Origin of the sequence: Catenulispora sp. EB89 (genome assembly GCF_041261445.1) — a bacterium.
In the GTDB taxonomy this organism is placed as follows: Bacteria; Actinomycetota; Actinomycetes; order Streptomycetales; family Catenulisporaceae; genus Catenulispora.
In genome coordinates this window covers 1-114,745 of record NZ_JBGCCU010000024.1, presented here as the reverse complement: position 1 = coordinate 114,745, position 114,745 = coordinate 1, and the positions used below count along the sequence as shown (strand labels likewise).

Sequence of the window (114,745 nt, the reverse complement as noted above, 5' to 3'; positions counted from 1 at the left end):
CAGCTGGACCGCACCCGGAGTGGTGTTCCCGCCGGGCACCGTGAGGCAGCGCCCCGACTGCGGGTTCACCAACTCGCCGTTGCTCTGCGCGACCCAGTTCTGCGACCCGGTGGTGTTGCAGTCGTAGAGCTGGATGGCCGTCCCGCTCGCGGTACCGGCGTTGGCCGCGTCCACGCACTTCCCCAGCACCTGCAGCGCGCCGCCGGTGGTGCCGTTGGCCGTGTAGGTGAACTGCTGCGCAGTGCCGTGGTTGCACGTGTACAGCTGCATCGCCGTGCCGTTGGTCGTCGTGCCGCCGCGGGTGTCCAGGCACAGGCCCGCGTCGCCGATCACCTCCCCGCTCGTCGGGTTGGCCGTGGCGCTCCCGGTCAGGCTGATCGTGTGCGAGGAGCCGACCGGCAGCGCGCCGGTGGTGACGGTCGTCGTCCGCAGGCTCGGGTTGTACGCCCACGCGGTCTCCGGCACCTGCGTGCCGTCGACGAACACCGCGGTCGGCGCGACCGTGTTCGACAGCCGCAGCGTGTACGAGCGCTGAGTCGCCGCGCCGCTGAAGCCGCCGGTGTCGGCGCCGATGGTCAGCGTCCGGGACGCGTCGCTCCAGGAGATCGGCGTGGTGGTGGACTGGCCGCTCTGGTAGCCGTTGCCCTCGCCGGCGTCCTGGTAGAGCGGGAACGAGCCGTCCGCCCCGGCCGCGACGGACAGCGTGACCTGCGTCAGCGGCGAGGAGTTGGCGTCGGGCACGTAGTTGGTGCGCTGCGGCATGATGCCGCCGCTCTTGATCAGCACCGGCATCTGCGAGAGCGGGTCGGTGATGGTGACGGTGGTCGGGCCGGTGTAGCTGGTCCCGGTGAAGTAGTCGGTCCAGGTGCCCGGCGGGATCCAGGCGCTCACGGAACCGTTTCCGTTCGCGTCGCTGGCGCTGGTGATGGGAGCGACGAGCACGTTGTCGCCGTACAGGTACTCCTGCTTGAAGGTGTACGCCTCGTTGTTCGACGGATAGTCGAGATACAGGGGCCTGATGATCGGCACGCCGGTGGTGTTCGCCTGCGCGGCCAGCGTGTACGTGTACGGCACCAGCGCCTCCCGCAGCCGCAGGAACCGCTCGGCGCTGGCGTCTGCGGCCGCGCCGTAGTTCCAGGGCAGCCGGTCGCCGTGGTCGGAGTGCAGCCGGTCGACCGGCTGGAAGGTGCCGAGCTGCACCCACCGCGCGTACATGTCGTCGGCCAGGTGGTTGCCGTGGAAGCTGCCGATGTCGTTGCTGACGTTGGAGATCCCGGCCGCGGCCTCGTCCCCGGCGAACTGCGCCTCCAGCGCCATCATGGCCCAGGTGGCCTCGGTGTCCCCGGTGAACTGCATGGTGTTGCGCCGCTCGGACCACGGCCCGAGCGCGTAGTTGCCGTTGTCCCCGGCCTGCGAGGAGGAGCCGATGCGGCCGAAGGAGAAGCCGCGCAGCCCGCGCGCTGTGCCGTCCTGGGCATAGGCCTGGTTGATGAAGTTGCCCGGGGCGACGTGCGGGTCGCTCGCGGTGGAGTTGCCGCAGCCGCCGCAGTAGTCCAGCCACCACTCGCGCACGCCCTGCTGCTCGAACGGCTTGTGCAGGTTGAAGTACGCCGCCAGCTGGTTCGGGTTCGACCAGTCGAACTCGTAGTCGCCGGAGCGCGTGACGTCCGGGGACAGGCCGCCGGCCGTGCTGTTCGCGCCGGCGAACTGCGGGTCCGATCCGGAGATGGCGGTGTGGATGTTGAGCGCCGTCTCCAACCCCTGCTGTTGCGTCCAGCTCATGAAGGCGTTGGGATCAGGGAACAGGGAGTTGTTCCAGTTCCAGCCGTCCCACTGGTTCGGCGACTTCCAGTCGGTGTCGATGACCAGCCAGTCCAGCGGCGTGAACGTGCTGCGGAAGGTCGGCAGCAGCGTGTTCTCGTAGTCGGACGTGCTGTAGGCGTAGTAGCGCGAATACCAGACGCCGTAAGCGGATTCCGGGAGCAGGTTCGTGTTGCCAGTCAGGGCATTGAGGTCGGACAGTCCCTGCTTGTAGTTGGTCCCGTACCCGAAGAAGTACCCGTCCTGATACGGCTGACCGCCGTGGCCGGGCCGGTCGGTGACGGTGCCGTTCGCGTTCAACAGCGCCGAGCGCGAGTCGTCCAGCAGGTACCAGCCGTCGCGGTCCAGGATCCCCGGCCGCTCTGTCGCGGTGGCCGGGTTCTGGTTGTCCAGCGAGCTGGACCAGCCGCCGAGGGTGTCGGTGGGGCCGGCGCCGTAGGCGGTGGTCAGCAGCGCGCTGGAGGCCCCGGGTGCGGGGTAGCCGGCGCCGGAGGCGGTGACGGCCAGGCTGTCCAGGTTCACGTTGGCGCTGTCGGAGGCGTTCTGCACGATGCCGATGGTGTTGACGCCGGCGTTCAGCGTGACCGGCACCGAAACCGTGGACCAGGTGTCCCACGAACCGGTGACCGGCATGCTGAGCGTCGGTCCCGGCGCGCCGTTGACGGTGGTCGACAGCGTCCGGGTGATGCTCTGGCCGTCGCCGCCCTGGGCGTTGGCGTAGCGGACGCTGAGTTGGTACGACCCGCTCGACGGCACGGCCGAGACGTCCTGCTGGACCTCGCTGTGCACCTGGTTGAAGCCCGCGACGAAGCCGGACCCGGTGTGGTTGTTGTGGTCGTAGGCGGCCATCGCGCCCCAGCTGAGCAAGCCGTCCTCGGCCTCGCACGCGGTACCGAACACGCAGTAGGACGGGAACGACGGCGCGGCGGTCGCGTTGGTGCCCGAGACCGTGACCGAGGTGTTGGCAGCGGTGAACGGCCCGCTGCCCTCCTTGTACCGAAGCGTCACGGAACCGGTGCTGATCACGCGGAAACCGCCGCTGACCGACGTCGTGAACGGTACGGACGGAAACGAGCGGTTTACAGCGTTGAAAGTCGCAGCATCCTGGAACTTGTTGTCCCCGGCGTACTCCATGCGGATCAACGTGGGAGTGAGTACTTCGAACCGGGCGCTGCCGTCGGTGACCGCGGTCGATGCGGCTGTGGCCTGGGCTTTTCCGCCGGAGCCGGCCGCGGTGGCGGCGGCCGGCGAGTACAGGGCCGCACCCGCGAGGGCGAGGAGGCTGACGGTGACCGCCAGCCGGGCTCTTCGTTGCATGCCTGATCAGCTCCATCCGGGGGCTTTGACAACGTTGCCAACAACGTTGTAATAGGCATTTAACAGACAGTCAGCCGATGAGCAAGGGGTGGAAGTCAGGATGCTGTGACGCGGGGTTACTGCCGGTTCAATTCCGCGAGATATCCGCTGACGCTCATCTGCAGGGAGCCGTTCTGGTTCAGCGTGTAGATCTCGTCCGCCATGATCGGTACGCAGCCGGAGCTGGCGGTGCCCGGCACGTAGCGCAGCACCATACGGCTGGCACTGGCGGACACCAGCGACGTCCTGATCGTGCACATCTGACCGTTGCCGCCGTCATTGGTGACGGTGCCGACCGGGTCGCCCACGCGTCCCTGAGCCACGGTGACGGTCATCGGCAGCGGATAAGGGAGCTGCGATCCGCTCACCGTGCCCTGCCATGTTCCCAGGTAGCCGCTGGGGACCGCGCCGCCCGCGGATCCCGTCGTGACCTGTTTTCCGGTCTGGGCGTTCGAGGTCGGCGCACTCCCGCCGCCGTACTGCGACGTCGTGTCAGAGGACGAAGACTGCGACACGGCGACGACGACGGCCGCCACGACGACCACCGCGCCGGCGCCGAGCGCCGCGATGAGCGGCCCGCGCCGCTTGGGGCTCGGCGGTGGCGGCGGGTTCCGCCACGCGGGAAAGGCCGGGCTGGTCATCGTCGCCATCGCGGTCGGCGGGGCTTCGGTCGGCGGGTGGGTGAAGGACGGCTGCCCTTGGTATCCACGCTGGTAGTCAGGTGCCAGGAAACCCTGTGGCGGCACCTGGTTCGCTTCCGCCATCCGGATCGAATCGTTGACCGCCGGCTGCCGTGGCGGAAGCGTCCGGGTCGGGGCCTGTGCGGAGGGATCGGCTTGCGCCGGGTCGGCCGCGGGGTCGGAGTCGAGGTCCAGCAGCTCCACGGCCAGCCGGCCGACCGACGCCGAGATGGCCGGGGGCAGCCAGCCTTCGGCGCCGAGCCGCACACGGTCCCCGCCGGCCTCCAAGCCCATGCGCAGCTGGTCGAGTGTCGGGCGCGCTGCGGGATCCTTCGCCAGGCACGCCGCGACGAGCGGACGCAGTTCCGGGGCGACCCGGCTCAGATCAGGGTCCTCATGAAGCACCCGGTACAGCAGCGTCGCCACCGGCAGCTTCTCGCCGAACGGCGACGTCCCGGCCGCCGCGAAGGCCAGCACCGCACCGAGCGAGAACACGTCGCTGGCCGGTCCGGCCGCCGTGCCCTGCGCCTGCTCCGGCGACAGGTACCCCGGCGAGCCGACGAGCAGGCCGGTCCGGGTGAGCTGTACCGCGGCGTCCAGCGCGCGGGTGATGCCGAAGTCGATGAGCCGGGGCCCGTCGAGCGCGAGCAGGACGTTCGACGGCTTGACGTCCCGGTGCACGAGCCCGAGCTTGTGCACGGCGTCCAACGCCTCCGCCAAGCCGGCTCCCAGCGCGCGCACCGAGGCCGACGGCAACGGACCGAACTCCTTCACCGCCGCCTGCAACGAGGGTCCGGCGACGTACCCGGTCGCGACCCACGGCTGCGGCCCCTCGGTGTCGGCGTCGAACACCGGCGCCGTCCAGCGTCCGCCGACCCGCCGCGCCGCGGCCACCTCCTGCCGGAAGCGCTCACGGAACTCGTGGTCGTTGGCGTAGTCCGCGTGCACCCGCTTGACGGCCACCGTCCGGCCCCCGGCGGTCCGTCCGAGGTAGACCAGGCCCATCCCGCCGGCGCCCAGCCGCCGCAGCAACCGGTACTGCCCGATCCATCGCGGATCATCAGCCGTCAGCTGTTCCATCCCCGACCGCTCCCCTCAGGCGCGGCGCACCGAGGAGGCCCGTCTCATCGGTCGGCGTCGCGGCAGACACGACGACCATAGTGCACGTGAGGCGGCACGTTGAGGGAGACCGGGCTCGGTCAGCGGATCCCCAGCTTCCGCATGAATCGCAGGCCCTTGATGGTCTTGTCGACCTGCTTGGTCCAGTCGGTGTCCGGCGGGTTCGTCAGCACCTGCCGCTTCAGCACGGCCACGTTCTGCACGTCCGTGTACTTCAGCATCCCGGCGTCCCCGTGCCGGCTGCCGACCCCGGACGCCTTGAAGCCGCCGGACGTGCTCTTCTTCGACGCGTAGGACGCGGCCAGGCCGTCGTTGACGTTGATGTTGCCGGCCTCGATCCGGCGCCCGACGGCCTCGGCGGCCTTCCGGTCGCCGCCCCACACGCTGGCGTTCAGGCCGTACTCGGTGTCGTTGGCCATCGCCACGGCCGCGTCGACCGAGGAGTAGGGGTAGATCGCGGTGACCGGACCGAACGTCTCGGCCGTGGCCAGCGTCATGTCCGGGGTGACGTCGGTGAGCACGGTCGGCTCGAAGAACGCCGGGCCCAGGTCCGGCCGCGCCTTGCCGCCGGTCAGCACGGTCGCACCCTTCGCGACCGCGTCGTCCACGTGCGACTGCACGCGTTCGCGCTGCGGCACCGACACCAGCGAGCCCATGTCCGGTGAGAAGTCGTAGGCGGCCGCGACCCGGATCGCCTGCACGGCCTGGACGAACCGCTTGGTGAACTCCTCCCGGCGGCGCTCGGAGACGTAGATCCGCTCGATGTGCATGCAGGCCTGTCCGGTGTTCAGGAACGTGGCCGTGACCGTGCCCGCGATCACCTCGTCCAGATCCGCGTCGTCGAGCACGATCAGCGGGTTCTTGCCGCCGAGTTCGAGCGTGCAGCCGATCAGGCGCTGCCCGGCCTGGGCCCCGATGATCCGGCCGGTCGCGGTGGAGCCGGTGAACATGACGTAGTCGGCGCCCTCGATCAGCGCCGCGCCGATGTCAGGGCCCTCACCGCAGACGATCTGCACCAGCCCGGCCGGCATCCCGGCCTCGGAGAGCAGGCCGACCCCGTAGGCGACGTTCAGCGTGGACTTGTTGTCCGGCTTCAGCACGACGCCGTTCCCGGCGATCAGCGCGGGCATCGCGTCCGACAGGCTGGTCGCGAACGGGAAGTTCCACGGGGATATCAGCCCTATGACGCCCTTGGGGATCCGGACCTCGGTCGAGGTGGAGACCAGCGGCACCACCCCGCCGTGCTTGCGCTCCTTGAGGATCCGCGGCGCCGCCTTGATGTAGTGGCTGGTGACCATCAGGACGTCGCAGGTCTCTTCGAAGGCCATGCGCCGGGCCTTGCCGGTCTCGACCTGCATCAGGTCCGCGACGATGAGGCCCCGCTCCAACAGCAGCGCGTGGAACCGCTTCATCACGCCGACGCGGCGCTTGAGGGGCCAGGAAGCCCAGACCGCCTGCGCCGTTCGGGCTGCGGCGTAGGCGGTCTGGACGTCTGCGGGGTCGGACTGCGGGAGGTCCACGACCTTGTCGCCGGTGTAGACCTCGGTCACCGCGTATGTGCGACCGCTGGTGGAGACGACCATGCCGGTGAGCTTCGCGAGCAGTTCAGAGGTGACTGACGGCGGCAGACTCATGGCCGAACTGTAACTCGTTCTAGTTGCGATGTCTCCAGTCGTGGGGCTCGGAAACGGCGCGGCTCAGAAGCGCTTCGGCTTACAAGTCGCGCGGTTCAGAACTGGCGCGGGTTGCAGACGTCGTCGGCCATCGCCTTCTGCCACCCGACCATCGCCGACTCGGGCACGAGCCCGTTGGGGGTCCCGGGCGCGGGCGTCAGCGGCAGCGAGATGTCGACCGTCTGCGTCCCCCACGGCCGGTCGACGCGCAGCGTCACCGGGAACGAGTCCGACGGGACCGCGGCGCAGTCAGTGATCTGATAGGCGACCTCGACGATCGCGATCTGGCCCGGACGCAGGTCGAACGGCACCGCTGTATTGCCCTGGAGCTCCAGGTCCTTCGGGAGCCCTTCCGGGCCTCCGGGTTGGACGAGGTGCAGGCCGGGGCCGTCCTTGCCGACGCCGGTCACGTGGACCGTGGTCCAGCCGTTGTTCTGTACCGCGACCTGCCGAGTGAAGAACTTCGTCTTCGGCGAGGCCGCGCCGGAGTTGGCGGAATCGGCGGAGTAGTCGACGTGCGCCCGGACCACGCCGGAGCGGTCGATCGTGAAGCCGGCGATCAACAGGGCGACCGCCGCCGAGGCCGCCGCGAGCGCCCGCCGGCGTTGCGTGCGGCTCATGTTCCCGGCGTTCGGATCCAGTTCCGCCCAGACCTCGTCGCTCACCCACCGCGTCTGTGTCCGTGTCATGCCTACCCCCTGATGGCATCCGGGCCGAGTCGTTCTCGGCGTGGACAATGTAGCAATGTCTCGCTACATTGACCAGCATGCTGCCGTCGTCCTTCATCGCCGTGCTCGTACTGGGCCTGGCCGTATTGCTGCTCATGACTGTGTACGCGGCCGTGGGTCCGGTTCCGCGCCGCCGCGTCGAGGAGTTCGCCCGCCTGCACTCGCTGCGGGTGACCGTCGGGAACGGGAACCAGATCATCGCCTATCGGGCGATCACCCGGAGGTGGCGCGCCGCCGGGTTCACGGTCGGTGTGCTGGCCACGTTCGCCGCCACCGGGACCTACGGCGTGGAGTTCCAGTGGGCGCTGGCCGGCTGGTTCGCCGGCGCCGCCGTCGCCGAACTCCGGGTCGCGCACCTGGATCGCGGGCCGCGTACGTCGGCGTCGCTGGCGTCCCGCCGCGCTGCCGACTATCTGCCGTGGGCCGGACGGTGGGCTGTACCGGCGGCTATGGTCCTGTGCGTGTTGAACGCCGTCTTCTGCTTCGCCCGCCGCGGCTCCCACCCCGAGGGCGATATCAGGGCCATGATGACCTGGACGGTCGTCGGACTCGGCGTCGGCGCCGTCGCGCTCGCGGCGCAACGCCACGTTCTGCGCCGTCCGCAGCCGCTGGCCGAGCCGGACCGGATGGCCGCCGACGACGCGATCCGCTCCCGCTCGCTGCACGTGCTCGCCGCGGCCGGGATGGTGCTGGTCGGCTCGTGCGTCGCGTCCCAACTGGTGGCGGCCGACGTCCTGCTGCACAACCACGTGACAGGGATCTTCGACGCCCTGTTCGTCGTCGGCTTCCCGGTTCTCGGACGGATCCTGGCCTACTGGCCCTCGCCCCCGCGCGGCTCCGGTTCCGGGCAGGCCGCCCCGGGACCCGCATGATCGTCGAGCTCGACGACGCCAGCCCCGTCCCGCCCTACGAACAGATCCGGGCCCAGGTGGCGGCGATGATCGGCTCCGGGGCGCTGCCGCCGGGCACCCGGCTGCCGCCGATCCGGCAGCTGGCCGGGGATCTCGGCCTGGCCGTGAACACCGTGGCGCGGGCCTACCGCGAGCTGGAGGCCGGCAGTCTGGTCACCAGCCGCGTGCGGACCGGCACGGTGGTCGCGCCCCGCACCCCGCGCGACGCCGACGACCGCACCGCCGCCGACACCCGCCGCCTCCTGACCGAGGCGGCGCGGTCCTTCGCGGCCACCACGCGGCGGCTCGGCATCGCCGACGGCGACGCGCTCGCGGCGGTCGCCGCGGAGCTCGGCGGAGAATCAGCGAGTTGAGGTTTCGGGAAGCAGGACGCTGACGGCCGGCGTTGACGGACACGGAGTATTCGACAACGGCCGTGAGGCACGGAAGAGGGTCAAGAATGGCGAACACCATAGTCATCGGCGGCACCGGCGGGCTCGGGCAGGTCATCGCCCAGCGTCTGGCCGATCGCGGGGACGAACTCGTCATCACCAGCCGGGACCTCGCGCGGGCCGAGGAGGCGGCGGGCCGGATCAAGGGCGTGGCCCGGGGCCTGGCCCTCGATCTGTCCGAGCCGGCGGGGATCGCGCAGGCCCTGGCCGGTGTCGAGGAAGTGGACAACCTCGTCATCGCCGGCATCGAGCAGACGCCGAACACGCTGGCCGCGTTCGACGTCGAGGCCGCGGTCCGGGTGGTGACGATCAAGCTGGTCGGTTACGCCGAGGCGGTGCGGGTGCTGCGTCCGCGGTTCCAGCCGGGCGCGTCGGTGGTGCTGTTCGGCGGCGTGGCCAAGGACAAGCCGTATCCGGGTTCGACGATGGTGACGGTCATCAACCAGGGCGTCTCGGGACTGGCCCGGACGCTCGCGATCGAGATCGCGCCGCACCGCGTCAACGCCATCCACCCGGCCGTGGTGGGGGACAGCCCCAAGTGGCGCGACTACGAGAACCACCCGAGCGTGCCCCGGACGCCGATCGGCCGGCTGGTCACCATGGACGAGGTGGCCGGGGCCGTGGAGTTCCTGCTCACCAACACCGGGATCAACGGTCAGGACCTGGTCATCGACGGCGGCGTACAGCTCACCTGATCACGCGCTGATCGGTCGGCGCTCACCGGAGAATCGCGCGGACGCCGTCGGCGAGTCCGGCCGCGTCCGCCACGCCGAAGGCGACGCGTTGGAGCAGCATTTCCGTGCAACAGCGCCATGTTCCGGCGCACTCCCTCGAAGCCATCGACCGCGGCCGCGACGATGATGTCGCCGCGTTTGGAACGATCATTCACGGAAATCGGACCGGAACCAGAAGCGGAAGCTCGGACGCGGAGGGACAAACATGAGCACGGCGCTGAGGATCGCCTCGTACACCTATGAGCACACGCTGGCGCTGTTCGACGGCCGGGTCGGGATCGACGGCGTGGACGCGACGTTCGAGACGGCGCCGCTGGTCTCGGACATCTTCCGGGACATGATCGAAGGACGCTACGACGTCGCAGAGCTCGGACTCACCTACTTCCTGCGCACCTTCGACCCCGACGACCCGCGGTACCTGGCGCTGCCGATCCTGCCGAACCGCAACTTCCGGCACTCGGCGGTGTTCGTGAACTCGGCCGCCGGCATCCGCACGCCGCAGGACCTCGCGGGGCGGACCATCGGCGAGTTCGCCTTGTACGGACACGACCCCGGCGTGTGGATGAAGGGCATCCTGGCCGAGGAGTACGGCGTCACGCCGGAGCAGTGCCGGTGGGTCGTCGGCGGGACCAACCACCCGATCCCGGCGTTCGACTGGCTTCCGCAGCCGGTGCCCGCCGGGGTCGATGTCCGTCGCGCACCCGAGGGTGCGACCTTGGGTGCGATGCTGGAGACCGGGGAGATCGACGCGTTGATCTCGGTCGATGTGCCGCGGTCCGTGTTGGAGGGGTCCTCGGCGACGGCGCGGCTCTTCCCCGACTACGACGTCGTGGAGCGGGACTATTTTCGGCGTACCGGGATCTTCCCGCCGATGCACATCGTCGCGATCCGAGCCGAGGTGGCTCAGAACGCTGACGTGGTGCGCGCCGTCTACCGTGCCTTCTGCGAGGCGAAGGATCTGACCGCGCGCAGGTACCTCGACGAGGCGGCGAAGCAGCACATGGGGGTCATGACGCCCTGGTTCAGCAAGCTCTTCGCCGATAACCGGAGTCTGTTCGGGGACGACTGGTGGCCGTACGGCGTGAAGGCCAATCGGAAGGCCGTCGACACCTTCCTTCGGTACCACTACGAGCAGGGGCTGTCGGAGCGGTTGCTGACCTGCGCGGACATCTTCGTACCCGAGCTGCTCACGGTGTGAGGACGATGCGGCCGAAGACCGAGCCGTCGTCCATCAATCGGTGCGCGTCAGCAGCCTGATGGAGTCCCATCACGTGGTGGACGACGGGATGCAGGTCGCCCTTTGCGGCGGCCTCGAACTGCTCGGCGCGGGCGCTGTTCCACGTGTCGATGGGGACGGTGTCGAGGCTGAACGTCGCGAACGAGCGCGACTGCCGGAACGCCTGCAGCAGCCGCATTCCGAAGTCCGCCGGCGGCATGCCCGCCACGATGCCGACGAGCACCAGACGGCCGTTGGGGTTGAGGCGGTCGATGAAGTCCGGCATGGCCGCGCCGCCGACGATGTCGATGATGACGTCGAAGGTGTCTGATTCGGTCTCGTCGGCTTGGCGGTTGTCGGCACTGTCGCTGCTTTCGCCGCCGGTCCTGTGTCCGGCCCGGTTGAGGACGAGCGTCGCGCCGAGGTCACGCAGCCGTCGCCCGCGTTCGGCGTCGGAGGTGGTGACCGCGACGACGCTCGCGCCGCCGCGGGCGGCCAGTTCCACGGCCGCGATGCCGATGCTGCCGGCCGCACCGCGTATGAGCACTGATTCACCTGCGGTGAAGTGCGCGTGGGCCAGCGCGAAGTGGGCGACCGGGGCCGCGCTGCCGAGCGTCACGGCGTCGACGGCGGACAGTCCGTCGGGCAGCGCGGTGACGCGGTCGAGGTCGGCCGTGGCCAGATCGGCGTAGGCCCCGCTGGTCCCGGTGAACGCCCATACGCGGCGTCCGATCCAGGCCGGGTCGACGCCGTCGCCGACCGCCGTGACCGGCCCCGCCACTTCGCTGCCGGGGATCAGGCCCTCGGCGAACCCGAAGGTGCCGAGGGTTCCGCGCCGGATCACGGCGTCGACCCCGCCGACCCCGACCGCCTCGGGCGCGATCAGGACCTGGCCCGCTTCGAGCACCGGATCCGGGACCTCGCGGACCGCCATCCCCGAGGGGTTTCCGAACTTCTCGATCACGATCGCGCGCATCATCTCTCCTCCTGGTTGATCTGCCTTGAGCCGCTGATCAGCTACGATTCGAACGTAGTGGACGCCTGCGTCCACTTAGCGGAAGTGAGATCGATGAGCGAAGAAGTGACTCAGAAGCTCCGCGCCGACGCGCAGGAGAACCGCGACCGGATCGTGGAGGCCGCTCGCGCGCTGTTCTCCGAGCGCGGTCTCGAAGCCTCGATGCGGGAAGTCGCGCGGGCCGCCGGGGTGGGGCCGGCGACGCTGTACCGGCGGTTTCCGACCAAGCAGGCGCTCATCGACGGCGTGTTCGCGGACGAGCTGCGAGCCTGTCGGCAGATCGTGGTGGACGGATGCGCCGACCCGGATCCGTGGCGCGGCTTCGCGTGGGTCATCGAGCACCTGACCGTGCTCAACGCGCAGAACAAGGGGTTCATCGACGCCTTCATGTGGGCCAGCCCGGAGGCGCCGGTGTTCGCCCGGCATCGTGCTTCGCTGCTGCGCGAGCTCGAAAAGCTCGCCGCGCGGGCCAAGCGTGCGGGGCGGCTGCGGCACGACTTCGTGCTGGACGACTTCGTTCTCGTCCTGCAGGCCGGCCGCGGGCTGTCGGCGTCCCGGCCGGCCGACCGGACGCTGGCGGCCCGGCGGTTCGCCGCGCTCGCGCTGGATTCGTTCCGGGAGAGCGAGACGAACGGGGCGTTGCCACGGAAGCCTTCGCTCGTCGCGGAAGCGATCCGCGTCCCTCGGTGACTGTTAGCGATCATCCGGATGCGCTGAGCTCTTGACGCGGCCGACGCGGGTCGCGAGGATCGCGAATATCAGAGCTCTGTGATGAGCTGCCGATCTCCGGAGGGGGACCTGCCATGGCCAACGATTTCGTGCCGCGTGAACCCGAGATCGCGTTCTACATCGAGACCGAGAAGGACGTCACCGGCAGCGCCGGCGACCTGATCCGGTACGAGCCGATCGAGCCGGGGGAGTACGCGTTCGTCGCCGGCGCGGGCGCGATGTACCGGGTGCTGTACCAGTCGACGAGCGGGACGAAGGCACGCTTCGGGCAGCCGATCGCGGTCTCGGGGCTGATCGCCTTCCCCGACGGCCGCGCGCCGGTCGGCGGATGGCCGGTGGTGAGCTGGGCGCACGGCACGGTCGGGAGCGCCGACAAGTGCGCGCCGTCCATGGACGCCTACGTCGACGCGGAGCCCGGCGACGAGGGTTTGGGCCTGCTCCGCAAGATCAACCGGGCTCCGCACCGGCTGCTCAGCGGGCTGATGGCCGCCGGCTGGGCCGTGGCGATGACCGACTACGAGGGGCTGGGAACGCGCGGCAACCATCCCTACCTGCTCGGCGAGTCGGAGGGACGCGGCGTGCTCGACATCGTCGAGGCGGCCCGGCAACTGGCGGTGCAGACCGACCGGCCGCCGCTGTCGGAGCGCTGCGCGATCGTCGGCCACTCGCAGGGCGGCCAGGCCGCGCTGTTCGCGGCGCACCTGGCGACCCGGAGTACGGATCCTTACTCGGTGCGGGGCACGCTCGTGGGCGTCGCCGCGCTGGCGCCGGCCTCCAACCTGAAGGGGACGCTGAACCCGTTCGACGACCCCGGCCTGCTGCTCGCGTACCGGCACCCGGAATCCGTCGGCGACCTGGGCGGCTTCTACGCGCTGTTCAGCAACGGGGTCTTCGGCGGCGACCCGGACATCGACGCCGCCGAGATCTTCCAGCCCGACGCGCTGGACAAGTACCGCGAGGACTTCGACACCAAGGCGCGCGGGGAGCTGAGCCTGGACCCGTTCTGGATGGAGCGCGCCCCGCTGGACGCCGACGAACCGGAGAACGGGATCTTCTGCTCGCCGACGCTGGACCCGCTCAGCCCGCGCGCGAAGGCTTGGAACGCTTACTGGAGGCAGGTCGACGGGTTCGACCCGGCCAAGCAGATCAGGGTGCCGATCCGCATCTCGCAGGCGCTCGGCGACGAGCGGGTCAAGGCGGACAAGACGCGGCGGCTGATCGCCGAGCTTCGCAGGATCAACGGGGCGGATTCGGTCGCAGAGCTCTACTACGGCGTGCTGGGTGGACGACCGGACCCCGCTTCGTTGGGGGAGCACTTCGCGCTGCTCGTCGACGACAGCGAGATCCAGGCGGTGGTTGATTGGCTTGACGAGCTGTAGTCCGGCTAGCGCCGTGTCGCGGTGCGGACCAGGTCGGCGACGGCCTTGGACCTGCTGTGCGGCGGCCAGGCGATGACGGTCGTGACGGTCGGCGCGTCCGGCACCGGTACCGTCGCGTGATCGTCGCGCAGGTGGGCTCGGAGGGACTCGGGCACGACCGCGCAGGCCCGTCCGAGCGCGATCAGCTGGAACAGCTGGGTGTGGTCGCGGACCTGCGGGCCGGGCCCGTCCGGGTAGCCGCCGCCCGGTCGGGGCCAGCGCGGCAGGGGCAGGCCTGTCAGGGTCCTGACTTCGGCTAGCGACATTCGGGGTCGGTCCGCCAGGGGGTGCCCCGCGGGCAGGACCACGACCTGCTGTTCGCTGTGCAGGTCCTCGGTGTCGAGGCCGGCCGTCGTGTCGTAGGGCCGCTGGAGCAGGGCGACGTCGGCACGTCCGTCGCGCAGCAGCCGTTCCTGCTCGCCCGGCCCGCACAGCACCACCTCGACGCCGACCGCGCCGGGCTCGGCGGCGTAGGCGTCCAGCAGCTTCGCCAGCAGTTCGCTGGACGCTCCGGCTTTCGTGGCCAGCACCACGCCGGGCGGTCCGACGGCGGCGCGACGGGTGCGGCGCTCGGCGGCGTCGACCGCGTCGAGCGCGGCCCGGGCCTCCTGCAGGAGTACGGATCCGGCCTCGGTCAACGTGACCGCGCGGGCAGTGCGGTGCAGCAGAACCACTCCGAGCCGCCGTTCGAGCTGCTGGATCGCCCGCGACAGCGGCGGCTGCGCCATGGCGAGCCGCTGCGCCGCGCGTCCGAAGTGCAGCTCCTCCGCGACGGCGACGAAGTATCGCAGCTCCCGCGTCTCCACCGCGTCATCGTATCCGGCGCTCACCACGTCCGATATCCGTGCGGTATCGCCGGCCACCGAGTCGGTCTTGGACGCTCCACCCGAGTCCGCACCACGATCGAAGCCATGAGGGAACAGACGATCGCACTGGTGACCGGTGCGAACAAGGGAATCGGATACGAGATCGCGGCGGGCCTGGGCGCCCTCGGCTGGCGAGTCGGCGTCGGCGCGCGGGATCAACAGCGCCGCGACACCGCGGTGGAGAAGCTGCGTGCGGCCGGGACCGACGCGTTCGGCGTCCCGCTCGACGTGGCGGACGACGCGAGCGTGGCCGCGGCGGCCGAACTGGTCGCCGACCACGCCGGCGGGCTCGACGTCCTGGTCAACAACGCCGCGATCACCGGCGGCTTTCCGCAGACGCCCACCACGGTCGACCCCGCGACCGTCCGGGGCGTGGTGGAGACCAACGTGATCGGCGTCATCCGCGTCACCAACGCGATGCTGCCCCTGCTGCGCGCCTCGGCGTCGCCGCGGATCGTGAACATGTCCAGCAGCGTCGGCTCGCTCACCCTGCAGACCACGCCCGGCCTCGACATGGGCCCGGTTCCCGCCGCGTACCTGGCGTCCAAGACCTTCCTCAACGCGGTCACGGTCCAGTACGCCAAGGAACTGAGCGGCACCAAGATCCTGATCAACTCCGGCTGTCCCGGCTTCACCGCCACCGACCTCAACGGCTTCCAGGGGGTCCGCACGCCTCGCGAGGGCGCGGCGATCGCGATTCGCCTCGCGACCCTGCCCGACGACGGACCGACCGGCGGATTCTTCGACGACGCCGGAGTCGTGGCCTGGTGACGGTGCTTCACCCCGCGCCGACCTCACACTGCGCCGACCTCACACCGCGCCGACCTCACACCGCCAGGTCTCCGGCTTCCGCCCCGCTCATCACCGCCAGCGTCTGCGGCGCCCGCGCCAGTACCCGGGCCGCCGCGCCGCGGGCTTCGGCGCCGGAGCCGAGGCGGCCGGCTACGACCGTGACCTGGCTCGCCGCTGAGGGCAGGGCGTAGCGGGCGATGCCGCGGCGGATGGGTTCGAACAGCGGCTCGCCGATGGTGGCGAGGTCGCCGCCGACCACGATCAGGCGCGGGTTCATCAGTGTCACCAGGGATGCCAGGGCGCGGCCGACCGCTTCGCCGGTGTCCTCCACGACGCGTGCCGTACCCGGGGTGCGGGTCGCCAGCAGGGCCGGGAGGTCGGCGGGGGCCACCGGTTCGCCCCAGCTGTCCTGGAGCAGGCGGGCCACGGCCACCGGGCTCGCGATCGTTTCCAGACAGCCGCGGTTGCCGCAGCGGCAGACCAGGCCGTCGTGGACGGCCGGCAGGTGCCCGATCTCGCCGGCCAGGCCGCCGGCGCCGAGTTGGAGGCGGCCGTCGGAGATGACGCCGGCGCCGATGCCGGCGGACAGGCGGATGTAGACCATGTCCGCGCTGTCGCGGCCGGCACCGTACATGTGCTCGGCCAGGGCGCCGGCGTTCGCGTCGTTCGTGATCTCGGTGGGCAGGCCGGTGCGGTGCTCGAGTTCGGGGCCGGGGCGGATGCCGGTCCAGCCGGGCATGATGCCCTCCGCCGACAGCGCGCCGACCGCGTCCACCGGGGCCGCGATGCCCGCGCCGAGGCCCAGGACCCGCTCGCGCGGGACGCCGTACTCGGTCATCGCGCGGCGGACCAGGTCGGCGGCCAGGTCGAGGGTCTCGTGCGGCGCGCGGTCGACCTCCTTGGCCTCGACCGTCTCCCACAGCGGCGTGCCGTGCACGTCGCACAGCGCGACCCGCACATGCGCGTGCCCGATGTCCGCGCCGATCGCGTACGCGACGGAACGGCTGAGCGCCAACGGCAGCGCCGGACGGCCCATCGAGCGGTTCTCCGGCTCGACGGCCCCGCTCCCGCCGTTCCCGCCGTTCTCCTCCACCACCAGCCCGGCCGCGATCAGGTCCGCGACCAGCACGGACACCGTCGCGCGGGACAGCCCGGTGAGCCGGACCAGCTCGGGCCGACTGGTCGTGGCGCTGGCGAGCAGGACCTGGAGGACCCGCAAGCGGCCCTCTTCTCGCAGATTCGGCGGCGTGGCGACGATGCTCTCCTCGGCTAGTTCCTGTTGTCTCGTATATTACGGCCGCAAAGTCGAAGGCTCGTGGGGTCTGCGCAGCGCAGACCCCACGAGCCCCGGAATGGTACGGACCCTGGCTCAGTCGGTGATGAGGTCGAACTCCTCCCACGGTCCGATGGCCGTGCGGTTGGCGATCAGCGGCGATGCCCCGGCGTTGTCAGCGGTCACGATGTCGTTGTTGGCATGGGACCGGAAGCTGACGCTGCCATCGGAGTTCTTGATCAGGTCGAACTCCTCCCACGGTCCGATGGCCGTGCGGTTGGCGATCAGCGGCGACGCCCCGGCGTTGTCCGCCGTCACGATGTCGTTGTTGGCGTGCGACCGGAAGCTGACGCTCCCATCCGCGTTGTGGATCAGATCGAAGGACTCCCACGGCCCGACCGCCGTCCGGTTCGCGATCAGCGGCGACGCGCCGGCGTTGTCGGCCGTCACGATGTCGTTGTTCGCATGGGCCCGCAGGCTGATCACCGAACTCGCCGTATTGCCGGACACCCCCACATAGAAGATGTGCATCGACACCGAACTCCGCGCCGCACCCGAGCTGACATTCGGCAGCACCACGGCCTGCACCGTCTTGCCCGCCTGCAACGGAATCGCCGCGTAGTACAGGTTCACCGCCTGCGTGATCTTCCCGCCGGTGCCGTTGATGTACGTCGGGCTGGCGATGGTGTCAGTACCCTGAGCCGCTGTCTTGGACCACCAGTCCGCGAACCCCAGGCTGTAGTCCTGCGTGCTCCCGTCGGTGTAGATGACGGTCCCGCTCCCCGAGGAAGCCCCGTACGTCGACGTGCCGACCACCGACAGCGTCGTGCCCGACCCGGACACCGGGACCGTCTGCCCGGAGGCCACGACGTCGTCGTTCGTCCCCGGCGCGGCGTTCGGCCAGCTGATGGTCGCGCCGTCGTGCGTGAGCGTCGCCCCCGGCGTGATCCCGGCGGCTGCGGACAGCGCCTGCGACGAATAGCTCGTCCCGCCGCCGTCCAGGTTGCCGTTCGCCGTGTTCGCGTCTTCGGTGATGCCGATGTTGTTGAAGGCGGCGTTCAGCGAGGCGTAAGCGATGTTCATCGTGCCGGAGTCGCTGTACGGACCGCTGCCGTTCAACGTGGCCTGTGCCGACACCGCGTACGGTCCGGCCGCCGCGCCGGAAGCCGCGGTCACCTTCCACGTCGTCTGCACCGACTGCCCGCCGCCGACGCTGGCGAACGTCGCCGGCGTCGTGGCCTGCGCGCTCCAGCCCGACGGCACGCTCAGCGCCACGGCCACGTTCGTCTCGGCGGCGGTGCCCCCGTTGACGAACGTCGTGGTCGCCGTGCCGCTCCCACCGGTCGTGACCAGCGCCGGCGCCGCGAGCTTCAGCGTGTGCCGCACCACGAACGGCGCGGTGCCGGTGACGCCGTTGACCGTCACGCTGATCAGCGCCGTGCCGTCGCCGACCGCGTGGACCTGGCCGGTGCTGGTGACGGTGGCGACCGTCGGGTCGCTGCTGCTGTAGCTGACCGAGGCGTTGGCCAGGTTCACGAACGACTGGTCGTTGTTCACCGCCTCGACCACGTTGTCCGCGGTCACGCTCATGTCCCGGCCCTGCGGCTGCGATCCGACGCCGGTGGTGTCGTCCTTGATCCACTGGTTCTTGCCGGTCAGGTCGATGGTCGACCCGGCGTCGTAGACGACGCTCTCCGGCTGCACGGTCACGTACTGCACCTTCGGTGTGATCGCGCCGGACACCGCGACGTTCACCGTCGAGCGGATGTCGGAGGAACTGGCGCCGACCTGGAGGCTGTACGTGCCGTCGTAGACCACTGACTTCATCGTCGTGGCGTTCCACAGTGACAGATCGCTGATCTTCACCGGGATGGTGATCTGCTGGGACGCTCCGGGGTTCAGGACGTTCGTCTTCTGGAAGCCCACGAGCCGCTTGTTCGGCAGCTGCACACCGGAGACCGTGAACTGAGTCCCGGCGTACAACTGCGCGACGGTCGCTCCCGCGCTGCTCCCGGAGTTGGTCACCGTGAACGAGACGTTGACCGTGCCGTCGGCGTTCGGGCTGGCGTTGTCGACGGTCGCGGCGGAGTAGCTGAAGTTCGAGTAGCTCAGGCCGTAGCCGAACGAGTACGTCGGTGTGCCGGTGAAGTACTGGTACGTCCGGCCCAGACCGCTGGTGTCGCCGGGGGTCAGGCCGTAGTTGCTCATCGCAGGGAGCTGCGAGTCGTCGGCGTACCAGGTGAAGTTCAGGTGCCCGCTCGGGTTCTGCTTGCCGAGCAGCACGTCGGCCAGCGCGGTGCCCTGGCTCTCGCCGTTGTAGCCGCTGAACAGGATCGCAGGCACGCTGCCCTGGACGTCGCTGATCTTCACCGGGCCGTCGGACTGGATGACCAGCGCGGTCTTCGGGTTGCCCAGCGCCGTGGTCTGGGTGATCAGCGAGTCGTAGTTGCCCGGCATGTTCAGCGTGGTGCGGTCGTTGCCCTCCTGCGCGTTGTTCTGGTTGGTGCCGACGAACAGCAGGACCAGGTCCGCGTTCTTGATCGCGGTCTGCGTCGCGCTGCTGAGCGTCGCGGCGCCGGTCGCGGTGCTGGAGGTGCCGGCCGCGTCGAACAGGATGTTCGCGTTCGGATTCGCCGCCTTGATCGCCGACGTCAGGCCCTGCACCGCGGTCACCTGGAGGGTCGGCGCCCCGGAGTAGTCGCCGAGGGTCACGGCGTTCGCCATGTCGCCGAGGATGACGACGTTGTTCAGCTTGCTCGCGGTGGCCGGCAGCAGCGGTGCGTTCGTCCCCGAGACGTTGCCGTTCTTCAGCAGCACCAGTGAGTTGTCGGCGACGGTGGTCGCCAGTGCCTGGTGCGCCGGGCTCTGGATCTGCGCCTTGGTGATGCTGGTGTAAGGAACCTGCGACGCCGGGTCGAACTCGCCGGTCTCCATGCGGATCGTGAACAGCTTCGTCAGGTCCGCGTCGATGACGCCCTCGTACAGGATCCCGGCGCTGATCGCAGCTTGGATGTTCTGCAGAGAGAACTCGTCGCCGCCGCAGTTGACCTGCGTGCCGGCGCGCAGCGAGTAGGCCTCGCCGCCGGCCGCGCCGGAGATCTTCGCGCCGGTGGAGGTGTTGGTCCAGATCGCGTTCGTGTCGCCGTCGTCCGTGGTCCAGCCCGGCGGGGCCCACGCGTGGCCGGCCGGGAAGTTGCGGTAGGTGGTGCCGACGGCGCCGCAGTCGGAGGTGACGTAGCCGTTGAAGCCGTACGTGCGCTGCGCGAGCTGGTTCGCCGTGTAGGTGTCGGCGACCGAGGGCGTGCCGTTGATCGCGTTGTAGGAGGTCATCAGACCCGCGACATGCGAGTTCTCGATCAGGGACGCGAACTGCTTGGTGTAGTAGTCGCGCAGGTCGGTGTCGCTGACGTTCGAGGAGATGCCCGTCCGGTCCTGCTCCACGTTGTTCAGGGCGTAGTGCTTGGCGGTCGCGGCGGCCTTGAGGTAGCCGTTCAGCGACTGGCCGGTCATGGAGTTGCCCTGGAAGCCGTTCACGAACGCCCCGGCCATCTGCCCGACCAGGTACGGGTCCTCACCGAACGCCTCGTCCGTGCGGCCCCAGCGCGGATCCCGGTCCAGGTTCACGGTCGGGGCCCAGAACGTCAGCGAGCCGTAGTCGCTCGCCGAGGGGCCGAGGTTGTTCTGGCCGGTGCCGAACAGCGACTTGTCCACCAGGCCGCGCGCCTCGTCCGAGATTGCTGTCGTCTCCTGGTAGACCAGCGCCGGATCCCAGGACATCGAGGACGCGAAGTTAGTCGGGAAGCTGGTCGCGACCGGCGGGTTGCCGGCGACGCTGCCGCTGTTCTGGTCGGCGCCGAGGTAGTTGATGCCGTGCTGGGCCTCGGCTTGATACGTGTACTGCTGGACGCCCAGGCGCGGGATCGCCGGGGCGCTGGTCGTGTTCAGCTGTGCTGCCTTCTCGGCCAGCGTCATCCGCGAGACCAGATCCGCGGCGCGGGCTTCGAAGGGATAGCTGGTGTTCAGGTAGATCGGCGTGCTGCTGGCCGCGGGTGTGGGGACGGCACTCTTCGCGGGGGCGGCCGCGACGCTGGTCGCGGACGCTGCGATAGCGCAGACCAGGACGAGGGCCGATCCCGCGGCCAGCAGCTTGCGGTGGGGGGTGGTACGTCTCATCGACTCGACTCCGGGCTCGGTGGCGGGGTTGGAGCGGGGACAAAGGACGGTGCTGACGGGGCTGGTAGCTGTGGGGGCGTTCGGATCTCAGTCGTGGATGAGGTCGAACTCCTCCCACGGCCCGATGGCGGTGCGGTTGGCGATCAGCGGGCTGGAGCCGGCGTTCTCGGCGGTGACGACGTCGCCGTTGGCGTGAGCGCGGAAGCTGACGCTGCCGTCGGAGTTGTGGATGAGGTCGAACTCCTCCCACGGCCCGATCGCGGTGCGGTTCGCGATCAGCGACGCCGCGCCGGCGTTCTCGGCGGTGACGATGTCGCCGTTGGCGTGCGCGCGGAAGCTGACGCTCCCGTCGGAGTTGGAGATCAGGTCGAACTGCTCCCAGGTGCCGATCGCGGTGCGGTTGGCGATCAGCGGCGCCGCGCCGGCGTTGTCCGCCGTGACGATGTCGTTGTTCGCGTGCGCCCGCAGGCTGATCACCGGAGTGCCGCCGCTGCCGCCGCAGGCCGAGGGAACCGGGGTTCCGGCGGGAGCTGTCCCGGCCACGATGTTCCACTGCACGAGCTGCGCGGCCTGGACGCTCGGGGCCGTGCAGATCCCGCCGCTGACGGCGGCCTGCGGTACCACGTTCCCGCTGACATCGACGACGTGGTAGCTCCCGGGCGTCATACCGAGGCCTGCGATGCTGAAGGTCACTGCGGCGTTGTAGGCGGTGCCGGAGGTGATGTCCGCGAGCGTCACCGTCGCGCTGGTGCCGTTCGTGGCGACGTCCGGTACGACTTGCAGCACGCCGCTGTTGGCGAGGGACGCGTAGGCCGGGGCGTACGAGGCGAGCTGCGATCCGTTGCTCAGCACCGTTCCGCCCGCGGACTGGTAGGCGCTCAGGTTCGCGTCCGTGCCGTTCATCGGCAGAACCGCCTTGTAGGACGACAGCTTCACGGTCCCGTTGTCGACCTCCTGGCTGGTGACGACCGCGAACCCGGCCTGGTAGCCGTTCCAGAGGTTCGTGATCGCGTCCTCCATGCTGCCCACGGCGCCGCCGGAGGTGTTGCCGTAGGCCTGGGAGAAGTCCATGTAGACGGCCACCGGCTGCTGCGGATAGGAGCCGGTGATGGTCGGCAGTGTCGGCAGCCAGGAGGTGTAGATCGGCCAGCCGACGACGTCCTTCTGCGTGCCGTCGTGGATGAAGAAGTCCTCGCCGCCGCCTTCCGGCAGGCCCATCCCGTAGTTGGACAGCCACTGCACCGCCTGCGCGGCGAGCTGTGTGCTGTCGCTCGGCGCCGTCCACTCCTGCGCCAGCGGGACTCCGTAGGCGCGGGCCAGGCTGCCGAAGGTCAGCGTCAGGCCGGGGGACTGCGCGGCGTCCACGATCACCGTGGCCGAGTACTGCTTGGCCAGGGTGAAGAAGATGTCGGGGATGTTCGCGTAGTTGACGGCGTTCCCGAAGTGCCCGCCGAAGTAGTAGTAGAGCGGTGTCGAGGCGGTGACGGCACGGACCGCGGCGGTGAGCCGGCCGTAGGTGTCCTGCACGCTCCAGGCCCGGAAGGCTTGGTAGACGCCCCACAGTGATTGGCCGATCGCTGCGGCCGGGACGGCGCTGAAGGACGCGTAAGAGGTCTGATATTTGGTGTTGAACGCCGCGATGGTGCCGTAGGTGTTCGGCAGGTAGGCGTTGTGGAACTCGTCGATGTCGGCTTGAGCCCAGCCCGAGGCGCCGCCGTTGATGTCCCACTGCGCGTCGAGGAAGCCGTAGTCGAGGATGCTGCCGCCGTAGCCGGCGTTCCCGGCGATGTGCGCGACCGTCTTCGTGACGTAGTCGAAGTAGGCGGGCTGGTTGACCGGGTCCCACCAGACCGGCGCCGGGCTGCTCGCGCCGGTGCTGTCGACCTCTCGGCCGGTGACCCAGGGCGCGGGACTGCCGCCCCAGCCGGAGTACCAGAAGATGGGTATGAGCTTGATTCCGCCGGCCGCCGCGTTCGCGAGTTCCTGATCGAGCTCGGTGAAGCTGAAGCTGCCCTGCGACGGCTCGACCGTGCCCCATGGCATGTCGATCTCCGCCGTGGTCAGGCCTTTCGCCTTCAACGCCGCGAAGCTGGCCTGGGACCAGGCCGTCCCGTTGTTGTCGAACTGGAGCTGGGTGGCCCACATCGGGCTCGGCGCGGCCGCGGCTTGGGCGGGGGTGGTGGCAGGGGCGGCGGAGGCGGTGCCGAGCCAGGCTGTCGCAGCTGTCGTGCAGGCTGCCAGGAAGGACAGAGCCTTGAATCTCATGATGGATACATCCGATGACTGGGCCCGGGCGCCGGCAACCAGACAATCGGCGGCGGAACGCCTGTGCGGGAGGCTTGACTTATGCGTAACACTAAAACAACATCAGGGTTCTCATGGCAATAACCTCAAGAGTAAAGACTAAGTATGGATCTAGTGCGTGCTCACGGCGGCCCTCGCGCGCCGTCGCCGCAGGGCGGCTGGGCAACCCCTGGATCTGTCACCGAAAAAACTGTCGCGACATGCCGTAAGAAGTTGCGCAACACCCCTGATACCTAGACGCCGTCCCGATCGTGCGCTACAACACCTCCGATGTCTTCGACGTGACGGCGTCTTCACGCGCCGCATCCAGGGAGCGCTCGTGTCCAGTCGAAATCCCCGTACTCGCTTGTCCATCGTTGCCGCGGCCGTGATGATCGCCGTGCCATCTGTCATCGCGGGCGGGCTGGCCCCACCGGCCCTCGCGGCCACGACCACCACCGCGTGGCAGAACGGCGCGTTCCAGCTGAACACCGGCGGGGTCGTCTCGCGGTCCGACGTCGCGCTGGGGCAGCCCAACAACGCCGCGACGCAGTCGCTGCCGCTGGGGAACGGCTCGCTCGGGGTCGCCGAGTGGGCCGCGAACGGGTTCACCGCGCAGCTCAACCGCAGCGACACCATGCCGAACCGGCTGTCGCCGGGGCAGGTGAACATCCCCGGGCTCACCGCGATGACCTCCGCCTCGAACTTCACCGGATCGCTCGACCTCTACAACGGGGTGCTGAACGAGTCCGGGGGCGGGATGACGCTCCAGGCGTGGGTGCCCGCGGGCAAGGACGAGCTGGTCGTCAACGTGACCGGCGCCAATCCCGGCGCGCGGCAGACCGCCACGCTGAGCCTTTGGAGCGGACGGACGCCGTCCACGGCCGCCTCCGGTGCGGTCGGCAGCCTCGCGCAGACGTGGGTCGACAACTCGCAGACCGGGAGCTCCGGGCAGACCTTCGGCGCGATGGCCGCGGTCACCGCCGGCGGGCAGAACGTGTCCGCGTCGGTGGTGAACTCCACGCAGGTGCAGGTGAGTTTCAATCCCAACTCCGACGGGTCGTACCGCATCGTCGTCGCCTCACCGCAGTGGACCGGCGGTGATCCGACGAGTACCGCGAACACCGTCATCGGCGGCGACGCCTCGGCCAGTACTTCCTCGCTGCTCGCCACACAGTCGTCGTGGTGGAACAACTACTGGGCCAACAGCGGTCTGATCGAGATGAACTCCTCGGACGGCACGGCGCAGTACATGGAGAACCTGCGCACGCTGTACCTCTACTTCGAGGCCGCGACGATGCATGCCGGCACCTATCCCGGCAGCCAGGCCGGCGTCGCGGACCTGTTCAACTTCTCGCAGGACAAACAGGACTGGTACCCGGCCGGGTACTGGCTGTGGAACCTGCGGGGACAGATCGCGGCGAACCTCAGCTCCGGCAACTTCGCGCTCAACACGCCGATCTTCGACATGTATCTCAATGATCTGCCGAACATCGAGTCCTGGACGAGCGCGCAGATGGGTGGCAAGCCCGGGGCCTGCGTGCCGGAGACCATGCGGTTCAACGGAAACGGCTTCTACAACGGCGGCAACAACACGCAGAACGCCTCCTGCGCGCAGGCGTCCAGCCCGAGCTACAACGCGCTGACGCTGACCAGCGGCGCGGAGATCGCGCTCTGGGTCTGGCAGCAGTATCAGGACACTGGTAACGCGGCGTTCCTGCAGAAGTACTACCCGATCCTGAAGCAGACCGCGACGTTCCTGCTCAACTACCAGAGCGTCGGCTCGGACAACTTCCTGCACGCCACCGCCAACGCGCACGAGACGCAGTGGGCCGTCACGGACCCGACGACCGACATCGCCGCCAGCCAGGCGCTGTTCTCCGCGACGGTGAAGGCCGCCACACAGCTGAACTCCGACCCGTCGCTGGTCTCGCAGCTGAACACCGCGCTCGGGCAGATCGAGCCGTACGCCCGCACCGACTCGGGCAAGACCCAGCTGCTGAACCCGCAGCCGACGTCGGCGTCCGCCGCGGCGAACGTCGACGCGCAGGGTACCGACATCATCGCCGACTCCTACCAGCCGTCGGCCAAGCCGCAGAACGGCGAGAACATCGGGCTGGAGCCGGTCTGGCCGTACGGTCTGATCGGCGACAACACGGTCGTCAACGGCGACAACCTGACGGCGTTGGCGCAGCGCACGTACACCGACCGGGTCAACAAGACGAACCCGGACTGGAACTTCGACGCGGTGCAGGCGGCGCGGCTCGGGCTGGGCAGCGAGGTCGCCTCGGACCTGAACGCGGTGACGCAGGGGTATCAGGCCTACATCAGCGGTATGGCGAACCTGTTCAACGGCAACACCGGCGACGAGCCGTACATCGAGCAGTCCTCGACGGTGGCCACGGCCGTCGACGAGGCGCTGGTGCAGGACTACGACGGGACGCTGCGGTTCGCTCCGGCCTGGCCTGCGGGCTGGGACGCGTCCGGGACGGTCGCGGTGCAGGGCGGGACGAAGGTCGACGTGCAGGTCGAGGGCGGGACGCTGGCCACGGCCGCGATCCAGGCCGGCAGCACGCAGACGATGACCGTGCGCAATCCCTGGCCGGGCCAGCAGGCCGAGGTGGTGAACGGGTCGAGCGGGGCCGTCGTGGTCGCGGCGACCACGAACGGGACGCTGAGCGTGCCGGTGACGGCCGGTTCGACGTACCTGGTCGAGCGGCCTTCGGCGCTGACCACGTCGCTGCCGTTCGCTCAGGTGACCGGGACGAAGGCGACCGCGGCGCGGCACCTGGGCAAGGTGCAGATCGGTCTGGACCCGGCTGTGTCGTTCCCGAACCTGGCCGCTTCGTTCAACAACGTCGGGATCACGGCGGACAACAACACGGCGGCCGGGAACTTCGACGGCAACGGGGCCAGCTTCTCCGAGACCGCGCTGACCAATGCCGGTGCCGGGCCGGGGGATTCGGTGGCGTCGTCAGGGGTGACGTTCACGGTCCCGAACGTGGCGGCCGGGGCCAATGACAACACGGTCGCTGAGGGTCAGACCATTTCCCTGTCGGGGTCGGGCACGCTGGGCTTCCTGGTCTCCGCCGACTACGGTCCGGCGACCGGATCCGGGACGATCACGTACACGGATGGCAGTACCCAGAGTTACAGCCTGACGGTGTCGGACTGGTTCTCCACGACGCCGCCGAGCGGTGGTGCGCTGGCGGTGAGTTCGGCCTACCAGAACCGGCAGGGGAACACGACGTACAGCGGGTCCGGCAACATCTTCTCCGTGCCGGTGACGCTGACCGCCGGGAAGTCGGTGGCTTCGGTGACGCTGCCCGGCGGCGGGGGACTGAGCGCGGGGACTCCGGCGATCCACGTGTTCGCGCTGGCGGCGTCGGGGGCCGGGAGCGGCGGATCGGCGATCAGCCTTCGGGCGCACGCGAACGGGGACATCGTGACGGCGGACAACGCCGGGGCGTCGCCGTTGATCGCCAACCGGACGGCCGTGGGGACGTGGGAGACGTTCGATCTCATCAACAACGCTGACGGGAGTGTCAGCCTTCGTGCTCACGCCAACGGGGACATCGTGACGGCGGACAACGCGGGGGCGTCGCCGCTGATCGCGAACCGGACGGCCATCGGGCCGTGGGAGGAGTTCGATCTGATCAACAACTCCGACGGGAGCGTCAGTTTCCGGTCACACGCCAACAACGACATCGTGACGGCGGACAACGCCGGCGCGTCGCCGTTGATCGCCAACCGCACGGCGATCGGGCCGTGGGAGTCGTTCGACCTCATTCACGACTGAGGTGGGACTGAGGTAGACAGACGCGCTGAAGCCCGCCTGGAGCCTGGTGATCGGCTCCGGGCGGGCTTCACTCAAACGTGTGTACGTAGCAAGGGCTTAAGCCCGCCGCTGCTTACGGCTTCGGGCTCATGCCGCTCTGACCTGCGCTCATGCTGGGCTTCCCAGCCTCCATGCCGGGCTTCGCCATGCTGTCGGTCAGGTCGACCAGCGCGGCGGCCTCGGCGTTGGAGCGGATCGACTCGATGCCGTGCAGCGCGCTGGCCTTCGACTCGTACGCCTCGCCGACGGCGATGATCTCGCCGTTGCCGGCCTTGAGGCGGAAGCGGAACTTCCCGGCCTTGTCCTTGTAGATCTCGAACTTCCCGGGCATGTCGTGGGTCCTCTCTGCGGTGCTTCGTCGCGGTCCCGACCACGGTCGGTCACCGAGCCGCGATCCGCCATCGGGCCTGCGCCGTTCGTGGCGTGACACGCGCCGAGATATAACGTTGCGGTAGCATATCGGAATATAATGAGCTCTCCGCAGGCGAAAGCCGGTCGCCCCCGCAACCCGGCCCTGGACCAGGCGATCCTGACGGCCGCGGCCGACCAGCTCGGCGAACTCGGCTACGCCCGCATGTCGCTGGAGGCGGTGGCGGCCGCCGCGGGCACCACGGTCCCCAGCCTCCGCCGCCGCTTCCGGAACAAGGCGCACCTGGTCGCGGTGGTGATCGGCTCGCTGCGCGTCGAGGAACCGCCGACGGAGGCGCCGACGCCCCGGGATCATGCCCTGGCGATCCTGCAGAACTTCCACAGCAACCTGCGCGCCATGCCGGCGATGGCCATCCTCGGCTCACTGCTGGCGGAGGAGGCACGGCACCCGGAGCTGCTGGAGCTGTTCAAGACGCGCATCGTCGAGCCGCGACGGGAGCTGCTGCGCGGAGCGCTGGCGGCGGGGGAGCTCGGGGAGTCGGCCGATCTTGATGTGCTTACCAGCATGCTGATCGGGGCGTTCTACGCGCGGTACGTCACGGTCGACGGGATTCCGGACGACTGGCCGGAGCGGGTGTTGGGCGCGGTGTGGCCGAGGTCGGGGTGAGTGCCGCTGAGTGCGTCAGGACGCGTCGCTCCCGACCGCCGGCTCGCGACTCTGCCCCCGTGCCAACTCGGCGTTGAACTCCAGCCCGAGCAGGATGGCCAGGTTCGACAGCCACAACCACAGCAGGAACACGATGACGCCGGCGACGGTGCCGTAGGTCTTGTTGTACGAGGCGAAGTTCGCGATGTACGTGGCGAAGCCGCTGGACAGGATCAGCCACAGCACCACCGCCAGCGTGCTGCCTGGCGAGATCCAGCGGAAGCCGCCGCTGTGCGCGTCCGGGGCGGCCCAGAACAGCAGCACGATCATGCCGGCCACCAGGAGCACCAGGACCGGCCACTTCAGGATCGACCACACCGTCACGGCGGTGTGGCTCAGGCCGAAGATGTTGGCGGTCTTCCCGGCCAGCGGGCCGGTGAACACCACGATGACCACGCTGATCATGGAGGCCAGCATCATCAGCATCGTGAGACCTATTCGCAGCGGCAGGACCTTCCAGATCGGCCGCTTCTCGCGGACGCCGCCGTAGATCACGGTCGACGCGCGGATGAAGGCCCCCACGTAGCCCGACGCCGACCACATGGCGCCGGCGATACCGGCCAGGGCCAGCGTCCCGCCCGCGCCGCTGCCGGCCCGCACCTGCTGGATGGCGGTGCGCAGGACGTTGCGCACCGAGCCCGGGGCGAGCTTCTGGACGTTGTTCAGGACCGAGTTGACCTCCGAGGTGCCGAGGAGGCCGAGGATGGAGATGGCGAGCAGCAGCGTCGGGAACACCGCCAGGAAGCCGTAGTACGTCAGCGCGGCGGCCCGGTCCAGCAGCTCGTCGTCGCGGCACTCCAGCGCGGTGCGCTTGGCCACGTCCAACCAGTACCGCACGGACCTCCGCGCGGTCTGGCCGGAGTCCTGCGCGGCGGATTTCGCGGCGATGGCTGCCTTAGGGGCTTTGGCGGCTTTGGTCGACGTGGCAGGCGTCGCGGTCTCCGCAGGCTTCAGCGACTTCGAAGTGGCCTTCGAAGCCGTCGTCGAAGCCGTCGTCGAAGTCGCCTCTGTGGCCTTCGAAGCCGCCTTCGCCGCGGCGATGCGCTTGTCGAGGCGGCTCTCGGTTTTCCGTCGCATCCAGAGCTTGTATCCGTTTCAGCGAATGTGACGCAAGCGGGACCCGGCCGCCGGAACGGCCGCGAGCATCAGCGCGCCGGTCATGACGAACGCTGCGGGGTATCCCGTGTGGCTGACGACGAGTCCGAACACGGCCGGCCCGGCTCCGTATCCGACGTCATAGGCCAGATTCCACAGCGCGCTCGCAGCGCCGGCGTCGCCGGCCGGCGCGCCCTCGATCAGGAGCGCGAACGTCGCGTTCTGGATGATCCCGAAGCCGGCGCCGAACGCGCTCATGCCGGCGATCACCGCTATCGGAGACGCGGGCCAGAGCAGCGCGGCCATCGCCGACGAGGAGATCGCGAGTGCCGGGGCCAGAAGCCGGGCATGTCCTTTCCGGTCACCGGAACGCCCGGCCCACCAGCGGCCGACGGCAGCCGTCAGAGCCTGCGCGAGCAGGCCCGCGGCGGCCAGATTCTTGGAGATCCCGGCCGCGAGCGGAAGGAAGGAGACGACGACGCCGGCACCGATCGTGCTGGCAGCGAAGATGAGTCCCAGCCGCAGCTGCGTCCGCTGGCGAAGGATGTCCGACAGGGTCTGCTGTCCGGAGCCGGTACGTCGTCTCGGGCCTGAAGACGTCGATCGCTGTTGTTGCCGCCGCTGCCGCCGCTGCCGCAACCCGGTCGCGTCGGACAGCCACGGAAACACTGCCAGCGGAACGAATCCGGTGACGGCCGTGGCCACGATCACCACGGAACTGCCGACATGTCCGGCGAACCAGAGCCCCAACGGCAGCGCCACGACAGCCGGCACCGTGGCCACCATTCCGAAGAGCCCGAACCCTTCGCCGCGCCGCTCCGGCGGCACCAGCTCCGCCGCCATCGCGCCCGCGACGACCGTGCTCAGGCCGAACCCGAAGCCGCGAACAGAGCTGACAGCGATGATGACGCCCAGGGCGCTGCCGGAGTGCAGAGCGAGCGTCGGGAGTCCCATGAGCACGGCTCCGACGGCAAGCACAGTCCGGTTCGCACAATGCCTCATCACCGCGGAGGAAACGAGTTCCGCCGCAACGGTCCCTGCCAGCAGCGCGCCGTTGACGAGTCCCGCCCCGGCACTCCCGGCGCCGGCGGCTGTGGCAAACAACGGAGTTACTGAGAGCAGCAAAAAGAAGCTCGACAATGTGCAGAACTGGGACAGGAAAACAAGAACCAGGGGTCGGCTCATGATCCGAGGCTGGAGCGCATTCACATCTGTATTCCGGTCGGGTGCCGTGCTCAGCTGCGTGCTCATATTTCTTACGGTAGAGCGCGAGTTACCGCGGTGGTAAGGTCCAATCTTGTGGCAATCCAGTGGTCCGGTTTGAGCCCGGAAATCTTGGTCCGGTTGGATCGGGACAGCGGACAGCCGCTGCGGTCGCAACTGGAGACCGCCTTGCGCGAGGCGATCCGCAGCAATCGGCTGCCCGGCGGAGAACGCCTGCCGTCGTCGCGGGAACTGGCCCGCGAGCTGGGGGTGTCCCGCGGGCTCGTGCAGAACTGCTACAACCAGCTCCTCTCGGAGGGCTATCTGACCAGCCGGACGGGCTCGGCCACCAGAGTCGCGGAACGTGCTTTCCCGGCTGCGCCGCCGGAGCCCGCGCCGCCTCCGGCGCCCTCGCAGCTCCTCGCGGATCTGCGTGCGGGAGTACCCGATCTGGCGAGTTTTCCGCGCAACGACTGGGTCTGGGCGGTCCGTGAAGTGTGCGGCGGTATCGCGAATGCCGATCTGAATTATGGAGACCCGCGCGGACATATCAAACTCCGCCAAGTACTCGCCGGCTATTCCAGCAGAGTGCGCGCGGCGGCGGCTGTCCCCGAGCAGTTGATCGTCACCACCGGATTCGCGCAGGGCGTCAATCTCGTGGCGCGGGCATTGGTTCAGGCCGGTGTTCGCTGTGTCGCATTCGAAGATCCCGGGTACGGAAATGTCGAGAACAGCGAAACCGTGCGGGCCGTCGCCGAGTCGGGCCTGCGGACCGTGCACGTGCCGGTCGACGACCTCGGCATCGACGTGGCGGCGCTGGCGGCCACCGACGCGCAGGCCGTGCTCGTCACGCCGGCGCACCAGTCGCCGACCGGCGTCGTGCTCGCGCCCCGGCGGCGCCAGGCTCTGGTCGACTGGGCCGTCCGCAACGACGCCTTCATCGTCGAGGACGACTACGACTCGGAGTTCCGCTACGACCGCGAGCCCATCGGCGTCCTGCAAGGGCTCGCCCCCGACCGCGTCTTCACGCTCGGCACGGTGAGCAAGGCCCTGGCGCCGGCGGTGCGGCTCGGCTGGGTGCTGACACCGTCCGCGCAGACCGAGGCGGTCGCGGAGCAGAAGCACATCAGCGACCGGGGCTCGTCCACCTTGAACCAGTTGGCGCTGGCGGCCTTGCTGGAATCCGGGCGCTACGACCGCCACCTGCGGCGGATGCGCACGGTCTACGCCGGCCGCCGCACGGCGCTGATCGCCGCGCTGGAGCGGCACGCGCCGCACGTCAAGCTAACCGGTCTGGCGGCGGGCTTCCACGCCGTCGCCCACCTTCCGGAGCACGCGGACGAGCGGGCCGTGGCCGCGGCTGCCCGCGAGCGGCGGGTCGGCTTGTATCCGCTGGGGGATTACCGCGCTGCGGTCGAGCCCGCACCGCCCCGGCTGGTGTTGGGATTCGGCAATGTCAGCGAGCGGGCGATCGAGAGCGGGATCGCTGCTGTGGCCGATCTGTTGGCGTGATGGGGTTCGGGGTGAAGAGCGCGCCGAGTTCGTCAAGGAAGGCCTCGGGTTGCTCGACCCAGGGGTAGTGCCCTGAGTCCAGCACGATGGCCCTGCCGCGCAGGAAGAGGTCAGCCACGGCCACGACCGGCTTGAGTCCCAACAACGCGTCCGAACCACCTGCCACCACCAGGACCGGGCTCGTCAGGGCGCGCAGCGCGGGCAGCAGATCGGCTTCCAGCGGCACGGCGAAAAACGCTTCCAGCGCCTCAAGATTCCACGCGCCGAGCTGTTCGTGGGCTTGGGCGCGCGCGTCCCAGCGGGCCCACGTCATCGGGGCGAGTCCGGAATGGAGCGCGCGCCGCTGCGCCATCGTTGTGCTGTTCGCCTCCTCGGCCAGCGCGGCCTCGAACTGCGCGAACCATGGTTCGTTGTGGCGTTCGGCGATGAGCTCCGCGCTGTCCGAGGGCGCGTCGACGAGCCAGCCCGGCGGTGGCGTGACCAGGCAAGCGCGCTGTCCGGGCTGGGAACCGTACGCCTGGCGGCCACGGACACGCGGCGGCGATCGACCTGAACGAGCAGGTCATGGCCCTGTGCCGGGAACTCGGCACCCCGCACGGCGAGGCGATTGCCCGCTACGACCTGGGCCGCCTCAGCCTGGCGACCGGCGACGCCCCCGCCGCGGTCCGCCTCCACGAACAGTCGCTGGCGCTCATCCGCGTCGTGGAGACCGGCAAGGAGAGGCCGAGATGCTGAACAGCCTCGTCGGCATCTTCGCGAGCACCGCCCGGCCGCACGAGGCGCTACCGCTGTATCGGCGGGCGCCGGAGCTCGCGCGGGAGGTGCACAGCCCCATCGACGAGGCGCAAGCTCTCGAAGGCGCGCGGCCCGATGCGAGGTGGAGGCGCACGCCGGCGCCGGCGAGACCGTCCTGGCCGACCTCCGGGAGGCCATAGCCATCTTCCGGCGCATCGCTGCTCCGGATGAGGAGGCGGCGACGGCGTACCTGGCCGAGCTGATGGGGTGAGGGGCAGGGCGTCGGGGCGCGGGTCGCAGTGCGCTGACGGCGCGGTGCAGGCGGCCGGAACAAGATCGCCGACTCTGCGGCCTGACATGCGAAAACCCAGCTCAGAAGCCTGAGCTGGGGTCCTGCTACGGGTGCGCCGCCAGGGACTTGAACCCCGAACCCGCGGATTAAGAGTCCGCTGCTCTGCCTATTGAGCTAGCGGCGCTTGATCTTGCCGGTGTCGCGTTGACGGGTGAAACATTAGCAGATCTCCAGGGGCGCCGGTGACCACCCGGCGGGGCGTCGCGTCGTCGGGTTCGGGGGTTCCGGGCGTGGTCGGCGGGGGCGTGGCGGTGGTGGGCCGGGGTTCGTGGGGCGGCTTCAGGCCTCGGCTCGGAAGCAGCCCTTCAGGTGATCGTCGACCATGCCGGTGGCCTGCATCAGGGCGTAGGCGGAGGTCGGGCCGATGAACTTCACGCCGGTCTTCTTCAGGGCTTTGGCCATGGCCTTCGACTCCGGGGTTTCGGTCGGGGTCTCGCCGAAGGTCTTGGGGCGGCGGTGGGTGGCGGGGGCGAAGCTCCACAGGTAGGCGTCCAGGCCGCCGGGGATTTCGCGGACCACGCGGGCGTTGTTGACGGCCGACTCGATCTTGGCGCGGCTGCGGATGATGCCGGGGTCGGTCAGGAGGCGTTCCACGTCGGCTTCGGTCAGGGCCGCGACCGCGTCGATCTGGAAGTTGTGGAAGGCCGTCCGGAACGCCTCGCGCTTGCGCAGCACGGTGATCCAGGCCAGGCCGGCCTGGAAGCCCTCCAGGCTCAGGCGCTCGAACATCGCGTCGTCGCCGTGCAGGGTGCGGCCCCACTCGGTGTCGTGGTACGACGCGTAGTCGCCGCCGGTGCCCGCCCAGCCGCAGCGGGGGAGGCCGTCTTCGCCTGTTACGAGATCTTGCACGGCGTCCATCGTAGGCGGCGGGTCCGACAAGGTCCGGTCAAGCGACGGTCAAGCGACGGTGAGGCGCCTGCGAGGCGGCGCGCGGCGGCGAGGCAGCGCGGCACGGCGCGGCACGGCGCGGCACGGCGCGGCACGGCGCGACACGGCGCAGCGCGGCACCGCGCCGGCCCGCCCGGCGTCACGCCTCCTCCGAGCTCCACTTCACCGCGTGCTCGACCAGCGCCAGCAGCACGGTCACGGTCGAGGTGCGGTCGCGCGCGTCGCAGATCAGCACCGGGGTGGACGCCGGGATGGCCAGCGCCTCGCGCAGCGCGTCCTCGCTGTAGCTGCGGGCGCCGTCGAACTGGTTCACCGCCACGACGTGCGGCATGCCGCGGTGTTCGAAGAAGTCGATCGCGGCGAAGGCGTCGGCCAGGCGGCGGACGTCGGCCAGGACCACCGCGCCGATCGCGCCGCGGGCCAGCTCCTCCCACAGGAACCAGAAACGCTCCTGGCCGGGGGTGCCGAACAGGTACAGGATCAGGTCCTCGGCCAGGGTCAGGCGGCCGAAGTCGAAGGCGACCGTGGTCGCGGTCTTCGCGGGCACGCCGACAGTGTCGTCGATGCCGCGGCCGACCGAGGTCATCTCGGCCTCGGTGGTCAGCGGCTCGATCTCGGACACCGTACCGACCAGCGTGGTCTTGCCCACGCCGAAGCCGCCCGCGACCAGGATCTTGGCCGTTGTCTGCACGATCGTCATCGCCGCCGCCCCAGTCCCCCCGAACATAAAGATCTGGAGAATAGTAGTGGACGATGATGTTCGACAGCATATTGGCAGTCCCGCGCCGGAAGTGTAGAACGTTAGCAGGGCCGCGTCACACCGTCGCCCGGCCCGCGGCTTCGCGCAGCGCAAGGAGGGCCCGCATGCCCACGCCGATCGACTACAGCGAACGCATCCCCAACAACGTCGGGCTGGCCGGCGACCGGCGCCTGCAACGGGCCCTGGAGGGCTGGCAGCCGAAGTTCCTGGACTGGTGGCGCGATCTGGGCCCCGCACTGCCCACCAAGGACGTGTATCTGCGCACTGCGGTGGCCGTGGGCCGCGACGGCTGGGCCCACTTCGCACACGTCCCGATGGAGCAGTACCGCTGGGGCATCTTCCTGGCCGAACGCGATCCGCGGCGGGTCATCGGCTTCGGACGGCACAAGGGCGAGCCGGCCTGGCAGCAGGTCCCCGGCGAACACCGCGCCGTGCTGCAGCGGCTGATCGTCATCCAGGGCGACACCGAACCGGCCTCGGTCGAGCAGCAGCGCGTCCTCGGCCGGACCGCGCCGAGCCTGTACGACCTGCGCAACCTCTTCCAGGTCAACGTCGAGGAGGGGCGGCACCTGTGGGCGATGGTCTACCTGCTCCACGCCTTCTTCGGCAGGGAAGGACGCGAGGAAGCGGACCAGCTGCTGCTCCGGCACTCCGGGGACCACGACAGCCCCCGGATACTCGGGGCCTTCAACGAGGCCACCACCGACTGGCTCCAGTTCTTCATGTTCACCTACTTCACCGACCGGGACGGCAAGTACCAGCTCGGCACGCTCAAGGAATCAGGGTTCGACCCCCTGGCCCGCACGTGCGAGTTCATGCTCAAAGAAGAGGCGCACCACATGTTCGTCGGCACGACCGGCGTGCAGCGCGTGGTGGAGCGGACCGCCGAGCGGATGGCCGAGCACGACACCGACGACGTGCTGGCGCACGGCGCCATTCCCTTGCCGATCATCCAGCGTTATCTGAACTTTCAGTTCTCGGTGTCGCTGGACCTGTTCGGATCGGAGCAATCCACGAACGCCGGCACGTACTACAGCGCCGGCGTGAAGGGCCGCTGGCAGGAGACCCGGCGCGATGACGACCACGTGTTGATCGGGGCCGAACGTCCGATGACAGTGGTCGAAGAAGGGCGATTGACGGCGAGGCCGGTGCCGTTGCTCAACGCCCTGAACCTGGACCTGCGCGACGAGTACACAGCCGACTGCGCGCGCGGCGTGAAGCGCTGGAACCAGGTGCTGGCCGAGGCCGGACTCCCGCAGCGGCTGTACCTGCCCCACGAAGGATTCCACCGCAAGGTCGGCGCCTATGCGGGACACCACCTCAGCCCCGAGGGCGAAGTCCTCGACGCCGCGACCTGGCAGGCCCGCGCCACGGAATGGCTGCCGACCCCGGAGGACCGCGCGGCCGTGGCTGCGCTGATGCAGCCGGAGTACGAGCCCGGACGCTTCGCCGCCTGGATCGCCCCGCCCCGCACCGGCATCAACGAGCAGCCGGTCGAGTTCGACTACGTGCACCTGGCCGAGGAGGGCATCGGATGACCGGCGTGGACTTCGACACCGCGCCGGACCGCTACCGGCACTGGACGCTGCGGATCGACGGCGCCGTCGCGACGCTGAGCCTGGCCGTCGCCGAGGACGCCGGGCTGGTGCCGGGCTACGCGCTGAAGCTGAACTCCTACGACCTCGGGGTCGACATCGAGCTCTATGACGCCGTGCAGCGCCTGCGCTTCGAGCACCCCGAGGTCCGGGCCATAGTGCTGACCGGCGGCCTGGAGCGGATGTTCAGCGCCGGGGCGAACATCAGGATGCTGGCGCAGTCCTCGCACGAGTGGAAGGTGAACTTCTGCAAGTTCACCAACGAGACCCGGTGCGGGATCGAGGACGCGAGCGCGCACTCCGGCCAGACGTGGATCGCCGCGGTGAACGGACCGGCGGCCGGCGGCGGCTACGAGCTGGCGCTGGCGTGCGAGCACATCGTGCTGGTCGACGACGGCTCCACGACGGTGTCGCTGCCGGAGGTGCCGCTGCTCGGCGTACTTCCCGGCACCGGCGGGCTGACGCGCCTGACGGACAAGCGGCACGTGCGTCGCGACCGCGCGGACGTCCTCGCGACGAAGACCGAGGGCTTCCGCGGGGCGACGGCGCAGGAATGGGGGTTGGTCGACACGATCGCGACACCGGCGCGCTTCTCGGCGGAAGTGGCGCGTGTTGCCGAGGAGGCGGTGAGTCGGTCGCGGCGGGCTCGACGTGCCGGCTCTGAGACTGGCGTGGACGCCGAGAAGGGGATCGCGTTGACGCCGTTGGCGCGCGTCGTGGGCTCGGACTCGGACTCGCTGGCCTATCCGTATCTGACCGTGCAGATCGACCGGAACGCCCGGCGCGCGGACTTCACCCTTCTTGGGCCGAGCGAGGCGCCGCCCACCGACGTCCACGCTCAGGGTGCTGATTACTGGCCGCTGGCGCTGACCCGGGCCCTCGACGACGCCATCCTGCGCATGCGCACGAACGAGCCGGAGATCGGGACGTGGGTCCTGCGGACCCGGGGCTCGGTCGACCTGGTGTCGGCCTACGACGCGCAGCTGACCGAGCTGGCCGACGACTGGTTCGTGAACGAGGTCCGGCACTACTACAAGCGGACGCTCAAGCGGCTGGACGTCACCAGCCGGAGCCTGGTGGCGGTGATCGATCCGGGCAGCTGCTTCGCCGGGCTGTTGCTCGAGACGGCGCTCGTCGCGGACCGGCAGTACATGCTCGACGGAGTGTTTGAGGACATTGATCCGGACGCCGAGCCCGCGGTGTTGGTGGTGACGGCGGCGAATCTGGCGGCCTGGCCCACGGCGAACGGCCTGAGCCGGCTGGCGACGCGCTTCTCCGGACACGACGGCGGCCTGGAGGCAGCGGCCCACGTCGGGGAGCGGCTGAACGCCGACGCGGCGATGGAACTCGGCCTGGTCACCTACGCGCTCGACGATCTGGATTTCGAGGACGAACTCCGCGTGGCGCTCCAGGAACGCGCGGCGCTGTCCCCGGACGCGCTCACCGGGCTGGAGGCGAACCTGCGTTTCCCCGGCCCGGAGACCATGGAGACGAAGATCTTCGGCCGGCTGACCGCGTGGCAGAACTGGGTCTTCGTGCGCCCGAACGCCGCGGGCCCCGGCGGGGCCCTGGCGCGCTACGGTTCCGGAGTCGCGGCGGAGTTCGATCGCCGGCGGGTGTGACCGCGCGGCGTAGTGAAACGCGCGGTTTCATCTGCTTAGGGTCTATACATGCCCTTTATCGGCGATCTCGCTCGTCGCGCCAAACTCCAGTTCTTCCTCGGCCGGCTGCCCAAGGACGCGCGCGTCCTCGAAGTCGGCTGCGCCGACGGCCGGATCGAGGCGCAGGCTGATCAGCGCCTTCGACACGGAGGCGGCGACGAACCCGGCCACGCCGAGCGCGAGCAGGGCCACCCGCGCCGCCGACGGACCCGCGAGCCACAACCAGGCAGCGTTGCCGCCGATGAGGGAGCCCGCCACGCCAGTCAGGACGCCGGCCCAAAAGCGCATACGGCTCCGCAGAACCACGGTCTCACCATTGGCGACGTTGATCACGACCGTCCGCGAGCCGAACCCGCTCTGACTCACCCGCACGCGATGAACACCCGGCTCCACCTCGAACTGCCGACTGTCGCCATTGCGCACCTTGCCGACCCGCCGCGCGTCGATGCGGATCGCGAAGCGGGACGACCAGCCGATGACGGCCGAGTCCCTGTTGATGACGATGCGGCCGGCCACCGCTGCCTCCCCGAGTGTTGGTGGGGACAGCTTAGGGAACGGGTGGGCGGGGAGGTAGGTCGGGCGTTGGGGGCCGACGCTGACGCACCACACACGATGGCCAGCAGCAGCAGCCGCTTGCCCGCCGACCGCCGCCTTGCGCTCGCTTGCCGCGCCTGCATGCTCGCCGCTGCTACCTGCTTGCGTTCCGCTCGTTCGCGAGCCGCTGCGCCTGCCTGCTGTTAGCCGCCGACCGCTGCCCGCCGACCGCGGACCGCTGCCCGCCGCTGACTGCCGCCGACCGCCGCCCGCCAGCCGCTGCCCGCCGCCACCTGCCGGCCGCTGAGTGCTCGGCCGCTACTGCTTGCCTGATTGCCGCGCGGCCTGCTCGTCCGCCAGCCGGTGCGCCTGCTGCTGCTAAACGCTCGCCGCCGACTGCTGCCCGCCGACCGTTGCCGACTGTCGGCCGATGAGTGCTCGGCCGTTGCTGCTGTCTGCTTGCCGCGCGGCCTGCTCGTTCCGCAGCTGCTGCGCCTGCCTGCTGCTTTTCGCTCGCCTGCGCCTGCTTGCTGCTGCCTATCCGCAGCCGCTCGCTTGTTTGCCCGCCAGCCGCTGCCCGCCAGTCGCCGCCTGCCTGCGAGTCGTTGCGGGCTCGCCCGCCAGGTGCCCGCGGTTTGCTGCTGCCCGCGCGCTTGCCGCCGGCTGCTTGCGTGTCATTTGGTGCTGCTGGCTAGCTGCCGCTTGCGCGTTTGCTGCATCGCAGGCGTTCGCCGCCGCCTGCCTGCTAGCCGGCCATCTGCTTGCCGCTGGCCGCGTGCTGTCTGGTGTTGCTGGCTCGATGCTTGGTGCTGCCGGCTTGTCTTTTGGTGCTGCTTGCTCGCCGTGGCGCCCCTACCCGCCGTCCAGCGCGTCCCACCCGCGCTGCGCGGCGGCGTGCCACTCGGCGTGGCGGGTGTGGAAGACCTCCACTGCCTTGGTGCCGGTCCAGTCTGTGGGCAGGAGTTCGTGGGGGAGGCGGGGGTCTAGGAAGGGGAAGCGGCGCCATTCGTGGACCAGGCGGGTTTGGGTGCGCATCGCCTCTGCGTCGGTGGGTGGGTTGGCGGTGCTGAAGGTGGTGGCGAAGGCTTCGTAGTCGGCTTCCAGGGTGCTGAGGTTCCAGGCTCGGGTGACCATTGCCTGTTGGCTGCCGATGGTGCTGTGGGCGGCTGTGAATGACATTGCGCCTTGGGATAGGTCCAGGTCTTGCAGGACTTCGCGTGCCTCTTGTTCGCGGGCGGGGTTGGGGTTGATCCAGATGCCGGGGTCGGGGGTGCCGAAGCCGGCCCAGGTGAGGCGGGTGCGGAGGCGGTGGCGGAGGTCGCGGCGGGTTTCGGGGACGGTCACCAGGAGCATCAGCCAGTGGCCGTCCCAGGGTGGCGTCGCGGGGGTGGTGCGGCCGAAGGTGAAGATGCGGTCGGCGCCTTCGGTCAGCAGGTGGCGGCCTTCGGGGGTCAGGGTCCAGCGGACGCGGCGGCCCACGCGGTCGGAGGTGATCCAGCCTTCTGCGGAGGTGCGGGCGAGGGCTTGGCGGGCTGCCTTCTCCTCGACGCCCTCGGCGGCCAGTGCCTCGACCAGGGTGGATGTCCACGGCGGCCGGTCGCGCGGCAGGACGTACTCGCCGAGCAGCGTCATCAGTAGCGAGCGTGCGCTGACCGTGTTCATTTCGCGACGCCGGGTGACGTGCGGCCGTGCCTCGGACCCCTCCATGACGCACCACGGTACCGGTGCGCGGCGTCGATTTTCTGTCGAGGGCACGGGTTTCCGTTGCCTTGTGATCGAAGGCGGGGGAGTGGTTGGGCCTGTGAATGGAATGGCGATTGGAGGTGTCGGGGGAGAAGTGTGTCAGGTCTTGATCGAATACGAGCCGGTGGAGGCCGCGCTATGTCCGCTTTTACTGCGGATTCCGCGGCTGGGGACCCTTGACGCTCGTTACGTCCATCACTTTTCATTGCCCGAACACACGGGTCGCTCATGACCCGGATCCCTGAGGCACGGAGGCGGTAGCGGAGTATGACCGAGATCTTGGCCCGGCCTTCCGCCTCGGAGAGCCCGGCAAGCTCCGAAAGCCCTTCGAGCTCCGAGAGCGCGAAGAGTGAAACCGCCGCCACCGGCGCTCCCGCCAAGCCCAAGCCCGAGCTCGCCCGCTCCCTCGGCCTCGTCGGCGCCGTCCTCCTCACCCTCTCCTGCCTGACCCCGGCCAGCTCCCTGTTCGTGATCGTCCCCGGCCTGTTCGCCACGCAGGGCACCGGCACCGCCCTCACCCTGGCGATAGCTGGCGTGCTGTGCGTCGGTGTCGCCTTCTGCTACTCCGAACTCGGCACGCTGATCCCCTCGGCCGGCGGGGAGTACGCGATGGTCGGCTCGCTGCTGGGCCGGGTCTCCGGCTGGCTGACGTTCTTCCTGGCCGGCGTCGCGGCGTTCATCATCCCGCCGATCATCGCCATCGGGACCGGTGAGTACCTGCACGCCGCCATCCCCGCGCTCCCGGTCAGCGGCGCCTACACCGGTGCGTTCGTGATGGCCGCCTCGACCGTCATGGGTGTCTTCGACCTGCGTGCCAATGCCTGGATCACCGGCGTCTTCCTGGTGCTGGAGGTGATCGCCGCCGGGCTGGTGGCGGTGCTCGGCTTCGCGCACACGCACCAGGGCGCCGGCGTCCTGCTGCACCCGGTGGTGTCCGACGGGCAGCATTCCTCCGCGCTGCCCTTCGGCACGATCATGGTCGGGCTCGCCGTGGCCTTGTTCGCCCTGCAGGGGTTCTCGACCGCTGTCTACCTCTCCGAGGAGATCCAGGAGCCGCGGCGCAACGTCTCGCGCGCCGTGCTGTGGACGCTCGGTCTTGGCGCGGTCGTGGTCGTCGTCCCGACCGTCGCCATCACCCTCGGTGCGGGTGGTGCCAGTGCCCTGACCGGGGCGAATTTCGACCTGATCGGGCTGGTCAAGGGCTGGAGCGATTCCGCTGTCGGCGCCTTCGTCGCGCTGTGCATCGCCGCGGCCATCGTCAACGCCGCGATCGTCATGGTGATCCAGAACTCGCGCATCCTGTTCGCCTCGGCGCGCGACAAGGCGTGGCCGGCGCCGGTGAACCGGGCGCTCGGCACGGTCTCCGTGCGCTTCGGGGCGCCGTGGGTCGCCACGCTCGCGGTCGGTGCGCCGGGCACCGCGCTGTGCTTCGCGCCGGTCGACACGCTCAACGGGATCACCGGTGTCGCGGTGACCGGGCTGTATCTGATCGTCGCGGTCGCGGCGCTGGTCGGGCGGCGTGGCGTGCACAAGGCGAGGGGCGCGTGGCGGATGCCGCTGTGGCCGGTGGTCCCGGTCCTGGTCGTGGGCAGTCTGCTCGGCATCCTGTTCGAGCTCTGGCGTACTCAGCCCTCGGATCTTTACTGGACGCTCGGCGCGACGGCCGCCGCTGCGCTGTACTGGGTGCTGTATCTGCGCCCGCGCGCCGCGACACGCTGGCTGATCGACGCCGATCCCGGTCGGCAGTGACCGAGGCGGCGGCCAAAATGGGAACTCCCGGAACTGGGAAAACCCATTCCGGGGGATAGTCGGATCGCTACGATGCGTAGCTGTGGGGGACGACGATCAGGTCGAGGACGGCGCCCGAGCGCTGGCCGCGCGCATGCTGGAGCGCACCGAGGAGTTCTCGGACGCCGTCACCGCGCGGATCAACGCCCTCATCCCGGTGTACGCCGAACGGGTGCCGATCGCGGACCTGTACCGCTCCGTCTCCGACCACTATCGGGTGATCTTCGACGGGCTGCTGGACCCGGACCTGGACGGCAACGCGCCGGCTGACGTGGCCGGACGTTCGCGCGCCGCCGAAGGCGTGCCGATGTCGGCGGTGTTCGAGGCGTACCAGATCTCGCTGTCCTACATCTGGGAACACCTGGCCGAGGCCGCCGAGCGGGACGAGGTCGCGCCGCGTGTCGCGCTGCGGGCCGCCTCCGCGCTGTGGCGGCGGCTGTCGGGGTTCACCGACGTGATGTCCGACAGCTACCGCACCGAGCTCGCGGCCCGGATCCGCAGCGAGGAGCAGCGCCGCTCGGCCCTGATCCAGGCGCTGCTGGAGGGGCACCTGTCGGAGCTCCAGGTGTGGGAGGCCGCCGACGCGCTGCGGCTGCCGCACCAGGGCCCGTACGTGGTCATCGCCGCGCGGGTGGCCGGCGCCGGCGAGCACGGCGTGAGCCGCGGGATCGAGGAGGGCCTGCAGCAGCAGAGCATCACCTCGGCCTGGCGGCTGCTGCACGACGTCGAGATCGGCCTGGCCAGCCTGCCGCGCCCGGCCGACCAGCTGGACGTGCTCATCGAGGCGCTGGCCACCGGCAGCGTGGGCCGGGTCGGGGTCAGCCCGCTGTACGACGATCTCACCGGCACCTCCCAGGCCCTGCGGCTGGCCCGCATCGCGCTGCGCGGCGCGGCCGGCCCCGGCAAGGTGGTGGTCTTCGGCCGCGACTCGCTGTCGGTGGCGGCGGCCAGCGCCCCGGACGTGATGGCGCGCCTGTCCCGCGCGATCCTGGCCGGGCTGGAGGGCATGTCGGCCGAGGACCGCGCCATCCTGCTGGACACCTTCGGCGCCTGGCTCGACCACGGCGGCTCCGCCGACGAGGCCGCGCGCCGGCTGTACGTGCACCCCAACACCGTGCGGTATCGGCTGCGGCGGCTGGAGGAGCGGACCGGGCGGACGTTGTCGGATCCGCGGCAGGTCGCGGAGCTGAGCCTGGCGTTCGAGGTGGATCGGGGGCGCGTGGCTTTGCTGGCGGAGGATGAGGGCGAGCGCGAGCGTGAGCGTGGGAGCGGGGACGGCGAGCGGTGAGCTGGGACGGCGAGCGGTGAGCGGTGAGCTGAATGCTCACCGCCGCACGTAGACCCCGGCCCGAGCCGCCGCAGCCGCAGCAGCCGCCGCACGCTCGGCGCTCGCCGCATCCAGCGCGTCCCCGCTGACCAGGAACCGGTAGTACAGCGGCGCCGACACCGCGCGGATCACCTCCGCCGCGTCAGTGCCCTGCGGCACCTCCCCGCGCGCTGCGGCCTGCTCGACGCACGGTGCCCACTCCGTGATCCGGGTCGCGTAGAAGCGGTGCAGCGCGGTGGCGGTGTCGGGGTGGCTGGCGGCTGCCGTGATGACCGCCTTGAACAGTGCGCTGGAGCGCGACTCCGTCAGGGTCTTGCGGACCAGGCGTGCGTTGGCGAGCAGGTCGCCGTCCAGGGTGCCCGTCTCGGTGCGCGGCAGGGACTGGTCGGCCATGTCGATCAGCAGGTCCGCGACCAGTGCGGCCGGTGTGCCCCAGCGGCGGTAGACCGTGGTCTTGCCGATGTCGGCGCGGCGGGCGATGTCGGCCAGGTCCAGGGTGTCGAAGCCGGTGTCGATCAGCGCGTCCTCGGCCGCACGTAAGGCCGCCGCGCGGGTGCGGGCCGTGCGGCCGCCGGGGCGGAGTGTGCCGGGGGCCGAGGGTTCGTCGGGCATGACCGGCATCCTAATGAAACTGCGGGGCCGTTAGGGGGGTGGGGCCGCCGGCGGCCGCTCTCCGGACCCGCGCTCGATCAGCCGCACCGGAACCGTCAGCGTCTCCGGCGCCCGCTCCGGTTCCGCCAGCCGCGCCGTCATCAGGTGCAGCGCGGCGTGCGCCATGCCCAGGCTGTCCTGCGCGATCACCGTCACCGGCGGGTCCAGCAGCCCGGCCAGCGGGAAGTCGTCGAATCCGACCAGCGCCGGCCGGAGTTCGGGCGGGACCTCGGACGCCAGGTGCGTCAGGACCGCGAACGTCGTCGTGACGTTCCCCGTCACCAGGGCCGTCACCGGCGCCTCGGCCGACAGCACCGCACGCAGCGCCGCGCTGATCCGCCGCTGCTCGGTCTCGCCGGTGTGCACCAGCCCGGCCACCGCGCGGCCGTCGGCGCTCAGGCACGCCCGGAACGCCGCCGCGCGTTCCCGTCCGGTGAAGATCCGCTCATGGTCGCCGATGTACGCGATGCGCGTGTGGCCGTGCGCGGCGAGCTGCCGGTACGCCATGCGCACGCCCGCGGCGTTGTCCGCCAGCACCGCGTCGGTCTCCGGGCCGGCCACCGGCCGGTCCACCGCCACCACCGCCAGGCCGGCCGCCATCTCCGGCGCCAGGTAGGAGTGGTCCGGGCCGATCGGCTCCACGACCACGCCGTCGAAGCCGCGGCGCGCCATCGACAGCACCACGGTGCGTTCGCGCTCGACGTCGTCGGCGGTGGACGCGGCGAACACGGTCAGGCCCGAGGCGTACGCGCCGCGCTCGAACTCCGCCAGCAGCGGGTTGCGGGCCGACATCTCGCGGGCCGCGACGCCGATCGTGCGGCTCGTGCCGCGCCGGAGTTGCTGCGCCTGTTCGTCGGGGCGGTATCCAAGCGTGTCTATCGCGGTCTGCACCCGGCGGGCGAACTCCGGGCCGACGGTCGGGTCGTGGTTGACAACCCTCGACACGGTGCTCAGCGCGACGCCGGCCTCGCGGGCGACGTCCACCATCGTCGGGCGTCTGGACCGGCGCCCTGAAGCCTTCGTCATGGAATATCCGCTCCACGGCCTGTCGTGACCTGATCGAGACATTCGCAGGGCTTGACGATGCCCCGGACCGCGCGCCTAGATTAACGCGAAAATAACGTTTTCTCAAAGCACGGCGCCACTCGGTCCGCTCCCTCCACCGCGCGCCACGCGGCGGACACGTTGTCGCGAAGGAGTCAGGATGTTGTCTAAGAGTTTACGCATAGCGTGTGCCGGCGGAGCTGCCGCGCTCGCCCTGACCGCAACCGCCTGCTCGTCGTCCTCCTCCGGCGGCGGCAGCGGAGGTAAAACGCTCAAGGTCGCCTACCAGAGGTTCGGCAACGAGATCCACGTCGACGCGCACATGCAGAAGGTGAAGGCGCAGTTCGAGGCCGCGCATCCGGGCATCACGGTCAAACTGGACCCGATCAACGTGTCCGAGAACGACTACTACACGAAGATCGACCTGATGATGGGCTCCAGTTCCACCGCGCCCGACGTGGTCTACGAGGACACCTTTCTCATCAACTCCGACATCCAGGCCGGCTACCTGACACCGCTGGACTCCTACCTGTCGACCTGGGCCGACTGGTCCCAGTTCCCGGACACGGCCAAGGCCGCGGCGCGCGGCCTGGACGGCAAGACCTACGGCGTCCCGATGGGCACCGACACCCGTGCGCTCTACTACAACAAGGACTTGCTGACCAAAGCCGGCATTCAGGTGCCGTGGCAGCCGAAGTCCTGGGCCGACGTCCTGACGGCGGCTAAAGCGATCAAGGCCAACGATCCCGGCGTGATCCCGCTGAACGTCTACTCGGGCAAGCCCGACGGCGAGGGCAGCACCATGCAGGGCTTCGAGATGCTGCTGTACGGCACGCAGGACACCCTGTACGACGGCTCCAGCAAGAAGTGGGTCGCCCCGAGCAAGGGCTTCAGCGACTCGCTGCAGTTCCTCAAGGACGCCTACAGCGGCGGCCTGACCGTCCCGCCCCAGCAGGAGCTCGACCCCAACATCGGCAACGTGGTCGGCGGGCAGCTGCTCCCGCAGAGCAAGCTCGCCATCGACCTGGACGGCTCCTGGGTCACCAGCACCTGGACGGCGACCGGCGCCAAGCCCTGGCCCGACTGGTCCACCGCGCTCGGCGAGGCCGCGATGCCGACCCAGGACGGCGGCGGCAAGGGCACCACCAGCATGTCCGGCGGCTGGACGCTGTCGGTCACCGCGAAGTCGAAGAACAAGGACCTGGCGGCGCAGTTCATCGAGCTGGCGCTGAACAAGGACAACTCCGCGTCCTACGACGACGCCGACGGCCAGATCGCGGTCCGCAACGACGTGGCCTCCGACCCCGCGTACCAGAACTCCAACCCCACCACGTCCTTCTTCACCGGCCTGGTCCCGGTCACCAACTACCGCCCGGCCTACGCCGAGTACCCGAAGGTGTCCGACGCGATCCAGGTGGCGACCGAGGCGGTGATCACCGGTCAGGCGTCGCCGGCGGACGCCATGAAGACGTACACGGAGACCCTGAAGGGCATCGTCGGCTCCGGCAATGTGGCGGCGGGCAGCAGCTGATGGCGATCGGCGAAGACCTCGCGGGCGCGGTGGGGCGGGTCACGGCCCCCCGCCGTGCCCGCGCCGCCCGCGCGACCCGGCACCTGCCGCTGGCGCCGGCCCTGATCATGCTCTTCCTGTTCTTCCTCGGCCCGGTGCTGTGGAGCGTCTACAGCTCGTTCACGAACGCCGCGCTGACCGGCGACGGCGCGCAGAACCCGCAGTGGGTCGGGCTGGAGAACTTCCGCCGGCTGTTCTCCGATCCCAACGTCACCAACGGGATCTGGCTGACCGTGGTGTTCGTCCTGGGCTCGGCGGTGATCGGCCAGAACCTGCTGGGGCTGGGCATCGCGCTGCTGATGCGCGGCCGGAACCGCTGGCTGCGCGGGACGGTCGGGGCGATCGTGGTCTCGGCGTGGGTGCTGCCGGAGGTGGTGAGCGCGTTCATCTGGTACGCGTTCCTCGGCCAGGACGGGACGCTGAACCAGGTGACGAAGGCGCTCGGGATCGGCTCCCAGGACTGGCTCTACAGCAGTCCGATGCTCGCCGTGATCATCGCCAACACCTGGCGCGGCACCGCGTTCTCGATGCTGGTCTACAACGCGGCGCTGGACGACGTGCCGACCGACGTGCAGGAGGCCGCCGAGCTGGACGGCGCGACCGGCTGGCGGCGGCTGTGGTCGGTGGTGCTGCCGCTGATCCGGCCCTCCATCGTGACCAACCTGATGCTGATCACCCTGCAGACGCTGTCGGTGTTCACGCTGATCTACGTCATGACCGCCGGCGGCCCGGGCTTCGCCAGCTCCACGCTGCCGGTGCTGATGTACCAGCAGGCGTTCAAGTTCTCCGAGGTCGGCTACGGCACGGCGATCTCGTTGCTGCTGCTGGCGATCGGCGCGGTGTTCTCGTTCGTGTACGTGCGTGTGTTGAAACCGGAGGCCTGAGATGGCGACGATGGGGATCGACACGCCGCGCCGCCGCGCCGCCGGCATGGTCTGCACGGGAATCCTGGTCCTGATCGCGGTGGCGTTCCTGGCGCCGCTGATCTGGCTGGTGCTGTCGTGCTTCGACAGCGCGGCCCAGACCTCGGTGAAGCTGCCGGATCATCCGAGCATCGACAACTTCCGGGCCGTGATGAACACGGACATGCTGTGGCGGCCGTTGTGGAACGGCCTGCTGCTGTGCGGGGGCTCGGCGCTGATCACGGTGGTGATCGCGACGCTGGCGGCGTATCCGCTGTCGCGGTACCAGACGCGCTTCCGCAAGCCGTTCCTGTACACCGTGCTGTTCGCGACCGGTCTGCCGATCACCGCGATCATGGTCCCGGTCTACGGCCTGTTCCTGCGGTTGCAGCTGATCGACTCGATGCCGGCCACCGCGGTGTTCCTGGCCACCACCTCGCTGCCGTTCGCGATCTGGCTGATCAAGGGCTTCATCGACAACGTGCCGATCAGCCTGGAGGAGGCCTCGTGGGTGGACGGCGCCTCGCCGATGGCCGCGCTGCGGTACATCGTGGTCCCGCTGATCGCCCCGGGCATGTCGGTGGTGCTGATCTTCACCTTCATCCAGGCCTGGGGCAACTTCTTCGTGCCCTTCATCCTGCTGCAGAGCCCTGAGAAGCTGCCCGCCTCGGTGACCGTCTTCACCTTCTTCGGGCAGTACGGCGCGGTGGCCTACGGGCAGCTCGCGGCCTATTCGGTGCTGTATTCGATGCCGGTCGTGGTGCTGTACCTGATCGTGTCGCGGGCGATGGGCGGCGCGTTCCGCTTCGCCGGTGCGGCGAAGGGGTGACGGCCGACCCGCCCTTCACCGCGGCCGGCGGCTAGGATCGGCACCTCAACGAGTTGTCGCCCGGCCGCCGGTCGGGTCCTTCAGTGGAGTGAGCAGTACGGACCACCCGGTCCCCGGACCCGACGAGAGTGGCGGCGAGCCAGACCCCGCCGCCCCACCGTCACGCGCCCGGGCGGCCGAGCACGGCTGGCTGCCGTGGGCGGCCGGCTCGGTAATGGTGGCGGCGGAGCTGCTGGTCCTCGCGTGCGCGCCCGGGCGCTGGCGTGCGGCCGGCGCGGTGGTGGTGGCGGTGGCGACGCTGGCGGTGATCGGGATCGCGGTGTTCGGCGGGGACGAGCCGCGTTAGCCGGTCCGCTCCCTGATCACCTGTTCGACGGCCACTGCGGCGGCCATGGCGGCGGCGCCGGTCAGCACCGCGCTGTCGCCGAGTGCTGACACTTCCAGGCGGGGCGGATACGGCAGCCGTTCCTGCAGGCGCTGCGCGACCCGCTCCAGTAACAGATCGCCGTTCAGCCCGATGCCGCCGCCGAGGATGACCAGCTCGACGTCGGCGACCGCGGCCACCACGCCGATGTAGGCGCTGATACGCCGCGCGACCTCGTCGACGACGGCGATCGCCCGCGCGTGCCCGGCTCGGGCCCGGTCGAAGATCAGCTCTGTCGTCAGCTGCCCGTCGGTCGTGAGATCGGTCGTGAACTCGGTCGTGAGATCGCTCGTGAGCTCAGTCGCGAACGGCTTCGCGTACTCCACGATCGCGGCCGCGCAGGGGTCGTTCGCGGCGAACCCCTCGGCGTCGAACGCGGTGTCCAGCTCCCCGGCCGCGCCGGAGTGCCCGCGGTGCAGGTGTCCGTGCAGCACCAGGCCCGCGCCGACGCCGGTGCCCACCGACAGGAACGCGAAGGTCTCGGCGGCGGCGCCGGTCCCGTGCGTGTTCTCGCCGAGCGCGGCGAGGTCGATGTCGTTCTCGACGGTGGACGGCACGCCGAGCGCCGCCTCGAGCTCCGTGGCGATCGCGAAACCGTTCAGCGCCGGGATGTTCAGCGCCTGCCAGACCCGGCCGGTGTGCCGGTCCACGACGCCCGGCACCCCGGCCACCGCGTGCCGCACCGTCGCCGCGTCCACCCCGGCCGCGGCGATCAGCTCGCGCGCCAGCTCCGCCGCCGCCGTCACCATGCGCGGGGCGTCCAGGCCGTGCACGTCCACGTCCTGCCGCGCCGCGATCGCCGCGCCCGGCCCGGCCAGCACGCCGCGCAGCCGGTGCGCGCCGAGGTCCAGGCCCAGCGCGTGCACGCCGTCCGGCTTGGGGCCGAAGAACACCGCGCCGTGCGAGGGGTCGCGCGCCGAGTCGGGGGACTGCGTCACCAGGCCGGTGGCCAGCAGTTCCTCCAGCAGCACCGACACCGTCGGCTTCGAGATCCCGGTGAGCCGGGCGATCTCGGCGCGGGAGATCGGGTGGCCGCCCTCGATCACCGACCACACCGTCCGGATGTTCATCTCCCGGAGCGTGGCCGCGGTGACCCCGGTGGTCGGGCGTGCTGCGCGGATGCTCATGGACGCAGAGTACGGCTTGGGCGCCGGTTGCGGTTCAACGGTGCCGACGTGCCGGGGCGAGGCGCATCGGCGAGGCGTATTGGCACAGTGTGAGGATGCACGAGCTGTCCGTGAGAGCTGCGTGAGAACCCATGGCCAACGCGCCGATCAGGGGTTTCGCTGGAATCGTGGCAACCTGCGTCCCCATCCTGCCCAGCGCCGATCTCGAACGGACCCGCGCCTTCTACTGCTTCCTGGGCTTCACCGTCGTGGACGCCGCCGACGAGTACCTGCGCCTGCGTTACGACGACGCGGAGGTCCACTTCTACCCGGACCCCGACATCGAGCCCGCTGCCAACCCCTCCGGCTGGTACCTGCGGGTCGAGGAGCCCGAGGAGCTGCGCGAGAAGTGGCGGAACGACGGGCTGGAGTGCCCGGACGTGCCGGTCCCGGCGGTGTACGGCCCGACGCTGTTCGCGGTGACCGATCCCGACGGCGCGTTGCTGCGGGTCGGGCCGGCCGACCGGCTCTGACTCAGCCCTGCGGGTACCCGCCCTCGGCGGCCCAGAGCTCGATGGCGTCGTTCATGAACAGGTGCACATATCCGCACCGGGCGCAGATCAACGCGGTGCTCCACTCGATGCCCGACAACGTGCCGGTGACTTGCAGCTTGACCTGCTTCCGGAAGAAAAGATCCAGCTGGCAGACCTGACACCGGAACGGTATCCGGTTGATCGTCGCCAATGTCGCCGCTTTGCGTCCCAAGGTTCCCCCCAACCCCACGTGCGAAGCGCATGATCGCGCGTGATACTACGCGCGCAATATGCTGCACACCAGATCCCGGGCGTGCGGACCCGGGGCGCAGCCGCGAGCCGAGGAGCCTGGGGAGGACCGATGCCGGACTTCGCACGCGCGCGCGGGTGGCGCGGGCTCGTTGCGGCGCTGGTCGTGCCGCCGCTGCTGACGGCCGTGCTCACGACCCTCACCGAGCGCCTGAACCTGAGCAGCCAGGTCCTCATCTACCTGGTCGCGCTGGTCGCGATCTCGCGGGTTTGCGGGATGGTGCCGGCGCTGGTGGCCGCGGTGTGGACCGCGCTGCTGCTGGACTACTACTTCATCTCGCCGATCCACACGTTCCGCATCGCGGTGGCCAACGACGTGATCACGTTCTCGGCCTTCGTCATCGTCGCGGTGACGGTGGCCTCGGTGGTCGAGTACTCCGGCAAGCAGTTCCGGCGCGCGACCCAGGCCGCCGCCGAGGCCGCGCAGCTGGAGGCCGCCGACCGGATGCGGACCGCGCTGCTCAACGCGGTCTCGCACGACCTGCGCGCCCCGCTGGCGGCGGCGCGGGCTTCGGTGGACACGCTGCACGATCCGCGCTTCGAGCTCTCCGCCGGCGAGCGCGAGGAACTGCTCGGCGCCGCGCAGACCTCGCTGGGCCGGCTCTCGCGGCTGGTGGAGGATCTGCTGGACATGTCGCGGTTGCAGTCCGGCGCGCTCAAGCCGCTGGTGGAGACGGTCGCGGTGGACGAGGTGATCCCGCGCGCGATCGACGACGTGCCGACGGCCGCGGGCCGCGTCACGTTCGCGGCGAACCCGGAGGGCGTGCCGCCGGCGCTGGCCGACAGCGCGCTGCTGGAACGCGTGCTGGCGAACCTGGTCGGCAACGCCGCCAAGCACACCGCTTCCCGGATCGAGCTGGTCGCGGGTGCGGCGACCCGCGTGCACACCCCGAACATCCCGAACACCCCGAACATCCCGGACACCCCGAACGGCGACAAGGTGGAGATACGCGTGATCGACCACGGCCCCGGCATCCCGGCCACCGACCACGAGCGCGTCTTCCGTCCCTTCCAACGGCTCGGCGACCGCGACAACACCGCCGGCGTCGGGCTCGGCCTGGCGCTGGCCCGGGGGCTGGTCGAGGCGATGGGCGGCGAGCTGCGTCCCGAGGACACCCCGGGCGGCGGGCTCACGATGGTGGTGACGGTGCCGGCCCGGCCGGCGTCCGGCTCGCGGGAGGCGTCGTCCCGATGAAGCATCTGCTGGTGGTCGACGACGAGGCGCAGCTGCTGCTGGCCGTGCGCATCAACCTGCAGGCGCGCGGCTACGACGTCACGGTCGCCGCCGATGGCGCGGCCGGGCTGGCCGCCGCCGCGCGCCGGACCCCGGACCTGGTGGTGCTGGACCTGGGCCTGCCGGACATGGACGGCGTCCGGGTCATCGACGGTCTGCGCGGCTGGACCACGGTGCCGATCCTGGTGCTGTCCGGCCGCACCGACTCCTGGGACAAGGTGGAGGCGCTGGACGCCGGCGCCGACGACTTCGTCACCAAGCCGTTCGACATGGACGAGCTGGCGGCGCGCGTCAGGTCCCTGATCCGCCGTTCGGAGCCGGAGAACACCACCGGGCCGGTGATCGCCGTCGGCAACCACCTCGTCGACCTCGCGGCCCGTACCGTGACGCGGACCGCCGAGGCGCCGGCCGACGTGCCGGAGGCGGTGCGCCTGACCCGGACCGAGTGGGCCGTGCTGGAGATCCTGCTGCGCCATCCCGGCCGCCTGGTCTCCAGCAAGCAGCTGCTGGCCCATGTCTGGGGGACCGAGCACGAGCCGGAGGGCAGCTACCTCCGCTTCTACCTGGCGCGGCTGCGGCAGAAACTGGAGCCGGAGCCCTCCAACCCGCGCCAGCTGCTGACCGAGCCGGGCATGGGGTATCGCTTCCAGCCGCTGGAAACCGTGGGGAAAACGTGAGCGGAGCGCGGTCACCGCGTTGTGAGGCGTGAGTAGTCCGTGAGAAATAAACGCCCGGACGCTAGTGCTTTCCGGGTGGCCCGGCAATAGCATCGCGGTCGTGCCAAGTGCTCTGGGGATAGCCAAACGGGTCATGGTCGGCCGGCCGATGCACAGCGAGATGCTCGGCGAGACCTTGCTCCCGAAGAAGATCGCGCTCCCGGTGTTCGCCTCGGACGCGTTGTCGTCCGTGGCCTACGCCACCGAGGAGATCCTGCTGGTGCTCTCCGCCGGCGGACTGGCCCTGCTGCACTTCACGTGGTGGATCGCCGCCGCGGTGGGCTTGCTGATGCTGGTGGTCGTCGCCTCGTACCGGCAGAACGTGCACGCCTATCCCTCCGGCGGCGGCGACTACGAGGTCGCCACCACGAACCTGGGCCCGAAGGTGGGCCTGACGGTCGCCAGCGCCCTGATGGTCGACTACATCCTCACCGTCGCGGTGTCGGTGTCCTCCGGTGTGGCGAACCTGGCCTCGGCCTTCCCGGCGCTGAACTCGCACGTCGTGCTGATCTCGGTGGTCGTCATCGCCACGATCACGCTGCTGAACCTGCGCGGGGTCCGGGAGTCGGGCACGGCGTTCGCGGTGCCGACGTACTGCTTCGTCGCGGCGGTCGGCGTGATGATCGTGACCGGGCTGATCCGGGTGGTGTTCGGGCACGGACTGCACGCCGAGAGCGAGCACTACAAGATCATCAACACCACGCACTACAACGGCGTGCTGCTGATCTTCCTGCTGCTGCGGGCTTTCGCCTCCGGCTGCACCGCGCTCACCGGCGTCGAGGCGATCAGCAACGGCGTCCCGGCGTTCAAGCCGCCGAAGAGCAAGAACGCCGCGACGACGCTGGCCCTGCTCGGCGGGATCGCGGTCGCGATGTTCGCCGGCGTCACCGCGCTGGCGCTGGCCGGCCACGTGCACGCGGCGGACGCGGCGAACCTGTCGGGCCTGCCGGCCGGGCAGCAGCCGCGCACGGTGATCGCGCAGGTGGCGCGGTCGGTGTTCGGCGGCAACTCGCCGTTCTTCTTCATCCTGCAGGTCGTCACGGCGCTGATCCTGGTGCTGGCGGCGAACACCGCGTTCAACGGCTTCCCGGTGCTCGGCTCGATCCTGGCCAAGGACGGCTACCTGCCGCGCCAGCTGCACACCCGCGGCGACCGGCTGGCGTTCTCCAACGGCATCCTGCTGCTCGCCGGGTTCGCGACCTTGCTGGTGGTGGCGTTCAACGCCTCGCCGACGCGGTTGATCCAGCTGTACATCGTGGGCGTGTTCGTGTCCTTCGTCTGTTCGCAGACCGGCATGATCCGGCACTGGAACCGGCTGCTGCGGGACACCGCGGACCCGGTCGAGCGCCGCCGGATGATGCAGTCGCGGGTGATCAACGCCATCGGCGCCGGGGTGACGGCCGCGGTGCTGGTGATCGTGCTGGTGACGAAGTTCGCCAAGGGCGCGTGGATCGTGGTGCTGGCGATGCCGCTGATCTGGCTCGTGATGCGGGCCATCAACCGGCACTACGCGGCGGTGGCGCGGGAGCTGACGCCCTCGGACGACGCGGTGTTCAGCCTGCCCGCCAACAACCACGCGCTGGTCCTGGTCTCCAAGCTGCACCTGCCGACGCTGCGCGCGATCGGTTACGCCAGCGCCACGCGGCCCAGCACGCTGGAAGCGGTGACGGTGAACCTCGACGACGCCGAGGTGGAGGCGCTGAAGGCGGAGTGGGAACGGCGCTCGATCCCGGTGCCGCTGACCGTGATCGCCTCGCCCTACCGGGAGATCACGCGGCCGATCATCGAGTACGTCAAGCGGGTCCGGACGGAGAACCCCGACGACGTCGTGACGGTCTACATCCCGCAGTACGTGCTCGGCCACTGGTGGGAGCAGGTGCTGCACAACCAGTCCGCGCTGCGTCTGAAGAGCCGCCTGCTGTTCCAGCGGCGGGTCGTGGTCGCGGCGGTGCCGTACCAACTGGAGTCGGCGACCGCCCGCATCGAGGCCGCGAAGGCGCAGGCGCACGCGCAGGGAACCTTCCAGGGGAGTGCCATGACCAAGCCGAAGCAGCCGAAGCCGCCGCGTCAGAGAACCCGGCTGCAGTCGTTGACGCTGGAGAACCAGGAACTGGAGGCGGCCGAGTTGTCGCAGGAGGTCTCGCCCTGCGGAGCCACGGCCATCGCCGACTGCCCGGACCGCGAGCAGGTGGTGATGGCCGGCACGCTCCGCACGGTGCGCATGCGCCCGCGCGCCGGCGTGCCGGTGCTGGAGGCGGACCTGTGGGACGGCACCGGATCGGTGACGGTGAGCTGGCTCGGGCGGCGGCAGATCCCGGGGATCGCGCCGGGGCGCCGGATCGTGGTGCGGGGACGGATCACGACGGCCGGCGGGCAGCGGGCGGTTTACAACCCGATTTATGAGTTGCGGCCGGGGCCAGCTGACTGAGGCGCGGCGGCCTGCCCGCTCTGCCAGCGGCGCGTTTGGCGTCCCGGTCTGCGGTTATTCCTCAGCACGTGTCGACTGATACAGAACACTGCGAACCTCCCGGGTTCGCCGCACCAGGCCGGCTCGGTGCAGGATCTGCAGGTGATACGAGACTGTTGAGGGGCTCAGCCGGAGTCGGCCCGCCACCTCGCCGGTCGTCGCCGGGGCCGCCACGGCGGCCAGGATCTGGGCGCGTGTCCAGCCGATGAGTTCGCCGGGGCGCGGTGGTTCGGGGGGTGTGCCGGGCGTGCTGCGGGCGACCGGGTAGAAGAGCATTGCGGCGCGGCGGTCGTGGTTCGGCCGGCGGCCGGCGTCGGTGTTGTTGTCGTCGGCGGGCTGCTGGTAGCGCACCACCGGGTCGATCACCGTCGCCGCGCGGGTGATGAACACGCTTGGCAGGAACACCAGGGCCGGCTCCGGGACGTCGACCTTGAAGCGGCCGCGGACGCGCACGCTTCCGTCGTGCCAGTCGATCTTCGGGCTGAGGGTGTCGATGGCGGCTGCGAAGCCGTGCTTGCCGAGGATCCGCAGCCGCTCGTCGACGTCCGCCTCCATCCGGGCCCTCACGCGCGGCCATTCGGGGGCCAGCACGTGCAGCCAGACCTGCTCCAGCTCCTTGGCGAGGCGTTCCGAGGTTTCGCGTTCGTCGGTCTCGGTGAGCTTGCGCGGCAGCGTGCGCCCGACGGTCTTGGCCAGCTCGCCCTCGACGGCCACGGCCAACTCGCCGGCGACGCGCCAGGTCGGGGTCGTGGCGACGGTGTGGAGTTCCTCGGCGGTGTCGCCCTCGTAGCGCGTCGGCTGCGGGGTGAGGAAGTCCGGGATGTAGTGGCCGGCGTCGGCTTCGACGTTCAGCAGTGCCGCCAGCAGATCCAGGCGCCGGGCGGCGATCGTCTCGCGCAGCCTCGGGCGCAACGGCGCGGGAAGGTCACCGTTCGCGGCGGCCAACAGCATGTTGACCGTCTCCGAGACCGGGGACAGTGCGAAGCGCGAGCGGGCCAGGCCGTCGGCGCCGAGCTGGATCCTGATCATCTTCGAATCCGTTCGAATTCGTGGACTCGGCCGGTGCCGTCGCCGTTTCCTGACAGGACGACGCGGTGGCTGCCCGAGGTTGCGGATCCGACGCCGGCGCTGCACCGACACGCGGTCGGCGCCCGTCGTCCGCGCGTTGTCGTAGTCAACGTGTTGAAATAGGCCCCGTGGCGGACATCGCCCGGTGTGCGGGGGCACACGGCGGTGCCGGCGACGAGGCTGGCAGCGTGGTCGGCGCGGTTGCGGAGGGTGGACCCGACGCCGCGCCGACTGCGCTGTCGTGGGGAGGGGCCGTGAGTGTCAGACTGCGGCGCTCTCGGCGTCGGCCGCACTTCCGGCGCTCTCGGCCTCGCGCTCGGCCAGAGCCTTGCGCACCTCGTCCATGTCCAGCGCGCGCGCCTGCGCGATCAGGTCCTCCAGCGCGGACTCCGGCAGCGCGCCGGGGTGCTGGTAGAGGGTGACGCCGTCGCGCACGATCATCAGCGTCGGGATCGAGCGGATGTCGAACGCCATCGCCAACTCCTGCTCGGCCTCGGTGTCGACCTTGCCGAACACGATGTCCTCGTGCTTTTCAGCGGACTTCTTGTACACCGGCGCGAAGGACCGGCACGGTCCGCACCACTCGGCCCAGAAGTCGACAAGCGTGATGCCCTCGCCCGCCACGGTCTCGGCGAAGGTGTCCTTGGTCAGTTCCACGACGGCCACGGCCGTTTCCTCCTCGGTGCTCGACGGGGGCCCTGGTCACATACAGTCGGATACCCCGCAGGGTATAACCGGCCGGGGTGGGTCGGTATTCCGGCGTGCTGCGGGAGCGGACCCGGACGTACCGTCCGACGAGTGGACGGCCGCCGAAAACGGTGAGCCGCAGGCCCCGACGTGCGGGGACCTGCGGCTCGATGCCGGCAGTCCTAGATGCCAGCAGCCCTGGAGGCCGGCAGCCCTGGACGCCGGCCGCCCTACCGCTGGTGCGCCAGCTCCAGCAGCAGCGCCGCCGACCAGCTGAACCCGCGCGAGTTCATCGCGGAGCCGTCGGCCGGGTCGTAGTTCTCCATCAGCGGCCCGTCGCCCATCATGCCCGCGGCGTTGGCGCGGAGCTTGGCCGCCAGGGCCGTCGCGTCCGCGGTGTAGCCGTAGCGCTTGAGGCCTTCGAGCGCGAAGTACGCCTGGTCCATCCACACCGCGCCGCGCCAGTAGCCGGTCGGGTCGTAGTACGGCGAGCTCGCCGAGACCGTCGGGAACGGCAGCCGCGTGTCGAACTCGGTCGGCGACACCAGCTTCGCGCGCACCGAGGCCGCCTGCGCGGGCGTCGCCACGCCGGCCCACAGCGGGATCGCGCCCTCGATACCGCGCCCGCGCGCCGTCAGCGGCTGCCCGGTGCCGAGCGAGGCGTCGTAGAACCAGCCGCTGGCCGGGTCGTACATTTTCTGCTGGATCGCCGTCGCGACCGTCTTCTGCGACGCCTGGAACCGCGCCGCGTCCGACCAGTGCCCGAGCCGCAGCGCCATCTGCGCCAACACGCCGTCCTCCGCCGCGAGGTACGAGTTCAGGTCCACCGACTCCTGCGTCAGCGAGTACCCGACCACATTCCCGGCCGCGTCAGTGTTGTCGACGACCCCGGCGCCGAGGGCGGCGTCGAAGCGCGGCGCGTTGTCCATCCCGCTTTCCCACGCCGCGGCCTGGCGCTTGTCCTCGGCGGTGACGTTCTGCGGATCCACGGTCGAGCCGTACTCCGCGAGCCCGTCGTGGTTGTGGTCCCGGTTCCGGTACCACCAGTCGTGGTACGCCACCAGCTTCGGGTACATCTCCTTCAGGAAGTTGACGTCCCCGTTCCGCTCGAACACCGACCACACCGCCCACGCGGCCAGCGGCGGCTTGGAGTTCCGCTCGTTCCAGTTCCCGCCGCCCTGCGCGGGATCGTTGTAGAAGATGCAGTCCGGGATCATGCCGGCGTCCTGCGGCCGCTGCGCGTCGGAGGCCGTCACCTGGTAGTCGAACATCGACCGGATCTGCGACTCGGCCAGCGTCGGGTCGAACACCGCCGTGCCGACCGCCTGCTTCCACGTGTCCCAGGCCCAGAAGCCGCTGAACCACTTGTTGGAGATCGACGGCGTCACCCCGTCGTGCTTCACCGCCCCGGCGGCACTGCGCCAGTTGGTCGTCAGCGTCTCGACCGACTTCACCGCCAACGCCTGCTGCGAAGCAGGAACCCCGCGCACCGCCGACGCCACGTACCCGCGCCACCGCCGCTCGTCGGCCGCGACGACCGCGCCCGGAGCGCGCAGCGTCTTCGCGACGACCGGCTGCTCGGCGGCGTAGTCGGCACCGGTGAAGGTGTACGACTCGGTCCACGTCAGCGTCTGCCGGCCGTGCGGGCCCAGCTTCAGCGGCTGGTCCAACGACGTCGTGTACGCGTCGCCGGCCACCGACGTGGTCACCGGCTCGGCATGGGTCACCTGGAACTTCTCGGTCCCGTCGGTGAGGTAGTCCCAGGTCTGCCGCACCTTCGCGAACCCGACCGAGATGCCGGTCGACGTCGCGTGCAGGGAGGGCGCACTCTTCATCGGCTCGGCGGCGGGCCGCAGCAGCGATCCGGTCCAGCCGGCGGCGACGCTCCGCGCGTGCCCGCTGGTGTTGTCCACGAAGGCCTGGACCAGTGCGGTCCGGTTGCTCGCGTACCGCAGCTGCATCACCACCCGCAGCCCGTCCACATCAAAGCTCTGCTGCAACATGCCCGGCAGCGATGTGAACACCGGATTCGTCGCCGAAGCCAGGTCGATCGGCCGGCCGTTCTCCGAGAGCGTCAGATGGCTGATTCCCTTGCTGAGCCACCACGGATACTCCTGCGCGATGTACAGCGGCCCGGTGAAGGCGCCGTACGAAGCTGTGTCCCCGGCCTTCGGCAGCGCATACGCGTGCCACGCTCCCTGGTCGGCGAACACGCCGATCGGGTTGACGTCGGTCGCGGGATCGCCGGGCAGCGCCACGGTCGGCACCCCCTGCAGATCGAGCACGTTCGCGAACGATGGGTTCGGTGGTGGAGCAGCCCGCGCCGCCGTCACCGGAAGAACCAGACCCATACTGACCGCCAAAGCAGCCAGGGCCCGTAACCGACGAGACATGATCACCTTCCTACCTTCAGGACCGCGACACCCTTCGCGGCCAGATGGGTGGGACGACTCCCGGTCAGCAGGTTCACCGCGCCGAAAGGCACCGACGAACCCAGATCGACCGCGGTGTCGCCGTGGTTGAGCAGGAAGTAGTAGTGGTGCGACTCGGAACTGCGGCACACCACCTCGATCCCGGTGACGGCCAGCGCCGAGGCCGGCGACGGCCACACCACCGCGGGCCGGACGGCCTCGGCGAGCACCTTCTCGATCGCCCAGCCCAGATCGCAGCTCACGTACCAGGCCCGGCCCTCGCCGAAGTCGTTGCACGTGACCGCGGGGCGGTCCTTCAGCGGCCCCTCGGCGTAGTGCGCGACGGTCCGGGCCGTGGTCGTGGCGAGCCATTCGCTCCAGCCCAGCGCGGCGGGCGTGGGCTGGTAGCCGAGGCCGTAGCCGCCACGGCTGCCGTGCTTCTTCTTCGTCGCCTTCGCGGTCTCCTCGTCGGCGGTGAAGGTGACCGCCGTCGAGTACCCCTCCGCGATCGGCCACCACTCGTCCACCGCGACGCCGAGCACCTCCCGCAGCGGACCCGGGTAGCCGCCGCCGGTCCCGTCAGTGCCCTGATGGATGTGGTCGAGTTCGTCGACGATCCCGCTGAAGAAGCCGACGACGAGGTACCCTCCGCCGTACACGTAGTCGGTCAGCCGGGCCGCGTTCTCGGTGCTCACCGAGTACAGGTTCGGCACGAGCACCACCTTGTACCCGCTCAGGTCGGCGTCCGGCGGGACGAAGTCGACGACGTGGTTCCACCGGTACACCACCGAGTACCAGTTCAGGATCTGGTCCCGGAGCCGCAGCCGCGCCGAGGGGTGGTCCTCGGCCTCCAGCGCCCACCACGAGTTCCAGTCCAGGACGATGGCGACCGAGCTCTCGATCCGGCTCCCGGTGACCTCCTTGAGGCTCGCCAGCTCCTCGCCGAGCCGGACCGTCTCCCGCCATCCCCGAGTCTGGGTCCCGCCGTGCGGAAGCAGGGCACTGTGGAACTTCTCCGCGCCGGCCCGCGAGGCCCGCCACTGGAAGTGCATGACGCCGTCCGCGCCGCGCGCCACCGTCTGCAGCGACCACAGCCGCCGCAGCTCGGGCGTCTTGGGCACGTTCACCGTCCGCCAGCTCACCGCCGACGGCGCCTGCTCCATCAGCAGCCACGGCTTCCCGCCGCCGAGCGAGCGCATGAGATCGTAGTTCATCGCCGCGAGCACGTGCGCCGTGCTGTCCGCGGGGTTCGGGTACGCGTCGTCGGACACCACGTCCTCGTGCGCGGCCCACTTCCAGTAGTCGAGGTCCTTCATCATCGACATGAAGTTCGTCGTGACCGGGACCTCCGGCGTCACCTCCTTCAGCACTTCCCGCTCGCCGAGGAAGCAGGCGAGCAGCGCGTCGGAACTGAACCGGCGCCAGTCCAGCAGCTGTCCCGGGTTGATCGGGCCCGGGGCCTTGCGCGGCGGCTCGATCTGCGAGAAGTCCGAGTAGCGCTGCGACCAGAACTCCGTGCCCCAGGCGAAGTTCAGCTGCGCGATGTCGTCGCCGTAGCGCTCCTTCAGCCAGCGGCGGAAGTCCTCGGCCGACACCTCGCAGAAGCACTCCGTGACGTGGTCGCCGTACTCGTTGTGGATGTGCCACAGCGCCAGTGCGGGGTGCTCGCCGTAGCGCTCGGCGATCGCGCGGGCCAGCCGCGTCGCCGCCGCCCTGTAGATCGGAGACGACGGGCAGTAGTGCTGCCGCGAGCCGAACTCCAGGCGCACGCCGTCAGCCGTGACCGGCAGTGTCTCCGGGTACTGACGTACGAACCAGGCCGGCGGCGAGGCCGTGGCGGTGGCGAGGTCGACGGCGATGCCGCGGCTGTGGAACAGGTCCATCAACCCGTCCAGCCACTCGAAGTCCCACTCGTCCTCGGCGGGCTGCAACCGCGCCCAGGAGAACACCCCGAGCGTCACCATCGTGACGCCGGCGTCCTTCATCAGGTTGGCGTCCTGCTTCCAGACGGACTCCGGCCACTGCTCCGGGTTGTAGTCCGCTCCATACAAGAGACCTTCTACGCGTGTGATCATCCTTTGACTGCTCCTCCCAACAAGCCGGACACGAACTGCTTCTGGAAGATAAAGAAAATGAGCATCAGAGGGAGGGTCGCCAGGAAACTTCCGAGAATCAAGCCCGAATAGTCCACATGTGTCCCGCCGACCAGCGTGTAGAGCGCGACCGGTGCGGTGTATTTGTCCTGGGAGTCGAGCATCAGCAGCGGCCACAGGAAGGCGTTCCACTGGCTCATGAAGGTGAAGATCGCCAGGGCCCCGAGTTGTGGCTTCACTACAGGGAGCACGATCCGGTAGAAGGTCCGGATGTCGCCGGAGCCGTCGATGCGCGCGGACTCGATCAGCTCGTCGGGGAAGTCCAGGAACGCCTGGCGCATCAGGAAGATGCCGAACGAGTTGGCCAGGAACGGCACGATCACCGCCTGGTAGCTGTTCACCCAGCCCAGGTTCGACATCATCTGGAAGAGCGGGACCAGCAGCACCTGGAACGGCACCATCATGGTGGTGAGCACCAGGGCCAGCAGCAGCCCGCGCCCGCGGAACCGGTACTTGGCCAGGCCGTAGCCGGCCATCGCCGAGATCAGGCCGCTGGCCAGCGTGTAGACCACGGCGATGCCCAGGCTGTTCAGCATCACCCGGCTGAACCCGATCGAGGACTCCAGGTCCTTGATGTTGCTCAGGAAGTGCCCGCCGGGCACGAACGGCGGCGGGGAGTGGAAGAGCTCGTCGTTGCTGTGGGTGGCGGCGACCACCATCCAGTAGAACGGCAGGATGCTGACCAGCGCGCCGATCACCAGCAGGAGCATGACGACGGAGCGCTTCAGGACGCTCGGATCGAGTGTCATCCCCGCCTCCTTTCCGACCTCGCGGTACTGGCCGCCCGATCCGACTGGCCGAAGAAGCGGAACTGGATCACCGACAGCACGCCGATGATCAGCACCACGGCCCAGGCGATGGCGGAGGCGTAGCTGAAGTCCATCTGGTCGAAACCGACCTTGTAGAGGTAGAGGACCGGGGTCATGGTGGCGTTGTCCGGTCCGCCCTTGGTGAGGACGAAGTTCTCGTCGAAGAGTTGGAGCGTGCCGATGGTGGAGGTGATGGAGCAGAACAGGATCACGGGCCGCAGTTGCGGGACCACGACCTTGCGGAAGGTGGTGACCGCGCCGGCGCCGTCGATCGCGGCGGCTTCGTACTGCTCCCTGGGGATGCTCTGCAGCCCGGCGAGCAGGATCACCGCGTTGTAGCCGGTCCAGCGCCAGGTGATCGTGCCGATGAGGGACACCCGGGCCCACACCGGATTGTTCAGCCAGTCCACCGGGCTCACCCCGAACCAGCCGAGGGCCTGGTTGACCATGCCGCCGTCGGTCTTGAGCAGGACGCGGAACACCACGGCGTAGGCGACGAGCATCGTCACCGACGGCAGGAAGAAGGCGATGCGCCAGGTTCCCTTGAAGCGGAGCCAGGACTGGTTCAGGACGCAGGCCAGGACCAGCGCGATGCAGATCATGAGCGGGACCTGGAAGACCAGGATGAGCCCGGTGTTCCACAGGGACTTCCAGAACACCGGGTCGTGCAGCATGCGGCGGTACTGGGCCAGGCCGGCCCAGGTCTGGGTGCCGCCGTCGTCGTTGGTGAAGCTCTGGTAGAGGCTGGCGCCGAGGGGATAGGCGAAGAAGACGACGAACAGGGCGGCGGCGGGGCCGGCGAAGGCCCAGTGGACGACGCGCGGTCGCCGCCGGGTGCGCCCCGCCGCGCGCAGGCGAGTCGCCGAGGGCGGCAGTGGCGACGGAGGCAGTGGGGAACGAGGCGGTGGCGCCTGGGCCGCGGTGTGGATCTCGGGCGGCCGCTCGGCGGGAGCGGGGCCGGAGGCTGGATGGGTGGGGATCGCCATGGGCTATTGCGCTATCTGCCGGTTCGTCGCGGAGGCGATCTGCCGCGCGGCCGAGTCCAGCGCCGACTTCGGATCCTTGCCGCCCTGCATCACCGAGTTCGTGGCGTCGGTGACCAGATCGCTGGCCTTCGAGTAGTCGCCGGTGTACTGGATCGGCGGGATGTCCTTCGTCAGGTCGGCGAAGGTCTTGAAGGTGGTCTGGCCGCCGTAGTAGTCCTGCGGGCCGGTGATGTAGGGGTCTGACAGCGCCGGTTCGAAGGCCGGGAAGATGCCTTCGTTCTTCAGCATCGACACCTGGTTGTCGGAATTCGCCAGGGCGAACTGGATGAAGGCCCATGCCGTCGCGGAGTTCTTGCTCTGCGCGGAGACCGTCAGCAGCGAGCCGCCGTTGTTGGAGGTGCGGACGCCGCCGGCGGTGAAGGCCGGCAGCGGCATGACGCTGAACTTGCCCTTCAGCTCGGGCATCTCGTCGGTGAGGGTGCCGGACCACCAGACCGCGGTCGGGGCGGTGGCGACCTTGCCGTCCTTGTTCGACGCGACAAGCGCGTCCCAGCCCTTCTCGTAGTCGACCAGGCCCTTGTCGTTGAGCTGCTTCATCAGGGTCATCGCCGTCACCGCCGCCGGGGTGGCGACGGCGATCTTGTCGTCCACGAAGTAGCCCTGGCCCTCCTGCTGGAGCATCATCGGGAACGTGCTGTCCCCGGTGGGGTCCACGACGAGCAGCTTCTTGCCGGTCTTCGCCTTGATCTGCACGCCGGCCGCGATGTAGTCGTCCCAGGTCCGGATCGAGGCGGGGTCGACGCCGGCCTGCTGGAAGATGTCGGTGCGGTAGAAGACGCCGCAGGGTCCGACGTCCCAGGGCAGTGCGTAGACCTTGCCGGCGCTGTCGGTGCCGGTGGCCCAGGCGGCGGCGTTGAACTGGGCCTTGTACTGCGCCGCCAGGGCGCTCAGGTCGTAGAAGCCGCTGGGGAACGTGCCGATGTAGCTCTGCATCTTGAAGCCCTCGACCTGCAGGACGTCCGGGAGTCCGGCGCCTGACTTCAAGCCGACGGTGATCTTGTCGTAGGCGTTGTCGTAGCCGATGTCGACGACGTTCACCTTCACGCCCGGGTGCTGCTGCTCGAAGGCCGGCGCCAGGCGCTTGAGGGCCTTGGCCGCCACGTCCCAGGACCAGACCGTGATGGACCCGGCCACCTGGGTCTGCGTGCTGACACTCTTTGCGGCCGCCTTCTTGCCGCCGCCGGTGGCGCATCCGCCGGTCACCGCGACCGCGAGCGCCCCGATGCCCAGCCGCAGTGCCGAACGCCGTGTGGTCCTCATTGACACCGTGCCCTCCTCTGCCGCAATACTGAATGCTGTATACAGAAGACTGTATGACGGTCATTCGTCAAGAGGTAAGAGCGAGGCAACCTGTGGGCCATCCGTACATCCCGAACAGTGATCCCCAGATCAGAGGGCGAATGCTGGCCGCGATCGGCGCGGACAGTGTCGAAGAGTTCTACGCCGACATCCCGGACTCGATCCGGCTGCACCGGCCGCTGAACCTGCCGGATCCGCTGCGCTCGGAAGCCGAACTGGTCCGGCACATGGACCGTCTGCTGTCCCGCAACAAGCCGGCCGAGCTGAGCTTCCTGGGCGCCGGCTGCTATCAGCACCATGTCCCGGCGGTGGTGGAGGAGATCGGGAACCGGAGCGAGTTCCTGACCGCGTACGCCGGCGAGCCGTACGAGGACCACGGCCGCTTCCAGGCGCTGTGGGAGTACCAGTCGCTGATGGGGGAACTGCTGGAGCTGGACGTCGTCAACGTCCCGACCTACGACGGGTTCCAGGCGGCCGGGACCGCGCTGCGGATGGCCGGGCGCGCCACCGGGCGGCGGCGGGTGCTGGTGGTCGGGCCGGTCGATCCGGACAAGCTGTCGAAGATCGTGGACTTCGTGCGGCCGGACCACGACGTCGAGGTGCTGGACGGGACCCACGACGGCTGGCAGGCCGCTGATCTGGTGGTCGGGGCCGACGTCGCCGCCGTCTACATCGAGGCGCCGAACTACCACGGGGTGCTGGACGCGGCGCTGCCGTCGCTGGCCGAGCGGGCGCACGCGGTGGGGGCGCTGTTCGTGGTCGGGTGCAATCCGATCTCGCTGGGGGTGGTGGCCTCACCGGCTTCGTACGGCGCGGACATCGTCTGCGGGGACATCCAGCCGTTGGGGATCCGGATGAGCTTCGGGGGCGGGAACGCCGGGTTCATCGCCACCCGGGACGAGGAACGGCTGGTGCGGGAGTTTCCGTCGCGGCTGTTCGGGGTGGTGCCGACGGTGGTCGAGGGCGAGTACGGGTTCGGGGATGTGTTCTACGACCGGACGTCCTTCGCGCTTCGCGAGGAGGGCAAGGAGTGGGTCGGGACGGCGGCCGCGCTCAACGGGATCATGGCCGGTGTCTACCTCGCGTTGATGGGGCCGCGGGGGATGCGGGAGATCGGGGAGACGATTCTCGCGCTGACGGCTTATGCGCAGGAGCGGTTGGCGGCGGTGCCTGGTGTCTCGGCGCCGAACGCCGGGTTGGTTTCGTTCGCCGACTTCGTGGTGCGGTTCACCGGGTCGCGAACCGCTGCGGAGATCAATGCTCTGCTGCTGGAGCGGGGGATCCAGGGCGGCAAGGTGCTGTCGGACAGCGATGCGCTGTTCTGCGTGACGGAGATTCATGCGCGCGAGGACGTCGATCGACTCGCCGCCGTTCTTGAGGAGATCGCCAAGTGAGTTCGTCGGTGTCGCATGGTCCTGTTTCCCCGGCTGATGCCCGTGTCGCGCCGAAGCCGGGGTTGCGGCGGTTTCACCAGGCGCGGTGGGACGAGCCGCTGATCTTCGAGCTGACGAGTCCGGGGGAGCGGGGGGTCGGGGTTCCCGTCACGTCGCTGCCGGTTCCTTCGTTGCCGGCCGGGCTGGCTCGCGTCGCGGCGCCGGGGCTGCCGGAGATGTCGCAGCCGCATGTGCTGCGGCACTACATGCGGCTTTCGCAGGAGACGTTGGGCGTCGATCTGAATGTCGACGTCGGACAGGGCACGTGCACGATGAAGTACAGCCCGAAGGTGAACGACTCGTTCGTGCGGGACGCGCGGATCGCGGAGCTGCATCCGTTGCAGGACGAGGGCTCGGTGCAGGGGGTGCTGGAGATCCTGTACCGGTTGGAGGGGCTGCTGAAGGAGATATCCGGGATGGACCGGGTGTCGTTGCAGCCGGCGTCGGGGTCGTCGGCGATCTACGCGAACGTGTCGATGATCCGGGCGTACCACGCCTCGCGCGGGGATGGGGAGCTGCGGGACGAGATCATCACGACGCAGTTCTCGCACCCGACGAACGCGGCCGCGCCGAAGACGGCCGGGTACCGGGTGATCACGCTGATGCCGGACGCGGACGGGTATCCGGACATCGAGGCGCTGCGGGCCGCGGTCGGGCCCCGGACGGCGGCGTTGCTGATCACGAACCCGGAGGACACGGGAATCTTCAACCCGCGGATCGAGGAGTTCGTGCGGCTGGTGCACGAGGTCGGGGGGCTGTGCTGCTACGACCAGGCCAACGCGAACGGGATCCTGGGGATCACGCGGGCCCGGGACGCGGGGTTCGACCTGTGCCACTTCAACCTGCACAAGACGTTCTCGACGCCGCACATGTGCGGCGGTCCGGCGGCCGGGGCGTCGGCGGTGACGTCCGCGCTGGCGCCGTTCCTGCCCCGGCCGACGGTGGAGTTCGACGGGTCGCGGTACTTCTTCGACGACGACCGGCCGGAGTCGATCGGCAAGATCCGGCCGTTCTACGGCGTGGTGCCGAACCTGGTGCGGGCCTACGCGTGGATCATGGCGCTGGGCGGCCCGGGACTGCGCGAGGTCGCCGAGACGGCGGTGCTGAACAACAACTACCTGATCTCGAAGGTGCTGGAGATCAAGGGAGTGTCGCTGCCGTACGCGCAGGGCCGACGACGCGTGGAGCAGGCGCGCTACAGCTGGGAGAAGCTGAACGCGGACACCGGCGTGCACTCGGAGGAGATCGGCTACCGCGTCGCGGACTTCGGGACGCACTACTGGACGAGCCACCATCCGTACCTGGTGCCGGAGCCGATGACGCTGGAGCCGACGGAGTCGTACTCGCAGGCGGACCTGGATGAGTACGCGGCGATCCTGGCAGAGGTCGCGCGCGAGGCTTATGAGGAGCCTGAGGCGGTGCGCGGGGCGCCGCACAACGGGCCGATCCATCGGATGCGGGACGCGTCGCTGGAGGACCCGGGGACTTGGGCGGTTACCTGGCGGGCCTATCGGCGGAAGGTGGGGTGAGGGTGCGGGGTGGGCTGACGCGCGTGGGTGCGGCGGGTGATGTGGCTGCGCGGCTGGCGGCGGATGCTGCGCGGTGCGGCGGCGTGGCGCGTCGAGAGCGCGAGCCTGGTTTGTGGCGCGGGCGGAGGGGCGCGAGCGTGCGCGGTGCTGCAGTTGGGCTGCGGGGGTCGCACTCGTGAGGGTCGGGCTCGTGGTGAACCCGGTCGCCGGCGTCGGCGGCCGGGTCGGGCTCAAGGGCAGCGATGGCGCGGAGGTGCAAGAGCGGGCCTTTGCGCTGGGCGCCGTGCCTCGTGCTGCCGGGCGCGCGACGCTTGCGTTGGCCGAGCTGCGCGCGCGGCGTCCCGACAGCGTGGTGCTCACCGTCGCGGGTGCCATGGGTGAGGAGGCGGCGCGGGCTGCCGGATTCGCGCCCGAGGTGGTCTTCGCGCCTGGTGAGCCGACGTCGGCGGCGGACACCGTTGCGGCGGCACGTGCGCTGGCACCGCAAGTTGATCTCCTTCTGTTCGCGGGCGGCGATGGGACCGCGCGCGACGTGCTCGAAGCCGTCGGCGACACTTTGCCGGTGCTCGGCATCCCGACCGGCGTGAAGATGCATTCGGCCGTCTTCGCGGTCAACCCGCGCGCGGCCGGTGAAGTCGCCGCCACGTTCTCGCGGGTGCGTGAGGCCGAGGTCGTCGACCGCGTCGAGGGTTCGCCGCAGCTGTTCGGCTACCTTCGCGTGCCCGACGTCCCGGCGCGCGTCCAGCAGCGCAAGACCGGTAGCTCCAGCGTCACGCCTGACGCGGTCTCCGGTATCGCCGCCGAGCTGCGCTCCTACCTGGCGCCGGGCGAGCTGCTGGTGCTCGGGCCCGGCACGACCACCCGCGCCGTCGCCGCCGTCTGGGGTGTCGACGTGCCGGTGCTCGGCGTGAACGTCGTCGACGGCTCGACGCTGGTCGCCGCCGATGCGAGTGCGGACCAGCTCCTCGAACTCGTCGCCGGTGCCCCGGCGCGCATCGCGCTCACTCCCATCGGGGGCCAGGGGTTCCTGCTCGGGCGGGGCAACCAGCAGCTGGCGCCGGAGGTGCTGCGGGCCGTGGGGCTCGATCGGCTGCACGTCGTGGCGACCGAGGCGAAGGTCGTGGCGCTCGGCGGGCGTCCGCTGCTCGTCGACACCGGTGACGATGCGCTGGACCGGGCGTTTCCGCGCTATGTGCGGGTCGTCGTGGGGTGGCGCCGTACGATCCTTTATCCCGTGAACGAAAGGCAGTCCTGATGATCGACCTGAGTGGCAAGAGCGCGATCGTGACCGGTGGTGCGTCGGGGATCGGGCGGGCGACCGCCGCGGTGCTGGCGGAGCTCGGTGCGGGGGTGGTGATCGCGGATCTGGATCCCGAGCGCGGGGAGGAGGCCGCGAAGGAGGTCGGGGGCGTGTTCGTGCGTTGTGATGTCTCGCGGGCCGCGGACTGCGATGCTGTGGTGGCGGCCGCCGTCGCGGCGCACGGGGGTGTCGACGTGCTCTTCAACAACGCCGGGATCATCCGGCGCTCGACGGTGCTGGACATCGCCGAGGACGACTGGGACCTGGTGATGGCCGTCAACGTGAAGTCGATCCTGCTGATGAGCCGGCGGGTGGTGCCGTTGATGGCGGCGGCCGGGGGCGGGAGCATCGTCAACACCGGGTCGGGGTGGGGGATCAAGGGCGGCGCGAGTGCGGTGTCGTACTGCGCGTCGAAGGGGGCGGTGGTGAACATGACGCGGGCCATGGCGATCGACCACGGGCCGCAGAACATCCGGGTCAACTGCGTGTGCCCCGGCGACACGGCCACCGGGATGCTGGCCGACGAGGCGAAGCAGCTCGGGGCGGCCGTCGAGTCCTTCTACGCCGACGCCGCCGACCGGCCGCTGGGGCGGATCGGGCAGCCGCGGGACATCGCGCAGATGGTGGCGTTCCTGGCGTCGGAGGCGGCGGCGTTCGTGAGCGGCGCCGTGATCACGGTGGACGGGGCCGGCACCGCGTGACGGAAAACGGCCCGGGGTGCGGAACAATGGGGATGACGGGCAGTGCGGGAAAGGTGACTACCGGATGGCGATCGAGCGGCGGCCGCTCCGCGAGCAGATCAAGGACGTGCTCCTCGAACGCCTGGGCCGGGGCGAGTTCGACCCGGACCAGCCGATCAACGAGGTCCACCTGGCCGCTGACCTGGGCGTCAGCCGCACCCCGCTGCGCGAGGCGCTGATCGGGCTGGAGCGCGAGGGCATCATCATCAGCGAGCGCGGGAAGGGCTTCCGCTTCGCGCCGATGAGCCCGCAGGAGTTCCGTGACCTGACGACCATCGTCGCGACCCTGGAGTCCCTGGCGCTGGAGCTGTCGCCGGCCGAGCACCTGAAGGAGATCGGGCCGCGGCTGCTGGAGGAGGCGCACGCGTTCTCCGCGCCGCAGGCCGAGCTGGGCGTGATCGAGCGGTACGACGACGAGTGGCACGACCAGCTGCTGTCCGGATGCCGCAACGACCGGCTGATGGACCTGATTACGACGCTGAAGCTGACGATGCACCGGTACGAGCGGGTCGTGGTCGGCGACCGGCAGGTGCTGGAGCGGTCGGCGGTGGAGCACGAGAAGATCGCGGAGTGCCTGGTCGCGGAGGACCTGCCGGGGGCGGTGGCGGCGCTGAAGGCGAACTGGGAGAGCGGGATGCATCGGATTCTGGAGAAGTTGGGGGCTCCGGAGGGGGTGTAGGGGGCGGCGAGCTGCGGTCGGTCGGCGGCAGGCTCGCGCTCGGGCTGGGATGGAGCTGTGGTGAGGCCGGTCGTGAGGTCGCGAGGTCGGGCGTGTCGGACTCGGCGGCGGATCGGCGGGCCGGCGAGTGGCTAGTCGCGCGTGTTGCGCTGGTCGGCGAGGCGAACTGCGTCGGCATGGCGAATTGCGGCGGCGTGGCGGCGTGGCTGCGGCGAGGCGTCGTCCGCATGAATCTGCGGCGCCGCAAGCCGGGTCACCCGTTCCGCGCAGCCGTGTCTGCTGTCAGCAGACAAGCGGGACTCGCCTCGCCGCCGGTCCGTACGCTCACATCATGAGCGAGCTTCTGAGACTGCACGTCGTCCCCGGCGGACACGCCGACCAGCCGCCGAAGCAGCCCGCGGCCCCCGAGCCCGAGCCGCTGTGGCGCGAGGTGCTCGGCGAGCACCTGCGCGGGCTGCGGCGCGAGCATCAGGAAAGCCTCGCGGAGACCGCGCGCCGCGCGGGCATCTCTCCGCAGTACCTGTCGGAGGTGGAGCGCGGGCTCAAGGAGCCGTCGAGCGAGATGATCGCGGCGGTCGCCGGAGCGCTCGGCACGACGCTCGGCGGGCTCGCCGAGTCCGTCGCCGAGGTGCTGCGGCTGAAGCGCCAGGAGGCGGCGCTCAGCAGGGTGCGACGGGAGCTGCCGACGCGGCGCCGCAGCAGCGGCGGTCCGGTGCTGCTGGCGCTGGCGGCCTGAGGGGCGGTCGGCGGGGTTCGTTCGCTCATTTGACGCAACTTCGCGGCGAATTCGGGGGCGGGCGTTGACCGGCTGGCGGCGCAGGGCCGATCCTGGAGCGAGTCGGCTGGCGCGCGCTCCTTTTGAGGCTGGTGGACCCCCTTGGGTGGGTGGGCCCTGCGTGGGCCCTGCGCGCGTTGATGGTCTTGCTGCCGCCGGTCGGCCCGCCCCTACTCTCGCGGCCCCAGAACCTGGTCCGCCAGCCCGTACTCCACCGCCGCGGCGGCCGTGAACACGCGGTCGCGGTCGGTGTCGTGGCGGAGGCGGTCGGCGGTCTGGCCGGTGTGCTGGGTCAGGATCGTCTCCAGTTCGCTGCGCATCCGGACCAGTTCGTCGGCCTGGATGATCAAGTCCGGGATCGCTCCCTGGCCGCGGGCCGCCGGCTGGTGCAGGACCACGCGGGCGTGCGGGAGGACCGAGCGCAGGCCCGGGGTGCCCGCCGCCAGGAGGACCGCGCCGACGGCGATCGCCTGGCCCACGCAGGTCGTGCGGATCGGGGACTTGATGTGCTGCATGGTGTCGTAGACCGCCAGCATGGAGGTGAGATCGCCGCCTTCGCAGTTCACGTAGAGGCTGATCTCGCGGTCGGGGCCGTCGGACTCCAGGTGCAGCAGCTGGGCGATCAGGGCGTTGGCGACGCCGGCGTCGATGGCCGTGCCGAGGTAGATGATGCGCTCGGTCAGCAGGTGCGAGTAGATGTCCGTGACGCGCTCGCCGCGGGGGCTCTGCGTCGTCACGTAGGGGACGGTGTAGGTGCTCATGCCGTGATTCCGATCCGCTTGCGCTCGGGCGCCACCTGCCCGAAGGAGTCCACGATGTGGTCGATGAAGCCGTAGTCCTTCGCCTGCTGCGCCGTGAACCACCGGTCGTGCAGGGAGTCCTCGTAGACGCGGTCGTAAGGCTGGCGGGTGTCGCTGGCGATCAGCCCCAGGACGGTGGTCACCATGTGGCGCAGGTCGTCCGCCTGCACCTCGACGTCCACCGTGCTGCCGCCGATGCCGGCCGAGCCCTGGTGCATCAGGATCCGGGCGTGCGGGAGCGCGAAGCGGCGGCCGGGCGTGCCCGCCGACAGCAGGAACTGGCCGGCGCTGGCCGCCAGGCCCAGCGCGAGGGTCGAGACCTCGCACGGGACCAGGCGCATCACGTCGCGGATCGCCAGCATCGCGGGGACGGAGCCGCCGCGCGAGTGGATCCACAGCGAGATCCCGGCGTCCGGATCCTCGGTGGCCAGGGAGAGGAGCTGTGTCGTCAGCAGCGTGCCGTTGTCGTCGTCGAGGTCGCCGTCGAGCACCACGATTCGCCGGCTGAATAGCTGCTCACGGGTGCGCCAACTGAACTGGGGTGTCTTTTCGTCTTCTGCCATGACTTCACCGTGCCCCGGCGGCCGACGGCTGAGAACGCGATGCTGCTCTGGGCGGATCAGCTCACAGCAGATCAGCCACTGCGAAGCTGGCGACGGAGCACGTCAGGAGCTTCGGCGAGCGAAGGACCGTACCAAGTGAGATGGCGCCCGGAGACCAGAGCGGCGGGCAGCCCGGGGAAAGCCTCGGGACCGTCGGAGGCGCTGAACGCGTAGGGCTCGTCGGGGAGAACCACGAGTTCGGCGCCGCCGGCGAGAAGTTCCGGCAGCGGGATCTTCGGATAGCGCTCGGCATGGTCGGAGTAGATGTTTCGTACGCCGAGCCGCGCCAGCACGTCGCCGGCGAACGTGTCGCGGCCCAGCACCATCCACGGCCGCCGCCAGATCGGGATGACAGCAGGGACCTCAGCCCCGGCCGCCACCTCAGCCCTCGCTGCCACCGCAGCCCAAGCCGCCTCCGCCGCGTCCAACCACCCGGGCCGGTCGAGCCCGCACCCGACCGTCAGCATCCGGTCCAGCTCCCGGAACGCCTCGTCCAGCGTCCGGATCTGCGTGACCAGCACCGAGACCCCGGCCGCGCGCAGCGCGTCGAGGTCGGCGCCCCGGTTCTCCTCCTCGTTCGCCACCACCAGATCCGGCGCCAGCGCGATGATCCGCGGGACGTCAGGGTTCTTCGTCCCCCCGATCCGCTCGACCTCCAGCTCCGCCGGGTGCGTGCACCACGCCGTGGCGCCGACCAGCAGCCGTGGTGCCGTCGCCGCGATCGCCTCGGTCAGCGACGGCACCAACGACACCACGCGCCGCATACCCCTGCCTTTCTAGAAGTCGTCGTCGAACGAGACGCTACCGCCGACCGCCACCTGGTACGCCGAGACCCGCCGCTCGAAGAAGTTCGACAGCTCCTGCACGTCCTGGAGCTCCATGAACCCCAGCGGGTTCGCCGTCCCGTACACCGGCTCCAGCCCCAGCTGCTCCAGCCGCCGGTCGGCGACGTGCTCCAGGTAGGCCCGCATGTCCGCCACCGGCAGCCCCGAGACCCCGGCGCCGAGCAGGTCCTCGGCGAACTGCGTCTCGCACTCGACCGCCTCGGCCAGCATCGCGCGCACCTGCTGTGCCATCTCGTCGTCGAACAGGTCCGGCTCCTCGGCGCGGACCGTCTCCACCACGTCGAAGGCGAAGGCCATGTGCATCGACTCGTCGCGGAACACCCAGTTGGTGCCCGACGCCAGGCCGTGCAGCAGGCCGCGCGAGCGCAGGAAGTACACGTACGCGAAGGCGCCGTAGAAGAACAGCCCCTCGATGCACGCCGCGAAGCAGATCAGGTTCAGCAGGAACGCCCGGCGGTCCTCGCGGGTCTCCAGCCGCTTCAGATCGCCCAGCGAGTCGATCCAGCGGAAGCAGAACTCTGCCTTGCGCCGGATCGACGGGATGTTCTCCACCGCCGCGAAGGCCTCAGTGCGCTCGTCCTCGTCCGGCACGTAGGTGTCGAGCAGGTTCAGGTAGAACTGGACGTGCACGGCCTCCTCGAACAGCTGCCGCGACAGGTACAGCCGGCCCTCGGGGCTGTTGACGTGCTGGTACAGGTTCAGCACGAGGTTGTTCGCGACGATCGTGTCGCCGGTGGCGAAGAACGCGACCAGGCGGGAGACCAGGTGGCGCTCGGCCGCCGAGAGCTTGTCCAGGTCGGTCAGATCGCTGTGCAGGTCCACCTCCTCCACGGTCCAGGTGTTCTTGATCGCGTCGCGGTAGCGGTCGAAGAAGTGCGGGTAGCGCATCGGGCGCAGGGTCAGGTCCAGACCCGGGTCGAGCAGCATGAGACGGATTTCCTTTACTGGCAGGCTTCGCAGGCTTCGGGGTTCTCCAGCGAGCAGGCGATCGCGTCGTCGTCGGCGATCACCGGCAGGTCGGCGGGGGTGGCCGTGGCGGCGGTGGCGGCGACCGTCGCCTGCTGGATCCGCGTCGCGGGCCGCGAGCGCAGGTAGTATGTGGACTTCAGCCCGGCCTTCCAGGCGTACATGTACATCGACGACAGCTTCCCGATCGTCGGCGCGGCCAGGAAGAGGTTCAGCGACTGCGACTGGTCGACGAACGGCCCGCGGGCCGCGGCCAGCTCGATCAGCGCCTTCTGCGGCAGCTCCCACGCCGTCCGGTACAGGGCCCTGATCTCCGCCGGCAGCGCCTCGACGCCCTGCACCGAGCCCTCGGCCCGCTTGATCGCCTCGCGCACCGCCGGGGTCCACAGCCCCAGCGCCTTCAGCTCGCCGACCAGCGCCGAGTTGATCTGCAGGAACTCCCCGGACAGCGTCTCGCGCTTGAACAGGTTCGACACCTGCGGCTCGATGCACTCGTAGCAGCCGGCGATGGAGGCGATGGTCGCGGTCGGGGCGATCGCCACCAGCAGCGAGTTGCGCAGGCCGGTGGCCGCGATCCGGCCGCGGACCCTGCTCCAGCGCGCGGCCAGCTCCGGCGAGGTGGCGACGTTCCACAGGTCCGGCTGCAGGTCGCCCTTCGCGGCGCGGGTGTCCGCGAACGCCGGGTGCGCGCCGAACTCCTCCGCCAGCCCGGCCGAGGTCTCCAGCGCGGTCAGGTAGATCTCCTCGGAGATCCGCGTCGACAGCTCCTGCGCCCGCGCGTCGTCGAAGGGCAGCCGCAGCGCGAAGAACACGTCCTGCAGCCCCATCAGGCCCAGCCCGACCGGACGCCAGCGCGGGTTCGACGCCGCGGTCTGCTCGCTCGGGTAGTAGTTGATGTCGATGACCCGGTCCAGGAAGACCACGGCGGTGCGGACCGTGGCGCGCAGCCGGTCCCAGTCGATCGCGTCGCGGGACGCGGTCAGGTGCGCGCCGAGGTTGATCGAGCCCAGGTTGCAGACGGCGGTCTCGGCGTCGGAGGAGACCTCGATGATTTCAGTGCACAGATTCGACAGGTGCACGGTGTTGCCGGGGACGCCGGTCTGGTTGCAGAGCTTGTTCGATGCGTCCTTGAACGTCATCCAGCCGTTGCCGGTCTGCGCCAGTGTGCGCATCATCTTGCCGTAGAGCTCACGCGCCGAGACCTGCCGGACGTAGCGGCCCTCGGCCTCGGCCGCGCGGTACGCCGCGTCGAACTCCGCGCCCCACAGGTCCGGCAGCTCCGGAACCTGGTCGGGGTCCATCAGGGACCAGAGGCCGTCGGCCTCGACGCGGCGCATGAACTCGTCCGGGATCCAGTTGGCCAGGTTCAGGTTGTGCGTGCGGCGCGCGTCCTCGCCGGTGTTGTCCCGCAGCTGGAGGAACTCCTCGACGTCCGGGTGCCACGGCTCCAGGTACACGCACGCCGCGCCCTTGCGCCGGCCGCCCTGGTTGACCGCGGCGACCGAGGAGTCCAGCGTGCGCAGGAACGGGACGATGCCGTTGGAGCGGCCGTTGGTGCTGCGGATCAGGGCGCCGCGCCCGCGGACCCGGGAGAAGCCGATGCCGATGCCGCCGGCGAACTTCGACAGGCGCGCGACCTGTTGGTAGCGGTCGTAGATGGAGTCCAGCTCGTCGCGCGGGGAGTCCACCAGGTAGCAGGACGACATCTGGGTGTGCCGGGTGCCGGAGTTGAACAGCGTCGGCGAGCTCGGCAGGTAGGCCAGCGAGGACATCAGGCGGTAGAAGCCGACGGCCTCCTGCGGGTCCTGCGACAGCCCGACGGCGACGCGCAGCAGGAAGTGCTGCGGGGTCTCGATCACGCGGCGGGTCACCGGGTGCCGCAGCAGGTAGCGGTCGTAGACGGTGCGCAGGCCGAAGTACTCGAAGCGGAGGTCGCCCTCGGGGTCGATCGCGGCGTCGAACCGCTCGGCCGCCGAGCTCACCAGAGCCTCCGTCACATCGCCGATCAGGCCCTCCCGATGCCCGACGGCGATGGACGCGCTGAAGCCGGTCGCGCCCTGGCCGGCGGCTTCGCGGGCGATGACCCCGGACAGCAGGCGGGCGGCGAGCTTCGAGTACTGCGGCTCCTCGCCGATGAGCTCGGCCGCGCTCTGGACGGCGAGGTCGGCGATCTGGTCGGCGGTGGCGTTCGGCGGCAGGCCGGCGAAGGTCTTGCGGGCCACGCGCGCCGCGTCGACGTCGGGCAGGTCCGCGGACTTGTCCGCGATCTCCGCTTCGAGCTGAGCCGCTGTCGTCGCTGTCGTCGCTGTCGTGGTCACCGGCGGCAGCGCCTGCGCCCCCGCGCGCCTCGCTGCGTCCGTGGTCTCGACATGTGTGAGCGTGACCGTCACAACCTTCTCCTCGCCAGTCGTAGGTCCGAGGTCCGAACCGTTGGCGAGCAGACACCGGAGGCACGCGAAAGCCGCGACGCGCTCCGCCGTCAGCCGTCCCACGCGGCCTCGGACCAGCCGTACCCCACGTCCGGGCACGGCACGGCTGGCAGGTCTTCGGACTCGCGGGCGCTCGCGGGCCCGGGGAGGACCGCGCGAACCTACTGGCCGTCACTTCCCAGGCCGGCGCCTTCCGGCGCCACTCGGCCCAGTGTGTACGACGGCTGTCGTTCCCACTCACCGCTGCGGGGCAGTCCCGGTCTCGCACCGGGTTCCCTCTTGCCTCGACCGCCGCCCTTGTGCGGGGCGGTGGTCGAACCAGCTGCATCGGACACCATATCTTGTGGCGGCGCTCAAATTCCAATCAACATGCTGTATGTCAGGGGACTACTGGAAGGTGGCGTGCGTCGGCCGCAGGTAGATCCGCACGCGGGTCGGCGCGTCGCCCACGGGACCGTCCATCGGCAGCGCGTAGCGGTCGGCCAGGACGGCGAAGAAGTCACCCTCCGGGTCCGGCTCGATGCGGTCCACGGTCCCGCGCAGCTCCAGGTAGCGGTACGGGGCCTCGGGGTCGTTGATGGAGACCGCGGCGTGCGGGCGGTCGTTGAGTTCCTTGTACTTCGCGCGCTTGGTCGAGGTGGTGAAGGACAGGAATTGGCCGTCCCACAGGAACCACATCGGGTTCACGTGCGGGGTGCCGTCGGCGCGGATCGTCGCCAGGTGGCAGAAGACGGGGCGCTCGAGCAGGTCGGTGTGGGATGCGGGGATGACGGACATGGGTCTACTCCAGTCGGGGACGGGGTTTCGGACAAGGGGAGATGTCGACTGGCAGCGATCAGGAAACGTGATCGTCGGTAGTGGCGGCGACGCCGGCCCGCATGACCGACCACCACTCGGCGACTCGCTCGGCGACGTCGGCGTGGCCGGACAGGATGCCCGAGACGTGCTGGACGCCCTGGAAGCCGGCGACCGAGGCCCGGGCCAGTGCGCCGGGATCGGCTCCGGGCCGGAGCTCGCCGCGGTCGGCGGCGGTGCGGAACAGGTCGGTCGAGGTGGCGATCCAGTCCACGAACGGCATGTGGACCGGCTCGGAGATCAGCGCGCGCTCGGCTTGCAGGCGGACCGTCGCGCGGACGATCGGGTCCTCGCGGATCTGCGCCGCGATGCGGGCGAAGACCTCGCCGAGGAGGTCGAGGACCCGATTGTGCGCCGGCGTCACCTCGGTGACCACCGAGGGCCACTGCTCGTAGCACTCCTCGACGATGGCCGCCGCGATGGCGGCCTTCGCCGGGAAGTGGAAGGCGAGGGCGCCCTTGGTGACGCCGGCGCGGGCCGCGATCTCGCTGGTGGTGGCCGTCGCGTAGCCGAGCTCTGCGAAGCACTCGGACGCGGCCAGCAGGATCGCGCGGCGGGTGCGGCGGGCGCGCTCCTGCGTGGGCTCGCTCGGGGTCCGGGGCTCGGCCGAGGCTCGGGAGCTGGCCGAGCCCCGGGAGCCGGCCGAGCCTCGCGAGTCGGCCGGCGGCGGCGTCACGTGCTCAGCTCCGGACCGCGACGACGGTCTTGCCGGGGCTGCGGTTCTCGGCCTGCGCGATGTGCGCCTCGGCGGCCTCGCTCCAGCCGATGACGCGCGGCGCCGGGATCGCCAGCCCCTCGGCGGTGAGCGCGAAGACCCCGGCGATGAGGTCGCCGACCGCGCCGGCGTCGCCCCGGGCCCGGTTGATGATGCTGAAGCCGGCCGTGGTCCAGTTGTTGCGGCGCAGGTCCGCCAGGCTCGGGGCGGCGGGGTCCGGCTGGCCGGCGGCGGCGCCGTAGCTGACCAGGCGGCCGCCGGGGGCGAGCAGCGCGGGCATCGCGGCCGACACGTCGCCGCCGATGGACTCCAGGACCACGTCGAACAGCGCGCCGTCGGCGGCCTCGCGGGCGTTGGCGGCGAACTCGGCGTCGCGGATCGCGGGGCGGTAGGCGGCGGCGAGGGTGGCGGCGGAGCGCGCGCTGGTGCCGCCGACCAGCGCCGTGGGGTGGCGCAGGGCCAGGACCGCCGCGAGCGCCTCGCCGACGCCGCCGCCGGCCCCGGTGACCAGGACGCGGTCGGTCGCGGCGACGTGCCCGGCCCGGGCCAGGCCGACGGCGGTGGCCCAGGTGAGCGGGACGGTGGTGGCGGCTTCGAGGGCGAGGCCGGCGGGGACCCGCGCGGCCAGGCCGGCCTCGGCGACGACGGTCTCGGCCAGGCCGCCGCCGTCGACGGTGAACGCCACGACGGTGTCGCCGACGGCGAAGCCGTTCACGCCCTCCCCGAGCGCGGTCACCTCGCCGCCGACTTCCATGCCCGGCACGAAGGGCCAGCTGCTCGCGTAGCCGGGCGCGCCGCGCCGGGCCAGGACGTCGACGAAGTTCAGGCCGGCGAAGCGGACCGCGATCGCGAGCCGGCCGGCGGCCGGGGTCGGCGCGGGGATGTCGACCTCTGCGACGTTCTCCGGACCGCCTGGCGCGCTGAACTGGATGGCCTTCATGATGGGTTCCCCTCCCAGGATCTTGCTGCGGCGGATGCCGCGGGGAAAAAATACCGGCTGGCCGGTTTCTTGTCGAGCGTCAGCCGAAGGCCGCGGCGTTCCGCACCGCCCACGCGCTGAACGGCGCCGCCGGCCGGCCCAGCACCCGCTCGACGTCCGGGCTCACGGCCCGCTCCTCCTCCGTCGGCTCGCCGAGGATCGCCAACGTGCCCTCCACCACCTCCGGCGGCATGAACTGCGCCATCTGCGCCTGTGCCTCCTCGCGCGTCATCTCGACGAACCGCACCGGCGCCTTGATCGCCTCCGCGATGGCCGCGGCGCGCTCGCGCGGCGAGGTCGGCGCCGGGCCGGTGAGCACGTACGTCGCGCCGTCGTGGCCGTCCTCCGTGAGCGCCGCCGCAGCGACCGCGGCCACGTCGTCCGGGTCCACGAACGGCAGCCCGACCTCGGCGAACGGCGCCGGAGCGACGCGCTGCGCGCGGATCGGCTCGACCCAGGCGAACGCGTTGGAGTCCAGGCCGCCGGATCGCAGGATCGTGTATTCGAGCCCTGAGGCGGCGACCGCCTGCTCGAACCCGGCCGCGTGGGCGTAGGCGCCGCCGGGTCGGGTGCCGACGCCCTGCGAGGAGACCAGCACCACCCGGGTGACGCCGGCCGCCTTGGCCCGGGCCAGCACGCCGGCCGGGTCGTCGCCCGCGACCAGCAGGAACAGCGCCTTCGCGCCCTGCAACGCGGGCTCCAGGCCGGCCGGCTCGGCGAGGTCGGCGGCGGCCGCGCGCACGCCGGCCGGGACGTCGGAGTCCTGGACGCGGCGGGCCACGGCGGTCACCGCGTGTCCGGTGGCGGACAACTGGCGTACCAGCGTCCGGCCGACGTTCCCAGTGGCACCCGTCACGACGATCATGATTCTCCCCAATCTCATTTCCGAACAAGAAACACCAGCTGAAGCTGTGAGTTAGTTGGCTAACTGACTCAGACGCTAGCCGATCACGGTCCCCGTTGTCTATCCTCAGTTAGGTGACTGACTCAGAAGCCGGGAAGACCACATCCCGGGGCGGCAAGCGCGAGCGGCTGGCGTCCGCCGCCGCCGAGGTGTTCCACCACCAGGGCGTGGAGCGCACCACGCTCAACGACATCGCGCAGGCGGCCGACGTCCCGCTGGGCAATGTCTACTACTACTTCAAGACCAAGGACCAGCTGGTCGAGGCCGCCCTCGGCGCGCACCGGGACCGGCTGGCCGACATCACCGGGCGGCTCGACCAGCTGCCCGATCCGGCCGCGCGGCTCAAGGCCCTGATCGCCGGCTGGGTCGAGCGGCGCGACGTCGCGGCCCGCTACGGCTGCCCCTTCGGGACCCTGGCCACCGAGCTCGACAAGCGCGAGGACGGCCTGGACCAGACCGCGGCCGGGGTGCTGCGCGCGCTGATCGACTGGACCGAGGAGCAGTTCCGCCAGCTCGGCCGGGCCGACGCGCACGATCTCGCCCTCGAACTCGTCGCGGCCTACCAGGGGATGTCGGTGCTGGCCAACGCGCTGCGCGATCCGGAGGTGATGACCGCGCGCGGCGGCCGTCTCGCGGATTGGATCGACACCCTCGCCTGATCGGGTCCGGTCGCGGGAAGATCGGACGTTCCCCATTCGCGAGCGCTCCGGAGGGCGAGACCCGTGTTCTTCAAGGACGGCCAGCACATCCTTCTCATCGGCGACAGCATCACTGACTGCGGACGCCGCGAAGAGAACGCCCCCTTCGGCAACGGGTACGTCAGCCTGCTGCGGGCGTTCACCACCGCCCGGCATCCCGAGGCCCGTCTGACCTGGACCAACCGCGGCATCAGCGGCAACACCGTGCGGCACCTGGCCGACCGCTGGGAGGCCGACGCGCTGGCCCCGCGCCCGGACTGGCTGTCGGTGATGATCGGCATCAACGACGTCTGGCGCGCCTTCGACGGCCACCCGGAGAACGCCGTCCCGCTCCCGGAGTACATCGAGACCCTGCGCACGCTGCTGCGCCGGGCGGTCGAGGAGACCGGCTGCCGCCTGATCCTGGCCGACCCGTACATCATCGAGCCGGACCTCACCGAGCCGCAGCGCGCGGCCAGCGACACGTTCGTGACCGCGGTGGCGGGCCTGGCCGAGGAGTTCGACGCGGTGCACGTCCCGACCCAGCGGGTGTTCGACGGCGCGCTGGTCACCACGGCGTCGGCGGACTGGGCCGGGGACCGCATCCACCCGAACCTGGCGGGGCACGCGCTGATCGCCGACGCGTTCATGAAGGCGTTGGAGATCTGACGACGCGCGTGTAAATCATCGCCGATAGGGCGCAACCGGGATGAAATGGTCCGCGTGACGAGTGCGAACCTTGATGACCCCGGTGTATCGCGGCGCCGACTGTTGACGTCTGTCGGTGCCGCCACGGTGGTGAGTATTGCGAGGACCGGGCCGGCGCGCGCGGATTCAGTGCCCGCGCCCCGGCCCGCTCTGGACGTCCCGGTGCTACCGGTCGCGTCCGGCTTGGACTACGCCTGGACTCCGCATCCCTCGAACGGCGCGATGACCGCCGCCGGCTACAAGTTCGCCGTCCGGTACCTCAGCTACAGCCCGGCGAAGAACCTCACGCCGGACGAGGCACAGGCGCTGACCACGGCCGGGATCGCAGTGGTCTGCAACTGGGAGGCCGCGGTCGACGGGCCGCGCCGGGGCTTCGGCCAGGGCGCGATGGACGCGACCGAGGCGGCGCGGCTGGCGGCGGCGTGCGGGATGCCGGGGGACCGGCCGATCTACTTCAGCGTGGACTGGGACGTGCAGTCCGCTGACATGGCGGCGGTCAACGCGTACTTCGACGGCGTCGCCTCGGTCATCGGGGTCGCTCGCACCGGCGCGTACTCCAGCTATGACGCGCTGGGCTGGCTGTCGGCGTCCGGTCGTATCCGGTGGGCCTGGCAGTCGTGTTCGGCGGCGTTTTCGAACGGCCGCAATCGCGCGCCGTATCCGGGCATTCAGCTGTGGCAGAACCGGACGCCTTTCACGTTCGACGGTGCGGAGGTGGACGGCGATGTGGCGCTGACGCCGGACTTCGGGCAGTGGGGCGCCAGCGGGTTCCCGTATCCGCTGGGGAGTGGCGGCCGGATGGCCGGCGGCGTGCACAGCGACGGCCGGATCGAGCTGTTCGCCGTGACGCCGTCGGGCGGGATCGCGAACCGTTTCGAGACGGCGCCGAATGCTCCGTGGTCCGCTCCGTGGTCCGGGTGGGGCGACTTCAGCCCGGCCAGGGGGTTCGGGTTCGCCGCTCGCACGAATTCGGTGGCGGCGGGACGGCATGCCGACGGTCGGTTGGAGGTGTTCGCCGTGATGAGCGACGGTTCGGTGCAGAACCGCTTCGAGACCGCGGTGAACGGCGCGTGGTCGGGGTGGAACGCGTTCGCGCCGTCCGGGACTGTTAAGTCTTTGACTGTCGGGGCGCATGCCGATGGTCGGATGGCGCTCTTCGGGGTGACGCCGCGGGGCGGGATCGCGAACTGCTTCGAGACGGTGCCGAACGGGCCGTGGTCGGGGTGGAACGCGTTCGGGCCGCAGGGCGGCGTCACGGATGCGGTGGCAGTGGCCGGGCACGCTGACGGACGCCTGGAGGTGTTCGCGGTGATGAGCGACGGCTCGATGCGGAACAGGTTCGAGACGGTGGTGAACGGTTCGTGGTCCGACTGGACCGTCTACGGCCCGACCGGCGGTGCGAACGGCTACAGCGCTCCGGGCGCGGCGACGGCTGGTGTGCACCAGGACGGACGCGTCGAGGTCTTCGCGGTCACGCCGGGCGGCGGGATCCGGAACCGGTTCGAGACCGCGCCCGGCGTCGGCTGGTCGGGGTGGGGCGACGGCTTCGGTCCGGACAACCTCGGACCTGGCGGCGCGGTCACCGCCGCCTCGGTGAGCCGGCATGCTGATGGCCGGTTGGAGGTCTTCGCTGTGCTGGCCGACGGTTCGGTTCGGAGCCGGTTCGAGACTGCGGCGAACCGGGCGTGGTCGGGGTGGGGTGAGTTCGCTGGGGCTGGGACCGTGAAGGCCTGAGCTGGCTGGACTCCGCGCATCACATTGTCGCGAGGTCGAACACCAGCGCGGCGGCGATCGCGATTCCGTAGGCGGACGCGGCCAGCTTCACCGTTCGCGTTCGCTTCCGCTCCGGCCAGGAGGTCAGCGTCAGGGCCCAGGCCAGCGTGGGCAGGACCAGGACGCCGTGCAGGCTGATGCCGTGCACCAGCTTGAGGAAGCCCAGGTCGTGGTACGCCTGCTGCTGGTGCCCGGTCTTGGCCTCGGAGGTACCGCGGGCGATCATCGCCGCGCCGGAGAGCAGGCCGATCATCAGGGTCGCGAAGCCGGCACGCAGGGCCAGCCGCATCGACGGGGCCTGGCCGGGGTCGCCGCGGAACGCCGCGACGGCCAGGCGTCCGAGGACGACGACCAGGATCCCGCCGCCGACGGCCAGCGTCATCGAGACGCCGGTGTTGAAGGACCCTTGCATGTCGATGTGCGAGGGAACGTGGCGCCACGCCTGGAGCGTGATGCCGCCGACCTCGACGAAGCAGTCGGCGGCGAAGATGCCGAGCGCCAGCGTGCGGGTGCGCTCGGAGAGCTTGAGGTAGGAGGCGACCCAGGCGACGGCGATGAGGGTGAGGCCGAAGGACAGGCCGAAGGTCGTGGGCTTGCGCCAGGAGACGGGGCCCTCCCAGGGGCCGCCGCGGATGAAGAACAGGGCGAAGTGGAACGCGCCCGAGGCGATCAGGACCAGGCCGAGGGCGTAGCAGACGCGCTCGACGCGTCGGCCGTGCGTCCAGATCTCGCGGACCGCCAGCCGCCAGGCCGGCGGGGCGGGACTGAGCGGGGCGGCTGACGTCGCGGCGGTCACGATGACTCCCGGCGGGGTGGATGGCGGCTGTGACACCTTCATCCTCGGGACCGCGGGTGACGTTGCCATCCGGCGTGGAGAGACACCGTCGCTACGCCTGGGGGAGTACGGCTGTGCTTTATCCGTCGCGGCGGCGCCATACGGTCACGCCGGCGTGACAGATTCGGCGTGTCGGCGGCACGAGGCGGGCGATGGTGCGGAGGGGTTGGGGGCGGTTGTAGCTGCGCCAGTGGTTCCGGCTCCGGCCGTGACCGTGTTCGCAGCGGTACTCGCGGACGGCGAACAGGTCGCGGTAGGTCGCCTGGCGGGTATCACCGGCGCGTCGGTCTCGCTGGTCACGGAGCGTCGTTTCCTCCGGGCCGGTGCCCGATGCGCGCTGACCTGGACCCTAGGTCGTGCCGATCGCGGAGGAATTGCGCCGGAATTGCGCGGAGTATGCGAGCTGTGTCGTCTGCTGAATCGACGTCCACTGAGCCAACGGGCTGATGTTCGGCCCCGGTTGGGCGCCGTGCGCGTGGCGAATCGCCGGAATACCTCGTCGCTTCGCAATGATTTCCGCGAATGGTCCCATTGTTGGCGAAAGGTATGAATTCCCCATGCGTCTCCGAATCGGGCTGCGTGCGTGCGGCATGACCGCCGCGCTGATCGGCACCACGCTGGGCGTCGTCTCGCCCTCGCAGGCCTGCAACATGAACCCCCAGGCGGAGGCGTACGTCGTCTCCGCGCAGGCGCTCGGCGGCCTGGTCAACGTGCCGCCGACGCCGGACTCGAAGTTCCCGCCCGGCGGCACCAAGACGCTGCCGACGCTGAACCTCGGGCCGATCAACGTCGACGCCCTGCTCACCGCCACCACCGCGGGCGACCCGAAGGCCGGCACCGCCTCGTCGTCGGCGACCGCGGCGCACCTGATCCTCACCATCCCGCTGGTCGGCTCGCTCGACATCACCGGGATCAAGGCCACCTGCACCGCCCCGGCCACCCCGGGCACCGCCACCGGCACCTCCACCATCGCCACGGCGGTCTTCACCCCGGTGGCGCCGCCGGCGCCGCTGCCCCCGCTGCCGCCGGTGACGATCACCATCCCGACCGGCGTGAACCAGACGGTCGCCGTGCCGGTCCTGGGCAGCATCGTGTTCAACAAGCAGACCACGGACAACGACGGCAACCTGACCGTCGAGGCCGCGGACATCACGCTGGCCGGCGGCCAGGAGGTCGTCCTCGGCTACGCGGAGTGCGGCGGCGCCGCGCCGAGCACCAGCAGCCCGCAGCACCACATGCACTAAGGCGTGCACTCGGGGCCTGAGGCCCTGAGGGTTGCACCGGCGGGTCCCGACTCAGGCCACTGGGTCGGGACCTGTTGTTTTGGCGCCATACCCTGGCCCACCGGCGCTCGATGGGGCTCACCGGCGCTCACTGGTCGAGCGTCGTGGTGCTCCACTTCGAACCGTCGTACCAGTACGCGGGCTTCCCGGTCAGGCCGATGGTGCGGAACGGCCTGCCGTGGTCGTTGACCGTCAGCGTGCCCTGCTGGTCCCCGCAGCTCCAGACCAGGACCAGGTCCCAGTCGACCTCCTGGTTCGCGGAGTGCGCGTCGACGTCCAGCACCTGCGAGTCGGTGCCGGAGACCTGGAACGGGAAGTCGGCGAGCCCGACACCGTCGTCCGAGGTCTGGCCCTTGACCGCCTTGATCTGCGGATCCGCGGCGTCCAGATCGATGGCGAACGAGGCCGGGACCAGCCCGCCGCCGCAACCGGAGCCCATGGTGTAGGCATAGCCGCCCTTCGGCGCGGGCTTCGCGCCGACGACGTGGACGTAGAGCGTGTGCAGCACGACCGGCGGACGTCCGGGGGTGCCCTGCGCGGTGAGCTGGAGGCGGAGGTGGCCGCCCGGGACCGCGCCGAGGGGCTGGGCCCAGAGGCCGACGTCGGGCAGGCCCGGGGGTGGGTGGACTTCGGACGGGGGTTGGGTGGCGTAGAACCACTGGCCGCACTCGGTGTCCCAGTTGTCCGCGAGGACGTTGACGGTGACGGGGGTCGGGAGGGTCGGCGTGGGGGTCGGCGACGAGGAGGTCGACGGCGACGGAGTCGTCGTCGGGGCCGACGACGACGGGACCGACGACGACGGCGTGGCGGCGGGAGGGGAGTCCGAGGGAGTCGGGGCGGGGGCGCTGCCGGCGGAGTGGGGCGAGGTGCCGGAGTCGTGGGTGGCGTAGAGGGCCAGCGGGATGAGGACGGCGGCTGCGGCTAGTCCGGCGAGGGCGGGCTTGAGCCACTTCTTGGAGGTGGCGCGGCTGGCTTCGCGTTGGCTTCCCGGGCTGATGACGACGGGTGCGGTCGGCGGCGTGTCGGGGTCCGCGCCGGGCGGCGCGGGGTCGGCCGCCGGTGTCGTGCTCGCTTCCGGGGCACGAGTGCCGCTAGCTCCCGCAGCTTCTGCGCGCCCCGCCCCAGCCTCGGCGCGTCGCTCGGCATCGGCCAGGAGCCACAGCCGATGCAGCGCCAGCACCTCCTCCGGCGCCGCGCCGCAGGCCCGGGCGAAGCGCTCCGCCGGGGCGAACTCGGCGGGGACGGTGGTGCCGTTGCAGTAGCGGTGGAGCGTCGAGGTGCTGGTGTGCAGCCGCTGGGCCAGCGCGCCGTAGCTGCGACCGGAACGGTCCTTCAGTTCCCGCAGCCGTGCCGCGAAATCGTCGGTGTGCCCCGCCAAGACGTGCTCCTCCCCGTTCCTCGCCGCCGTTCCAGGAACGGGTGATGTCGCAGCTCAGGGTACCTGGAATCGTTCCAGCGTCCCGCATCGCCGTTGAGGGCTGGCGGGCGGGACGGCGGGGGCCGCACGGTGGGGTCCATGAAGAAGATCACGCTCTCGTCCGCCGCCGTCGTCGCGCTGTGCGGCGCCGTCTCGCTCACTGCTTGTGGGTCCTCGAAGTCCAGCGCGTCCGGGCCAGGCCCCGCCACCGGAGGGACTACGTCGGCGGCGGTGAGCGCTCCGTCGGACGCGCCTTCATCGGGGGTCGGGACGGCTGGGAGCACGGCGTCGGCCTCGGCGTCATCAGCGGCGTCGGCTCACGCCTCGACCAGTGGGAAGTCTCCGACCAGCGCCCCGACCGCCCCGACCGCCCCGACCACTCCGCACAACGACGACAGCTACGCCTACACGCACCGCTGCGCCGCCTCACAGGTGACGCTCCAGGTCTCCCGCATGACCGACGTGCCGACCCGCCGCCTGATCACGGTGCGCAACAACGGCGCCACCTCCTGCGGCCTGAGCTACTTCCCGCTGGTGAGCCTGGGCAACGCGCAGTCCGCGGACCACAGCAAGGACTCGAAGCCGCTGATCCCCGGCGGCCTCGGCGGCCCGCCGGCCTACGTGCTCTATGCGGGCAAGACCGCCTACGCCGTCCTGGACCTCAACCCCGCCGGCTCCGGCACGGGCACCGCCACGACCCTCGACGAGATCAACGTCCTGGCCGCCGACACCATGCCGAACGCGGCCACGAAGAACTTCCCGCTCGGCGGCGGCTCCGTCGGCAAGCCGAAGCTGGGACTGTACGAGGCCGGCGTCGCGGACGCGGTCGCCTCGATGCAGGGCGCCAACACGCCGCAGTAGGGCGGGGACGAGCGTGGGGCCCGACTCCGCAGGGGTGAGTCGGGCCTCGCGCTGTTGCGCTGAAAAGCTGTTATTACCAACCGCCAACCGTAGCGCTTCGACCTGCACTACGGCCGCGAGCTGGCCAGTACTACTGCTTGGCCCACTTCTCATTCGGCCCCCCGTTGCACGGCCACGCCGTCACGTTCGCCCCCGCGTGGATCGGCACCGGCCCCGCCGCGTCCAGGCACAGCCCGCTGTTCGCCGCCGGCGAGACCGTGCCGTTGGCGTTCCACACCCAGTCCTGGTTCGGGCCGCCGTGGCAGGTCCAGGCGGAGACCTGGGCGGCGTTCAGGACCTTGCCGGTCGGCGCGGCCGCGTCCAGGCACAGGTTCGCGACGGCCATGGAGTGAATCGTGCCGTCCGGCTGGATCTGCCACGCCTGGTTCGGGCTGCCGTGGCAGCTCGTGGCGGTGACCTTCGCGCCGGAGTGGACGCCGCCGGCGTCGGAGGCCGCGTCCAGGCACAGTGTCATCGACACCAGAGTGGTCGGCTTCGGGGCCGTCGGTGTCGGGGTCGGAGTGCTGGTGGTCGCGGACGGTGTCGTCGGCGCCGACGGGGTCGCGGCCGGGGTGCCCGGCACCGATGTCGGGCCGACCGGCACGCCGGGGACGGTCGAGACGCTGTTGTCCGTCCGGTGCCAAGGCTCGGTCACGCCGAGCGCGACCCCGCCGATGAGCACGACCGCCGTGACGACGCCGCCGATGACCAGCACCTTGCGCCGCGCCTGGGGATGGGCCTCATGCGCCGGATAGCCGAAAGCGGGAGGTATCGGCGGCGGGGCGAACGGGCCACCGGGGACATGTGCGCCTGCCGGGCTGACCGGAATGGCTGCGGGTCCTGCGAATCCGGCGGGCTCAGCCGGTATCTGCGGGAGCATCGAAGTGTCATCCGAGGCGTTGCCGTCCCCGCCGACGCCAGCCGGCCCAGCCCCAGCCCCCGCCTCCACCTTCGGCAGCGTGCTCGTCGCCGTGGCATCCGCCGCAACCGCCGCCGCAGCCTCCGCGGCCGCCGCCGAAGCCGCGGCCGCCTCAGCACTGGCCCGCAACACCCCCAGCGCCCCCGCCGCGTCGACCCGCTGCGCCGGATCCGGCTCCGTCAGCGCCTCGATCAGCGGCCCGAGCGCCCCCGCGTTCCGCATCGCCGGCAGCGCCTCGGCGGGGTGCGGGGCGTAGCCCTCCACCGCCTCGAACAGTGCGATGCCCAGTGCGAAGATGTCGTTCGCCGGCGTGGCGCCCGGGGCGACGCGGTCGCCGACCAGCAGTACGGTGCCGTCGTCGGTCAGCAGGATGGTGTACGGGTTGATGTACCCGTGCACCGTCCCGGCCGCCAGCGCCGTCAGGACCGCGTGCGCGATCAGCGCCACCCGGCTCGGGTCCAGCGGAATGACCGCCTGCTGCGCGATGCCGGTGCCCGGATCGTGCAGCACGTCGTGCAGCGAACGCCCGCGGACCTGGCGTCCGGCGCCCTGATGACCGGGCTGGGACCCGCTCGCGTCCATAGAAGCTCGACACCCCCGCATATGGTCGTGAGGGAACAGAATACTGACCCCCGGCACGCTCGTTACGCCACCCGGGCGATCCCCATCCGGCCCTGTCAACCTGCATCTCCGCGCCGATCCCGCGATGATCGCCTCTGAGTAAGCGATCGATCATCGGGAGCGACGTTGGTGGGCAGTCCGGACGGCGGCGACACGGGGACCGACTACGCGGCACCGCAGGAAGACGACGACTACGAGGACCCGCCGCCGACGCGCCGCGACCGGGTCAAGGCCTGGGGGCCCCTTCTGGTCCCGCTGGTCGTGTTCGGCGGCATCGTGGTGTTCGTCTTCGCGAGCGTCGCCGGCATGATGACGACGAAACACGCCCCCGACTACTCCGCCGCCAGTTGTTCCCCCAGCGACCCGCACAAAGTCCTGGTCGAGGTGAACACCGGCGCGACCGGCAAGGCGATCGGCGACGCCCTGTTCAACGCCGGCGTGGTCCGCAGCACCCAGGCCTTCATCGATGCCGCCGGCCACAACCAGGCCTCGCGCGACATCAGTACCGGCACCTACCGCGTCTGCCCCAAGATCAGCGCGGCGACGGCGATCACCGAGCTGCTGAACTCCGCCAACCTCTCCCCGGACTCCCTCGTCGAGGTCCGCCCCGGCGACTACAGCTGGGAGACGCTGAAGACGCTGGCCAAGAAGCGCGACTGGGACAAGGACGACCTCCAGCAGCTCGTCGACACCAACCAGATCGGCCTGCCGCCCTGGTCGAAGAGCGCTGACGGCCACTGGACCGCCGAGGGCATGCTCGAACCCGGCCGCTACACCCTCACCAGCTCCGACACGCCGCAGGGCGTGCTGACGTCCATGGTCAAGGCGCGCGTCGACGAGCTCACCAAACTCGGCCTGGCCTCGAAGGCCTCGGCGCTCCAGTGCGCCCCGGCCCGCCAGTGCACGCCCGAGGAGGCCCTGACCATCGCCTCCCTGGCCGAGGCCGAGGTCACCAAGGCCGATCCGGACGGCCGCGAGGTCTCCGAGGCGGTCCAGAACCGGCTCAGCCGCGGCGACTTCCTCGGCGTGGACGCGACCACCAAGTACTGGCTGAGCCTGCAGGCCGGCAAGCGGATCGGGGTCACGGCCCGGGAGGTCTCCGACCCGACCGACCCCTACGCCACCGGCGGTCACAAGGGCCTGCCGCCGACCCCGGTCAGCATCCCGTCCAACCAGATGATCGCGGCGGTGCTCACCCCGGCGACGGAGCGTTGGTACTACTGGTGCGCCAGCGGGGACGGCACGAAGTTCTTCAAGGAATCCGAGAAGACCCAGTTCGAGCAGACCTGCCTGTCCCACTGAACGACATGCTCACTGAACGACATGAGATCAATGACATGAGATCAACGAGATGAGATCGAGGTGAGATGACGATGGAGGAGACCGACCAGGCGCAGGCCGTCGCCGCCGGCTATACGTTCGACACCCCGACCCTGGACCTCGGCGCCCTGATGGCCGACGGCGCCCCGGACCCCGGCGTCCAGATCCGCATCCCGCTGGCCATGCTCACCCGCCACGGCCTGGTCGCCGGGGCCACCGGCACCGGCAAGACCAAGACCCTCCAGGGCCTGGCCGAGCAGCTGTCGGCGGCGGGCGTCCCGGTGTTCCTGGCCGACATGAAGGGCGATCTGTCCGGCATGGCCGCGCCGGGCGAGGGCGGCGAGAAGCTGACCGCCCGCACCGAGGCGCTCGGCCAGCAGTGGTCTGCGAAGGCCTTCCCCTGCGAGTTCTACGCGCTCGGCGGCGAGGGGACCGGCATCCCGGTCCGCGCCACGGTCTCGGCGTTCGGGCCGACGATGCTGGCCAAGGTGCTCGGCCTGAACGCCACCCAGGAGTCGTCCCTCGGCCTGGTCTTCCATTTCGCTGACACCAAGGGTTGGCTGCTGCTGGACCTGAAGGACCTGCGCAGCGTCCTGCTCTACCTGACCGGCGACGAGGGGAAGGCGGAGCTGAAGGCGATCGGCGGGCTCTCGCCGCAGACCGCCGGCGTGATCCTGCGCGAGCTGACGGCGTTCCAGGCCAAGGGCGCCGAACCGTTCTTCGGCGAGACCGAGTTCGACGCCCTCGACCTGATCCGGACCACGCCCGACGGCCGCGGCGTGGTGTCGCTGCTGGAGCTGCCCGGCGTGGCCAGCCGCCCGGAGCTGTTCTCCACGTTCCTGATGTGGCTGGTCGCAGAGCTCTTCGAGCGGCTGCCCGAGGTCGGGGACGTGGACCGGCCCAAGCTGGTGTTCTTCTTCGACGAGGCGCACCTGCTGTTCAACGGCGCGTCCAAGCCGTTCGTCGCGGCGATCACGCAGGCCGTGCGGCTGATCCGGTCCAAGGGCGTGGGCATCTTCTTCGTCACGCAGACGCCGAAGGACGTGCCCGGCGATGTCCTGGCGCAGCTCGGGAACCGGGTCCAGCACGCGCTGCGCGCCTATACCCCCGACGACGCGAAGGCGCTGAAGGCGACGGTTTCGACGTTCCCGAAGTCGCCGTACGACCTCGCCGAGGTGTTGCAGAACCTCGGGATCGGCGAGGCGGTGGTGACCGTGCTGTCGGAGAACGGCGCGCCGACGCCGGTGGCGTGGACCCGGCTGCGGGCCCCGGAGTCGCTGATGGCGGAGGCGGATCCGGCGGTCGTGCAGGCGATCGTCGACGCCTCGCCGCTGCTGGCGAAGTACGGTCCGGCGATCGACCGGGAGTCGGCGTACGAGATTCTGGCCGGGCGGGAGTTGGAGGCGCAGCTGGCGGCCGATGACCAGCGCCGCGAGGCCGAGGCGGCGCAGGCCGAGCGCGAGGCCTCCCGGAGCCGTACAAGTCCGGCGGCCAAGGCGCCGCCGAACCTCATCGACCAGTACCTGGGATCAGGCACGGTCAAACAGGCGGTGAACACCGCCGTGCGCGAGATCACCCGGAGCATTTTCGGAACGCGCAAGCGCCGGTGAGGCGGGCTCGGCCGCCGGCCGCGTGCCCCGCTCCAGCGCGGCCGACCACACCGCGAGCAGCAGCGCCGATCCCGCGAGCACCGCCCCGACCCAGTTCGGCGCGGTGTAGCCGAAGCCGGCGGAGATGACGACGCCGCCGAGCCACGCCGACAGCGCGTTGCCCAGGTTGAAGGCGCCGATGTTGACGGCCGAGGCCAGCGTCGGCGCGCCGTGCGCCTGGTCCAGGACCCGCTTCTGCAGCGGCGGGACGGTCGCGAAGCCCAGCGCGCCGATCAACAGGACGGTGACCGCGGCCAGGGCCTTGTTGTGTGCGGTGACGGTGAACAGCGCCAGCACCACGGCGAGCCCGCCGAGGGCCGTGAACAGCATCGGCATCAGCTTGCGATCCGCGTACCGGCCGCCGACCAGGTTGCCGAGGAACATGCCGACGCCGAAGAGCACCAGCAGCCAGGTGACGGCGCCGTCGGAGTAGCCGGCGACCTTGGTCATCATCGGGGCGATGTAGGTGATCGCGGCGAAGACGCCGCCGAAGCCCAGGACGGTCATCGCCATGGCCAGCACGACCTGCGTGTTGCGGAAGGCGGCGAGCTCGTGCCGCAGGTGCGTGCCCTCGGGCCGGGGCAGCGGCGGCACCAGCTTGGCGATGCCGAGCAGGCCGGCCACGCCGAGCACGGCGACGATGGCGAACGTCACGCGCCACCCGACGGCCTGCCCGACGAACGTGCCGAGCGGCACGCCGACGATGTTCGCGACGGTCAGCCCGGTGAACATGGCGGCTATCGCGCCGGCCTTCTTCTCCGGCGCGACCAGTTCGGCGGCGACGACCGAGCCGATGCCGAAGAACGCGCCGTGCGCGAGTGCGGTGACGATGCGGCCGACGAGCATCAGCTCGAAGGAGGGGGCCACGGCGGAGATCAGGTTGCCGAGCACGAACAGGCCCATGAGCAGCATGAGCATGGTCTTGCGGCCGACTCTGGTGCCGAGCGCGGTCATCACCGGGGCGCCGGCGACGACGCCGAGGGCGTAGCCGGTGACCAGCAGGCCCGCTGAGGGGATCGAGACGCCGTAGTCGCCGGCGATCTCCGGGAGCAGGCCCATCGGGACGAATTCGGTGGTGCCGATGCCGAAGGCGCCGATGGCCAGGGCTAGGAGCGCGAGAGGCATGGGGGTGGCCCTCCAGGCGGTGGGTGCGGTTGGGCGTTTGGGCGGTTGTTGGAGCGGCTTACGAGCCTCAACAATAATTGCAATCGCATGTACTTGCAAGCGCAACGATTGCACGCGCGGTATATTGCTGTATGAGACAGGGAGGAGCTGACAGCGATGACTGTCGCGACTGAAGACACGGGCACGGGCACTCCCGACGTCGCTGTGGTCGACGCCGTCATGACCGGCCCGTCCAAAGGCTGGTACGCGCTCTCGCTCCTGCAGGGCCGCGTCGAGACGCACATCGAGCGCGCGTTGCAGGCGCGCCACGACTTGAGCGCCCGGGAGTACTCGCTGCTGGACGTGCTCAGCTACCAGCACGACGACGAGGGCGGACACCTGCGGATGACGCAGGTCGCGGAGGCGGTCGTGCTGAGCCAGAGCGCCACGACGCGCCTGGTGACCCGGCTCGAAGACCGCGGGCTGCTGGAGCGCTACCTGTGCCTGACCGACCGGCGCGGGATCTACACGAACGTGACGGCCGCCGGCCTGGCACTGCTGGCCGAGGCCCGGCCGACGCACGACGTCGCGCTGCGCGAGGCGTTGGACGGCGCGAGCGCGGATCCGCGGCTGGCGCCGCTGGTGGCGACGGTCGAGGAGCTGAACCGGACGGCGGCGGGCTGCTGAGTCGGGGAGGGGCCGCACTCGTCGCACTCGCCAGACTCGTTGCACGCGGTGGCGAACTCGCTGGCGTATTCGCCGGCGTATTCGGTCACTGACGCGGTCGCGGATCGGCGACATACCGAAACGCGACCACCGCCCCCACGAACTCGACCGCGCATCCCACCGCGACCGCCGTTCGCAGTCCGTGCACGAAGTGCGGCCCGTTCGCCGCCCCGCCGGACGCGACGGCGAACACCGTCCCCTGTACCGCCACGCCCAGCGTCGCGCCGAACATGCGCGCCAGGTTGGCGATCCCCGACGCCAGGCCAGCCAGTTCCGCGCGCACCGCCGACACCGCGACGCCGACCACCGGGCCGGTGTTCAGTGCCAGTCCGATGCCGATGACGGTGAACGCGAGCTCCAGGACCAGCAGGTTCGCGTCCGCCCCCGCCACCGCGAAGGCCAGCACTCCCGTCCCCATGCACGCCATGCCCGCCGTCATCGGCAGCCGTGGGCCGTGCCGCGTCACCAGGCGGCCGGTCAGCGGGGACAGCGCCGTCGCGGCCAGTGCCAGCGGCAGCATCGCCAGGCCGGCGCCGAGCGCCGAGGCGCCGCGTTCCTGCTGGAACATCAGGCTGGTCAGCATGAACAGCCCGTACATCCCGAACGTCATGCACGCCGCGACCACCACCGCGACCGGAAGCTGCCCCCGGCGCAGCAGGTGTAGCGGGATCATCGGCTCGCGGTGCCGGCGTTCGGCGGCGACGAACGCCAGCGGCCCGGCCACGCAGCCCGCGATGCACGCCAGCGTCGCCGGCGACGTCCAGCCCAGCTCGCGCCCCTGCACCGCGACGAACGTCAGCAGCCCGAGCGAGGCGATCGCCAGCACCTGCCCCAGCGGGTCCAGGGTCCGGGCCCGCGGGTTGCGGGACTCCGGCACGTGCCGCAGCGTCAGCGCCAGCGCCGCCGCGCCGATCGGCACGTTGACCCAGAAGATCGACTGCCATCCCAGCGTCTGCACCGCCAGTCCGCCGAGCGTCGGCCCGACGGCCAGCCCGCTGCCGGCCACGATCGACCACGCGGCCATCGCCCGGTTGCGCTCCCGCCGCCCGGGGAAGGCCGTGGCCAGGATCGCGAGGCTCTGCGGCAGCATCATGCCCGAGCCCACGCCCTGCCCGACCCGCCCGGCCAGCAGCACCGGCAGCCCGGGCGCGAGGGCGCAGACCGTGGATCCGAGGACGAAGACCGCGACGCCGACGCGGAACAGCCGCCGCCGTCCGAAGCGGTCGCCGAGCGTGCCGCCGGTGAGCAGGAGCGCGGCGAAGGTGACGTTGTAGGCGTCGACCACCCACTGCAGCCCGGACAGGCCGCCGGAGAGGTCGTGCCGGATGGCGGGCAGGGCGAGGTTGACGGCGGTGGTGTCGACCTGGCCGAGGAAGAGGGCCAGGCAGGTCGCGAGGAGGGTCACGCCGGGGTGCGCGAGGGCAGCGGTCGAGCGCGCCGGGATCGCAGAAGCCTCGGTGATCGCAGAAGCCGAAGAAGCCGAAGTGGTCGCAGAAGTCGAAGAAGCGGCAGAGGACGCAGAGGACGCGGAGGACCCGGAACCCGTTTGCGTGGTCGACATATCCCCGACGCTAAGCGCGGATCCTTTCGGCCCCGGCCGAAGAAGACAAGTGCGCAGCGACACATTGACGATCAACTTAGGTTTGCCTAACCTAACCCTCGTTGATCGTTCCTACCCAGGGGGTCCCTTGCCGTCCGCCGTCCTCGCCGCACACACCCCGGCGTACCTCGCCGCCCCGGCGCCCTCCACCCCGCTCGGCCCCTTCGAGGACAGCGCCGTCTCCTGGGCGAGTTGGGTGACCCTGATGTCCTTCGTCGGCCTGCTCGCCCTGGCCGTCGCGGTCGCCGCGCCGGCCCGCGGCCTCGACGACCGCGCCGCGCGCCTCGTCCGCACCCGCTTGACCTGGGCCGCCGTCGTCGCCGGCGTCCTGGCGTGGCCGGCGGTCCTCACCGACCAGGCTCGCAGCGGCTCCAGCTACGACTACTCCGGCGCCTGGCGCGAGCTCTTCGACGGCTCGACCGCAGGCCTCCTCGCAGGCTTCGAAGCCGTGCTGCCGCTCGTCGCGGCCCTGATACTCCTGCCAGTGGCGCTCCGCCGCAGCCTCGCGCCGCGGCTGATCGCCGGCCTGCGCGGGTCAGCCCTGCTCCTTGGCGTCGTCGCCCTCGCCGCGACCCGCATCCCGGCCAAGGCGCCCGCGCCGGCCGACCGGGCCCGCACCGCCTTCCAGACCTTCATGTGGATGCTGCACCTCATCGGCGGCGCGGTGTGGGTCGGCGGCCTCATCGGCCTGGTCGTCCTCGCCGTCCGCAGCTCCCTGGACTCCGGCTTCTGGTCGGCGGCGATCCGCCGGTTCGCCGCCGCCGCGACGGCCTGCGTCGCCGCCATCAGCCTGTCCGGCCTGTTCCTCTACTGGTCGCACGTCGACGGCCCGACCCAGCTGGTCACCACCATGTACGGCCGCGTCCTCGGCGTGAAGATCCTGCTGTTCGGCAGCCTGCTGGTCCTCGGCGCCGTCAACCAGTTCTGGCTGCATCCCCGCATCGACGCGCTGCGCGCCGCCGGCGACGACCGTCCGCTGCGCACCATCCTGGCGCGCCGCTTCCCGGCCGTGGTCGGCGTCGAGGTGGCGCTCATCCTGGCCCTGCTGTTCGTCGCGCCGTTCCTGCACGGCTCGGCGCGAAACCAGGCGTACCAGGCCGATGTGGCGAAGCACACAACGAACCCGAAGGCCAAGCTGCCCAAGCTCCCGCAGAAGGAGGTCTCGACCTCCACCTGGGTCGAGGGCACCGCCGAGACGGCCGCGGTGCTGGTCGTGACGGTTGCGGGCTACCGCTTCTCCGGCCGGCTGGCCCGGCGGCGGGCCGATCGGGCCGGCGGGACCGGTGGGGCCGGCGGCGCCGGCCGGACAACACCTGCGAACCCGGGAGTTCAGGCCGGTCAGCCCGGTCCCGCGACGACCTGACAGGATTCCTCCGGAAACCGTGCAACCGAACCACCGCCCCGGGAGTGTCTTCCGGACCCGGCGTAAGGAAGCCGGGCTGATCGGAGCGAGGGGTGCTGTGGCCGAAGAGGCTGAGTCGATCGATTTCGCGGGGTTCTACACGGCGACGGCCACCCGCGTAGTGGGCTACCTGTACGTGGTGCTGGGCAGCGTCGCGGAGGCGGAGGACGCGGCGCAGGAGGCGTACACGCGCGCGTGGCTGCGCTGGAACAAGGTCCGGGGCTACGAGGACCCCGAGGCCTGGGTCCGCACCGTCGGGTTCCGCGTCGCGATGAGCTCGTGGCGCAAGACCCGGAACCGGCTGAGCGCGCACCGCACCAGCGGTGCCGGCGCCTCCGGCGCGCACGTCCCGGAGATGTCGCCGGACCGCCTGGTCGTGGTGGAGGCGCTGCGCCGCATCCCGGCCGAGCAGCGGCGCGCGCTCGTGCTGTTCCACCTGCTGGGCCTGACGATCGCGGAGATCGCCGAGGAGATCGGCGCGCCGGTCGGGACGGTCAAGGCGCGGCTGTCCCGGGGCCGCAAGGCGCTCGCGCCCTACGTGTCGGAGTTCGCCGACGACGAGGACGCCCCACCCGGTTCCGCGTCCTCCTCACCGCCGCCCACGCTTCCTTCGACCCCGTCCTCGGGGGGCCCGGCCGCGCGCTTCGCGAGGAAGGAAATGGTTTCCGGTGCCTGAGAACTTCTCCTCCCTGCTCGAAGCCCTGAACGACGAAGGCCGCGAGCTGGCCCGGCCGGTCCCGGCCGGCGTGATCGAGAACCTCGGCCGGGGTCGGCGCCGCAGGCACCGGTTCACCGCGGCCGGCTCGGCGCTCGCGGTCTGCGCGCTGGCGGCCGGCGTCGCGCTGGGCACCGGCGGTGCGAAGCACGCTCCGGCGCCGACCCGGCCGAATCCGACCCCGACCGCGCCGTCGGCGACGGCTTCGGCTTCGGCGTCCCACGAGGCCGGCGGCAAGAAGAACCGCACCGGAACGAGCGCGCTCATGCTCGCCTCCGAGCCTCCGCAGCCGAACCTGTACCAGTGGCAGGTCACCGATTCCCAGGACCGACCCGTTTCCTTCATCGAGTTCCCGCTCTGCGACTTCGACATGACCGGGCCGAACGGAGCACCGCAGCAGCCGCCGAAGACCCTTTCCACGACTCAGTCCCTGGCGGACTACAAGTCCACCACCGACGCCTCGACCGGGAGCGAGGTGGTCTACCACTTCCCCTCGGCCGCGGCGGCCCAGCACGACTACGACATGCTCAAGCCGAACCCGGCCACCTGCAAGGACGCCCATGTGGTCGCCACGCAGCCCAACGGCTTCGCCTGGGGGGACGGCGGCGACCAGGGGAACCTGCACCGGATGATCGTGCTGTCTGGAACGGACATCGCGTACTGGTTCTACCAGGGCGGCGGCAGCACCACGCCGTACGACGCCTCCGACGACAAGGCGGCGTTGCAGCGCATGGCCGACCGGCTCGACGGCGGCACCCCGGTCCCGGACACCAACCCGATGCCCGCCGGCGTGCTCCCGGGGTCGGCGTGGCTGGACGCGAAGCAGATCCCGTTCAGCACCGCCGACAAGTCGCAGGGCGGCTGGTTCCAGATGAACGGCCAGCAGTCCGGCCCCGGCGCCGCGCCCGCCACGGACCTGTGCGCCTCGGCCATGAACGGCATCGTGAACGGAAAAGACGCCACCGACGCGTCCCGCTACTATCACGGAACTCCGCTGAACACACCGGTGTATGCGGGCTCGAACTACCTGTATTCGAGTGCTGAGCAGGACATCTTCACGTTCCCGTCGGCGGACCGGTCGAAGGCGGCGTTCGCCTATGCCCAGCAGGTCACCGGGAAGCACAGCTGCGAGTTCAAGGATGGTTCCGGCACGCAGACCAGCCGCACGATCACGGTGGGGACCACCACCGGTTCTGGCTTCTCTTTGCTGCTCACCGACAAGCCGGGACCGTCGTACGAGCACGTGTACGTCGTGGTCAAGGGCGCACATGTGAGCACCCTGTGGATCAACTTCGAGCAGGGCGACACCTCGACCGGCGGTGACGCCGCGATCCTGGCGACCATGGCGGCGAAGCTGCCGTAGCCGGGAGGTGTCGAGAGGGATCGACGAGGGGTCGGCCCGGCGGGCCGACCCCTCGTCCCCTCGTCGCTCGGGTGTCAGCTCAGGCAGCCGACGTGCGCCAGGGCCTGCCGCAGCAGCGTCCCCTGGCCGCCGTGCATGTCCTGCAGCACGCCATCCGAACTCGCCTCCCGCGGCGTCAGCCACACCAGGTCGAGCGCGTCCTGCCGGGGCTGGCAGTCCCCGTTCACCGGCACCACGTACGCCAGAGCCACCGCGTGCTGACGCGGGTCGTGGTACGGCGTTACGCCGGCCGTGGGGAAGTACTCGGCGACCGTGAACGGCTGGAGCGAGGCCGGGACGTTCGGCAGCGCGACCGGGCCGAGGTCCTTCTCCAGGTGCCGCAACAGGGCGTCGCGCAGCCGCTCGTGGTGCAGCACGCGTCCGGAGACCAGGCTGCGGGTGATCTCGCCGTCGGGCGAGATGCGCAGGAGCAACCCCACGCTGGTCACCTCGCCGGCCGCGTCCACGCGCACCGGCACCGCCTGGACGTAGACGATCGGCAGGTGGGCGCGGATCTGCGCCAGTTCGCCCGGGGGGAACCAGCCCGGGGTCGTCTCGATCATTTCGGACATTCGTTGATCGTACTAGCGTGGAGGTTCAAGTGGCCTCCCCCTGTTCAGGATCCGAGCGGGGACCGTGGCGGGGTTCGCGCCGCCGAGCGGGAGCGAGCGGATCGTGATGCTCGCTCGCTCCGCTCCAGCGGGCCATCGCGGTGCGGCGATCAGCCGGTCGGCGCGATGTTCGACAGGCCGCCGAGCAGGCCGCCCAGGGCGTCGCCGCCGGCCGACAGCGCGTCGCCGACTCCGGACAGGACCGCCTGCAGCGCCGGGCCCAGGGACCCGAGCACGTCGTTGAGCAGCTGGTCGACGACGCTGGGGTCGATCGGGGCCGGGACCGTCTGCTGGTGGCGCACGTGGCTGTGCGCCGTCGTGGTCGCGCTGACGGGACCGGCGACGGCGGTGAACGTCAGGGCGGTGAGGAGTGCGACTCTGCGCACGGTTCTGATCATGTTCTAGTCGTATGTCGGTCGCGGTCCGGTGACACGCGGGCTGGTCCGTTAGAGCCGGAAGCTGCTCCGTTAGGGACAAGCCACCACGTCGGGACCCGCGTCAGCCCTCGTGTCAGGTCCGTGTCAGGAGCGCGTCAGGCCTGGTCGCGAAGGTTGAGCCATGGAAAACACAGCCATCGCGGTCACGGGACTGCGCAAGACATACGGCGACAAGGTCGTGCTCGACGGCATCGGCTTCGAGGTCGCCCGGGGATCGGTCTTCTCCATGCTCGGCCCGAACGGCGCCGGCAAGACGACCACGGTGAACGTCCTGACGACGCTGCTCAAGGCGGACGCCGGGACGGTGCGGGTGGCGGGCCACGACGTGGCCGCGCAGACCGCGAAGGTGCGCTCGGCCATCGGCGTCACCGGGCAGTTCGCCGCGGTCGACGAGCTGCTGACGGGACGGGAGAACCTGCGGATGATGGCGGACCTGAAGCGGATCCGTCCGGCCGCGCCGCTGGTCTCGCGGCTGCTGGAGCGCTTCGAGCTGGCCGAGGCCGCGGACAAGCAGGCCTCCACCTACTCCGGCGGCATGCGGCGCAAGCTCGATCTGGCGATGACCCTGGTCGGTAGCCCGGAGATCATCTTCCTCGACGAGCCGACCACCGGGCTGGACCCGCGCAGCCGGCGCACCATGTGGGACATCGTCCGCGAGCTGGTGGCCGAGGGCACGACCATCTTCCTGACCACGCAGTACCTGGAGGAGGCCGACCAGCTCGCCGACCGGATCGCGGTGCTGGACGGCGGCCGGATCGTCGCCGAGGGCACCGCCGAGGAGCTCAAGCGCCGGATCCCCGGCACTCACGTGCGGCTGAAGTTCGCCACCCTTGCCGAGCTGGACAGCGCGGCGCGGGCCCTGGAATCCGGGACGCGCGACGAGGCCGAGCTGACGCTGCGGGTGCCCAGCGACGGCACCTCGCGCTCGCTGCGGGCCCTGCTGGACCGGCTCGACGAGCACTCGCTGAACTCCGAGGAGTTCTCCGTCCACACGCCGGACCTCGACGACGTCTTCCTGGCCCTGACCGGCCACGCGACCACCGACGCCGCTGCCGAAAACGCCCCCGCCGCCCCCGCCGCCCCCGCCGCCCCCGCCGCCACCGCCGCCAACGCCGCCAACGTCACCGCCACCACCACTGCCAACGTCACCACCGAGGAGAACTGATCATGAGCACCGCGTCCACCGCCCTCGGCGACTCCGCGATCATGCTGCGCCGCAACTTCCGGCACACCGTCCGCAACCCCGTCACCGTCTTCAACGCCATCCTGTTCCCCATCGTCATGATGCTGATGTTCGTGTACGTCTTCGGCGGCGCGTTCAAGGTCCCCGGCAGCTACGTCGACTACGCGGTCCCCGGCCTGATCGTCATGGCCATCACCTACGGCCTCGGCCCGACCGCGGCCTCGGTGAACGACGACATGACCAAGGGCATCATCAACCGGTTCAAGACCATGGACGTCTCCCGGGGCGCGGTGCTCACCGGCCACGTGGTCGCCACCACGGTCCGGGCCCTGATCGCCGTCGGAGCCATCATCGGCGTCGGCTTCGCGATGGGCTTCCGCTCCCACGGCAGCGCGCTGGACTGGCTCGCCGCGCTCGGCCTGGTGCTGCTGCTGGCCTTCGCGACCAGCTGGCTGACCGTCGCCATGGGGCTGTCCGCCAAGTCGGTGGAGTCCGCCGGACTGGCCACCGTGCCGCTGATCATGCTGCCCTTCCTGAGCAGCGCCTTCGTGCCGGCCGCCAGCATGAAGACCGGAGTGAAGCAGTTCGCCGAGTACCAGCCCTTCACCCCGATCATCGAGGTGCTGCGCGGGCTGCTCTCCGGCGGCCACGTCTCGACCAGCCACACCGTCCAGGCTCTGGCCTGGTGCGTCGGCTTCGCGCTCCTCGGCTACGTCTGGGCGGTGTCGACGTTCAAGAAGCGAGCGTGACCTGAGTGAGCTCGGCGAGCTCGGTCCGCGTCCCCTCCAGAACCGCCTCGGCGAACCTCGTGTCGCCGAGGCGGTTTCGCGTCTCCCGCTCGATGTGCGCGACGTCCGGGTGCTCGTCGTCCGGCAGCCCCCGCAGGGCGGCGGCCGCGCCGATCAGCCGGGCCGCCTGCTCCGCCTGGCCCTGCCGCAGCGCCAGGTCGGCGACGCCGACGACCACCGACGCGATGGCCATCGGGAGCCCGGTCTCGGTCGCCGCCGCGAGGGCCGCCGCGCTGTGGACGCGGGCTTCGCCGAGATCGTCGCTGACGCGGGAGAGCAAGTCGGACCGCGTCGCGCGGAAGTTCGACAGCTCGGCCTCGGCTCCCAGCAGGGACGTCGCCAGAGCGAGCTGCTCCCGGGCCTGCTCCAGGTCGCCGGCCCAGCGGGCCAGGTCCACCTTCGCCAGCGCCAGCTCGGCCAGCGCGCTCGGCCACGTGACGCGCTGCGCCCACCGCCCGGCCTCGGCGATCGATGCCGCGGAACCGTCCCGGTCCCCGGCCATCCAGGACAGCAGCGCCTGCCGGGCCCGCATCCGGATGACCTCCTCCGGCGCCCCGGCCTCGGTGACGGCCGCGATCGCCCGCTCGTAGAGCTCGCAGGCGCGGACGTACTCGCCGCGGACGGCGATCCGCTCGGCCAGCTCGGTCAGCGCGAACGAGATCCCGAACCGCTCGCCGAGCGCCTGGAACTCCGCCAGCGCCGTCTCCAGATACGCGTCGGCGTCCATCCCGCTCTGGCCGAACATCACACGGACCTTGCCCATCTGGAGCCGGGCCAGCGCCCGCACCCACGGATCGGCGTCGTCCAGCTGGGGTTCGAACGCTGACAAAGCCTCCTGCGGCGCCCGCAGCATGAGCTCCAACGGTGCGACCAGGGCCATCCCGGGATGCCGCCGCACGCCGGGCCCGACCTGGAGGCTGGCCTGGTAGGCCCGGTGGACCCAGTCCTCGGCGGAGCGCTCGTCGCCGCGTCCGGAGGTCGCGAACATCACGATCTCCGCGTAGACGACGGCCCGGACCTCGGCGGAGGTCTCACCCGGCAGCTCGGCCGCGGCGGTCAGCAGCTCCAGGCCCTCGGTCCGGTACCCGGCCAGCCACCAGAACCAGCCCGAAGCGGCTCCGAGGCGCATCGCGGCCTGCCCCTGCCCGGCCGCCAGCGCGCCGCGCATCGCCGCGGCGATGTTGTCGTGCTCGGCGTTCAGCGTGGCCAGCCACTCCACTTGTTCGCGCCTGCGCAGGTGCGGCTCGGCGGTCTCGGTCAGGGAGGTGAAGTACGCCAGGTGCGCCTCGCGCGCCGCGTCCTGCTCGCCGGCCTCGGCGAGGCGCTGCGCGGCGTACTCGCGGATCGTGCCGCTCATCCGGTAGCGCGGGGCGTCGCCGTCGCCTATGCCGTCGAAGCCGCTGTCAACGCCGCCGTTCATGCCGCCGTTCACGCCGTCGGCGATCAGCAGCGACTTCTCGGTCAGCGAGGTGAGCAGTTCGAGGATCAGATACGGCTCGATCTCCGTGCCCGCGCAGACCTGCTCGGCGGCCTCCAGACCGGCGCCGCCGACGAACACCGAGAGCCTTCGCAGCACCCTGCGTTCGTCGTCGGAAAGCAGCTCCCAGCTCCAGTCGACCACCGCGCGCAGCGTCCGGTGCCGGGGCAGCGCGATCCGGCTGCCGCCGGTGAGCAGCCGGAAGCGGTCGTCGAGGCGGTTCGCGAGCTGGTCCGCGGACATCGTCCGCAGCCGCGCGGCGGCCAGCTCGATCGCCAGCGGCATCCCGTCCAGGGCCCGACAGACCCGGGCCATCGTCGCCAGCTGCTGCGCGTCGACGGTCAGGTCCCGGCGTACCGCCTGGGCCCGGTCCCGCAAGAGCTGCACGGCGGGGGAGGACTCGATCTCGCTCGGCGACGCGCCCTCGTCCGGCAGCGCCAGCGGCGGCACCGGCCACAGCGCCTCGCCGGTGATGCCCAGCGGTTCGCGGCTGGTCGCCAGGATCCGCAGCGCCCGGCACTCGCCGAGCACGCGGTGCGCGAACAGCGCCGTGGACTCGATGACGTGCTCGCAGTTGTCCAGGACGATCAGGGCCCGGCGATCGCGCATCGCGGCGACGAAGCGGTCCGTGGGCCCGGCGTTCGGGTTCTCGCCGAGCAGGGTGTCGCGCAGGCCCAGGCTGATCAGCGCGGCCTGCGCCACGTCGCCGTCCGGGCCGATCGCCGCGAGCTCGACCAGCCAGGCACCGTCGGACAGCTCGCCGTCGGACAGCCCGCCGTCGGACAGCTCGTCGTCGGCCGGCGAGCCGTCGCCGAGCAGCGTCCGGGCGGTCTCCACCGCCAGCCGGGTCTTCCCGGCGCCGCCGGGGCCGATGATCGTGGTCAGCCGCTGCGCGTCGACCAGTTCGCGCACCGACGCGAGATCGGCCTGGCGCCCGACGAAGCTGGTCAGTTCCGTGCGCAGGTTGGTCTTCCGGGTCTGCTCGCGGCGGCCGCCGAGCTCGCCGCGCAGGAGCGAGACGTGCAGCGCCGACAGCTCCGCGGACGGATCGGCGCCGAGCTCGTCGGCCAGGGTCGCCCTGGTGCGCTGGTAGAGCTGCAGCGCCTCGTTGTCGCGGCCGGCCGCGTTGAGCGCGCGCATCAGCGCCGCGACCAGGCGCTCACGCGTGGGGTGCGCGGCGACCAGATCGGTCAGCTCGGTGACCAGTTCCGCGCCACCGCCGAGGGCGAGCTCGGCGTCGAAGCGCTCCTCGGCGGCGGTCAGACGCAGGCCCTCCAGCCGGACCACGACCGCGTCGAAGGCGCCGCTCTCCTGGAGGCCGACGTCCTGCATCGCCTCGCCCCGCCACAGCCCGAAGGCCTCGCGCAGCAGGCGGGCCCGCTCCGAGACGTCCTGACCGGCCGCCTGACTCGCGCTCACCAAGCGCTCGAAGCGCACCGCGTCCACGGCGTCCGGATCGACGGTCAGCCGGTAGCCGTCGGTGAGTCCATCGATCGCGGCGTCCGGCAGAGCCTTGCGGAGCCGGGACATCAGGCGCTGCAAGGCGTTGGCGGCGTCGGCCGGCGGGTTCTCGCCCCAGACCCAGTCGACCAGCGAGCCCTTCGGGACCACCTGGTTCGGCCGCAGCGCGAGCGCGATCAGCACCGCGCGCAGACGCGCGCCGGGCACGTCGGCCATGGTTCCGCCCTGGTGGCGGACCTCCAGGGGTCCCAGCATCGCGATCTGCACGCGCCGATCCTGCCATGTGCGCACTCTGGAGGCATCCAGCGCTTGGCACCGAGCGGTTCAGCTCGCGCGGGCCTTCGCCGCCGGGGCCGGCGTGGGACCGGTCGCCGGAGCGGTCAGTGCGGCGCGCGCCAGGTCGCGGAGCCAGGTGTGCGCGCGATCGGTGTCATAGCGCTGATGCCAGGACAGGAACACCGGCGCCGGCGGCAGATCGAGCGGCAGCGGCAGCGCGACCAGCCCGAGATCGGCGAGCGCGTGGCGCGTGGTGGATTCAGGAGCGGTGACCACGAGATCCGAACCGCGCACGAACTCCAGCGCCGCCGCCTCGCCGGGCGCGGTGGCCACCACGCGGCGGGCGAGTCCGAGCTCGGCGAGGGCTTCGTCGATGACTCCGGCCAGGTTCCCTCTGCGGGAGACGGCGACATGGTCCGCCCCGGCGTACTCCTCGGCGGTCATTGCCGGGCCACGACTGAGCGGATGGTCCGCGCGGACGACGACCACCTGCGCCGTCTCGGCCACCTTTTCCGCGCGCACGTCCGCGGCGGTCGGCAGGTTCGCGTTGGCTTCGAGGTCCACCTCGCCGCGACGCAGCCCCGGGGTGTCGCCGCTGGACTCGGCGATGAACCGCAGCCGCACCCCCGGCGCCTGTTCGCGCACGGCTGCCAGCAGCGCGGGGCCGGCGAGCGCGACCAGGGAGTCGTGCCAGCGGAGCGTGAAGGTGCGCTCCAGGGTCGCCAGGTCCAGCTCGCGGCTCGGGGCCAGCACGCCCTGGACCTGCTGCAACAGCGCGTGCACCTGCTCGCGGACGGCGAGCGCGTAGGGCGTCGGGGTCATCGTGCGGCCGGTGCGGACCAGGATCTGGTCGCCGGTGGTGCGTCGGATCCGGCCCAGGCTGCGGCTCATCGCCGGCGCCGTGACGTGCAGGCGGTCGGCGGCGCCGGCCACGCTGCCCTCTTCGAGCAGCGCGTCGAGGGCGGCGAGCAGGTTCAGATCCAGTTGCATGGGAGTAATGCTAGACCTGCCTGACATGCACTTGTAGTTAACGATGAGTCTTCTTACCGTCGTAGGCATGACGGAGATGACGGAAACGAAGAACGAAGTCGTGCTCGCTCAGACCGCGCTCGCGGTTCGCGACGCGGGAGCGGTGCTCCGCGAGCGCTTCGGCGCCGTGGCGAGCTACCAGAGCCGCGAGGAGCTGATGCGGTTGCTCGCCGCCAACGACGACGCGGCGCTGGCGATCCTGCGGCCGCGCCTGTCGGCGCTGCGGCCGGAGGCGCGCTGGGTCGAGGAAGAACTCGCCGGCGGCGCTCTGCCGGACGGCGAGTGGTGGGTCGTCGATCCGGCCGAGGGCAACGTCAACCACCTGCACGCGCTGCCGGACTGGGCCGTGACCGCGACCCTCGTGCGGGACAACGAGCCCGTGCTCACCGCCGTGCACCTGCCGCTGACCGGCCAGACCTACACCGCGCTGGCCGGCGGCGGCGCGCACCTCGACGGCGCGCCGCTGCGCGTGTCCGGCTCCGCCGACCTCGGCCTGAGCCTGGTCGCCACCAGCCAGGCCCGCCCGGACGAGGACGAGGCGGTGGTGCGGCGGGTCGGCGACTCGATCGGCGCGATGCTGCGCGCCGCGCTCGTGGTGCGCACCTCGGTTCCGGCGACGCTGCACCTGCTCGACGTGGCCGCCGGCCGCGTCGACGCCTTCTGGCAGTTCGCCGGCGCCCGCGCGGATCTGCTGCCCGGCGCGCTGCTCGTCACCGAGGCCGGCGGCCGGGTCTCCGACGCCGAGGGCCGGCCGTGGACCCCGGCGAGTGCCGGCTTCCTGGCGGCCGCACCCGGAGTCCACGCCGCCGCCGTCGCCACGCTCTCCGAGTAAGGAAACAGACTCATGACCTCGATCGCAGTATTCGGCAACGGCCGTGTCGGCAGCGTCCTGACCGCAGGGCTCATAGGAGCGGGGCACCAGGTGACTGTCGCGGACCGCACGCCGGGCTCGGCGGCCGACGCCGCGCGCACGGCGCAGATCATCATCAACGCCACGCCGGGCGACAGCACGCTGGAGCGCCTGTCGGCGCTGCGCGAACCGCTCGCGGGGAAGATCATCGTCGACGTCTCCAACGCCACGCTCGACGGGCCGGACGGCTTGCCGGCCGACTTGCTGTACCCGGGCTCAAGCCTCGCCGAGCAGTTGCAGGCGGCGCTTCCGGAGACTCGGGTCGTCAAGACGCTGAACACGATGCTGTACTCGGTGATGGCGGCCCCCGGCTCGCTGGCCCAGCCGCCGACCGCTTTCCTGTCCGGCGCGGACGCGCAGGCCAAGCAGGTGGTGCGCGGGCTGCTCGGGGACCTCGGGTGGCATCAGGACTGGATCACCGACCTCGGCGGGATCGAGACCGCGCGAGCCACTGAGGCCGTGATGTTGCTGGTGCCGCACGTGATCCGCTCCGCCGGGTTCGCGCCGTTCGCCGTCTCGATCGCCCGGTAAGACAGCGTCTTCCGACACCTACCCGACGGGTGTCCCGACCCGCGCCTCCTCCAGCGCCTGTCGGAGCACCGCGAGCGTCGCCCCGACCGCGGCGACCTGCTCGGCGCCGATGGCGCCGGTGATCAGCTCCTCCAGGTGGCCGTGGAAGGTCTGCTCGGCCGCGGCGACCAGCGCGGCGCCGCGCTCGGTGAGGCTGATCAGCGACGAGCGGCGGTCGGCCGGGTTCGGCAGCCGGGCGACCCAGCTCTGTGCCTCGTGCCGGTCGATGCCCTTGCTGGCCGCGCCGATGCCGATGGCGAAGGCGGTGGCGATGTCGGCGACACGGGATCCGGGGTGGTCCCGCAGGAAGCGCAGCATCTCGTACTGCGAGGCGACGATCCCGTGCTCCGCGCGCAGCCGGTCGCTGACCGCGTTGTAGATCCGGGTCTCGCTGCGGACCAGGTCGTCGAAGAAGGCCGCGAGCCCGCCGGTTGCCGAAGTAGTTGCCACGGCATATAGTTTCACATACATGCCGAGGCATCTACTTCCCTGGCATGCACATGGTGACCACCTCTTTGGGAGACACGGATGACCAGGGCACAGCGACGTGAGTTGGACGCGATGCTGCGGAAGGAGCCGCAGGGCTTCGTGCCGCTGCCGATCGAGCAGATGCGCGCGGGATTCGCCGCGATGATGGCGCAGTTCCCGGTCTCGGCCGATGTGCGGCGGACCCCGACCGAGCTGGCCGGGCGTCCGGCGATCCTTGTGGAGCCGGTGGGTTCGGCTGGTTCGGCAGGCTCGGCCCGGGAGGTGCGGCCGGGGACCATCCTGTACTTCCACGGCGGATCGTTCGCCCTCGGATCACCGGACACCGCTCTGGTGAACACGGCCGGTCTGGTCCGGCGCACCGGCGTGCGGGCCCTCTCGCTGGACTACCGGCTGGCCCCGGAACACCCGTTCCCGGCCGCGATCGAGGACTGCCTCGCCGCCTACCGCGCCTTGCTCGACGCCGGCACCGACCCGGCCTCGATCGTCTTCGCCGGCGACTCGGCCGGCGGCGGTCTGACCGTGACGACCAGCCTCGCCGCCCGCGACGCCGGGCTGCCGCTGCCGGCGGCGATCATCGCGTTCTCCCCGGGCGTCGACGCCACCCGCACCGGACGCTCGATGACCACGAAGCAGGGCATCGACCCCTACTTCCGGCCCGAGGGCATGGCGTACACCGGCGAGATGTACCTCGCGGGCCAGGACCCGGCGCAGCCGCTGCTCTCGCCCGCCGTGTACGCGGACCTCACCGGCCTGCCGCCGATGCTGCTCCAGGTCGGCACGAACGAGCTGCTGCTCGACGACGCGGTGCGGCTCGCGGCGCGCGCGGCGGAGGCGGAGGTCGACGTGGTGCTCGACATCACCGCCGGGGTGCCGCACGTGTTCCAGGCCTTCGACGGCACGCTCGCGCTCGACGAGGCGGGTCAGGCCCTTGACCGGGCGGCGCTGTTCCTCACGCAGCACCTCGGGGTGGCGGTCGGGTAGCGACCCGTTCGGCGTACCGGTTGGTGTGCTGTGCGCGCGGAAGTGGAAGCGCTCACGTGACTGGTTCACGACAGCGCGTCCGCGTCCGAGTTACGGAGGCACACCATGCCGGACTCTGTGCGAACACGCCGCTTGCGGTTGTTCGTCGGCGCGGGTCTGAGCTTCGCGCTCGTCCTGTCCGTCGGCGGCGCGGCGATGGCGGCGGGGGCCGCTGATCCCGGCGTCGTCCACACCAGCGCCGGGGCGGTGCGGGGCACGACCACCCCGACGATGGACGAATACCTCGGCATCCCCTACGCCGAACCCCCGACCGGTGCCGAGCGCTGGCAGCGGCCGATCCCGAAGCGGCCGTGGACCGGCGTGCTGGACGCGACGCGGTTCGGGGCGAACTGCCCTCAGCCCGCCTCGCCCTACGGCAGCGCGAGTACGTCAGAAGACTGCCTCCATCTGAACGTCTACGCCCCGCGCGGCACGCGTCCCGGCTCGCGGCTGCCGACCATGGTGTGGATCCACGGCGGCGCCTTCGACTACGGCGAGAGCGACGACTTCGATCCCGCGCCGCTGGTGGCGCACGGGATCGTGGTGGTGACGCTGAACTATCGGCTCGGAGCGCTTGGATTCCTGGCGTCCCCGGCGCTTGAGGGCCGGGCACGGTCGGCTTCGGACTCGGGCTCAGCGTCCGAATCCGGCTCCGGCTCCGGAGACTACGGACTGCTCGACCAGCAACTCGCCCTCCGCTGGGTCCAGAGCGACATCGCGGCCTTCGGCGGCGACCGCGACTCCGTGACGCTGGCCGGCGAGTCGGCCGGCGGCCTGAGCGTCCTGGCGCAGGTCGTGTCGCCGCGGGCACGCGGCCTGTTCCGCCGTGCCATCGTCGAAAGCGGCACCTACCAACTGGAACAGGACTCGCTGTCCGCCGCCGAGGCCAAGGACGCGGCGTTCGTCGCGAAGACCGGCTGCGCGAACGCCGCCGGGGGAGTCGCGGCGTGTCTGCGCGGCCTGCCGGTCGCCACGATCCTCGCCGACCAGAACCAGGCCGGCTACCGCCCGAACGTGGACCCGGACGTCCTGCCGTCCACCATCGGCGCGGCGCTCCAGGCCGGCAGCTTCGGACACGTCCAGGTGCTCCTGGGAACGAACAAGGACGAGTTCAGCCTCTTCGTCGCCCAGGACGAGTTTCTCAAGGTTCTGCCGCCGGTCACCGCGGCGAACTACGTGTCCGACATCGCCACGGCGCTCGGCGTCAGTCAGCAGACCGCGATCGCCGTCGCGCAGGAGTACCCGGTCTCCACGTACCCCTCCCCGCAACTCGCCCTCACCGCGGTCGGCACGGACGGCGTGTTCGCCTGCAATGCCGTGACGGCCGACGAAGCGCTGGCTCGGCATACCCGTGTGTATGGTTACCAATTCAGCGACGAGAAGGCGCCTCAGCGTTACCTTCCTCCGGCGGGATTTCCGCAAGGGGCCTCTCACACTTCCGAACTGTCCTACTTGTTCGATGTAAAGGCGCCATTCCCCGGGATTCTGTCCGGCGCACAGGTTCTCCTTGCTGATCAGATGCAGCAATATTGGACGGGCTTTGTCAAAGACGCCCGTCCGCGGTCGGCGGCCGGTCCCCGGTGGCCTCGCATGTCAGCGGCCGGAGCGCAGCCCATGATCAACTTGGCGACGCCCGCTCCGGTGCCCCGGACCGACTTCGCCGCCGAGCACCACTGCGCATTTTGGAACGGCTCCAGGGCTTGACGGGAGGGCGATGACGGTCTACCGGTGCGAGCCCACGGGCAATTGGACCCCAATGCGAGCCACAGATAACGGGAGAGCTGGCGCCGAAGCCGGGAATGTATTTAAGTACTCCTCAGATTCCCTGGCTACGGTCCCTCGCATCGCCGTCGCCGGTTCAGCGACGCGTCTCTCTCACAACGGATCGGTATGACGGGAATTCGTGAGTCCAGCAGCGGCGAGCCCAGCGCCGCGACCGTGGTCGGCGTTGCCGAACCGGGCTCGGAACCTGCGGCGACGCGGGGCGAGGCGAGGGCCGCGGCGTTGCGCGGCTGGGGTGGGCGGATCTGGAAGCGGCGGCCGCGGCCGCTGACCGTGGTGGCCGTGCTCGGGGTGCTGCTGTTCGCCCTGTGGGGCATCGGCGGGCCGCTGGCCGGCGACTCGACGCTGGCCCCGACCGACGAGATGGTCACCCAGGGCCCGTGGCTGAGCGCCGGGTACGCCGGGACCGTGCCGCAGAACACCTTCCTGGACGACATCTACACCTCGCAGCTGCCCAGCGAGATCCTGTTCTCGCAGCAGCTGCACCACGGCAAGGTGGCCCAGTGGAATCCCTACGGGGCCGCAGGGAGCGCGCTGGGCGCGATTCCGGACTACGCGTTCTACTCACCGCTGAGCGTGCCGTTCTACGTGCTGCCGGACTGGCTCGCGCCGGCCTACGAGCGGCTGCTGGAGATCGTGTGCTCGGTCGGCGGTGGCTTCCTGTTTCTGCGGCGCGTCTCGCTCTCGCGGCCGGCCGCGCTGGTCGGCGGCCTCACCTTCGCCGGCACCGGGTTCATGGTGGCCTGGCTGGGGTTCCCGCAGACTCGGGTGGCGGCCTTCATCCCCGCGCTGTTCTGGGTGATCGAGCGCTTCATCCAGGAACGGCGGCCCAGGGACGCGGCGTTGGCGGCACTGCCGGTGGCGGCGCTGTTACTGGGCGGGTTCCCTTCGGTCGCCGGGTACACGCTGCTGACCGGGGTCGCTTACGCGCTTGTCCGGTTGGTCAGCGAGCATCGTGACGACTTGCGGCGGTTGGTGTGGCCGGTGCTTTACCTGGGCGGTTCGCTGGCCGCCGGGTTCGGGCTGGCGGTCTTCCAGCTGTTGCCGTTCCTCAGGTTCTTCGGGACGTGGCTGATCCAGGGCCGGAACCAGACGCCGAACCAGACGTTGCCGGTGGCGAGCCTGCTGACGGCCGTGGCTCCGTTCTCGTTCGGGACGGTCAACACCAAGGACCCCATTCAGTTCCTGCTGGTGAACACCAACATCGTGGAGGCCGTCTCGTACCTCGGTGCCGCGGTGGTCGTGCTCCTGCTCGCGGCGGTGGCGATGCCCCGTCGGGGGCGGGGCCTGATGCCTCGCGGCGGCTGGGTGTTCTTCATCGCCGCCGCGCTCGCGTGGATCGAGCTGATCTATATCGGCGGTCCGCCGCTGGGGCTGTTCCAGAAGCTGCCCGTGCTGCGATCGCTCTTCGAGCAGAACTTCATCGGGCGGGCTCGGAGCATTCTGGGCTTCCTGCTCGCGGTGCTGGTGGCGGTCGGGTTCGAGCTGCTGCTGCGGGCGCGCGCGGCACGGGCCGAGCGCGGCGCGCGGGGCGCGTGGCATGTGCGGACCGTCTTGCGGTGGGGTTGGCCGGTGGCGGTCGTACTCGGCGCCGTGGCCGGCGGCACCGCCCTGGTGTACCACGGCCGGAACGCGGCGCGCGTCGACGCGGCGCTCTCCGGGCAGGACCTGTCGAAGGCCCTGGACGGGTATTGGAGCCAGCTGCGCGGCGCGGGGATCATCATCGTGATCGCGGCCGCCTGTGTCGTGGCGTTGGGGATCGCGGGGCGACACGCGTTCGTCGGGCGGACGCAGGCGACGGTCGTGCGGTTCGGCGCCGCGACGACGCTGATCGTGATGATCGCCGTTCAGGGCGCGCAGTTCATGGAGAACTACTATCCGCGGTCCGCCAAGGACACGTTCTATCCGGTTACCGACACCCACACATTCCTTGCGGAAAATCTCGGCGGCCAGCGTTTCGCGTCGTCCTACGACGCCGTGACCTTTGGCACCAGTACCGCTTACGACCTGCGGACGGTGAACGGCCACAACTTCCTGAACGCCAACTTCGGCGAGCTGCTGGAAGGAATGCCGGACAACGTCGTGCCGTATCCGACATACGTCAACTTCCTGCCCAACGACCTGAAGCAGGCGACGAGTCCGGTGCTCGACCGGCTGGGAACGAAGTACTGGGTCGCGGGACCCACCGACAACGTCTTCGGCACGTTCACCTCCGCTCCGCGGAAGGGGCAGACGCAGCTCATCCCCGGGCAGCCGGTGACGGTCCCGATCACGGGGCCGGTCCGCGGGGTCGGGATCGTGCCGGAGGGGAACGTGTCCGGGGGCATCGCCGGCTTCACCAAGGGCACGACGCTCGACGTCGTGGTTCGCGACGCGAGCGGCAAGCAGGTCGCGGAGGGGAACCGGCTGACGGCCGCCGTGTCCGGCATGTCGCTGCAGATCGCGGTGGACGCCGATTCGGTACCCGCCGGGACTCCGCTCACCGCGACGATCACGCTGCACGCCGAAGCGCCGCTGACGGTGGACGCCAACGGCGCGCTGCCGGCGGTGGACACGATCACCGACGCCGACGACGGGCTGCGGTTGGCGTATGTCGGGTCGACGGTCATATATGAGCGGATGAACGCACTGCCGCGCATCCGGTGGGCTTCGCAGAGCACGGTGATGGCGTCCTCGGACCAGCGGATCGCGATGCTCAATTCCGGGGCGGTGCCGGGGAACACGGTGGTGTTGTCGGATCCGGGGCCGGCCGGGTCGGGGCAGCCCGCCGCCGTGCAGGTGGTGAACGACGGGATGGACACCATCACGGCCGACGTCAGCGCGCAGGGCTCGGGCTACCTGGTGGTCGCCGACGCCGACCAGGTCGGGTGGGCGGCCACGGTCGACGGGCACCCGGCCGCGCTGGTGAAGGCCGACCAGGGGATGGTCGCCGTCAACGTGCCGGCCGGCACGCACAAGGTGACGGTGCGCTACAGCATGCCGCAGCAGGGGCTGGCCACATGGGCTTCGGCTCTGGTGGGGGTCTCGCTGCTGGCGGTGCCCGCGGGGGAGTGGTGGTGGGAGCGGCGGCGACGTCTCGGGGTGGCAGTGGCTGTTGGGGGCGGCGGGCCCGGGTCTGGGCCGGGGTCTGGGCCGGGGTCTGGGCCGGGGTCCGGCGACGCTGCGGTCGGGGATGACGCGGCTGGGGTTGATGCGGCCGGGGACTTGACGGCTGAGGAATTTACAGCCGAGGACGGCACCGCCCGGGACGCAGATTCCTGAGCCACTTCTTCAGCTCGAATCGGGTTTTCGTATATAGGGAAGGGTAAACGCTGTGATACTCGCGGACTTGAAGTCGCTGAACTCGCCGAACGCGCTGATCGATCTGGACCGCCCCGCGGAGCCCGCGGCCGCCGTGGCCGGCACGGAATCCGAAGGCGGTGTGGCGCCGCACGTCAGTGTGGTTCTGCCGTGTTACAACGAGGAGGCGCATGTTCTGCTGGAGATCCAGCGGATTTGCGCGGCGTTGGATGCCACGGAGTACCCCTA

General features: G+C 70.6%; 94 protein-coding genes, 1 tRNA gene, 3 pseudogenes and 1 riboswitch (1 of these 99 cut by a window edge). Of the genes and pseudogenes, 50 read left to right on the top strand and 48 right to left on the bottom strand.

The features are described from left to right. The 4 genes from ABH920_RS37865 to ABH920_RS37850 form a co-directional block, all read right to left on the bottom strand. Window positions 1-3,138 carry the 5' portion of a ricin-type beta-trefoil lectin domain protein gene (locus tag ABH920_RS37865; RefSeq protein WP_370354099.1) on the bottom strand. 429 nt of this gene lie to the left of the window's left edge, so only the first 3,138 of its 3,567 coding nucleotides appear in the window; the start codon lies at window positions 3,136-3,138; the stop codon falls past the left edge of the window. Window positions 3,139-3,254: 116 nt separating this feature from the next. Beyond that, the gene (locus ABH920_RS37860) at window positions 3,255-4,937 is read right to left on the bottom strand and encodes a protein kinase (RefSeq protein WP_370354098.1); all 1,683 of its coding nucleotides are present in this window, start codon (window positions 4,935-4,937) and stop codon (window positions 3,255-3,257) included. 119 nt (window positions 4,938-5,056) lie between these two features. Next, complete coding sequence (locus tag ABH920_RS37855; protein ID WP_370354097.1) at window positions 5,057-6,610, bottom strand: succinic semialdehyde dehydrogenase; 1,554 nt, start codon at window positions 6,608-6,610, stop codon at window positions 5,057-5,059. Between the two features lie 95 nt (window positions 6,611-6,705). Then, a complete protein-coding gene (locus ABH920_RS37850) occupies window positions 6,706-7,338 on the bottom strand; it encodes a hypothetical protein (RefSeq protein ID WP_370354096.1) in 633 nt (210 codons plus the stop codon). 77 nt (window positions 7,339-7,415) lie between these two features. Here ABH920_RS37850 and ABH920_RS37845 point away from each other — a divergent pair, with 77 nt between their 5' ends. The 4 genes from ABH920_RS37845 (at window position 7,416) to ABH920_RS37830 (ending at window position 10,651) form a co-directional block, all read left to right on the top strand. Continuing rightward, entirely contained in the window at window positions 7,416-8,249 is an 834-nt protein-coding gene (locus ABH920_RS37845) for a hypothetical protein (RefSeq protein ID WP_370354095.1), read from the top strand. Beyond that, on the top strand, window positions 8,246-8,641 hold the full coding sequence (locus ABH920_RS37840; protein WP_370354094.1) for a GntR family transcriptional regulator: 396 nt from the start codon (window positions 8,246-8,248) through the stop codon (window positions 8,639-8,641). The genes ABH920_RS37845 and ABH920_RS37840 overlap by 4 nt, the downstream gene beginning before the upstream one ends. An 86-nt stretch (window positions 8,642-8,727) precedes the next feature. Beyond that, window positions 8,728-9,414, top strand: a complete 687-nt coding sequence (locus ABH920_RS37835) for an SDR family NAD(P)-dependent oxidoreductase (protein ID WP_370354093.1) — start codon at window positions 8,728-8,730, stop codon at window positions 9,412-9,414. A 244-nt stretch (window positions 9,415-9,658) separates the two neighbouring features. After that, window positions 9,659-10,651, top strand: coding sequence for a 4,5-dihydroxyphthalate decarboxylase (locus ABH920_RS37830; RefSeq protein WP_370354092.1), 993 nt, complete (start codon window positions 9,659-9,661; stop codon window positions 10,649-10,651). On the opposite strand, the gene ABH920_RS37825 is transcribed toward ABH920_RS37830, so the two are convergent. After that, a complete protein-coding gene (locus ABH920_RS37825) occupies window positions 10,641-11,645 on the bottom strand; it encodes a zinc-binding dehydrogenase (RefSeq protein WP_370354172.1) in 1,005 nt (334 codons plus the stop codon). The two genes, ABH920_RS37830 and ABH920_RS37825, sit on opposite strands and share 11 nt — an antisense overlap. Window positions 11,646-11,738: 93 nt before the next feature. Here ABH920_RS37825 and ABH920_RS37820 point away from each other — a divergent pair, with 93 nt between their 5' ends. Together ABH920_RS37820 and ABH920_RS37815 are read left to right on the top strand one after the other, a co-directional pair. Beyond that, the gene (locus ABH920_RS37820; protein WP_370354091.1) at window positions 11,739-12,374 is read left to right on the top strand and encodes a TetR/AcrR family transcriptional regulator; all 636 of its coding nucleotides are present in this window, start codon (window positions 11,739-11,741) and stop codon (window positions 12,372-12,374) included. 113 nt (window positions 12,375-12,487) lie between these two features. Further along, window positions 12,488-13,792: an alpha/beta fold hydrolase gene (locus ABH920_RS37815; RefSeq protein ID WP_370354090.1), complete on the top strand. Its 1,305-nt coding sequence runs from the start codon at window positions 12,488-12,490 to the stop codon at window positions 13,790-13,792. A 5-nt stretch (window positions 13,793-13,797) separates the two neighbouring features. Here the strand turns inward: ABH920_RS37815 and ABH920_RS37810 are convergent, their stop codons facing one another. Next, window positions 13,798-14,637, bottom strand: coding sequence for a LysR family transcriptional regulator (locus tag ABH920_RS37810; RefSeq protein WP_370354089.1), 840 nt, complete (start codon window positions 14,635-14,637; stop codon window positions 13,798-13,800). A gap of 105 nt (window positions 14,638-14,742) precedes the next feature. On the opposite strand from ABH920_RS37810, the gene ABH920_RS37805 reads away from it, so the two are divergent. Beyond that, window positions 14,743-15,468 carry an SDR family NAD(P)-dependent oxidoreductase gene (locus ABH920_RS37805; RefSeq protein ID WP_370354088.1) on the top strand — a complete coding sequence of 242 codons (726 nt, stop codon included), beginning with the start codon at window positions 14,743-14,745 and terminating at the stop codon, window positions 15,466-15,468. A gap of 55 nt (window positions 15,469-15,523) precedes the next feature. On the opposite strand, the gene ABH920_RS37800 is transcribed toward ABH920_RS37805, so the two are convergent. The 3 genes from ABH920_RS37800 to ABH920_RS37790 form a co-directional block, all read right to left on the bottom strand. Beyond that, window positions 15,524-16,708 (bottom strand): ROK family transcriptional regulator, encoded by a 1,185-nt coding sequence (locus ABH920_RS37800; protein WP_370354087.1) that lies wholly within the window; start codon window positions 16,706-16,708, stop codon window positions 15,524-15,526. 150 nt (window positions 16,709-16,858) lie between these two features. Next, window positions 16,859-20,935 (bottom strand): glycoside hydrolase family 3 C-terminal domain-containing protein, encoded by a 4,077-nt coding sequence (locus ABH920_RS37795; protein ID WP_370354086.1) that lies wholly within the window; start codon window positions 20,933-20,935, stop codon window positions 16,859-16,861. Between the two features lie 87 nt (window positions 20,936-21,022). Next, the gene (locus ABH920_RS37790; RefSeq protein ID WP_370354085.1) at window positions 21,023-23,200 is read right to left on the bottom strand and encodes a glycoside hydrolase family 42; all 2,178 of its coding nucleotides are present in this window, start codon (window positions 23,198-23,200) and stop codon (window positions 21,023-21,025) included. Window positions 23,201-23,609: 409 nt separating this feature from the next. On the opposite strand from ABH920_RS37790, the gene ABH920_RS37785 reads away from it, so the two are divergent. Further along, window positions 23,610-27,017: a hypothetical protein gene (locus ABH920_RS37785; protein ID WP_370354171.1), complete on the top strand. Its 3,408-nt coding sequence runs from the start codon at window positions 23,610-23,612 to the stop codon at window positions 27,015-27,017. A 196-nt stretch (window positions 27,018-27,213) separates the two neighbouring features. Here ABH920_RS37785 and ABH920_RS37780 read toward each other — a convergent pair. Beyond that, window positions 27,214-27,387: pseudogene (locus ABH920_RS37780) on the bottom strand (YegP family protein); the annotation flags it as partial. Between the two features lie 138 nt (window positions 27,388-27,525). Here ABH920_RS37780 and ABH920_RS37775 point away from each other — a divergent pair. Next, entirely contained in the window at window positions 27,526-28,092 is a 567-nt protein-coding gene (locus ABH920_RS37775) for a TetR/AcrR family transcriptional regulator C-terminal ligand-binding domain-containing protein (RefSeq protein WP_370354084.1), read from the top strand. A gap of 15 nt (window positions 28,093-28,107) precedes the next feature. Here ABH920_RS37775 and ABH920_RS37770 read toward each other — a convergent pair whose 3' ends face one another. Then, window positions 28,108-28,950: a YihY/virulence factor BrkB family protein gene (locus ABH920_RS37770; protein ID WP_370354082.1), complete on the bottom strand. Its 843-nt coding sequence runs from the start codon at window positions 28,948-28,950 to the stop codon at window positions 28,108-28,110. On the opposite strand from ABH920_RS37770, the gene ABH920_RS37765 reads away from it, so the two are divergent. Then, complete coding sequence (locus ABH920_RS37765; protein WP_370354081.1) at window positions 28,943-29,239, top strand: hypothetical protein; 297 nt, start codon at window positions 28,943-28,945, stop codon at window positions 29,237-29,239. The two genes, ABH920_RS37770 and ABH920_RS37765, sit on opposite strands and share 8 nt — an antisense overlap. On the opposite strand, the gene ABH920_RS37760 is transcribed toward ABH920_RS37765, so the two are convergent. After that, complete coding sequence (locus ABH920_RS37760; RefSeq protein ID WP_370354080.1) at window positions 29,227-30,606, bottom strand: MFS transporter; 1,380 nt, start codon at window positions 30,604-30,606, stop codon at window positions 29,227-29,229. The two genes, ABH920_RS37765 and ABH920_RS37760, sit on opposite strands and share 13 nt — an antisense overlap. On the opposite strand from ABH920_RS37760, the gene ABH920_RS37755 reads away from it, so the two are divergent. Beyond that, a complete protein-coding gene (locus ABH920_RS37755; RefSeq protein ID WP_370354079.1) occupies window positions 30,526-31,941 on the top strand; it encodes a PLP-dependent aminotransferase family protein in 1,416 nt (471 codons plus the stop codon). The two genes, ABH920_RS37760 and ABH920_RS37755, sit on opposite strands and share 81 nt — an antisense overlap. On the opposite strand, the gene ABH920_RS37750 is transcribed toward ABH920_RS37755, so the two are convergent. After that, a complete protein-coding gene (locus ABH920_RS37750) occupies window positions 31,886-32,293 on the bottom strand; it encodes an alpha/beta fold hydrolase (RefSeq protein ID WP_370354078.1) in 408 nt (135 codons plus the stop codon). The two genes, ABH920_RS37755 and ABH920_RS37750, sit on opposite strands and share 56 nt — an antisense overlap. 191 nt (window positions 32,294-32,484) lie before the next feature. Here ABH920_RS37750 and ABH920_RS37745 point away from each other — a divergent pair, with 191 nt between their 5' ends. Both ABH920_RS37745 and ABH920_RS37740 read left to right on the top strand, forming a co-directional pair. After that, window positions 32,485-32,676, top strand: coding sequence for a tetratricopeptide repeat protein (locus ABH920_RS37745; RefSeq protein WP_370354170.1), 192 nt, complete (start codon window positions 32,485-32,487; stop codon window positions 32,674-32,676). Window positions 32,677-32,818: 142 nt separating this feature from the next. After that, on the top strand, window positions 32,819-32,947 hold the full coding sequence (locus ABH920_RS37740) for a hypothetical protein (protein WP_370354077.1): 129 nt from the start codon (window positions 32,819-32,821) through the stop codon (window positions 32,945-32,947). A 132-nt stretch (window positions 32,948-33,079) separates the two neighbouring features. On the opposite strand, the gene ABH920_RS37735 is transcribed toward ABH920_RS37740, so the two are convergent. From ABH920_RS37735 to ABH920_RS37725, 3 genes are all read right to left on the bottom strand, one after another. Then, window positions 33,080-33,152: transfer RNA gene (locus tag ABH920_RS37735), tRNA-Lys, on the bottom strand. A gap of 155 nt (window positions 33,153-33,307) precedes the next feature. Continuing rightward, window positions 33,308-33,877, bottom strand: a complete 570-nt coding sequence (locus ABH920_RS37730) for a DNA-3-methyladenine glycosylase I (protein ID WP_370354076.1) — start codon at window positions 33,875-33,877, stop codon at window positions 33,308-33,310. Between the two features lie 178 nt (window positions 33,878-34,055). Then, a complete protein-coding gene (locus tag ABH920_RS37725; RefSeq protein WP_370354075.1) occupies window positions 34,056-34,616 on the bottom strand; it encodes an ATP/GTP-binding protein in 561 nt (186 codons plus the stop codon). A gap of 164 nt (window positions 34,617-34,780) precedes the next feature. On the opposite strand from ABH920_RS37725, the gene boxB reads away from it, so the two are divergent. Further along, complete coding sequence (boxB, locus tag ABH920_RS37720) at window positions 34,781-36,214, top strand: benzoyl-CoA 2,3-epoxidase subunit BoxB (protein WP_370354074.1); 1,434 nt, start codon at window positions 34,781-34,783, stop codon at window positions 36,212-36,214. Next, on the top strand, window positions 36,211-37,893 hold the full coding sequence (gene boxC, locus ABH920_RS37715) for a 2,3-epoxybenzoyl-CoA dihydrolase (protein ID WP_370354073.1): 1,683 nt from the start codon (window positions 36,211-36,213) through the stop codon (window positions 37,891-37,893). Before boxB ends, boxC begins: the two co-directional genes overlap by 4 nt. Before the next feature lie 42 nt (window positions 37,894-37,935). On the opposite strand, the gene ABH920_RS37710 is transcribed toward boxC, so the two are convergent. After that, window positions 37,936-38,448, bottom strand: coding sequence for a hypothetical protein (locus tag ABH920_RS37710; protein WP_370354072.1), 513 nt, complete (start codon window positions 38,446-38,448; stop codon window positions 37,936-37,938). An 870-nt stretch (window positions 38,449-39,318) separates the two neighbouring features. Next, the gene (locus tag ABH920_RS37705) at window positions 39,319-40,173 is read right to left on the bottom strand and encodes a PaaX family transcriptional regulator C-terminal domain-containing protein (RefSeq protein ID WP_370354071.1); all 855 of its coding nucleotides are present in this window, start codon (window positions 40,171-40,173) and stop codon (window positions 39,319-39,321) included. Between the two features lie 303 nt (window positions 40,174-40,476). On the opposite strand from ABH920_RS37705, the gene ABH920_RS37700 reads away from it, so the two are divergent. Together ABH920_RS37700 and ABH920_RS37695 are read left to right on the top strand one after the other, a co-directional pair. After that, the gene (locus ABH920_RS37700; RefSeq protein WP_370354070.1) at window positions 40,477-41,958 is read left to right on the top strand and encodes an APC family permease; all 1,482 of its coding nucleotides are present in this window, start codon (window positions 40,477-40,479) and stop codon (window positions 41,956-41,958) included. Window positions 41,959-42,040: 82 nt separating this feature from the next. Beyond that, entirely contained in the window at window positions 42,041-43,285 is a 1,245-nt protein-coding gene (locus ABH920_RS37695) for a PucR family transcriptional regulator (protein ID WP_370354069.1), read from the top strand. A gap of 36 nt (window positions 43,286-43,321) precedes the next feature. On the opposite strand, the gene ABH920_RS37690 is transcribed toward ABH920_RS37695, so the two are convergent. Both ABH920_RS37690 and ABH920_RS37685 read right to left on the bottom strand, forming a co-directional pair. Further along, entirely contained in the window at window positions 43,322-43,936 is a 615-nt protein-coding gene (locus ABH920_RS37690; protein WP_370354068.1) for a TetR/AcrR family transcriptional regulator C-terminal ligand-binding domain-containing protein, read from the bottom strand. A 30-nt stretch (window positions 43,937-43,966) separates the two neighbouring features. Further along, window positions 43,967-45,001 carry a LacI family DNA-binding transcriptional regulator gene (locus ABH920_RS37685; RefSeq protein ID WP_370354067.1) on the bottom strand — a complete coding sequence of 345 codons (1,035 nt, stop codon included), beginning with the start codon at window positions 44,999-45,001 and terminating at the stop codon, window positions 43,967-43,969. A gap of 178 nt (window positions 45,002-45,179) precedes the next feature. Here ABH920_RS37685 and ABH920_RS37680 point away from each other — a divergent pair, with 178 nt between their 5' ends. The 4 genes from ABH920_RS37680 (at window position 45,180) to ABH920_RS37665 (ending at window position 48,666) form a co-directional block, all read left to right on the top strand. Next, window positions 45,180-46,550: an extracellular solute-binding protein gene (locus ABH920_RS37680; protein WP_370354066.1), complete on the top strand. Its 1,371-nt coding sequence runs from the start codon at window positions 45,180-45,182 to the stop codon at window positions 46,548-46,550. Continuing rightward, the gene (locus tag ABH920_RS37675) at window positions 46,550-47,473 is read left to right on the top strand and encodes a carbohydrate ABC transporter permease (RefSeq protein WP_370354065.1); all 924 of its coding nucleotides are present in this window, start codon (window positions 46,550-46,552) and stop codon (window positions 47,471-47,473) included. Before ABH920_RS37680 ends, ABH920_RS37675 begins: the two co-directional genes overlap by 1 nt. 1 nt (window position 47,474) lies before the next feature. Continuing rightward, a complete protein-coding gene (locus ABH920_RS37670) occupies window positions 47,475-48,320 on the top strand; it encodes a carbohydrate ABC transporter permease (protein WP_370354064.1) in 846 nt (281 codons plus the stop codon). A gap of 88 nt (window positions 48,321-48,408) precedes the next feature. Then, window positions 48,409-48,666, top strand: coding sequence for a hypothetical protein (locus ABH920_RS37665; RefSeq protein ID WP_370354063.1), 258 nt, complete (start codon window positions 48,409-48,411; stop codon window positions 48,664-48,666). Here the strand turns inward: ABH920_RS37665 and ABH920_RS37660 are convergent. Next, entirely contained in the window at window positions 48,663-49,871 is a 1,209-nt protein-coding gene (locus tag ABH920_RS37660) for an ROK family protein (RefSeq protein ID WP_370354062.1), read from the bottom strand. The two genes, ABH920_RS37665 and ABH920_RS37660, sit on opposite strands and share 4 nt — an antisense overlap. 167 nt (window positions 49,872-50,038) lie before the next feature. Between ABH920_RS37660 and ABH920_RS37655 the strand changes: the two genes are divergently transcribed. Next, entirely contained in the window at window positions 50,039-50,383 is a 345-nt protein-coding gene (locus ABH920_RS37655; RefSeq protein ID WP_370354061.1) for a VOC family protein, read from the top strand. A gap of 1 nt (window position 50,384) precedes the next feature. Here ABH920_RS37655 and ABH920_RS37650 read toward each other — a convergent pair whose 3' ends face one another. Further along, entirely contained in the window at window positions 50,385-50,615 is a 231-nt protein-coding gene (locus ABH920_RS37650; RefSeq protein WP_370354060.1) for a hypothetical protein, read from the bottom strand. A gap of 129 nt (window positions 50,616-50,744) precedes the next feature. On the opposite strand from ABH920_RS37650, the gene ABH920_RS37645 reads away from it, so the two are divergent. The 3 genes from ABH920_RS37645 to ABH920_RS37635 all read left to right on the top strand — a co-directional run bounded on the left by ABH920_RS37645 (window position 50,745) and on the right by ABH920_RS37635 (window position 55,070). After that, window positions 50,745-51,887 (top strand): ATP-binding protein, encoded by a 1,143-nt coding sequence (locus ABH920_RS37645; RefSeq protein WP_370354059.1) that lies wholly within the window; start codon window positions 50,745-50,747, stop codon window positions 51,885-51,887. Beyond that, window positions 51,884-52,603 carry a response regulator gene (locus ABH920_RS37640; RefSeq protein WP_370354058.1) on the top strand — a complete coding sequence of 240 codons (720 nt, stop codon included), beginning with the start codon at window positions 51,884-51,886 and terminating at the stop codon, window positions 52,601-52,603. Before ABH920_RS37645 ends, ABH920_RS37640 begins: the two co-directional genes overlap by 4 nt. Before the next feature lie 133 nt (window positions 52,604-52,736). Then, window positions 52,737-55,070 carry an amino acid permease gene (locus ABH920_RS37635; protein WP_370354169.1) on the top strand — a complete coding sequence of 778 codons (2,334 nt, stop codon included), beginning with the start codon at window positions 52,737-52,739 and terminating at the stop codon, window positions 55,068-55,070. Between the two features lie 54 nt (window positions 55,071-55,124). Here ABH920_RS37635 and ABH920_RS37630 read toward each other — a convergent pair whose 3' ends face one another. The 7 genes from ABH920_RS37630 to ABH920_RS37600 all read right to left on the bottom strand — a co-directional run bounded on the left by ABH920_RS37630 (window position 55,125) and on the right by ABH920_RS37600 (window position 64,543). Next, the gene (locus tag ABH920_RS37630) at window positions 55,125-56,138 is read right to left on the bottom strand and encodes an ArsR/SmtB family transcription factor (RefSeq protein WP_370354057.1); all 1,014 of its coding nucleotides are present in this window, start codon (window positions 56,136-56,138) and stop codon (window positions 55,125-55,127) included. A 300-nt stretch (window positions 56,139-56,438) separates the two neighbouring features. Further along, window positions 56,439-56,843, bottom strand: a complete 405-nt coding sequence (gene trxA / locus ABH920_RS37625; RefSeq protein WP_370354056.1) for a thioredoxin — start codon at window positions 56,841-56,843, stop codon at window positions 56,439-56,441. 251 nt (window positions 56,844-57,094) lie between these two features. Continuing rightward, window positions 57,095-59,149 (bottom strand): trehalase family glycosidase, encoded by a 2,055-nt coding sequence (locus ABH920_RS37620; protein WP_370354055.1) that lies wholly within the window; start codon window positions 59,147-59,149, stop codon window positions 57,095-57,097. Window positions 59,150-59,259: 110 nt separating this feature from the next. Further along, on the bottom strand, window positions 59,260-61,350 hold the full coding sequence (locus ABH920_RS37615) for a beta-galactosidase (RefSeq protein WP_370354054.1): 2,091 nt from the start codon (window positions 61,348-61,350) through the stop codon (window positions 59,260-59,262). Further along, a complete protein-coding gene (locus tag ABH920_RS37610) occupies window positions 61,347-62,177 on the bottom strand; it encodes a carbohydrate ABC transporter permease (RefSeq protein ID WP_370354053.1) in 831 nt (276 codons plus the stop codon). Before ABH920_RS37610 ends, ABH920_RS37615 begins: the two co-directional genes overlap by 4 nt. Beyond that, the gene (locus tag ABH920_RS37605) at window positions 62,174-63,223 is read right to left on the bottom strand and encodes a carbohydrate ABC transporter permease (RefSeq protein ID WP_370354052.1); all 1,050 of its coding nucleotides are present in this window, start codon (window positions 63,221-63,223) and stop codon (window positions 62,174-62,176) included. Before ABH920_RS37605 ends, ABH920_RS37610 begins: the two co-directional genes overlap by 4 nt. Window positions 63,224-63,226: 3 nt before the next feature. After that, a complete protein-coding gene (locus ABH920_RS37600) occupies window positions 63,227-64,543 on the bottom strand; it encodes an ABC transporter substrate-binding protein (protein ID WP_370354051.1) in 1,317 nt (438 codons plus the stop codon). A gap of 140 nt (window positions 64,544-64,683) precedes the next feature. On the opposite strand from ABH920_RS37600, the gene gcvPA reads away from it, so the two are divergent. From gcvPA to ABH920_RS37570, 6 genes are all read left to right on the top strand, one after another. Further along, a complete protein-coding gene (gene gcvPA / locus ABH920_RS37595; RefSeq protein ID WP_370354050.1) occupies window positions 64,684-65,976 on the top strand; it encodes an aminomethyl-transferring glycine dehydrogenase subunit GcvPA in 1,293 nt (430 codons plus the stop codon). Further along, window positions 65,973-67,544: an aminomethyl-transferring glycine dehydrogenase subunit GcvPB gene (gene gcvPB, locus ABH920_RS37590; protein ID WP_370354049.1), complete on the top strand. Its 1,572-nt coding sequence runs from the start codon at window positions 65,973-65,975 to the stop codon at window positions 67,542-67,544. The genes gcvPA and gcvPB overlap by 4 nt, the downstream gene beginning before the upstream one ends. Before the next feature lie 175 nt (window positions 67,545-67,719). Then, window positions 67,720-68,799, top strand: coding sequence for an ATP-NAD kinase family protein (locus ABH920_RS37585; protein ID WP_370354048.1), 1,080 nt, complete (start codon window positions 67,720-67,722; stop codon window positions 68,797-68,799). Beyond that, on the top strand, window positions 68,799-69,545 hold the full coding sequence (locus ABH920_RS37580) for an SDR family NAD(P)-dependent oxidoreductase (protein WP_370354047.1): 747 nt from the start codon (window positions 68,799-68,801) through the stop codon (window positions 69,543-69,545). Before ABH920_RS37585 ends, ABH920_RS37580 begins: the two co-directional genes overlap by 1 nt. Window positions 69,546-69,609: 64 nt before the next feature. Continuing rightward, window positions 69,610-70,263 carry a GntR family transcriptional regulator gene (locus ABH920_RS37575; RefSeq protein ID WP_370354046.1) on the top strand — a complete coding sequence of 218 codons (654 nt, stop codon included), beginning with the start codon at window positions 69,610-69,612 and terminating at the stop codon, window positions 70,261-70,263. Window positions 70,264-70,594: 331 nt separating this feature from the next. Continuing rightward, window positions 70,595-70,999 carry a helix-turn-helix domain-containing protein gene (locus tag ABH920_RS37570; protein WP_370354045.1) on the top strand — a complete coding sequence of 135 codons (405 nt, stop codon included), beginning with the start codon at window positions 70,595-70,597 and terminating at the stop codon, window positions 70,997-70,999. A gap of 209 nt (window positions 71,000-71,208) precedes the next feature. On the opposite strand, the gene ABH920_RS37565 is transcribed toward ABH920_RS37570, so the two are convergent. The 9 genes from ABH920_RS37565 to ABH920_RS37525 all read right to left on the bottom strand — a co-directional run bounded on the left by ABH920_RS37565 (window position 71,209) and on the right by ABH920_RS37525 (window position 80,094). Next, on the bottom strand, window positions 71,209-71,799 hold the full coding sequence (locus ABH920_RS37565) for a ClpP family protease (RefSeq protein WP_370354044.1): 591 nt from the start codon (window positions 71,797-71,799) through the stop codon (window positions 71,209-71,211). After that, the gene (locus ABH920_RS37560) at window positions 71,796-72,401 is read right to left on the bottom strand and encodes a ClpP family protease (protein ID WP_370354043.1); all 606 of its coding nucleotides are present in this window, start codon (window positions 72,399-72,401) and stop codon (window positions 71,796-71,798) included. Before ABH920_RS37560 ends, ABH920_RS37565 begins: the two co-directional genes overlap by 4 nt. A gap of 71 nt (window positions 72,402-72,472) precedes the next feature. Beyond that, window positions 72,473-73,204, bottom strand: coding sequence for a helical backbone metal receptor (locus tag ABH920_RS37555; RefSeq protein ID WP_370354042.1), 732 nt, complete (start codon window positions 73,202-73,204; stop codon window positions 72,473-72,475). A 12-nt stretch (window positions 73,205-73,216) separates the two neighbouring features. Continuing rightward, the gene (locus tag ABH920_RS37550; protein WP_370354041.1) at window positions 73,217-74,212 is read right to left on the bottom strand and encodes a ribonucleotide-diphosphate reductase subunit beta; all 996 of its coding nucleotides are present in this window, start codon (window positions 74,210-74,212) and stop codon (window positions 73,217-73,219) included. Window positions 74,213-74,226: 14 nt separating this feature from the next. Continuing rightward, window positions 74,227-76,518 (bottom strand): ribonucleoside-diphosphate reductase subunit alpha, encoded by a 2,292-nt coding sequence (locus tag ABH920_RS37545; RefSeq protein WP_370354168.1) that lies wholly within the window; start codon window positions 76,516-76,518, stop codon window positions 74,227-74,229. Between the two features lie 252 nt (window positions 76,519-76,770). Further along, window positions 76,771-77,018: riboswitch (cobalamin riboswitch) on the bottom strand. Between the two features lie 49 nt (window positions 77,019-77,067). Beyond that, complete coding sequence (locus tag ABH920_RS37540) at window positions 77,068-77,457, bottom strand: PPOX class F420-dependent oxidoreductase (RefSeq protein WP_370354040.1); 390 nt, start codon at window positions 77,455-77,457, stop codon at window positions 77,068-77,070. Window positions 77,458-77,515: 58 nt separating this feature from the next. Beyond that, complete coding sequence (locus ABH920_RS37535; RefSeq protein ID WP_370354039.1) at window positions 77,516-78,211, bottom strand: ScbR family autoregulator-binding transcription factor; 696 nt, start codon at window positions 78,209-78,211, stop codon at window positions 77,516-77,518. Between the two features lie 4 nt (window positions 78,212-78,215). Beyond that, window positions 78,216-79,190 carry a zinc-binding alcohol dehydrogenase family protein gene (locus ABH920_RS37530; RefSeq protein ID WP_370354038.1) on the bottom strand — a complete coding sequence of 325 codons (975 nt, stop codon included), beginning with the start codon at window positions 79,188-79,190 and terminating at the stop codon, window positions 78,216-78,218. A gap of 79 nt (window positions 79,191-79,269) precedes the next feature. Then, window positions 79,270-80,094 carry an SDR family oxidoreductase gene (locus ABH920_RS37525; protein WP_370354037.1) on the bottom strand — a complete coding sequence of 275 codons (825 nt, stop codon included), beginning with the start codon at window positions 80,092-80,094 and terminating at the stop codon, window positions 79,270-79,272. 113 nt (window positions 80,095-80,207) lie between these two features. Here ABH920_RS37525 and ABH920_RS37520 point away from each other — a divergent pair, with 113 nt between their 5' ends. The 3 genes from ABH920_RS37520 (at window position 80,208) to ABH920_RS37510 (ending at window position 83,252) form a co-directional block, all read left to right on the top strand. Further along, window positions 80,208-80,792 (top strand): TetR/AcrR family transcriptional regulator, encoded by a 585-nt coding sequence (locus tag ABH920_RS37520; protein ID WP_370354036.1) that lies wholly within the window; start codon window positions 80,208-80,210, stop codon window positions 80,790-80,792. Window positions 80,793-80,855: 63 nt separating this feature from the next. Continuing rightward, complete coding sequence (locus ABH920_RS37515; RefSeq protein ID WP_370354035.1) at window positions 80,856-81,479, top strand: SGNH/GDSL hydrolase family protein; 624 nt, start codon at window positions 80,856-80,858, stop codon at window positions 81,477-81,479. Window positions 81,480-81,647: 168 nt separating this feature from the next. Further along, on the top strand, window positions 81,648-83,252 hold the full coding sequence (locus tag ABH920_RS37510) for a glycoside hydrolase domain-containing protein (RefSeq protein ID WP_370354034.1): 1,605 nt from the start codon (window positions 81,648-81,650) through the stop codon (window positions 83,250-83,252). A 19-nt stretch (window positions 83,253-83,271) separates the two neighbouring features. On the opposite strand, the gene ABH920_RS37505 is transcribed toward ABH920_RS37510, so the two are convergent. Continuing rightward, entirely contained in the window at window positions 83,272-84,087 is an 816-nt protein-coding gene (locus ABH920_RS37505; protein ID WP_370354033.1) for a hypothetical protein, read from the bottom strand. A gap of 596 nt (window positions 84,088-84,683) precedes the next feature. Between ABH920_RS37505 and ABH920_RS37500 the strand changes: the two genes are divergently transcribed. Next, window positions 84,684-85,370, top strand: a complete 687-nt coding sequence (locus ABH920_RS37500; protein WP_370354032.1) for a choice-of-anchor P family protein — start codon at window positions 84,684-84,686, stop codon at window positions 85,368-85,370. Window positions 85,371-85,497: 127 nt separating this feature from the next. Here the strand turns inward: ABH920_RS37500 and ABH920_RS37495 are convergent, their stop codons facing one another. Then, a complete protein-coding gene (locus tag ABH920_RS37495; protein WP_370354031.1) occupies window positions 85,498-86,787 on the bottom strand; it encodes a helix-turn-helix domain-containing protein in 1,290 nt (429 codons plus the stop codon). 138 nt (window positions 86,788-86,925) lie between these two features. Here ABH920_RS37495 and ABH920_RS37490 point away from each other — a divergent pair, with 138 nt between their 5' ends. Next, a complete protein-coding gene (locus ABH920_RS37490; protein WP_370354030.1) occupies window positions 86,926-87,687 on the top strand; it encodes a DUF4232 domain-containing protein in 762 nt (253 codons plus the stop codon). A 130-nt stretch (window positions 87,688-87,817) separates the two neighbouring features. Here ABH920_RS37490 and ABH920_RS37485 read toward each other — a convergent pair whose 3' ends face one another. Continuing rightward, window positions 87,818-89,227 (bottom strand): ricin-type beta-trefoil lectin domain protein, encoded by a 1,410-nt coding sequence (locus tag ABH920_RS37485; protein ID WP_370354029.1) that lies wholly within the window; start codon window positions 89,225-89,227, stop codon window positions 87,818-87,820. 168 nt (window positions 89,228-89,395) lie between these two features. Between ABH920_RS37485 and mltG the strand changes: the two genes are divergently transcribed. Beyond that, complete coding sequence (gene mltG, locus ABH920_RS37480) at window positions 89,396-90,568, top strand: endolytic transglycosylase MltG (protein ID WP_370354028.1); 1,173 nt, start codon at window positions 89,396-89,398, stop codon at window positions 90,566-90,568. Between the two features lie 65 nt (window positions 90,569-90,633). Continuing rightward, entirely contained in the window at window positions 90,634-92,196 is a 1,563-nt protein-coding gene (locus ABH920_RS37475) for a helicase HerA-like domain-containing protein (RefSeq protein WP_370354027.1), read from the top strand. Here ABH920_RS37475 and ABH920_RS37470 read toward each other — a convergent pair. After that, window positions 92,116-93,360 carry an MFS transporter gene (locus ABH920_RS37470; RefSeq protein WP_370354026.1) on the bottom strand — a complete coding sequence of 415 codons (1,245 nt, stop codon included), beginning with the start codon at window positions 93,358-93,360 and terminating at the stop codon, window positions 92,116-92,118. The genes ABH920_RS37475 and ABH920_RS37470 overlap by 81 nt on opposite strands. A 219-nt stretch (window positions 93,361-93,579) precedes the next feature. On the opposite strand from ABH920_RS37470, the gene ABH920_RS37465 reads away from it, so the two are divergent. Then, window positions 93,580-94,026: a MarR family winged helix-turn-helix transcriptional regulator gene (locus ABH920_RS37465; protein ID WP_370354167.1), complete on the top strand. Its 447-nt coding sequence runs from the start codon at window positions 93,580-93,582 to the stop codon at window positions 94,024-94,026. 85 nt (window positions 94,027-94,111) lie between these two features. Here the strand turns inward: ABH920_RS37465 and ABH920_RS37460 are convergent, their stop codons facing one another. Further along, entirely contained in the window at window positions 94,112-95,626 is a 1,515-nt protein-coding gene (locus ABH920_RS37460) for an MFS transporter (protein ID WP_370354025.1), read from the bottom strand. Between the two features lie 127 nt (window positions 95,627-95,753). Here ABH920_RS37460 and ABH920_RS37455 point away from each other — a divergent pair, with 127 nt between their 5' ends. The 3 genes and pseudogenes from ABH920_RS37455 to ABH920_RS37445 all read left to right on the top strand — a co-directional run bounded on the left by ABH920_RS37455 (window position 95,754) and on the right by ABH920_RS37445 (window position 99,145). Further along, on the top strand, window positions 95,754-97,028 hold the full coding sequence (locus ABH920_RS37455; RefSeq protein ID WP_370354024.1) for a CopD family protein: 1,275 nt from the start codon (window positions 95,754-95,756) through the stop codon (window positions 97,026-97,028). Between the two features lie 97 nt (window positions 97,029-97,125). Further along, window positions 97,126-97,599: pseudogene (locus tag ABH920_RS37450) on the top strand (sigma-70 family RNA polymerase sigma factor); the annotation flags it as partial. A gap of 136 nt (window positions 97,600-97,735) precedes the next feature. Beyond that, window positions 97,736-99,145 carry a hypothetical protein gene (locus tag ABH920_RS37445; RefSeq protein ID WP_370354023.1) on the top strand — a complete coding sequence of 470 codons (1,410 nt, stop codon included), beginning with the start codon at window positions 97,736-97,738 and terminating at the stop codon, window positions 99,143-99,145. A gap of 74 nt (window positions 99,146-99,219) precedes the next feature. Here ABH920_RS37445 and ABH920_RS37440 read toward each other — a convergent pair whose 3' ends face one another. Both ABH920_RS37440 and ABH920_RS37435 read right to left on the bottom strand, forming a co-directional pair. Next, entirely contained in the window at window positions 99,220-99,756 is a 537-nt protein-coding gene (locus ABH920_RS37440) for an NUDIX hydrolase family protein (RefSeq protein WP_370354022.1), read from the bottom strand. A gap of 149 nt (window positions 99,757-99,905) precedes the next feature. Continuing rightward, on the bottom strand, window positions 99,906-100,181 hold the full coding sequence (locus ABH920_RS37435) for a hypothetical protein (protein ID WP_370354021.1): 276 nt from the start codon (window positions 100,179-100,181) through the stop codon (window positions 99,906-99,908). A gap of 172 nt (window positions 100,182-100,353) precedes the next feature. Here ABH920_RS37435 and ABH920_RS37430 point away from each other — a divergent pair, with 172 nt between their 5' ends. Continuing rightward, window positions 100,354-101,397 (top strand): ATP-binding cassette domain-containing protein, encoded by a 1,044-nt coding sequence (locus ABH920_RS37430; protein ID WP_370354020.1) that lies wholly within the window; start codon window positions 100,354-100,356, stop codon window positions 101,395-101,397. A gap of 2 nt (window positions 101,398-101,399) precedes the next feature. Then, window positions 101,400-102,164: an ABC transporter permease gene (locus tag ABH920_RS37425; protein ID WP_370354019.1), complete on the top strand. Its 765-nt coding sequence runs from the start codon at window positions 101,400-101,402 to the stop codon at window positions 102,162-102,164. Here ABH920_RS37425 and ABH920_RS37420 read toward each other — a convergent pair. Further along, window positions 102,148-105,408, bottom strand: coding sequence for a BTAD domain-containing putative transcriptional regulator (locus ABH920_RS37420; protein WP_370354018.1), 3,261 nt, complete (start codon window positions 105,406-105,408; stop codon window positions 102,148-102,150). The two genes, ABH920_RS37425 and ABH920_RS37420, sit on opposite strands and share 17 nt — an antisense overlap. 57 nt (window positions 105,409-105,465) lie before the next feature. Then, entirely contained in the window at window positions 105,466-106,407 is a 942-nt protein-coding gene (locus tag ABH920_RS37415) for a LysR family transcriptional regulator (RefSeq protein ID WP_370354017.1), read from the bottom strand. Window positions 106,408-106,483: 76 nt separating this feature from the next. Here ABH920_RS37415 and ABH920_RS37410 point away from each other — a divergent pair, with 76 nt between their 5' ends. Continuing rightward, window positions 106,484-107,278, top strand: coding sequence for an inositol monophosphatase (locus ABH920_RS37410; RefSeq protein ID WP_370354166.1), 795 nt, complete (start codon window positions 106,484-106,486; stop codon window positions 107,276-107,278). Between the two features lie 12 nt (window positions 107,279-107,290). Then, a complete protein-coding gene (locus ABH920_RS37405) occupies window positions 107,291-107,887 on the top strand; it encodes an NADPH-dependent F420 reductase (protein WP_370354016.1) in 597 nt (198 codons plus the stop codon). An 18-nt stretch (window positions 107,888-107,905) separates the two neighbouring features. On the opposite strand, the gene ABH920_RS37400 is transcribed toward ABH920_RS37405, so the two are convergent. After that, window positions 107,906-108,376, bottom strand: coding sequence for a MarR family winged helix-turn-helix transcriptional regulator (locus ABH920_RS37400; protein WP_370354015.1), 471 nt, complete (start codon window positions 108,374-108,376; stop codon window positions 107,906-107,908). Window positions 108,377-108,454: 78 nt separating this feature from the next. Here ABH920_RS37400 and ABH920_RS37395 point away from each other — a divergent pair, with 78 nt between their 5' ends. The 4 genes and pseudogenes from ABH920_RS37395 to ABH920_RS37380 form a co-directional block, all read left to right on the top strand. Continuing rightward, window positions 108,455-109,396 carry an alpha/beta hydrolase gene (locus ABH920_RS37395; protein WP_370354014.1) on the top strand — a complete coding sequence of 314 codons (942 nt, stop codon included), beginning with the start codon at window positions 108,455-108,457 and terminating at the stop codon, window positions 109,394-109,396. Window positions 109,397-109,501: 105 nt separating this feature from the next. Beyond that, complete coding sequence (locus ABH920_RS37390; protein WP_370354013.1) at window positions 109,502-111,139, top strand: carboxylesterase/lipase family protein; 1,638 nt, start codon at window positions 109,502-109,504, stop codon at window positions 111,137-111,139. A 186-nt stretch (window positions 111,140-111,325) separates the two neighbouring features. Next, window positions 111,326-114,478 (top strand): YfhO family protein, encoded by a 3,153-nt coding sequence (locus ABH920_RS37385; RefSeq protein WP_370354012.1) that lies wholly within the window; start codon window positions 111,326-111,328, stop codon window positions 114,476-114,478. A gap of 67 nt (window positions 114,479-114,545) precedes the next feature. After that, window positions 114,546-114,745, top strand: a pseudogene (locus tag ABH920_RS37380) (hypothetical protein); the annotation flags it as partial.

Coding starts and splice junctions, on each gene's coding strand:
- ABH920_RS37860 (WP_370354098.1), bottom strand. CDS start 4,937: ATGGAACAGCTGACGGCTGATGATCCGCGATGGATCGGGCAGTACCGG.
- ABH920_RS37855 (WP_370354097.1), bottom strand. CDS start 6,610: ATGAGTCTGCCGCCGTCAGTCACCTCTGAACTGCTCGCGAAGCTCACC.
- ABH920_RS37850 (WP_370354096.1), bottom strand. CDS start 7,338: ATGACACGGACACAGACGCGGTGGGTGAGCGACGAGGTCTGGGCGGAA.
- ABH920_RS37845 (WP_370354095.1), top strand. CDS start 7,416: ATGCTGCCGTCGTCCTTCATCGCCGTGCTCGTACTGGGCCTGGCCGTA.
- ABH920_RS37840 (WP_370354094.1), top strand. CDS start 8,246: ATGATCGTCGAGCTCGACGACGCCAGCCCCGTCCCGCCCTACGAACAG.
- ABH920_RS37835 (WP_370354093.1), top strand. CDS start 8,728: ATGGCGAACACCATAGTCATCGGCGGCACCGGCGGGCTCGGGCAGGTC.
- ABH920_RS37830 (WP_370354092.1), top strand. CDS start 9,659: ATGAGCACGGCGCTGAGGATCGCCTCGTACACCTATGAGCACACGCTG.
- ABH920_RS37825 (WP_370354172.1), bottom strand. CDS start 11,645: ATGCGCGCGATCGTGATCGAGAAGTTCGGAAACCCCTCGGGGATGGCG.
- ABH920_RS37820 (WP_370354091.1), top strand. CDS start 11,739: ATGAGCGAAGAAGTGACTCAGAAGCTCCGCGCCGACGCGCAGGAGAAC.
- ABH920_RS37815 (WP_370354090.1), top strand. CDS start 12,488: ATGGCCAACGATTTCGTGCCGCGTGAACCCGAGATCGCGTTCTACATC.
- ABH920_RS37805 (WP_370354088.1), top strand. CDS start 14,743: ATGAGGGAACAGACGATCGCACTGGTGACCGGTGCGAACAAGGGAATC.
- ABH920_RS37795 (WP_370354086.1), bottom strand. CDS start 20,935: ATGAGACGTACCACCCCCCACCGCAAGCTGCTGGCCGCGGGATCGGCC.
- ABH920_RS37790 (WP_370354085.1), bottom strand. CDS start 23,200: ATGAGATTCAAGGCTCTGTCCTTCCTGGCAGCCTGCACGACAGCTGCG.
- ABH920_RS37785 (WP_370354171.1), top strand. CDS start 23,610: ATGATCGCCGTGCCATCTGTCATCGCGGGCGGGCTGGCCCCACCGGCC.
- ABH920_RS37775 (WP_370354084.1), top strand. CDS start 27,526: ATGAGCTCTCCGCAGGCGAAAGCCGGTCGCCCCCGCAACCCGGCCCTG.
- ABH920_RS37750 (WP_370354078.1), bottom strand. CDS start 32,293: ATGGCGCAGCGGCGCGCGCTCCATTCCGGACTCGCCCCGATGACGTGG.
- ABH920_RS37725 (WP_370354075.1), bottom strand. CDS start 34,616: ATGACGATCGTGCAGACAACGGCCAAGATCCTGGTCGCGGGCGGCTTC.
- boxB (WP_370354074.1), top strand. CDS start 34,781: ATGCCCACGCCGATCGACTACAGCGAACGCATCCCCAACAACGTCGGG.
- boxC (WP_370354073.1), top strand. CDS start 36,211: ATGACCGGCGTGGACTTCGACACCGCGCCGGACCGCTACCGGCACTGG.
- ABH920_RS37705 (WP_370354071.1), bottom strand. CDS start 40,173: ATGGAGGGGTCCGAGGCACGGCCGCACGTCACCCGGCGTCGCGAAATG.
- ABH920_RS37700 (WP_370354070.1), top strand. CDS start 40,477: ATGACCGAGATCTTGGCCCGGCCTTCCGCCTCGGAGAGCCCGGCAAGC.
- ABH920_RS37690 (WP_370354068.1), bottom strand. CDS start 43,936: ATGCCCGACGAACCCTCGGCCCCCGGCACACTCCGCCCCGGCGGCCGC.
- ABH920_RS37685 (WP_370354067.1), bottom strand. CDS start 45,001: ATGACGAAGGCTTCAGGGCGCCGGTCCAGACGCCCGACGATGGTGGAC.
- ABH920_RS37680 (WP_370354066.1), top strand. CDS start 45,180: ATGTTGTCTAAGAGTTTACGCATAGCGTGTGCCGGCGGAGCTGCCGCG.
- ABH920_RS37675 (WP_370354065.1), top strand. CDS start 46,550: ATGGCGATCGGCGAAGACCTCGCGGGCGCGGTGGGGCGGGTCACGGCC.
- ABH920_RS37670 (WP_370354064.1), top strand. CDS start 47,475: ATGGCGACGATGGGGATCGACACGCCGCGCCGCCGCGCCGCCGGCATG.
- ABH920_RS37660 (WP_370354062.1), bottom strand. CDS start 49,871: ATGAGCATCCGCGCAGCACGCCCGACCACCGGGGTCACCGCGGCCACG.
- ABH920_RS37645 (WP_370354059.1), top strand. CDS start 50,745: ATGCCGGACTTCGCACGCGCGCGCGGGTGGCGCGGGCTCGTTGCGGCG.
- ABH920_RS37640 (WP_370354058.1), top strand. CDS start 51,884: ATGAAGCATCTGCTGGTGGTCGACGACGAGGCGCAGCTGCTGCTGGCC.
- ABH920_RS37635 (WP_370354169.1), top strand. CDS start 52,737: ATGGTCGGCCGGCCGATGCACAGCGAGATGCTCGGCGAGACCTTGCTC.
- ABH920_RS37630 (WP_370354057.1), bottom strand. CDS start 56,138: ATGATCAGGATCCAGCTCGGCGCCGACGGCCTGGCCCGCTCGCGCTTC.
- ABH920_RS37615 (WP_370354054.1), bottom strand. CDS start 61,350: ATGATCACACGCGTAGAAGGTCTCTTGTATGGAGCGGACTACAACCCG.
- ABH920_RS37610 (WP_370354053.1), bottom strand. CDS start 62,177: ATGACACTCGATCCGAGCGTCCTGAAGCGCTCCGTCGTCATGCTCCTG.
- ABH920_RS37605 (WP_370354052.1), bottom strand. CDS start 63,223: ATGGCGATCCCCACCCATCCAGCCTCCGGCCCCGCTCCCGCCGAGCGG.
- ABH920_RS37600 (WP_370354051.1), bottom strand. CDS start 64,543: ATGAGGACCACACGGCGTTCGGCACTGCGGCTGGGCATCGGGGCGCTC.
- gcvPA (WP_370354050.1), top strand. CDS start 64,684: ATGCTGGCCGCGATCGGCGCGGACAGTGTCGAAGAGTTCTACGCCGAC.
- ABH920_RS37580 (WP_370354047.1), top strand. CDS start 68,799: ATGATCGACCTGAGTGGCAAGAGCGCGATCGTGACCGGTGGTGCGTCG.
- ABH920_RS37575 (WP_370354046.1), top strand. CDS start 69,610: ATGGCGATCGAGCGGCGGCCGCTCCGCGAGCAGATCAAGGACGTGCTC.
- ABH920_RS37570 (WP_370354045.1), top strand. CDS start 70,595: ATGAGCGAGCTTCTGAGACTGCACGTCGTCCCCGGCGGACACGCCGAC.
- ABH920_RS37565 (WP_370354044.1), bottom strand. CDS start 71,799: ATGAGCACCTACACCGTCCCCTACGTGACGACGCAGAGCCCCCGCGGC.
- ABH920_RS37560 (WP_370354043.1), bottom strand. CDS start 72,401: ATGGCAGAAGACGAAAAGACACCCCAGTTCAGTTGGCGCACCCGTGAG.
- ABH920_RS37555 (WP_370354042.1), bottom strand. CDS start 73,204: ATGCGGCGCGTGGTGTCGTTGGTGCCGTCGCTGACCGAGGCGATCGCG.
- ABH920_RS37550 (WP_370354041.1), bottom strand. CDS start 74,212: ATGCTGCTCGACCCGGGTCTGGACCTGACCCTGCGCCCGATGCGCTAC.
- ABH920_RS37540 (WP_370354040.1), bottom strand. CDS start 77,457: ATGTCCGTCATCCCCGCATCCCACACCGACCTGCTCGAGCGCCCCGTC.
- ABH920_RS37530 (WP_370354038.1), bottom strand. CDS start 79,190: ATGAAGGCCATCCAGTTCAGCGCGCCAGGCGGTCCGGAGAACGTCGCA.
- ABH920_RS37525 (WP_370354037.1), bottom strand. CDS start 80,094: ATGATCGTCGTGACGGGTGCCACTGGGAACGTCGGCCGGACGCTGGTA.
- ABH920_RS37500 (WP_370354032.1), top strand. CDS start 84,684: ATGCGTCTCCGAATCGGGCTGCGTGCGTGCGGCATGACCGCCGCGCTG.
- ABH920_RS37490 (WP_370354030.1), top strand. CDS start 86,926: ATGAAGAAGATCACGCTCTCGTCCGCCGCCGTCGTCGCGCTGTGCGGC.
- ABH920_RS37485 (WP_370354029.1), bottom strand. CDS start 89,227: ATGGACGCGAGCGGGTCCCAGCCCGGTCATCAGGGCGCCGGACGCCAG.
- ABH920_RS37475 (WP_370354027.1), top strand. CDS start 90,634: ATGACGATGGAGGAGACCGACCAGGCGCAGGCCGTCGCCGCCGGCTAT.
- ABH920_RS37470 (WP_370354026.1), bottom strand. CDS start 93,360: ATGCCTCTCGCGCTCCTAGCCCTGGCCATCGGCGCCTTCGGCATCGGC.
- ABH920_RS37465 (WP_370354167.1), top strand. CDS start 93,580: ATGACCGGCCCGTCCAAAGGCTGGTACGCGCTCTCGCTCCTGCAGGGC.
- ABH920_RS37460 (WP_370354025.1), bottom strand. CDS start 95,626: ATGTCGACCACGCAAACGGGTTCCGGGTCCTCCGCGTCCTCTGCGTCC.
- ABH920_RS37440 (WP_370354022.1), bottom strand. CDS start 99,756: ATGTCCGAAATGATCGAGACGACCCCGGGCTGGTTCCCCCCGGGCGAA.
- ABH920_RS37430 (WP_370354020.1), top strand. CDS start 100,354: ATGGAAAACACAGCCATCGCGGTCACGGGACTGCGCAAGACATACGGC.
- ABH920_RS37425 (WP_370354019.1), top strand. CDS start 101,400: ATGAGCACCGCGTCCACCGCCCTCGGCGACTCCGCGATCATGCTGCGC.
- ABH920_RS37415 (WP_370354017.1), bottom strand. CDS start 106,407: ATGCAACTGGATCTGAACCTGCTCGCCGCCCTCGACGCGCTGCTCGAA.
- ABH920_RS37410 (WP_370354166.1), top strand. CDS start 106,484: ATGACGGAAACGAAGAACGAAGTCGTGCTCGCTCAGACCGCGCTCGCG.
- ABH920_RS37405 (WP_370354016.1), top strand. CDS start 107,291: ATGACCTCGATCGCAGTATTCGGCAACGGCCGTGTCGGCAGCGTCCTG.
- ABH920_RS37395 (WP_370354014.1), top strand. CDS start 108,455: ATGACCAGGGCACAGCGACGTGAGTTGGACGCGATGCTGCGGAAGGAG.
- ABH920_RS37390 (WP_370354013.1), top strand. CDS start 109,502: ATGCCGGACTCTGTGCGAACACGCCGCTTGCGGTTGTTCGTCGGCGCG.
- ABH920_RS37385 (WP_370354012.1), top strand. CDS start 111,326: ATGACGGGAATTCGTGAGTCCAGCAGCGGCGAGCCCAGCGCCGCGACC.